Origin of the sequence: Pseudomonas nitroreducens, assembly GCF_014204515.1 — a bacterium.
Classification (GTDB): Bacteria; Pseudomonadota; Gammaproteobacteria; order Pseudomonadales; family Pseudomonadaceae; genus Pseudomonas; species Pseudomonas nitritireducens_A.
Map to the genome: position 1 here is coordinate 1 of NZ_JACHLI010000024.1, position 114,657 is coordinate 114,657.

General features: G+C 65.9%; 94 protein-coding genes. 44 read left to right on the top strand and 50 right to left on the bottom strand.

Annotation, left to right across the window (positions count from 1 at the left end; all coding sequences use genetic code 11):
• Positions 1-110: 110 nt before the first annotated feature.
• Complete coding sequence (locus HNP46_RS24490) at positions 111-2,552, bottom strand: penicillin-binding protein 1A (RefSeq protein ID WP_184594160.1); 2,442 nt, start codon at positions 2,550-2,552, stop codon at positions 111-113.
• Positions 2,553-2,737: 185 nt separating this feature from the next.
• On the opposite strand from HNP46_RS24490, the gene HNP46_RS24495 reads away from it, so the two are divergent.
• From HNP46_RS24495 to hemE, 11 genes are all read left to right on the top strand, one after another.
• Complete coding sequence (locus HNP46_RS24495; RefSeq protein ID WP_184594177.1) at positions 2,738-3,802, top strand: pilus assembly protein PilM; 1,065 nt, start codon at positions 2,738-2,740, stop codon at positions 3,800-3,802.
• Positions 3,802-4,398: a type 4a pilus biogenesis protein PilN gene (gene pilN / locus HNP46_RS24500; protein ID WP_184594179.1), complete on the top strand. Its 597-nt coding sequence runs from the start codon at positions 3,802-3,804 to the stop codon at positions 4,396-4,398. Before HNP46_RS24495 ends, pilN begins: the two co-directional genes overlap by 1 nt.
• Positions 4,395-5,051: a type 4a pilus biogenesis protein PilO gene (gene pilO, locus HNP46_RS24505; RefSeq protein WP_184594181.1), complete on the top strand. Its 657-nt coding sequence runs from the start codon at positions 4,395-4,397 to the stop codon at positions 5,049-5,051. Before pilN ends, pilO begins: the two co-directional genes overlap by 4 nt.
• On the top strand, positions 5,048-5,572 hold the full coding sequence (gene pilP / locus HNP46_RS24510) for a type 4a pilus biogenesis lipoprotein PilP (protein WP_184594183.1): 525 nt from the start codon (positions 5,048-5,050) through the stop codon (positions 5,570-5,572). Before pilO ends, pilP begins: the two co-directional genes overlap by 4 nt.
• A gap of 53 nt (positions 5,573-5,625) precedes the next feature.
• A complete protein-coding gene (gene pilQ, locus HNP46_RS24515) occupies positions 5,626-7,767 on the top strand; it encodes a type IV pilus secretin PilQ (RefSeq protein WP_184594186.1) in 2,142 nt (713 codons plus the stop codon).
• Positions 7,768-7,775: 8 nt separating this feature from the next.
• Positions 7,776-8,294, top strand: a complete 519-nt coding sequence (aroK, locus tag HNP46_RS24520; RefSeq protein ID WP_184594364.1) for a shikimate kinase AroK — start codon at positions 7,776-7,778, stop codon at positions 8,292-8,294.
• Positions 8,295-8,344: 50 nt separating this feature from the next.
• Positions 8,345-9,451, top strand: a complete 1,107-nt coding sequence (gene aroB, locus HNP46_RS24525) for a 3-dehydroquinate synthase (protein WP_184594188.1) — start codon at positions 8,345-8,347, stop codon at positions 9,449-9,451.
• A gap of 6 nt (positions 9,452-9,457) precedes the next feature.
• A complete protein-coding gene (locus tag HNP46_RS24530) occupies positions 9,458-11,149 on the top strand; it encodes an AAA family ATPase (protein ID WP_184594190.1) in 1,692 nt (563 codons plus the stop codon).
• 459 nt (positions 11,150-11,608) lie between these two features.
• Positions 11,609-16,054: a glutamate synthase large subunit gene (gene gltB / locus HNP46_RS24535; RefSeq protein WP_184594193.1), complete on the top strand. Its 4,446-nt coding sequence runs from the start codon at positions 11,609-11,611 to the stop codon at positions 16,052-16,054.
• Between the two features lie 29 nt (positions 16,055-16,083).
• Positions 16,084-17,517 (top strand): FAD-dependent oxidoreductase, encoded by a 1,434-nt coding sequence (locus tag HNP46_RS24540; protein WP_184594194.1) that lies wholly within the window; start codon positions 16,084-16,086, stop codon positions 17,515-17,517.
• A 188-nt stretch (positions 17,518-17,705) separates the two neighbouring features.
• Complete coding sequence (hemE, locus tag HNP46_RS24545) at positions 17,706-18,770, top strand: uroporphyrinogen decarboxylase (protein WP_184594196.1); 1,065 nt, start codon at positions 17,706-17,708, stop codon at positions 18,768-18,770.
• 722 nt (positions 18,771-19,492) lie between these two features.
• On the opposite strand, the gene gabP is transcribed toward hemE, so the two are convergent.
• Entirely contained in the window at positions 19,493-20,887 is a 1,395-nt protein-coding gene (gene gabP, locus HNP46_RS24550) for a GABA permease (RefSeq protein WP_184594198.1), read from the bottom strand.
• A gap of 243 nt (positions 20,888-21,130) precedes the next feature.
• Entirely contained in the window at positions 21,131-22,462 is a 1,332-nt protein-coding gene (locus HNP46_RS24555) for an MFS transporter (protein WP_184594200.1), read from the bottom strand.
• A gap of 280 nt (positions 22,463-22,742) precedes the next feature.
• Between HNP46_RS24555 and HNP46_RS24560 the strand changes: the two genes are divergently transcribed.
• Positions 22,743-23,636 (top strand): LysR family transcriptional regulator, encoded by an 894-nt coding sequence (locus tag HNP46_RS24560; protein WP_184594202.1) that lies wholly within the window; start codon positions 22,743-22,745, stop codon positions 23,634-23,636.
• A gap of 122 nt (positions 23,637-23,758) precedes the next feature.
• Here HNP46_RS24560 and HNP46_RS24565 read toward each other — a convergent pair whose 3' ends face one another.
• Genes HNP46_RS24565 through HNP46_RS24670 form a run of 22 tightly spaced genes read right to left on the bottom strand, consistent with a single transcriptional unit; the run spans position 23,759 to position 42,634 of the window.
• Positions 23,759-24,199: an excinuclease gene (locus tag HNP46_RS24565; RefSeq protein WP_184594204.1), complete on the bottom strand. Its 441-nt coding sequence runs from the start codon at positions 24,197-24,199 to the stop codon at positions 23,759-23,761.
• A 26-nt stretch (positions 24,200-24,225) separates the two neighbouring features.
• Positions 24,226-24,624 carry a hypothetical protein gene (locus HNP46_RS24570; protein ID WP_184594206.1) on the bottom strand — a complete coding sequence of 133 codons (399 nt, stop codon included), beginning with the start codon at positions 24,622-24,624 and terminating at the stop codon, positions 24,226-24,228.
• Positions 24,625-24,658: 34 nt separating this feature from the next.
• Entirely contained in the window at positions 24,659-25,885 is a 1,227-nt protein-coding gene (locus HNP46_RS24575; protein ID WP_184594208.1) for a beta-ketoacyl-ACP synthase, read from the bottom strand.
• Positions 25,885-26,613 carry a 3-oxoacyl-ACP reductase FabG gene (gene fabG, locus HNP46_RS24580; RefSeq protein ID WP_184594210.1) on the bottom strand — a complete coding sequence of 243 codons (729 nt, stop codon included), beginning with the start codon at positions 26,611-26,613 and terminating at the stop codon, positions 25,885-25,887. The genes HNP46_RS24575 and fabG overlap by 1 nt, the downstream gene beginning before the upstream one ends.
• The gene (locus HNP46_RS24585; protein ID WP_184594212.1) at positions 26,610-27,077 is read right to left on the bottom strand and encodes a hotdog family protein; all 468 of its coding nucleotides are present in this window, start codon (positions 27,075-27,077) and stop codon (positions 26,610-26,612) included. Before HNP46_RS24585 ends, fabG begins: the two co-directional genes overlap by 4 nt.
• Positions 27,074-28,282 carry a beta-ketoacyl-[acyl-carrier-protein] synthase family protein gene (locus tag HNP46_RS24590; RefSeq protein ID WP_184594214.1) on the bottom strand — a complete coding sequence of 403 codons (1,209 nt, stop codon included), beginning with the start codon at positions 28,280-28,282 and terminating at the stop codon, positions 27,074-27,076. Before HNP46_RS24590 ends, HNP46_RS24585 begins: the two co-directional genes overlap by 4 nt.
• A complete protein-coding gene (locus HNP46_RS24595; protein ID WP_184594216.1) occupies positions 28,279-28,761 on the bottom strand; it encodes a hypothetical protein in 483 nt (160 codons plus the stop codon). The genes HNP46_RS24590 and HNP46_RS24595 overlap by 4 nt, the downstream gene beginning before the upstream one ends.
• A 2-nt stretch (positions 28,762-28,763) precedes the next feature.
• The gene (locus tag HNP46_RS24600; RefSeq protein ID WP_184594218.1) at positions 28,764-29,486 is read right to left on the bottom strand and encodes a class I SAM-dependent methyltransferase; all 723 of its coding nucleotides are present in this window, start codon (positions 29,484-29,486) and stop codon (positions 28,764-28,766) included.
• 17 nt (positions 29,487-29,503) lie between these two features.
• Entirely contained in the window at positions 29,504-30,742 is a 1,239-nt protein-coding gene (locus HNP46_RS24605; RefSeq protein WP_184594221.1) for an NAD(P)/FAD-dependent oxidoreductase, read from the bottom strand.
• Positions 30,729-31,898 (bottom strand): sodium:proton antiporter, encoded by a 1,170-nt coding sequence (locus tag HNP46_RS24610; RefSeq protein ID WP_184594223.1) that lies wholly within the window; start codon positions 31,896-31,898, stop codon positions 30,729-30,731. Before HNP46_RS24610 ends, HNP46_RS24605 begins: the two co-directional genes overlap by 14 nt.
• The gene (locus HNP46_RS24615) at positions 31,892-34,240 is read right to left on the bottom strand and encodes an MMPL family transporter (protein ID WP_184594225.1); all 2,349 of its coding nucleotides are present in this window, start codon (positions 34,238-34,240) and stop codon (positions 31,892-31,894) included. The genes HNP46_RS24610 and HNP46_RS24615 overlap by 7 nt, the downstream gene beginning before the upstream one ends.
• A complete protein-coding gene (locus HNP46_RS24620) occupies positions 34,212-34,805 on the bottom strand; it encodes an outer membrane lipoprotein carrier protein LolA (protein WP_184594227.1) in 594 nt (197 codons plus the stop codon). The genes HNP46_RS24615 and HNP46_RS24620 overlap by 29 nt, the downstream gene beginning before the upstream one ends.
• Entirely contained in the window at positions 34,799-35,236 is a 438-nt protein-coding gene (locus HNP46_RS24625) for an acyl-CoA thioesterase (RefSeq protein ID WP_184594230.1), read from the bottom strand. Before HNP46_RS24625 ends, HNP46_RS24620 begins: the two co-directional genes overlap by 7 nt.
• Positions 35,229-36,770, bottom strand: coding sequence for an HAL/PAL/TAL family ammonia-lyase (locus tag HNP46_RS24630; RefSeq protein ID WP_184594232.1), 1,542 nt, complete (start codon positions 36,768-36,770; stop codon positions 35,229-35,231). Before HNP46_RS24630 ends, HNP46_RS24625 begins: the two co-directional genes overlap by 8 nt.
• Positions 36,754-37,632: a glycosyl transferase gene (locus HNP46_RS24635; protein WP_260403257.1), complete on the bottom strand. Its 879-nt coding sequence runs from the start codon at positions 37,630-37,632 to the stop codon at positions 36,754-36,756. Before HNP46_RS24635 ends, HNP46_RS24630 begins: the two co-directional genes overlap by 17 nt.
• A 47-nt stretch (positions 37,633-37,679) precedes the next feature.
• Positions 37,680-38,423 (bottom strand): glycosyltransferase family 2 protein, encoded by a 744-nt coding sequence (locus HNP46_RS24640; protein ID WP_184594236.1) that lies wholly within the window; start codon positions 38,421-38,423, stop codon positions 37,680-37,682.
• Positions 38,420-40,096 (bottom strand): AMP-binding protein, encoded by a 1,677-nt coding sequence (locus HNP46_RS24645; protein WP_184594238.1) that lies wholly within the window; start codon positions 40,094-40,096, stop codon positions 38,420-38,422. Before HNP46_RS24645 ends, HNP46_RS24640 begins: the two co-directional genes overlap by 4 nt.
• Positions 40,093-40,638 (bottom strand): hypothetical protein, encoded by a 546-nt coding sequence (locus tag HNP46_RS24650; protein WP_184594240.1) that lies wholly within the window; start codon positions 40,636-40,638, stop codon positions 40,093-40,095. The genes HNP46_RS24645 and HNP46_RS24650 overlap by 4 nt, the downstream gene beginning before the upstream one ends.
• The gene (locus HNP46_RS24655; protein ID WP_184594242.1) at positions 40,635-40,883 is read right to left on the bottom strand and encodes an acyl carrier protein; all 249 of its coding nucleotides are present in this window, start codon (positions 40,881-40,883) and stop codon (positions 40,635-40,637) included. Before HNP46_RS24655 ends, HNP46_RS24650 begins: the two co-directional genes overlap by 4 nt.
• An 11-nt stretch (positions 40,884-40,894) precedes the next feature.
• Positions 40,895-41,155: a phosphopantetheine-binding protein gene (locus HNP46_RS24660; RefSeq protein WP_184594244.1), complete on the bottom strand. Its 261-nt coding sequence runs from the start codon at positions 41,153-41,155 to the stop codon at positions 40,895-40,897.
• The gene (locus HNP46_RS24665) at positions 41,130-41,942 is read right to left on the bottom strand and encodes a lysophospholipid acyltransferase family protein (protein ID WP_184594246.1); all 813 of its coding nucleotides are present in this window, start codon (positions 41,940-41,942) and stop codon (positions 41,130-41,132) included. The genes HNP46_RS24660 and HNP46_RS24665 overlap by 26 nt, the downstream gene beginning before the upstream one ends.
• Entirely contained in the window at positions 41,918-42,634 is a 717-nt protein-coding gene (locus HNP46_RS24670) for a beta-ketoacyl synthase chain length factor (protein WP_184594249.1), read from the bottom strand. The genes HNP46_RS24665 and HNP46_RS24670 overlap by 25 nt, the downstream gene beginning before the upstream one ends.
• 317 nt (positions 42,635-42,951) lie before the next feature.
• On the opposite strand from HNP46_RS24670, the gene HNP46_RS24675 reads away from it, so the two are divergent.
• Positions 42,952-43,719, top strand: a complete 768-nt coding sequence (locus tag HNP46_RS24675; protein WP_138213958.1) for a ParA family protein — start codon at positions 42,952-42,954, stop codon at positions 43,717-43,719.
• 4 nt (positions 43,720-43,723) lie between these two features.
• On the opposite strand, the gene HNP46_RS24680 is transcribed toward HNP46_RS24675, so the two are convergent.
• From HNP46_RS24680 to HNP46_RS24695, 4 genes are all read right to left on the bottom strand, one after another.
• Positions 43,724-44,533 (bottom strand): universal stress protein, encoded by an 810-nt coding sequence (locus HNP46_RS24680; RefSeq protein WP_184594251.1) that lies wholly within the window; start codon positions 44,531-44,533, stop codon positions 43,724-43,726.
• A 76-nt stretch (positions 44,534-44,609) separates the two neighbouring features.
• Positions 44,610-45,053, bottom strand: a complete 444-nt coding sequence (locus tag HNP46_RS24685) for a YiiD C-terminal domain-containing protein (RefSeq protein ID WP_184594253.1) — start codon at positions 45,051-45,053, stop codon at positions 44,610-44,612.
• A 110-nt stretch (positions 45,054-45,163) separates the two neighbouring features.
• Positions 45,164-45,877 carry a PspA/IM30 family protein gene (locus tag HNP46_RS24690; protein WP_184594255.1) on the bottom strand — a complete coding sequence of 238 codons (714 nt, stop codon included), beginning with the start codon at positions 45,875-45,877 and terminating at the stop codon, positions 45,164-45,166.
• Positions 45,878-45,907: 30 nt separating this feature from the next.
• Positions 45,908-46,177, bottom strand: a complete 270-nt coding sequence (locus tag HNP46_RS24695; RefSeq protein WP_184594257.1) for a YiaA/YiaB family inner membrane protein — start codon at positions 46,175-46,177, stop codon at positions 45,908-45,910.
• A 154-nt stretch (positions 46,178-46,331) separates the two neighbouring features.
• On the opposite strand from HNP46_RS24695, the gene HNP46_RS24700 reads away from it, so the two are divergent.
• A complete protein-coding gene (locus tag HNP46_RS24700; RefSeq protein ID WP_184594259.1) occupies positions 46,332-47,081 on the top strand; it encodes a helix-turn-helix domain-containing protein in 750 nt (249 codons plus the stop codon).
• Between the two features lie 29 nt (positions 47,082-47,110).
• Here HNP46_RS24700 and trxC read toward each other — a convergent pair whose 3' ends face one another.
• Complete coding sequence (gene trxC / locus HNP46_RS24705; RefSeq protein ID WP_184594261.1) at positions 47,111-47,545, bottom strand: thioredoxin TrxC; 435 nt, start codon at positions 47,543-47,545, stop codon at positions 47,111-47,113.
• Positions 47,546-47,698: 153 nt separating this feature from the next.
• On the opposite strand from trxC, the gene HNP46_RS24710 reads away from it, so the two are divergent.
• The 4 genes from HNP46_RS24710 to HNP46_RS24725 are packed head-to-tail and all read left to right on the top strand — an operon-like array spanning position 47,699 to position 51,485.
• Entirely contained in the window at positions 47,699-48,691 is a 993-nt protein-coding gene (locus HNP46_RS24710; protein WP_184594262.1) for a hypothetical protein, read from the top strand.
• Position 48,692: 1 nt separating this feature from the next.
• Positions 48,693-49,325 carry a DUF2997 domain-containing protein gene (locus HNP46_RS24715; protein WP_184594264.1) on the top strand — a complete coding sequence of 211 codons (633 nt, stop codon included), beginning with the start codon at positions 48,693-48,695 and terminating at the stop codon, positions 49,323-49,325.
• Complete coding sequence (locus HNP46_RS24720) at positions 49,326-49,847, top strand: 4Fe-4S single cluster domain-containing protein (protein WP_184594266.1); 522 nt, start codon at positions 49,326-49,328, stop codon at positions 49,845-49,847.
• Positions 49,848-49,874: 27 nt separating this feature from the next.
• The gene (locus tag HNP46_RS24725) at positions 49,875-51,485 is read left to right on the top strand and encodes an AAA family ATPase (protein ID WP_184594268.1); all 1,611 of its coding nucleotides are present in this window, start codon (positions 49,875-49,877) and stop codon (positions 51,483-51,485) included.
• 151 nt (positions 51,486-51,636) lie between these two features.
• On the opposite strand, the gene HNP46_RS24730 is transcribed toward HNP46_RS24725, so the two are convergent.
• From HNP46_RS24730 to HNP46_RS24760, 7 genes are all read right to left on the bottom strand, one after another.
• Positions 51,637-53,556, bottom strand: a complete 1,920-nt coding sequence (locus tag HNP46_RS24730; protein ID WP_184594270.1) for a HAMP domain-containing methyl-accepting chemotaxis protein — start codon at positions 53,554-53,556, stop codon at positions 51,637-51,639.
• A gap of 371 nt (positions 53,557-53,927) precedes the next feature.
• Positions 53,928-55,205: a bifunctional O-acetylhomoserine aminocarboxypropyltransferase/cysteine synthase gene (locus tag HNP46_RS24735; protein WP_184594272.1), complete on the bottom strand. Its 1,278-nt coding sequence runs from the start codon at positions 55,203-55,205 to the stop codon at positions 53,928-53,930.
• A gap of 122 nt (positions 55,206-55,327) precedes the next feature.
• Positions 55,328-56,788 (bottom strand): protein adenylyltransferase SelO, encoded by a 1,461-nt coding sequence (gene selO, locus HNP46_RS24740; RefSeq protein WP_184594275.1) that lies wholly within the window; start codon positions 56,786-56,788, stop codon positions 55,328-55,330.
• A gap of 58 nt (positions 56,789-56,846) precedes the next feature.
• Entirely contained in the window at positions 56,847-60,194 is a 3,348-nt protein-coding gene (mscK, locus tag HNP46_RS24745) for a mechanosensitive channel MscK (protein ID WP_184594277.1), read from the bottom strand.
• 84 nt (positions 60,195-60,278) lie between these two features.
• A complete protein-coding gene (locus HNP46_RS24750; protein ID WP_184594279.1) occupies positions 60,279-62,021 on the bottom strand; it encodes a potassium/proton antiporter in 1,743 nt (580 codons plus the stop codon).
• A gap of 100 nt (positions 62,022-62,121) precedes the next feature.
• The gene (locus tag HNP46_RS24755) at positions 62,122-62,772 is read right to left on the bottom strand and encodes a hypothetical protein (RefSeq protein WP_184594280.1); all 651 of its coding nucleotides are present in this window, start codon (positions 62,770-62,772) and stop codon (positions 62,122-62,124) included.
• A 201-nt stretch (positions 62,773-62,973) separates the two neighbouring features.
• Entirely contained in the window at positions 62,974-64,776 is a 1,803-nt protein-coding gene (locus tag HNP46_RS24760; RefSeq protein ID WP_184594282.1) for an acyl-CoA dehydrogenase, read from the bottom strand.
• A 178-nt stretch (positions 64,777-64,954) separates the two neighbouring features.
• Here HNP46_RS24760 and HNP46_RS24765 point away from each other — a divergent pair, with 178 nt between their 5' ends.
• The gene (locus HNP46_RS24765; RefSeq protein ID WP_184594284.1) at positions 64,955-65,791 is read left to right on the top strand and encodes a 23S rRNA (adenine(2030)-N(6))-methyltransferase RlmJ; all 837 of its coding nucleotides are present in this window, start codon (positions 64,955-64,957) and stop codon (positions 65,789-65,791) included.
• 151 nt (positions 65,792-65,942) lie between these two features.
• Here HNP46_RS24765 and msrA read toward each other — a convergent pair whose 3' ends face one another.
• The 4 genes from msrA to aceE form a co-directional block, all read right to left on the bottom strand.
• A complete protein-coding gene (msrA, locus tag HNP46_RS24770) occupies positions 65,943-66,590 on the bottom strand; it encodes a peptide-methionine (S)-S-oxide reductase MsrA (RefSeq protein WP_184594286.1) in 648 nt (215 codons plus the stop codon).
• 132 nt (positions 66,591-66,722) lie between these two features.
• The gene (locus HNP46_RS24775; RefSeq protein WP_184594288.1) at positions 66,723-69,422 is read right to left on the bottom strand and encodes a putative bifunctional diguanylate cyclase/phosphodiesterase; all 2,700 of its coding nucleotides are present in this window, start codon (positions 69,420-69,422) and stop codon (positions 66,723-66,725) included.
• Positions 69,423-69,696: 274 nt separating this feature from the next.
• Complete coding sequence (gene aceF / locus HNP46_RS24780) at positions 69,697-71,352, bottom strand: dihydrolipoyllysine-residue acetyltransferase (protein WP_184594290.1); 1,656 nt, start codon at positions 71,350-71,352, stop codon at positions 69,697-69,699.
• An 11-nt stretch (positions 71,353-71,363) separates the two neighbouring features.
• Positions 71,364-74,012 carry a pyruvate dehydrogenase (acetyl-transferring), homodimeric type gene (aceE, locus tag HNP46_RS24785; protein WP_184594292.1) on the bottom strand — a complete coding sequence of 883 codons (2,649 nt, stop codon included), beginning with the start codon at positions 74,010-74,012 and terminating at the stop codon, positions 71,364-71,366.
• 243 nt (positions 74,013-74,255) lie between these two features.
• On the opposite strand from aceE, the gene glnE reads away from it, so the two are divergent.
• The 14 genes from glnE (at position 74,256) to HNP46_RS24855 (ending at position 91,450) form a co-directional block, all read left to right on the top strand.
• Entirely contained in the window at positions 74,256-77,201 is a 2,946-nt protein-coding gene (gene glnE / locus HNP46_RS24790) for a bifunctional [glutamate--ammonia ligase]-adenylyl-L-tyrosine phosphorylase/[glutamate--ammonia-ligase] adenylyltransferase (protein WP_184594294.1), read from the top strand.
• Between the two features lie 275 nt (positions 77,202-77,476).
• Positions 77,477-78,520, top strand: coding sequence for a lipopolysaccharide heptosyltransferase II (gene waaF / locus HNP46_RS24795; RefSeq protein ID WP_184594296.1), 1,044 nt, complete (start codon positions 77,477-77,479; stop codon positions 78,518-78,520).
• The gene (gene waaC, locus HNP46_RS24800; protein WP_184594298.1) at positions 78,517-79,590 is read left to right on the top strand and encodes a lipopolysaccharide heptosyltransferase I; all 1,074 of its coding nucleotides are present in this window, start codon (positions 78,517-78,519) and stop codon (positions 79,588-79,590) included. The genes waaF and waaC overlap by 4 nt, the downstream gene beginning before the upstream one ends.
• Positions 79,587-80,708 carry a glycosyltransferase family 4 protein gene (locus HNP46_RS24805; RefSeq protein ID WP_184594300.1) on the top strand — a complete coding sequence of 374 codons (1,122 nt, stop codon included), beginning with the start codon at positions 79,587-79,589 and terminating at the stop codon, positions 80,706-80,708. The genes waaC and HNP46_RS24805 overlap by 4 nt, the downstream gene beginning before the upstream one ends.
• 105 nt (positions 80,709-80,813) lie before the next feature.
• Positions 80,814-81,620 (top strand): lipopolysaccharide core heptose(I) kinase RfaP, encoded by an 807-nt coding sequence (gene rfaP / locus HNP46_RS24810; RefSeq protein WP_184594302.1) that lies wholly within the window; start codon positions 80,814-80,816, stop codon positions 81,618-81,620.
• Positions 81,620-82,354: a lipopolysaccharide kinase InaA family protein gene (locus HNP46_RS24815; RefSeq protein WP_184594304.1), complete on the top strand. Its 735-nt coding sequence runs from the start codon at positions 81,620-81,622 to the stop codon at positions 82,352-82,354. Before rfaP ends, HNP46_RS24815 begins: the two co-directional genes overlap by 1 nt.
• Positions 82,351-83,106: a lipopolysaccharide kinase InaA family protein gene (locus HNP46_RS24820; protein ID WP_184594312.1), complete on the top strand. Its 756-nt coding sequence runs from the start codon at positions 82,351-82,353 to the stop codon at positions 83,104-83,106. The genes HNP46_RS24815 and HNP46_RS24820 overlap by 4 nt, the downstream gene beginning before the upstream one ends.
• A complete protein-coding gene (locus HNP46_RS24825) occupies positions 83,103-84,590 on the top strand; it encodes a lipopolysaccharide kinase InaA family protein (protein WP_184594314.1) in 1,488 nt (495 codons plus the stop codon). Before HNP46_RS24820 ends, HNP46_RS24825 begins: the two co-directional genes overlap by 4 nt.
• A 5-nt stretch (positions 84,591-84,595) precedes the next feature.
• Complete coding sequence (locus HNP46_RS24830) at positions 84,596-86,335, top strand: carbamoyltransferase family protein (RefSeq protein ID WP_184594316.1); 1,740 nt, start codon at positions 84,596-84,598, stop codon at positions 86,333-86,335.
• Between the two features lie 16 nt (positions 86,336-86,351).
• Complete coding sequence (locus tag HNP46_RS24835; protein WP_184594318.1) at positions 86,352-87,320, top strand: glycosyltransferase; 969 nt, start codon at positions 86,352-86,354, stop codon at positions 87,318-87,320.
• Positions 87,321-87,357: 37 nt separating this feature from the next.
• A complete protein-coding gene (locus HNP46_RS24840) occupies positions 87,358-88,701 on the top strand; it encodes a UDP-glucose dehydrogenase family protein (protein WP_184594320.1) in 1,344 nt (447 codons plus the stop codon).
• Positions 88,701-89,576, top strand: coding sequence for a hypothetical protein (locus HNP46_RS24845; RefSeq protein WP_260403255.1), 876 nt, complete (start codon positions 88,701-88,703; stop codon positions 89,574-89,576). Before HNP46_RS24840 ends, HNP46_RS24845 begins: the two co-directional genes overlap by 1 nt.
• On the top strand, positions 89,577-90,191 hold the full coding sequence (locus tag HNP46_RS24850) for a hypothetical protein (protein ID WP_184594322.1): 615 nt from the start codon (positions 89,577-89,579) through the stop codon (positions 90,189-90,191).
• Between the two features lie 89 nt (positions 90,192-90,280).
• On the top strand, positions 90,281-91,450 hold the full coding sequence (locus tag HNP46_RS24855; protein WP_311771839.1) for an O-antigen ligase family protein: 1,170 nt from the start codon (positions 90,281-90,283) through the stop codon (positions 91,448-91,450).
• A gap of 37 nt (positions 91,451-91,487) precedes the next feature.
• Here the strand turns inward: HNP46_RS24855 and HNP46_RS24860 are convergent, their stop codons facing one another.
• Positions 91,488-92,351 (bottom strand): glycosyltransferase, encoded by an 864-nt coding sequence (locus HNP46_RS24860; RefSeq protein WP_184594326.1) that lies wholly within the window; start codon positions 92,349-92,351, stop codon positions 91,488-91,490.
• Positions 92,352-92,397: 46 nt separating this feature from the next.
• A complete protein-coding gene (locus HNP46_RS24865) occupies positions 92,398-93,057 on the bottom strand; it encodes a phosphotransferase (protein WP_184594328.1) in 660 nt (219 codons plus the stop codon).
• 90 nt (positions 93,058-93,147) lie between these two features.
• Here HNP46_RS24865 and msbA point away from each other — a divergent pair, with 90 nt between their 5' ends.
• The 6 genes from msbA to HNP46_RS24895 all read left to right on the top strand — a co-directional run bounded on the left by msbA (position 93,148) and on the right by HNP46_RS24895 (position 101,674).
• Positions 93,148-94,986, top strand: coding sequence for a lipid A export permease/ATP-binding protein MsbA (gene msbA / locus HNP46_RS24870; RefSeq protein WP_184594330.1), 1,839 nt, complete (start codon positions 93,148-93,150; stop codon positions 94,984-94,986).
• 22 nt (positions 94,987-95,008) lie between these two features.
• Positions 95,009-95,905 carry a GNAT family N-acetyltransferase gene (locus tag HNP46_RS24875; RefSeq protein WP_184594332.1) on the top strand — a complete coding sequence of 299 codons (897 nt, stop codon included), beginning with the start codon at positions 95,009-95,011 and terminating at the stop codon, positions 95,903-95,905.
• A 174-nt stretch (positions 95,906-96,079) separates the two neighbouring features.
• Positions 96,080-97,492: a PIG-L deacetylase family protein gene (locus HNP46_RS24880; RefSeq protein WP_184594334.1), complete on the top strand. Its 1,413-nt coding sequence runs from the start codon at positions 96,080-96,082 to the stop codon at positions 97,490-97,492.
• An 87-nt stretch (positions 97,493-97,579) separates the two neighbouring features.
• A complete protein-coding gene (gene hldE / locus HNP46_RS24885; protein WP_184594336.1) occupies positions 97,580-99,022 on the top strand; it encodes a bifunctional D-glycero-beta-D-manno-heptose-7-phosphate kinase/D-glycero-beta-D-manno-heptose 1-phosphate adenylyltransferase HldE in 1,443 nt (480 codons plus the stop codon).
• Positions 99,023-99,174: 152 nt separating this feature from the next.
• Positions 99,175-100,458, top strand: coding sequence for an acyl-CoA dehydrogenase family protein (locus HNP46_RS24890; protein WP_184594338.1), 1,284 nt, complete (start codon positions 99,175-99,177; stop codon positions 100,456-100,458).
• A gap of 10 nt (positions 100,459-100,468) precedes the next feature.
• The gene (locus HNP46_RS24895; RefSeq protein WP_184594340.1) at positions 100,469-101,674 is read left to right on the top strand and encodes an acyl-CoA dehydrogenase family protein; all 1,206 of its coding nucleotides are present in this window, start codon (positions 100,469-100,471) and stop codon (positions 101,672-101,674) included.
• 693 nt (positions 101,675-102,367) lie between these two features.
• Here the strand turns inward: HNP46_RS24895 and HNP46_RS24900 are convergent.
• The 4 genes from HNP46_RS24900 to HNP46_RS24915 all read right to left on the bottom strand — a co-directional run bounded on the left by HNP46_RS24900 (position 102,368) and on the right by HNP46_RS24915 (position 106,065).
• Positions 102,368-103,279, bottom strand: coding sequence for a metal ABC transporter ATPase (locus HNP46_RS24900; protein ID WP_184594368.1), 912 nt, complete (start codon positions 103,277-103,279; stop codon positions 102,368-102,370).
• Positions 103,280-103,622: 343 nt separating this feature from the next.
• Positions 103,623-104,426 (bottom strand): aldo/keto reductase, encoded by an 804-nt coding sequence (locus HNP46_RS24905; RefSeq protein ID WP_184594342.1) that lies wholly within the window; start codon positions 104,424-104,426, stop codon positions 103,623-103,625.
• Positions 104,423-105,598: an NAD(P)/FAD-dependent oxidoreductase gene (locus tag HNP46_RS24910; RefSeq protein ID WP_184594344.1), complete on the bottom strand. Its 1,176-nt coding sequence runs from the start codon at positions 105,596-105,598 to the stop codon at positions 104,423-104,425. Before HNP46_RS24910 ends, HNP46_RS24905 begins: the two co-directional genes overlap by 4 nt.
• Positions 105,599-105,732: 134 nt before the next feature.
• Positions 105,733-106,065 carry a DMT family transporter gene (locus tag HNP46_RS24915; RefSeq protein ID WP_184594346.1) on the bottom strand — a complete coding sequence of 111 codons (333 nt, stop codon included), beginning with the start codon at positions 106,063-106,065 and terminating at the stop codon, positions 105,733-105,735.
• 141 nt (positions 106,066-106,206) lie between these two features.
• Here HNP46_RS24915 and HNP46_RS24920 point away from each other — a divergent pair, with 141 nt between their 5' ends.
• Together HNP46_RS24920 and waaA are read left to right on the top strand one after the other, a co-directional pair.
• On the top strand, positions 106,207-107,091 hold the full coding sequence (locus HNP46_RS24920) for a LysR family transcriptional regulator (RefSeq protein ID WP_184594348.1): 885 nt from the start codon (positions 106,207-106,209) through the stop codon (positions 107,089-107,091).
• A gap of 263 nt (positions 107,092-107,354) precedes the next feature.
• Positions 107,355-108,626, top strand: a complete 1,272-nt coding sequence (gene waaA / locus HNP46_RS24925; RefSeq protein ID WP_184594350.1) for a lipid IV(A) 3-deoxy-D-manno-octulosonic acid transferase — start codon at positions 107,355-107,357, stop codon at positions 108,624-108,626.
• 357 nt (positions 108,627-108,983) lie between these two features.
• Here waaA and HNP46_RS24930 read toward each other — a convergent pair whose 3' ends face one another.
• The 3 genes from HNP46_RS24930 to HNP46_RS24940 all read right to left on the bottom strand — a co-directional run bounded on the left by HNP46_RS24930 (position 108,984) and on the right by HNP46_RS24940 (position 112,294).
• On the bottom strand, positions 108,984-109,577 hold the full coding sequence (locus tag HNP46_RS24930; protein ID WP_184594352.1) for a helix-turn-helix domain-containing protein: 594 nt from the start codon (positions 109,575-109,577) through the stop codon (positions 108,984-108,986).
• A 109-nt stretch (positions 109,578-109,686) separates the two neighbouring features.
• Positions 109,687-111,636: an FAD-dependent oxidoreductase gene (locus HNP46_RS24935; RefSeq protein WP_184594354.1), complete on the bottom strand. Its 1,950-nt coding sequence runs from the start codon at positions 111,634-111,636 to the stop codon at positions 109,687-109,689.
• Between the two features lie 70 nt (positions 111,637-111,706).
• The gene (locus HNP46_RS24940) at positions 111,707-112,294 is read right to left on the bottom strand and encodes a cupin domain-containing protein (RefSeq protein WP_260403256.1); all 588 of its coding nucleotides are present in this window, start codon (positions 112,292-112,294) and stop codon (positions 111,707-111,709) included.
• Between HNP46_RS24940 and HNP46_RS24945 the strand changes: the two genes are divergently transcribed.
• The 3 genes from HNP46_RS24945 (at position 112,243) to HNP46_RS24955 (ending at position 114,340) form a co-directional block, all read left to right on the top strand.
• A complete protein-coding gene (locus HNP46_RS24945) occupies positions 112,243-112,410 on the top strand; it encodes a hypothetical protein (protein WP_184594358.1) in 168 nt (55 codons plus the stop codon). The two genes, HNP46_RS24940 and HNP46_RS24945, sit on opposite strands and share 52 nt — an antisense overlap.
• The gene (locus HNP46_RS24950) at positions 112,407-113,480 is read left to right on the top strand and encodes an ABC transporter substrate-binding protein (protein ID WP_184594360.1); all 1,074 of its coding nucleotides are present in this window, start codon (positions 112,407-112,409) and stop codon (positions 113,478-113,480) included. The genes HNP46_RS24945 and HNP46_RS24950 overlap by 4 nt, the downstream gene beginning before the upstream one ends.
• Before the next feature lie 65 nt (positions 113,481-113,545).
• Positions 113,546-114,340, top strand: a complete 795-nt coding sequence (locus tag HNP46_RS24955; protein ID WP_184594362.1) for a class II aldolase/adducin family protein — start codon at positions 113,546-113,548, stop codon at positions 114,338-114,340.
• The last annotated feature ends 317 nt before the right edge of the window (positions 114,341-114,657 follow it).

A 114,657-nucleotide genomic window follows, 5' to 3' on the forward strand; every position in this document is an offset into this window, starting at 1 on the left:
ACATAGTGGCGCGCCACCTCTAGCTTGAACTTCCCATCATGCCTTGCCATGTGGACCCCTCAGAGTTGGTGTCCAACATCTGGGGGTCAGTTCAGGTGAGGGGCTTGTTTTCAGAACAGGTCGATCGGCGCTTCTTCGTCCGCCGGCATACCACTGCCTGGAGAACTGCCGGGAGCCAACTCGTTCATCGACGGCGGCGTGTCTTCGTTCTTGAACAGCTCGAAGTACGCGCCCGGCGTGCCGGGAGCGGCCGCACGACCGGTGACCGGATCGATGCGCAGGCTGACCAGGCCGGGCGGCTCGGGCAGCAGGTGCGACGGCTTGTCCTTGAGGGCTGCACCCATGTAGCGCATCCAGATCGGCAGGGCGACGTTGCCGCCATATTCGGCGCGGCCAAGGCTTTCCGGCTGGTCGAAGCCGACCCAGACGGTGGTCATGTAGTCGGCGTTGAAGCCGGAGAACCAGGCGTCCTTGGATTCGTTGGTCGTGCCGGTCTTGCCAGCCAGGTCGTCGCGCTTGAGGGCCAGGGCGCGGCGGCCGGTGCCGCGCTTGATCACGTCCTGCAGCATGCTGGTCATGATGTAGGCGGTGCGTGCGTCGATGATGCGCTCGGCGGCGGCTGGCTCGATGGCGGTTTTCGCCTGGGCCGGATCGTCGTTGCCGAAGGCGTCGGTGGCCGCCGGCTGGGCCTGTGCCTGGGCTGCCGGGTCGAGTTTCTCCTCGTCCTGCGGCACGCTGGGCGGATTGGCCTGGTACAGCGTCTGGCCGTCGCGGCTCTCGATGCGCTCGACGACGAAGGGCGAGATCTTGAAGCCGCCGTTGGCGAAGACGCTCCAGGCGCTGGCGATCTCCAGCGGGGTCAGGGTCGCGGTACCCAGGGCCATGGACAGGTTCGGCGGCAGATCGTCCTTGTTCAGGCCGAAGCGGCTGATGCAATTGCGCGCGCGATCGACGCCCAGAGCCTGGAGGATGCGGATCGAGACCATGTTGCGCGACTTGTACAGCGCCTCGCGCATGGGGATCGGGCCGAGGAAGGTGTTGGTGTCGTTCTTCGGACGCCAGACCTTGTCCAGGTACTCGTCGTAGAACACCACCGGGGCGTCGTTGATCAGCGAGGCGGCGGTGAAGCCGTTGTCCAGCGCGCAGCTGTAGATGAACGGCTTGAAGCTGGAGCCGGGCTGGCGGCGGGCCTGGGTGGCGCGGTTGTAGTTGCTCTGCTCGAAGGAGAAGCCACCGACCAGCGCCATGATCGCGCCGTTCTGCGGGTTCAGCGAGACCAGGGCGCTCTGCGCCGCCGGCACCTGGGTCAGGCGCAGCGAACCGTCATCCTTGCGTTGCACGCGGATCACGTCGCCGGCCTGGACCACATCGCTGGGCTGGCTGGGCATGCGGCCCATGCTGTTGTTGCTCAGGTAGGGGCGGGCCCACTTCATGCCATCCCAGGGCAGGGCTTCTTCCTTGCCGTCGCGGGTCATGACCATGGCGCCGCTCTTCTCGACCTGGGTCACGATGGCCGGCTCCAGGCCGCCCAGCGGACGCTGCTGGGCAATCGCCTGACGCCAGGCGTCGCGAGTTTTGCCCGGCAGTCGGGTTTCCGGGCCGCGGTAGCCGTGGCGCTGGTCGTAGTCCTGCAGGCCTTCGCGCAGGGCGGCGTTGGCGTCATTCTGCAGGTCGCTGCGCACGGTGGTGTAGACGCGGTAGCCCTCGGTGTAGGCATCGCCGCCGAAGCGGCCGACCAGCTCGGCGCGGGCCATTTCGGCGATGTAGGGGGCGGCGAGTTCCGGGGTCTGGACATGGTAGGACGCGCCCACCGGCTCCTTCACCGCCTCCTCAAAGCGCGGCTGATCGATGAAGCCGAGCTTGAGCATGCGCTCGAGGATCCAGTTGCGTCGCTCCAGGCTGCGCGCCGGGTTGGCCAGCGGGTTGTAGCGCGACGGCGCCTTGGGCAGGCCGGCGATCATCGCCATCTGCGCCAGGCTCACGTCCTTGATCGACTTGCCGTAGTAAACCTGCGCCGCCGCCTCGACCCCGTAGGCGCGGTTGCCCAGGTAGATCTTGTTGACGTACAGCTCGAGGATTTCGTCCTTGGTGAGCGATCGCTCGATCTGCAGGGCCAGCAATATCTCGTTGATCTTGCGGGAGAAACTGCGCTCGTTGGTGAGGAAGTAGTTCTTCGCCACCTGCATGGTGATGGTGCTGCCCCCGGTCTGGATGTGCCCGGTTTTCAATAATTGCGCGGCAGCACGCATCAGGCTTTTCACGTCCACGCCATAATGATTGGCGAAATTGTCATCTTCAGCCGATAACAGTGCATGGACGAAATCCGGGGGGATTTCGGCAAAGCGAATCGGTGTTCGGCGCATCTCGCCAAACTCTGCTATCAATTTGTTATCAGCACTGTACACGCGCAACGGCATCTGCAACCGCACGTTGCGCAAGGCATCCACGGAAGGAAGGTTGGGGCTGAGGTACAGATAGGCGCCGCTGAAACTGAGCAGCAATCCACAAATAATGGTGACGCAGGTCCACCACAGAAACTTCAGCAGGCGCATCGGAAGGTCTTGGATTTCCAGAGAAAAGAAAGAGTTAAGCGGATGGCGCGGTAAAAAGGGAAAAGCTGATCACATTATAAGCAGTTTTTTTGCTGGCGAGCCATTTGCGAAGCTGTCAAGTCTGGTATCTAATGTGGAAAAACATAAATCGTCCGTAAGTCTCGGATGCTGATAGGAAATCAGTCGTGCTAGGGCTCTTCAATAAGAAAGCGAACACGCTGCTGGGGATAGACATCAGTTCGACTTCGGTCAAACTTCTCGAATTGAGCCGCTCTGGAGGCCGCTACAAGGTAGAGGCCTACGCTGTCGAGCCGCTCCCGCCCAATGCAGTGGTAGAAAAGAACATCGCTGAGCTTGAGGGCGTCGGCCAGGCGTTGTCACGCGTGGTCGCCAAGGCGCGGACCCCCGTGAAAACGGCTGCGGTCGCGGTTGCCGGCTCGGCGGTCATCACTAAAACCATCGAGATGGACGGCGGACTTTCCGACGACGAGCTGGAGAATCAGCTCAAGATCGAAGCCGACCAATACATCCCCTATCCCCTCGAAGAAGTCGCCATCGACTTCGAGGTGCAAGGCGTTTCCGCGCGAAATGCCGATCGCGTCGATGTGCTCCTCGCCGCCTGCCGGAAGGAAAACGTCGAGGTCCGCGAGGCGGCACTGGCGCTGGCCGGCCTGACAGCCAAGGTCGTCGACGTCGAAGCCTATGCGCTGGAGCGGGCCTTCAGTCTGCTCGGCCAGCAGTTGGGCGGCAATGCCGACGAGCTCACAGTTGCGGTGGTCGATATCGGCGCCACCATGACCACCCTGAGCGTCCTGCACCACGGCCGCACCATCTATACCCGCGAACAGCTGTTCGGCGGGCGCCAGCTCACCGAGGAAATCCAGCGCCGCTATGGCCTGTCGGTCGAGGAAGCCGGTCTTGCGAAGAAGCAGGGCGGCCTTCCGGACGACTACGACAGCGAAGTGCTGCAGCCGTTCAAGGATGCCGTGGTCCAGCAGGTGTCGCGCTCGCTGCAGTTCTTCTTCGCTGCCGGCCAGTTCAACGACGTGGACTACATCCTGCTCGCGGGCGGCACGGCTTCCATTCCCGACCTGGATCGTCTGATCCAGCAGAAGATCGGTACTCCGACCCTGGTCGCGAACCCCTTCGCCGACATGGTGCTGAGCGGGAAGGTCAATGCCGGCGCGCTGGCCAGTGACGCCCCCGCGCTGATGATTGCCTGCGGTCTGGCGATGAGGAGTTTCGACTGATGGCACGCATCAACCTATTGCCATGGCGGGAGCAGCTGCGCGAGGAGCGCAAGCAGCGCTTCCTGGTGACCCTGGGCGCGGTGTTGCTGGCGTCCGGCGCCCTGGTGTTCCTCGGCGACCAGTACTTCAACTCGGCCATCGAGAACCAGAATGCGCGCAATGATTTCCTGCGCAAGGAAATCTCCGTGCTGGATACGCGCATCAAGGAGATCAGCGAGCTGAGGACCCGTCGCCAGCAACTGCTGGAGCGGATGAAGATCATCCAGGACCTGCAGGGCAACCGGCCGATCATCGGGCGGGTGTTCGACCAACTGGTCCGTACCTTGCCCGACGGCGTCTACTTCACCGAGCTGAAGATGAACGGCAATCTGATTTCCATTGCCGGTGCGGCGGAGTCGAACAACCGCGTCTCCAACCTCATGCGCAACCTCGATGCCTCCCAATGGCTGGCCTCGCCGAACCTCACCGAGGTCAAGGCGATCACCCAGGGCGCCCTGGACCAGGCCAACGTCTTCCAGTTGACCGTTCGCCAGGTGCAGCCGGATGAGGACAAGCTGGACGACAAGAAGAACGCAGCGCAAGGAGCCAAGAAATGAGTCTGGCCAGTTCGCTGGAAAGCTTGCGCAAGATCGACGTCAACGATCTTGATCTGAACAACATCGGCTCCTGGCCGGCGGCGGTCAAGGTGATTGCCTGCACACTGCTGCTGATCATCGTGCTGGCGCTGGGCTACAACTTCCATCTCAAGGACCTCGAGGCGCAGCTGGACCAGCAGCGCCAGGAAGAGACGACGCTGAAGGAACAGTTCGCCTCCAAGGCTTTCCAGGCCGCCAACCTGGATGCCTACAAGGCGCAGATGAAGGAAATGGAAGAATCCTTCGGCGCCTTGCTGCGGCAATTGCCCAGTGACACCGAGGTGCCGGGACTGCTGGAAGACATCACCCGCACCGGCCTGGGCAGCGGCCTGGAGTTCGAGGAAATCAAGCTGCTGCCGGAAGTGGCGCAGCAGTTCTACATCGAGCTGCCGATCCAGATCAGCGTGGTGGGTGGCTATCACGACCTGGCGACCTTCGTCAGCAGCGTGTCCAGCCTGCCGCGCATCGTCACCCTGCACGATTTCGACATCAAACCGGCGACCGCGGACAGCACCTCCAAGCTGCGCATGAGCATCCTGGCCAAGACCTACCGCTACAACGACAAGGGCGTGAAGGTCGGCGGGGCCGCTGCGGCTCAGGGAGGCGCGAAATGAACAAGCGCCTGATCCTCGGCAGCGTGATGCTGCTCGCCCTGCACGGCTGCGGCTCGGGCGGCGATTTCGCCGACCTGCAGTCGTACATGGATGAAGTGCGGGCCCGGCCCAAGGGTTCCATCGAGCCGTTGCCCAAGTTCCAGCCGTACGAGCCGTTCACCTACAGTGCGGCCGCGTTGCGCAGCCCGTTCCAGCCGCCGGTGAAGATCGACCTGGCGGTCAAGCAGAAGGGCAATCGCGTGGTCAAGCCCGACGATACTCGGGTCAAGCAGTTCCTCGAGGGGTTCAACATCGAAACCTTCGAAATGGTCGGTACCCTGGCCAACGAGCAGGGTACGTTCGCGCTGGTGCGCGGTGCAGGAGGGGTGCACCGGGTGCGGGTGGGCGACTATCTGGGGCGCAACGACGGCAAGATCGTTGCGATCAGCGAAGGCAAGATCGACGTGGTCGAAATCGTTCCTGATGGTGAGGGTGGCTGGCTCGAACGTCCGCGCAGCCTGACTCTCAAGGAACGCTCCTAAGGGCGGGGATGAACATGCATAACAAACAGCAGTCTGCACGACGGATTCAGACGATGAACAGAACACTTTCCCGCCTGAGCATTTCCCTGCTCGCGGCAGTCTTTGCCCCGGCCCTGCTGGCGGCCAACCTCCAGAGCGTCGATGTGGCGGCGCTGCCGGGTGACCGTGTCGAGCTGAAGCTGGGCTTCGACGAGCCGGTGGCCGCTCCGCGTGGCTACACCATCGAGCAGCCGGCGCGGATCGCCCTGGACCTGCCCGGTGTGCAGAACAAACTCGGCAGCAAGAACCGCGAGCTGGGTGTGGGCAATGCGCGCAGCCTGACCGTGGTCGAGGCCAAGGATCGCACCCGTCTGATCGTCAACCTGACCAACCTGGTCCCCTACACCACGCGTGCCGACGGCAACAATCTGTATGTCGTGGTCGGTGGCTCGGCGACTGCCGCGTCTTCCTACGCTTCGGCTGCTCCCTCGTCGGCTGCGACTGCGCGGCCTGCAGCGCCCAAGCCTTATGTTCCCGCCGGCAAGGCCATCCGCAACGTCGACTTCCAGCGTGGCGAGCAGGGCGAAGGCAACGTGGTGATCGATCTGTCCGATCCCACTGTCGCCCCGGACATCCAGGAACAGGGCGGCAAGATCCGCCTCGACTTCCCGCGCACCCAGCTGCCGGACAACCTGCGCGTGCGCCTGGACGTGAAGGACTTCGCCACTCCGGTGCAGTTCGTCAACGCCTCCGCGGCGGGCGACAAGGCCAGCATCGTGATCGAGCCGACCGGCCTCTACGATTACCTGGTGTACCAGACCGACAATCGCATGACCGTCAGTATCAAGCCGCTGACCCAGGACGATGCCGAGAAGCGCAAGAAGGACAACTTCGCCTACACCGGCGAGAAGCTGTCGCTGAACTTCCAGGACATCGACGTGCGTTCGGTGCTGCAGTTGATCGCCGACTTCACCGACCTCAACCTGGTGGCTTCTGACACCGTGCAGGGCAACATCACCCTGCGCCTGCAGAACGTGCCGTGGGATCAGGCGCTGGACCTGGTGCTCAAGACCAAGGGCCTGGACAAGCGCAAGGTCGGCAACGTACTGCTGGTGGCGCCGGCGGACGAGATTGCTGCTCGCGAACGCCAGGAGCTGGAAGCGCAGAAGCAGATTTCCGAGCTGGCGCCGCTGCGCCGCGAACTGATCCAGGTGAACTACGCCAAGGCTTCGGATATCGCCAAGCTGTTCAACTCCGTGACCGGTGCGGCCGGTGCCGCTCCCGGTGCAGCGGGTGGTGGTGATACCCGCGGCTCGATCACCGTCGATGACCGTACCAACAGCATCATCGCCTACCAGACCCAGGATCGCCTGGACGAGCTGCGTCGTATCGTCGCCCAGCTGGATATCCCGGTGCGCCAGGTGATGATCGAGGCGCGTATCGTCGAAGCATCGGTCGATTACAGCAAGAGCCTGGGGGTGCGTTGGGGTGGTGCCGTATCGTTCGGTAATTGGGCTTCTTGGGGCAAGGACGGCAACCTTGGCGTAAATGGTACCGGCAACGCAGGCTGCGGCCCATTTGCCAACGGATGTACGCTTCCAACGAACGCAGCCAACTCGCCGACCCCCTCGGTTGACCTGGGCGCAACCAATGCCACCTCCGGCATCGGCATTGGCTTCGTCTCCAACAACGCCATCCTCGACCTGCAGCTCTCCGCCATGGAGAAGGGCGGCAACGGTGAGGTGGTTTCCCAGCCGAAGGTCGTCACCTCCGACAAGGAGACCGCGAAGATCCTCAAGGGCTCGGAGATTCCCTACCAGGAAGCCAGCTCCAGTGGTGCCACCTCGGTATCCTTCAAGGAAGCTGCACTGTCCCTGGAAGTGACTCCGCAGATCACCCCGGACAACCGCATCATCATGGAAGTGAAGGTCAACAAGGACGAGCCGGACTACGCCAACGCCCTCAACGGCGTGCCGCCGATCAAGAAGAACGAGGTGAACGCCAAGGTGCTGGTCAACGATGGCGAGACCATCGTGATCGGTGGTGTGTTCTCCAACACCCAGACCAAGGCGGTGGACAAGGTTCCGTTCCTGGGTGACGTTCCGGTCCTGGGCCGACTGTTCCGTCGTGATTCGGTAACCGACAGCAAGAACGAGCTGCTGGTTTTCCTTACCCCGCGGATCATGAATAATCAGGCCATTGCAATCGGCCGTTGATCAATGTCGTGTCCAATTTGATTCTGGTAGGCCCGATGGGAGCTGGAAAGAGCACCATCGGGCGTCTTCTCGCCAAAGAGCTTCACCTCGTCTTCAAGGATTCGGATAAGGAAATCGAGCAGCGCTGCGGAGCCAACATCCCCTGGATCTTCGATGTCGAAGGGGAGGCGGGCTTCCGCGAGCGTGAGCAGTCGATGCTGGCCGAGCTGTGCGATATGGGGGGGATGGTCATTGCCACGGGTGGCGGCGCCGTGATGCGCGACGCCAATCGCCTGATCCTCAAGGGCGGCGGCAAGGTCATCTACCTGCACGCTTCGGTGGAGCAGCAGATTTCCCGCACGGCGCGCGACAAGAATCGGCCGCTGCTGCAGAAACCCAATCCCGAGCAGATCCTGCGTGACCTGATGCAGCTGCGCGATCCGCTTTATCGCGAAATCGCCGACGTGATCATCGAAACCGACGAGCGGCCGCCCCGCCTCGTCGTGCTGGAGATCATCGAGCGCCTGCGTGAGCTGGAGCGCCATTAACGGCGCCGCAATCTGCGGTATCCTAGTCCCCTTTATTGCCTGGGGGTTTCATGCGCACACTCAACGTCGATCTGGCCGATCGCAGCTACCCGATCTATATCGGTGAAGGGCTGCTGGATGATCCGCGCTACTTCGAGCCGCACATCCGTGGCCGCCAGGTAGCCATCGTCACCAACGAAACCATCGCGCCGCTGTACCTGGATCGACTGCAGAAGACCCTGGCCGGCTACAAGGTCACCACGGTCGTGCTTCCCGACGGCGAGGCCTACAAGCAGTGGGAAACCCTGCAACTGATCTTCGATGGCCTGCTCACCGCGCGCCATGACCGCAAGACCACCCTGATCGCCCTGGGCGGCGGCGTCATCGGCGACATGACCGGTTTCGCCGCGGCCTGCTACCAGCGCGGCGTCGACTTCATCCAGGTGCCGACCACCCTGCTGTCCCAGGTCGACTCCTCGGTGGGCGGCAAGACCGGCATCAACCACCCGCTGGGCAAGAACATGGTCGGGGCCTTCTACCAGCCCCAGGCCGTAGTCATCGACACCGCGACCCTGAAGACCCTGCCGCCGCGCGAGCTGTCCGCGGGCCTGGCGGAAGTGGTCAAGTACGGTTTCATCTGCGACGAGCCTTTCCTCACCTGGCTGGAAGCGCATATGAGCGACCTGCTCGCGCTGGAGACCAAGGCGCTGACCGAGGCTATCGAGCGCTCCTGCGCCGCCAAGGCCCGCGTAGTCGGTGCCGACGAGAAGGAAACCGGCGTGCGCGCCACCCTCAACCTGGGCCACACCTTCGGTCACGCCATCGAGACCCACATGGGTTACGGCGTCTGGCTGCACGGCGAAGCCGTGGGTGCGGGAACCGTGATGGCACTTGAGATGTCGCATCGGCTGGGATGGCTGACGAAAGCCGAGCTCGATCGTGGCATCCGCCTGCTCGCCGCGGCGAAGCTGCCGGTGGTCCCGCCGCAGGAAATGAATGCCGAGCATTTTCTCGAGCACATGGCTGTCGACAAGAAAGTGCTCGATGGCCGTTTGCGTCTGGTCTTGCTCCAAGGGCTGGGGGGCGCGGTCGTGACCGCCGAATTCCCCCGTGAGATTCTGGAAGAAACACTGCGCGCTGACTACCAGGCACTGGTCGGTCAGGCAGGAGAACACTGAGGTCCCATGTCCAGCTTGCATGCCGATGAGGCCTTCCTGGCCCACTACCAGTTCAGCCACGATCCGTTCGCACCGCGGGTTCCCGGCTTCAAGTTCTTCCCGGCGCAGCGCAAGCCCGTGCTGGGCCAGCTGCACCACCTGGCGCGCTACAGCCACCTGCTGCTGGCCGTCACCGGCCCGCTGGGCAGCGGCAAGACCCTGCTGCGCCAGGCGCTGGTGGCCAGCACCAACAAGGACGCGGTTTCCAGCGTGGTCATCTCCGGTCGCTCGGTGACCGACGAAGCCACCCTGCTGCGCCAGCTCGCCCAGGGCCTGGGCATCACCCAGACCAGCCTGGAAGCCATCCTCGCCAAGGTCGCCCAGCTGGCGATCACCGGCCAGGACGTCTACCTGCTGGTGGATGATGCCGAGCAACTGCGCGATGACGCCCTGGAAGTGCTGTTGCTGCTGTCCGCCGGCAACACCGAGGCGCGTCTGCACGTGTTCCTGTTCGGCGAGCCGGAGCTGCTGTCGCGGCTGGAGACGCTGTCCGAGGGCGAGGAGCGTTTCCACGCCATCGAACTGCAGCCCTACAGCGAGGAAGAGACCCGCGAGTACCTGGCGCAGCGTCTGGAAGGTGCTGGGCAGGGCATCGAGCTGATCTCCGCCGACCTGCTGGCCGACATCCACGAACAATCCGGCGGTTGGCCCGGCACCATCAACCAGACCGCCCGCGACGCCATGATCGAGGCGATGCTGGCTGACCGTGGCGGCGCCCGCAAGGCCGCCGGCCCTGGCTTCAAGCTGCCGAAGAAGCACCTGGCGATCCTCGGCGTGGTCGCCATCGGCGTCATCGCTGCCTGGTTCATGCAGGGCAAGACCAGCAAGCCGGAGACTGCCAGCAACCCTGCTGTGCAGACCTCCTCGCAGCTGCCGCTGGGCGGCGCCACTGCGCAGCCGGGTGCCCAGCCGCAGCCCGATGCCCAGGGCAACGGCCCGTCGGTGGAGTTCGCCGGTTCCAACCAGCCGCTGCCGTTGCCGCTGGTCGGCGAGAGCCAACCGGTGATCCGCGAGCCGATGGCCCAGGCCGGCGGCCAGGAAGACGCCGACGATGGCGGCATGCCGTCCGCGGCCATCCCGCCGACCGTGACCACCTCCGCGCCGCCGTTGACGCCGCTGGCCAATAACGGTCCCAAGCCGCTGAATCCGGTGCCGCCGGCGCCGACCCAGCAGCAGGCCGCCGTTCAGCCCGCTCCGACCACGGCGCCGACGCCGCGTCCGGAACCGGTGAAGCCCGCCGCCACCGCAGCGGCCAAGCCTGCCCAGGCCGCCAAGCCGGCAGCCACCAAGCCCGCCACTACGGTTGCCAGTGCCAAGCCAGCAACCGCGGCGAGCAAGCCTGCGGCCACGACTGGCGGCAGCGCTGGTGGCAGCAGCTGGTATCAATCCCAGGCCGGTTCGCGCTACTCCGTACAGGTGCTGGGCACCGGTTCGGAGGCCAGTGCCAAGGCCTTCATCAGCCAGCAGGGTGGCGGCGATTACCGCTACTTCCGCAAGAACCTGCAGGGCAAGCCGTTCTACGTGGTGACCTACGGCAACTTCTCCGACCGCGCCGCCGCGCAGGCCGCGATCAAGAAGCTGCCGGCCAAGATCCAGGCTTCCAAGCCCTGGGCGCGGCCGTTCTCCAGCATCCAGCAGGACATCGCTGGGGCGCGCTGAAAGGTCGCACTGTCGCAGCAATGAAAAGCCGAGCCCCATTCCATGGGGCTCGGCTTTTTATTGGGTTGTGTCTTTGTCTGCATTCTTATAAAAATGCGACATCGGGTGTCGGCAGTGCGTCAAAAAAAACCGTGACGTCGCTTTCCCCGTGTGTACAATGACCTCCCTTTGCCTATCGGAAACTTGCCGCTTGAGCGAGTAGACAGGCGAAGTGCTTGAAGAGGGTCTGCTGACGTTTCGTCATGGCCAGGGCCGGAACCGCCGCCACGTTGGGTAAGACGTGGCAACTCGCGCGGAACGGTCATTCCAGGTGAACCAGGGGCTACAGCGGCGCTGCCCGATAGAGGCGGCCCGAGCCTTTGGGGTGCGCGGGAAACGAGCCTGCACGGCGAAACAGGGCGATGGCGAAACGTCAGCAGACCCTGGAATTTATAAAAGTTTTGCCGGTGAGAGTTCCCTATGAAAGCAGGTCTGTACCATCCTGAGACGTTCAAGGATAACTGCGGATTCGGTCTGATCGCCCATATGACGGGCGAGGCCAGCCACGAACTTCTGCAAACCGCCATCGAAGCACTGACCTGCATGACCCACCGAGGTGGGATCAACGCGGACGGGAAAACCGGGGACGGCTGTGGGCTGCTGATCCAGAAGCCCGACCAGTTCCTGCGCGCCGTGGCCAAGGAGTCCTTCGCGACCGAACTGCCCGGCCAGTACGCCGTGGGCATGGTCTTCTTCAACCAGGACCCGGTGAAAGCCGAAGCCGCCCGCGCGAACCTGAATCGCGAGATCGAGCGCGCCGGCCTGAAGCTGGTCGGCTGGCGCAAGGTGCCGATCGACACCAGCGTCCTGGGTCGCCTGGCGCTGGAGCGCCTGCCGCAGATCGAGCAGGTGTTCATCGGCGGCGAAGGCCTGTCCGACCAGGAATTCGCGGTCAAGCTGTTCAGCTCCCGTCGCCGCTCCTCCGTGGCCAACGCCGAGGACGCCGACCACTACATCTGCAGCTTCTCGCACAAGACCATTATCTATAAGGGCCTGATGATGCCGGCGGACCTCGCCGCCTTCTATCCGGACCTCTCCGACGAGCGCCTGAAGACCGCCATCTGCGTCTTCCACCAGCGCTTCTCGACCAATACCCTGCCGAAATGGCCGCTGGCCCAGCCGTTCCGCCTGCTGGCGCACAACGGCGAGATCAACACCATCACCGGCAACCGCAACTGGGCCCAGGCCCGTCGCGCCAAGTTCGCCAACGAGTGGATGCCGGATCTCGACGAGCTCGGCCCGCTGGTCAACCGCGTGGGTTCGGACTCCTCCAGCATGGACAACATGCTCGAGCTGATGGTCACCGGCGGCATGGACATGTTCCGTGGCCTGCGCATGATCATTCCGCCGGCCTGGCAGAACGTCGAGACCATGGACGCCGACCTGCGCGCGTTCTACGAATTCAACTCGCTGCACATGGAGCCGTGGGACGGCCCTGCCGGCGTCGTGCTGACCGACGGCCGCTACGCCGTCTGCCTGCTCGACCGCAACGGCCTGCGCCCCTCGCGCTGGGTCACCACCAAGAACGGCTACATCACCCTCGCCTCGGAAATCGGCGTGTGGGACTACAAGCCCGAGGACGTCATCGCCAAGGGCCGCGTCGGTCCGGGCCAGATCCTCGCGGTGGACACCGAGACCGGCCAGCTGCTGCAGACCGAGGACATCGACAACCGCCTGAAGTCGCGCCACCCGTACAAGCAGTGGCTGCGCCAGAGCGCGCTGCGCATCCAGGCGACCCTGGACGATGACCAGGGCGTGGCCAGCTACGACGGCGACCAGCTCAAGCAGTACATGAAGATGTTCCAGGTCACCTTCGAGGAGCGTGACCAGGTACTGCGCCCGCTCGCCGAGCAGGGCCAGGAAGCGGTCGGCTCGATGGGCGACGACACCCCGATGGCGGTGCTGTCCAAGCGCATCCGCTCGCCCTACGACTACTTCCGCCAGGTCTTCGCGCAGGTCACCAACCCGCCGATCGACCCGCTGCGCGAAGCGATCGTGATGTCCCTGGAAACCTGTCTGGGCATCGAGCAGAACATCTTCGAAGAGTCCCCGCACCACGCCAACCAGGCGATCCTGACCAGCCCGGTGATTTCCCCGGCGAAGTGGCGGACCCTGATGAACCTGGAGCGTCCGGGCTTCGACCTGCACCACATCGACCTGAACTACGACGAGTCCGTCGGGCTGGAAACGGCCGTGCGCAACATCGCCGACCAGGCCGAGGAAGCGGTGCGCGCCGGCAAGGTCTTGCTGGTGCTGTCCGACCGTCATATCGCTCCCGGCAAGCTGCCGGTGCATGCGGCCCTGGCCGTCGGCGCCGTGCACCATCGCCTGGTGCAGACCGGTCTGCGCTGCGACTCCAACATTCTGGTGGAAACCGCCACCGCCCGTGACCCGCACCACTTCGCGGTGCTGGTGGGCTTCGGTGCGTCCGCGGTCTACCCGTTCCTCGCCTACGAGGTGCTGGCCGACCTGATCCGCACCGGCGAAGTGCTGGGCGACCTCTACGAGGTCTTCAAGTACTACCGCAAGGGCATCTCCAAGGGGATGCTGAAGATCCTCTCGAAGATGGGCATCTCCACCATCGCTTCCTACCGTGGCGCCCAGCTGTTCGAAGCCATCGGCCTGGCCGACGAAGTCACCGGCCTGTGCTTCCCGGGTACTCCGAGCCGCATCCAGGGCGCACGCTTCCTCGACATCGAGAACGAGCAGAAGCTGCTGGCCAACGAAGCCTGGAACAACCGCAAGGCGATCCAGCAGGGCGGCCTGCTGAAGTTCGTCTACGGCGGCGAGTACCACGCCTACAACCCGGACGTGGTGAATACCCTGCAGGCCGCCGTGCAGCAGGGCGACTACGCCAAGTTCAAGGAATACACCGCGCTGGTCGACCAGCGTCCGGTGTCCATGCTGCGCGACCTGCTCAAGGTGAAGACCAGCGAGCAGCCGCTGAGCCTGGACGAGATCGAGCCGCTGGAGTCCATCTTCAAGCGCTTCGACGCCGCCGGCATCTCCCTAGGCGCGCTGTCGCCGGAGGCCCACGAAGCCCTGGCCGAAGCCATGAACCGCCTGGGCGGCCGCTCCAACTCCGGTGAGGGTGGCGAAGACCCGGCGCGCTACGGCACGCTGAAAAGCTCGAAGATCAAGCAGGTGGCCACCGGCCGCTTCGGTGTGACCCCGGAATACCTGGTCAACGCCGAAGTCCTGCAGATCAAGGTGGCCCAGGGCGCCAAGCCTGGCGAGGGCGGCCAGCTGCCCGGTGGCAAGGTCAACGGCCTGATCGCCCGTCTGCGCTACGCGGTGCCCGGCGTGACCCTGATCTCGCCGCCGCCGCACCACGACATCTATTCCATCGAAGACCTCGCCCAGCTGATCTTCGACCTCAAGCAGGTCAACCCGCAGGCGCTGGTGTCGGTGAAGCTGGTTTCCGAACCGGGTGTGGGCACCATCGCCGCCGGCGTGGCCAAGGCCTATGCCGATCTGATCACCATCTCCGGCTATGACGGCGGTACCGGCGCCTCGCCCATCACCTCCATCAAGTACGCGGGTTCGCCGTGGGAGCTGGGCCTCGCCGAGGCGCACCAGACCCTGCGCGGCAACGACCTGCGCGGCAAGGTCCGGGTGCAGACCGACGGCGGCCTGAAGACCGGCCTGGACGTCATCAAGGCGGCCATCCTCGGCGCCGAGAGCTTCGGCTTCGGCACCGCGCCGATGATCGCCCTGGGCTGCAAGTACCTGCGCATCTGCCACCTGAACAACTGCGCCACCGGCGTCGCCACCCAGAACGACAAGCTGCGCAAGGACCACTTCATCGGCACCGTGGACATGGTGGTGAACTTCTTCACCTTCATTGCCAGCGAAACCCGTGAGTGGCTGGCCAAGCTCGGCGTGCGCAGCCTGGAAGAACTGATCGGCCGCACCGACCTGCTGGAAATCCTTCCGGGCGAGACGCCCAAGCAGGGCAACCTCGACCTCACGCCGCTGCTGGGCAGCGACCTGATCCCGGCCGAGAAGCCGCAGTTCTGCGAAGTCGAGAAGAACCCGCCGTTCGACCAGGGCCTGCTGGCCGAGAAGATGGTCGAGCTGTCCCGTGCCGCCATCGAAGGCGCCAAGGGTGGCGAATACGAACTGGACATCTGCAACTGCGACCGTTCCATCGGCGCGCGGATTTCCGGCGAGATCGCCAAGGTCCACGGCAACCAGGGCATGGCCAGGTCGCCGATCACCTTCCGCTTCAAGGGCACTGCGGGCCAGAGCTTCGGCGTGTGGAACGCCGGCGGCCTGCACCTGTACCTGGAAGGCGACGCCAACGACTACGTCGGCAAGGGCATGACCGGCGGCAAGCTGGTCGTCACCCCGCCCAAGGGCAGCCCGTTCAAGTCGCAGGAATCGGCCATCGTCGGCAACACCTGCCTGTACGGCGCCACTGGCGGCAAGCTGTTCGCCGCCGGCACCGCAGGCGAGCGTTTCGGCGTGCGCAACTCCGGCGCCCACGCCGTGGTGGAAGGCACCGGTGATCACTGCTGCGAATACATGACCGGCGGCTTCATCTGCGTGCTGGGCAAGACCGGCTACAACTTCGGCTCCGGCATGACCGGGGGCTTCGCCTATGTCCTGGACATGGACAACACCTTCGTCGACCGCGTGAACCACGAGCTGGTGGAAATCCAGCGCATCAGTGGCGAAGCGATGGAAGCCCAGCGCAGTCACCTGCGCAAGGTGCTGGTCGAGTACGTAGAAGAAACGGCGAGCGAGTGGGGCGCGAACGTCCTGGAAAACCTGGACGACTACCTGCGTCGGTTCTGGCTGGTGAAACCCAAGGCGGCAAGCCTGGGCTCGCTGCTGTCCAGCACCCGTGCCAACCCGCAATAAGCGCCTGAAGTTGTTGATGAGGTCACGAAATGTCTGAACGTATGAATTCTGATCGCCTGAACAATGACTTCCAGTTCATCGAAGTCGGGCGCAAGGATCCGAAGAAAAAACTGCTGCGCCAGCGCAAGCGCGAGTTCGTGGAAATCTACGACCTGTTCAAGCCGGCGCAGGCCGCTGACCAGGCGCACCGCTGCCTGGGTTGCGGCAACCCGTACTGCGAGTGGAAGTGCCCGGTGCACAACTTCATCCCCAACTGGTTGAAGCTGGTCTCCGAAGGCAACATCCTCGCCGCCGCCGAGCTGTCCCACCAGACCAACACCCTGCCGGAAGTCTGCGGCCGGGTGTGCCCGCAGGACCGCCTGTGCGAAGGAGCCTGCACCCTGAACGACGGCTTCGGCGCGGTCACCATCGGCTCGGTGGAGAAGTACATCACCGACACCGCCTTCGCCATGGGCTGGCGCCCGGACATGTCCAAGGTCAAGCCCACCGGCAAGCGCGTCGCCGTGATCGGCGCGGGCCCGGCCGGCCTGGGCTGCGCCGACGTGCTGGTGCGCAACGGCGTGAGCCCGGTGGTGTTCGACAAGAACCCGGAAATCGGCGGCCTGCTGACCTTCGGTATCCCCGAGTTCAAGCTGGAGAAACAGGTGCTCTCGCGCCGCCGTGAAGTCTTCACCGGCATGGGCATCGAGTTCCGCCTGAACACCGAGATCGGCAAGGACGTCACCCTGGAGCAACTGCTCGATGAATACGATGCCGTGTTCATGGGCATGGGCACCTACACCTACATGAAAGGCGGCTTCCCCGGCGAGGACCTGCCCGGCGTGCACGACGCGCTGGACTTCCTGATCGCCAACGTGAACCGCAACCTGGGCTTCGAGAAGTCGCCGGAAGACTTCGTCGACATGAAGGGCAAGCGCGTCGTGGTGCTGGGCGGTGGCGACACCGCGATGGACTGCAACCGCACCTCGATTCGCCAGGGTGCGAAGAGCGTGACCTGCGCCTACCGCCGTGACGAAGAGAACATGCCCGGCTCGCGCAAAGAGGTGAAGAACGCCAAGGAAGAAGGCGTGAAGTTCCTCTTCAACCGCCAGCCCATCGCCATCGTCGGCGAGGACAAGGTGGAAGGCGTGAAGGTGGTCGAGACCCGACTCGGCGAGCCGGACGCCCGTGGCCGTCGCAGCCCCGAGCCGATCCCGGGCTCCGAGGAGATCATCCCGGCCGAAGCCGTGCTGATCGCCTTCGGCTTCCGCCCGAGCCCGGCGCCGTGGTTCGACCAGCACCAGGTGGAGATCGACAGCCAGGGCCGCGTCATCGCCCCGGCGGCCGCGCAGTTCAAGCACCAGACCAGCAACCCGAAGATCTTCGCCGGTGGCGACATGGTCCGCGGTTCCGACCTGGTGGTGACGGCGATCTTCGAAGGCCGTACGGCCGCCGAAGGCATCCTCGACTACCTCGGCGTCTGAGTGCGTCCCCTGTAGGGCGAATAAGGCGGAACGCCTTATCCGCCGTGGCGGATAACGCCTCTGGCGTTATGCGCCCTACGCGGATGACGCAGCGACAAACTGTCGCGATGGACGAAAGGCACGGCACCCGCCGTGCCTTTTCGTTTGGGCTTTGCGAAAATGCCCGCACTTTTTTTCCGGATGCCGTTATGACTGCCCTGAAGAACGATCGCTTCCTCCGCGCCCTGCTCAAGCAGCCCGTCGATGTCACCCCCGTCTGGATGATGCGCCAGGCCGGCCGCTACCTGCCGGAGTACCGCGCCACCCGCGCCAAGGCCGGTGACTTCATGAGCCTGTGCATGAACCCGCAGATGGCCTGCGAAGTGACCCTGCAGCCGCTGGACCGCTACCCGCAGCTGGACGCGGCGATCCTCTTCTCCGACATCCTCACCATTCCCGACGCCATGGGCCAGGGCCTGTACTTCGAGACCGGCGAAGGCCCGCGTTTCAAGAAGGTCGTGAGCAGCCTGGCCGACATCGAAGCCCTGCCGGTGCCCGATCCGGAGAAAGACCTGGGCTACGTGATGGACGCCGTGCGCACCATCCGCCGCGAGCTGAACGGCCGCGTGCCGCTGATCGGCTTCTCCGGCAGCCCCTGGACCCTGGCCACCTACATGGTCGAAGGCGGCTCCAGCCGTGACTTCCGCAAGACCAAGGCGATGCTCTACGGCAATCCGCAAGCCCTGCACGCGTTGCTGGACAAGCTGGCGCAGTCGGTCACCAGCTACCTGAATGGCCAGATCCTGGCGGGTGCGCAGGCGGTGCAGATCTTCGACTCCTGGGGCGGCGCGCTGTCGGCGGCGGCCTATCAGGAGTTCTCGCTGGCCTATATGCAGAAGATCGTCGATGGCCTGATCCGCGAGCACGAAGGGCGCCGCGTGCCGGTGATCCTCTTCACCAAGGGCGGCGGCCTGTGGCTTGAGTCCATGGCCAATACCGGCGCCGAGGCCCTCGGCCTGGACTGGACCTGCGACATCGGCAGCGCCCGTGCCCGCGTCGGCGACAAGGTGGCCCTGCAGGGCAACATGGACCCGGCAGTCCTCTACGCCAAGCCGGAGGCCATCCGCGCGGAAGTGGCGCGCATCCTTGGCGCCTTCGGCAACGGCAATGGGCATGTGTTCAACCTTGGCCACGGTGTCACTCCGGAGGTCGATCCGGCCCATGCCGGTGCCTTCTTCGAGGCGGTGCACGAGTTGTCGGCGCAGTATCACTGAGCCTGACTTTGCATCTGAAAAGCCCCGCGAATGCGGGGCTTTTTTGTACCTGGCCCAAATCTGGCTCCCTGGAGGAGCGGGTTTCTCCGCGATGCTCTTGCTTGTTGTTGGGTGTTTCTGCGTCGCTTCGGCGTGTGCGCGAAATCCGGGTTTCGCCCCCTCGGGCGACTCACTTTGGAAAGGCCCAAAGTAAGCAAAGGCCTTGCCCCTGCATCCGGTTTTTCGCCTAGGCGAAAAATTCCCTCGTTGAAGCGAAGTTTCAGGGGCCCGCCGCGAAGGGCCATCCCTGGCCCATCGCGGCTCTCGCGGCATCCATGCCGCTCAACCCCTGAAACTCCGCTTCAACGAGGCCTCCTGAAAGGGGCATTCCGGAGTGCGCGGGTATTTCTCTGGAAGACCTTAAGAGCCAGAGCCTGAGTGGGGCATTGGCTCTTCGTAGGAGCGAGCTTGCTCGCGAACCCCGCCCAACTCGACATATCACCGCGAGCCATGCCCGGGATCACGCGCATGGCGCGCTCCTACAGTGGGCTGGGTGCTTTCGTACTCCCTGAGGCATATCGCGGACAGAGTCCGCTCCTACGAAAGCTGGCTCGAGCGTAGGAGCGGACTCCGTCCGCGATCGGCCTGAATAACGCCGTACCCCGCCATGCAATAAAAAAAGCCCCGCTCAAGAGCGGGGCTTTTTCGTTCCCTCATGGAGCCTCAGGCCCCGTCAGGACGCATCAGGCGGCATCACCCACCAGGCCGGCTTCACGCTGGGCCTTGTGGCGGCGGCTGGAGACCAGCAGGCCGGAGCAGACCACCACGACGGTCAGCAGCGCGGTCGCGACGACCTCCATGCGGTGATCCGGGCGGATCATCATGATCACCAGGGCGCCGACGATGAAGATGATCACCGCCCAGGTCAGCCAGGGGAACAGCCACATCTTCAGCTTCAGCTGGTGACCCTGGGCGAGCAGCTTCTTGCGCATGCGCAGCTGCGACAGGGCGATCACCAGGTACACCAGCAGGGCAATGGCGCCGGAGCTGGCCAGCAGGAAGTTGAACACTTCGGCCGGGGCCAGGTAGTTGGCGAAGGTGCACAGGAAGGCCATGGCGGTGGACAGCAGCACGGCATAGATCGGCGTGCGGCTGACGCTGGTCACCTGGGCGATCTTCGGCGCGTCGCCGCGCTTGCTCAGCGAATACATCATGCGCGAGGCGGTGTAGAGCGCCGAGTTCAGGCAGCTGGTGACCGAAACGAGGACGATGATGTCGACGATCAGCTTGGCGTACGGGATATGCAGGTGTTCCAGCACGGTCTGGTAGGAGCCCATGCTCACCAGGCGCGGATCGTTCCATGGCACCAGGCAGACCACGATGAGGATCGACAGCAGGTAGAACAGCGCGATACGCCAGATCACCGAGTTGGTGGCGCGGGTGATCTGCTGCTCCGGGTCCTTGGACTCGGTGGCGGCGATGGTGACGATTTCCGAGCCCATGAAGGAGAACATGGTGGTCAGCAGCGCGGCGAGCACGGCGCCCCAGCCCTTGGGCAGGAAGCCTTCGCTGGTCAGGTGGCCGATGCCGGAGACTTCGCTGTTGGGCGAGAAGCCGAAGATGGCTGCGCAGCCCAGCACCAGGAAGGCGATGATCGAGACGACCTTGATCAGCGCCAGCCAGAACTCGAACTCACCATAGTTCTTCACGCTGAACAGGTTGGTCACGGTCAGCGCGGAGGTAATCACGAAGGCCAGCACCCAGATCGGCGCACCGGGGAACCAGGCGTGGATGATCGCGGCGGCGGCGTTGGCTTCCAGCGGGATCACCAGGACCCAGAACCACCAGTACAGCCAGCCGATGGTGAAACCGGCCCAGTGGCCGATGGAGCGGTCGGCGTAGGTGGAGAAGGAGCCGCTGTCCGGCTGCGCGACGGCCATTTCGGCCAGCATGCGCATCACCAGGACCACCAGCAGGCCGGCGACCAGATAGGAAATCATGACGGCCGGGCCGGCTTCGGCGATGGCGTGGCCGGAGCCTACGAACAGGCCCGCGCCAATGGCACCGGCGATCGAAAGCATCGTGACGTGACGATTTTGCAGGCCCTGGGAGAGCCCGGAAGAGGGGGTGCTGCTCATGCTTTACCTACAACTACGGAGGGAATTGCGTACTGCGGGAGTCGAGGTCCGTTTCAGGATTCCAACAAGTCGTTCGACATGTTGAACGCAAGGATCGCGCCACATCCTGTTACGACTTAAGTCGTAGGTTGGGAATTTATCTCACAACGCCCACCGAGCAGGCGTTGTCGGATCCGAGATTAATGTCTTTGTACGACCGTTCCACGTCGTTTTTAGGCATGCAGAAGATGATGTGTGTAGAAACTACCCATGCTTGTTGAGTGCGGGCAGGTCGCGCGGTAACACTGGCAGGCGCGCCAGGTGCAGCGCCACCAGCAGGCCGATGCCGAGCAGGCCGCTGATGAACAGGCCGACGCCGTTCCAGCCATAGTGATGCCAGAACACCCCGCCGGTGGTGCCCGCCACGCTGGAGCCCATGTAGTAGCTGAACAGGTACAGCGACGAGGCCTGCCCCTTCGCCTTCAAGGCGCGGCGACCGATCCAGCTGCTGGCCACCGAGTGCGCGCCGAAGAAGCCGAAGGTGAACACCAGCAGGCCGACCAGCACCACGGCCAGCGGTTGCAGCAGGGTGACCAGTACGCCGCCGAGCATCAGCGCGATCATCGCCCAGAGCACCCTGCGCCGGCCCAGCCTGTCGGCCAGCGAGCCCACCCAGGCCGAGCTGTAGATGCCCGACAGGTAGACCAGCGAGAGCACGCCGACGATGGCCTGGCTCAGGTGGTAGGGCTCGGCCAACAGGCGGTAGCCGATGTAGTTGAACAGGGTGACGAAGGCGCCCATCAGCACGAAGGCTTCAAGGAACAGCCAGGGCAGGCCGGCGTCGCGGAAGTGCCCGGTGAAGCCCTCGATGAGCCGGCGCGGCTTGAGGGGCGCCGGGCGGAAGTTCTTCGATTCGGGGAGGATACGCCAGAACAGCAGCGCCGCCGCCAGGGCCAGCACGCCCAGGGTGGCCAGCGCCACGTGCCAGTTCACATAGTCCACCAGTACGCCGCTGATCAGCCGGCCGCTCATGCCGCCGATGGCATTGCCGCCGATGTACAGCCCCATCGACAGGCCGATGTGCTGCGGGTGGATTTCCTCGGAGAGGTAGGTCATGCCCACCGCCGCCAGGCCGCTGAGCGACAGGCCGAGCAGCGCGCGCATGGCCAGCACGCCGTGCCAGGTCGGCATCAGCGAGCTGCCAATGGTGAACAGCGCGGCGAGCACCAGCGAGGCGACCATGATCGACTTGCGCCCGATGGCATCGGAGATCGGCCCGGTGACCAGCAGGCCGAAGGCCATGGTGATGGTCGAGATCGACAGCACCAGGCTGCTTTGCGCGGCGGTCAGGTCGAAGGCCTTGGACAGCACCGGCATCATCGGCTGTACGCAGTAGAGCAGGGCGAAGGTGGCGAAGCCGCCGGAGAACAGCGCAAGCGAGGTGCGCATGAATTCCGGGGTGCCTTTCTCGATGTAGGTTTCGATCTCTTCGACGGCGCGCACCACGTCGCCGTTGGCTTCGCGTGCGGCCTCCAGCAGCTCGGCCGGATCGTTCGCGGCGCTGCGCTGGGGTTCGCCAGACGTTTCGTCCGCCATGGAAGGTTCTTCCCGCAAAGCCCGCAGGGCAGGTTGACTCACGACACACCTCAGGTAGATGACAGCAGATGGCCTGGAATGGCGGCAAAGGTCCGCGCGGCCAGGCAAGGAGCAGGTTGGTAGTCGTTATTGGGCTTGTGTGGAAAGGATAAGGAGCGGGCTTTATTATTTCCAATATATTAATCGACATGTTTGAGTCGTTTTGCGAATCGTAGACGGAGTAGTCCCCGACGGGGCGTGACCGATCGCGGACGAAGTCCGCTCCTACACCGAGGGCACCATGGAACTCAGGCATCTGCGTTACTTCATCGCCGTGGCCGAGGAGCTGCACTTCGGCCGCGCCGCCGAGCAGCTGGGGATTTCCCAGCCGCCGTTGAGCCAGCAGATCCAGGCGCTGGAAGAAGAAATCGGCGCGCGCCTGCTGGAGCGCACCAACCGTCGGGTGGAGCTGACCGAGGCGGGGCGGTTGTTCCTCGACGAGGCGCGGCAGATTCTTCAGCGGGTGGAGCGCGCCACGCTGCTGGCGCGGCGTGCGCACCAGGGCGAGATCGGTGAACTGCGGGTCGGCTTCACCGCGTCTGCGCCGTTCACTTCCAGCATCCCGCGAGCCATCCTGGCGTTCCGCCAGGCCTACCCGGACGTGCACCTGGACCTGCAGGAGCTGAGCAGTGGCCAGGCCGTACAGGCGCTGCTGGAAGAGCGCGTGCAGGTCGGCCTGATCCGCCCGATTCCGTTGCCGGAAACCCTGGAAGCGGTGGAGCTGTTCAGCGAGCCGCTGGTGGCTGTGCTGCGCGCCGATCACCCGCTGGCCCAGGACAGCCAGGCCGGTATCGAACTGGCGGCGCTGGCAGAGGAACCCTTCGTGTTTTTTCCGCGCAGTTACGGCACCGGCCTGTACAGCCAACTGATGACGTTGTCGCGGCAGGCCGGCTTCAGCCCGCGCATCGCCCAGGAGGCGGGCGAGGCGATGACCATCATCGGCCTGGTGGCGGCGGGGCTGGGCGTGTCGATGCTGCCGGCGTCGTTCCGCCGCACGCGGGTGGACGGCGTGGTCTATCGCACCCTGAGCGATCCGGGCGCGACCAGCTCGGTGTGGCTGGTGCGGCGGCGCAACGAATCGTCACGCCTGGCGCAGTCGTTCTTCGACCTGGTGACCCAGCAAATCCAGGCCTGATGCCGCGCTCTCAATAGCGTAGGGCGCATAAAGCGGAACGCTTTATCCGCCGTTTCCCGATGACAGGACGGCGGATAACGCTTTAGGCGTTATGCGCCCTACGCGAGAGCGCACAGTCAGCTTTACTTGGCGTAATCCGCCTTCAGCGCAACCCCGGCGATGACCGCACCGGCGTGGCACTCGAACTGCTGGGCGTCCTTGTACTCGTTGCGCTTGTAGTAGCTGACGATGTTGGTCACGGCGGTGGCGCCGGCCTTCTTCGCCGAGTCCTGCAGGGTGATCAGCGCCGATTGCAGGGCCCAGCGGCAGGCTTCCTCGTCGCTCTTGTTGAAGGCGTTGGTCTTCTTGTTGGTGATCGCGCCGGACTGGATCACCTTGAGCTTGTCGCCGGCCGGGTTGCCGGCCAGGTAGAACTTCACGCTGCCGTCGAGCTTGCCGGTCTTCGTCGCTTCGGCGACGACTTCGTCGAAGGGCAGGTGCAGGGTGGTGTCGCGCGCCTGGCTGATGGCCGGGAAGGACGCGCAGAGAGCGAGGGCGAGGGCCCCGAGGGTCTTGCGTTGCATGGATCGACTCCTTGTCGATGGTGGGATCATGGGCTCGGCGGGGCGAGGTGCAGGTTCTGCAGGATCCGGTTGTTGAGGAGGGTGACCCACTTGTTGTAGTTGCGGTGGATCTGCCCGTCCTTCTCGTCCAGGCCGCTGCTGCTGCGCAGCTTGATGGAGTACTGCTGGCTGCTGTAGGGAATGCTGATCTCGGCGTGGTGACGCTCGCGCACGGTGATCTGCGCGTAGATCACGTTGCCGGCGTCCTGCTGCACGGTCCATTTCTGCTCGTCCAGCGCATCGCGGATGGCGGCCTGCACCTGCACCGAGGTGCGGTTGCTGTCCGCCGGCAGGCTCTGGTCGATGTTCTGCACCGGCTTGGTGGTGCAGCCGAGCGCCAGCGTGGTGGCCACGCACAGCAGCAGGCTGCGGATCAGTCGGGACATGGCTTGCTCTCCTTGCAGGGTCGTCGGGATGGGGTCAGCGCCAGCGCTTGAAGATCAGCGAGGTGTTGATGCCGCCGAAGGCGAAGTTGTTGTTCATCACGTACTCGTTGCTCATCGCGCGCGGCTCGCCGCGCAGGTAGTCGAGCTCGCCGCAGCGCGGGTCGATCTCGTCCAGGTTGAGGGTGTGCACGTAGCGGTCGCTGTTCATCATCTCGATGCTGAACCAGGACTCCAGCGCGCCGCACGCTCCCAGCGTGTGGCCGAGGAAACTCTTCTGCGAGCTGATCGGCATGCGGCTGCCGAACAGCTCGCTGGTGGCCAGGGTCTCGGCGATGTCGCCCTGCTCGGTGGCGGTGCCGTGACCGTTCACATAGCCGATGGCGTCGGCAGTGAGGCCGGCATCTTCCAGCGCCAGCTCCATCGCGCGGCGCATGGTCGACTGTTCCGGGCGGGTGGTGTGCTGGCCGTCGGCGTTGCTGCCGAAGCCGACGATCTCCGCGTGGATGTGCGCGCCGCGAGCGAGGGCGTGCTCCAGTTCTTCCAGCACCAGCATGCCGGCGCCTTCACCGATCACCAGGCCGTCGCGACCGCTGTCGTAGGGGCGCGGGGTGGTGTGCGGGGCGTCGTTCTTCAGGCTGGTGGCGTAGAGCGCGTCGAACACCATGGCCTCGGTCGGGCACAGCTCCTCGGCGCCACCGGCGAGCATCAGCGGCAGGCGGCCGAAGCGGATCGCCTCGTAGGCGTAGCCGATACCCTGGCTGCCACTGGTGCAGGCGCTGGAGGTGGGGATCACCCGGCCGGTCAGGCCGAAGAAGATGCTGATATTCGCCGCCGTGGTGTGCGGCATCATGCGCACGTAGGAGTTGGCGTTGAGGCCGTCGGCCACCGAGTTGAGCAGCATGTTACCGAACGCCTTGATCTCGTCGGTGCTGCCGGTGGACGAGCCGCAGGCCACGCCCATGCGACCGTCGCGGATCGACTCGTCGCCCAGCAGGCCGGCGTCGGCCAGCGCGCGCTCGGCGGCGCCAACGGACAAGCGCGAGACGCGGCCCATGCTGCGCAGCTGCTTGCGGGTCCAGTGCCTGGGCACCACGAAGTCCAGCACCGGGCCGGCCAGCCGGGTATTGAGTTCGGTGAAACGGTCCCACTCGTCCATGCGGCGGATGCCGCTCTGGCTGGCGCTGAAGTTCGCCTCGATGCTCGCCCAGTCCGAACCCAGGGAGGTGATGCCGGACATGCCGGTGATGACCACGCGCTTCATCAGCACAGCCCTCCGTTGACCGCCAGCACCTGGCGGGTGATGTAGCCGGCCTCGGCCGACATCAGGAAGTTCACCGCGCCGGCGACTTCTTCCGGGGTGCCCATGCGCTGGGCGGGGATCATCTTGAGGATTTCCTCCACCGGCACCTGCTCGTCGAGCATGGCGGTATCGATCAGTCCCGGCGCCACGCAGTTCACGGTGATCCTGCGTTTGCCCAGCTCGATGGCCAGCGCTTTGGCGGCGCCGATGACGCCGGCCTTGGAGGCGCTGTAGTTGACCTGGCCACGGTTGCCGATCAGCCCGGACACCGAAGTGATGCAGACGATGCGCCCCGGCTGGCGGCGGCGGATCATCGGCATGATCAGCGGGTGCAGGACGTTGTAGAAACCATCGAGGTTGGTGCGCAGCACCTGGTCCCAGTCCTCTTCGGTCAGCGCCGGGAAGGCGCCGTCGCGGGTCAGGCCGGCGTTGCACACCACGCCGTAATAGGCGCCGTGGGCTTCCACGTCGGCTTCGAGGATGGAGCGCGCGGCCTCGCGGTCGGCCACGTCGAACTGCAGCACGCGGGCATTGCGGCCCAGGGCCTGGATCTCGGCCTGCACGGCCTCGGCTTCGGCGCGGCCGCTGCGGCAGTGCAGCACGATGTCGTAACCGGCGTTGGCCAGGCGCAGGGCAATGGCGCGGCCGATGCCGCGGCTGGAGCCAGTTACCAGAATGGAGTCAGTCATACGCGGGGCTCATGTAAAGCAGGTTCTTGTAGGTAGCTCGCCACTTCCGGCGGACGGAACACGGTCAGGCGCGCCAGCGCCCTGATGCCCGGCCCTGTCAGGTGGCATTCGAAAACGCCCATGCCGTTGTCGTCCTGCAGGGTACGGATGGCATGGACGGTGAGTTCGGACCCGACGGGGAAGCTCGCCACGTCGCACTGGTACTGCCGGGTGCCGAGCAGGAAGCCCAGCTCCACCGGCTCGCCGCGCGAGCGTGCCTGGCAGCCGGCGTAGGCGGCGACGCTCTGCGCCATCAGCTCCACGCCGACCCAGGCCGGCAGGCTGCCGTCGGCCTCGTTGAACAGCCCGCCGGGGCGCACCGTCAGGCGCGTGCGGATGTCCTCGTCGCCGAACTCGAGGACCTCGTCGAGCAGGATCATGTCGCCCGCATGGGGCAGCAGCGAGGCGATCGGCCAGTCGATCATCGGGTCACTCCAGGGTCATTGCGCAGCTCGCCCAGGATCAGGCTGATGTTGTTGCCGCCGAAGGCGAACGAGTTGCTCATCAGGTAGCGCGGGCCGGCGGACGGCAGGCGCGGCGCGTCTTCGCCCACCAGTTGCAGCGCCGGCAGTTGCGGGTCGGCGATGCCGTCCCAGCGCTGCGGCGGCAGGCGCTTGTCCGGGTTGTGCTCGCCCAGCAGCAGCCAGCAGAACGCCGCTTCCAGCGCACCGGCGGCGCCGAGGGTATGCCCGGACAGCGGCTTGGTCGAAGAGCAGGGCACGCCGCCAGGAAACTCCGCGCTGACGGCGAGGCTCTCCATGGCGTCGTTGTGCTGTGTCGCGGTGCCGTGCAGATTCAGGTAGGCAATCTGGCTGGCTTGCACTTGCGCATCGGCCAGCGCCTTGCGCATCGCCTCGCGTGCGCCACGGCCTTCGGGTTCGGGGGCGGAAATATGGTGCGCGTCGGAGCTGGCGCCGCAGCCGAGCAGGGCCACTGCGCCGGGCTCGCGGGTCATCAGGAACAACGCGGCGCCCTCGCCGATGTTGATGCCGTGGCGGTTGGCCGAGAACGGCTTGCACAGCTCGTCGGAGACCGCTTCCAGCGCGCTGAAGCCGTTCAGCGTCAGCTCGCACAGGCTGTCCACGCCGCCGCACAGCACGGCATCGCAAAGCCCCAGATTGAGCAGCCGGCGTGCGCTCTGCAGGGCGCGGCCGCTGGAAGTGCAGGCGGTGGAAATCACGTAGGCGGGGCCGGCCAGCTCGTAGTGTCCGGCGAGGTACACCGCCGGGTCGGACAGCTCCTGGTGCGAATAGTGGAAGCCTTCGGGCAACTGGCCGTGCAGGCTGTGGTGGCGCACGCCCTGGGTGGTTTCCTGGATGCCCGAGGTGCTGGTGCCCAGCACCACCGCCACGCGCGCTGCGCCGTAGCGCTGGATGGCCGCGCGGATGGCCGGGTCGATCTGCGTGGCGGCCGCCAGCAGCAGGCGGTTGTTGCGGGTGTCGTGGCGCTTGTCGGGAATGGCAGCCAGGCGCGCCTTCACCGTGCCCACCGGCAGGCTCCGGCCCGGCACCCAGCCAGCCTGCACCTGCATGCCCGCCGACACGCCGGCCAGCAGCGCGGCGGCCACTTCGCGGCGGTCGTTGCCCAGGGCACAGATCAGGCCCAGCTGGTTGAGGTAGGTGGCGGTCATGGAGCGCTATCCAGGGGCGTCACGTGATAGTGGATGTCAGCGGATTGCAGGGTGAAATCCTGCGTCGAACGATAAGTGATCTCCCAGCGCTGTTGCAGTTCGCGGGTGGCGCCTTCCGTCTGGTAGTCCGCCGGCCGATAGCGCGCGGCGAGCTGGTCCGGCGGAGTGAGGGCGAACAGCAGCACGGCGAACAGCTCGCGCGCTTCCGGGTTGGGCGGCAGCAGACCGTCGTTGCTCCACTCGCCGTCACGCAGCAGCTGGCGCGACAGCGGGATGCCCAGCGGATCGATCAGCGACCAGCGCAGCGCCCCGCCTTCCTGCTGGATCACCAGCAGCCAGTCCTGCGACGCTCCGCCCTGTTCGCGCTGGATATGCAGCTGCAGCGGCGTCGCCAGCGGCGGCAATGCCGACGGCAGCGGCGCCTGCTGGGCGCAACCGGCCAGCAGCAGGACGAAGGCAAGACTCAGCCAGCGGATCATGCTCAGCGGCTCTCCAGGGGTTTGCGCACCACGGCGTTGACCAGGGTTTCCTCGCGCTGGCCGAACGGCTTGGCCTTGCGCAGGCCCCAGCGTTCCAGCAGGCCGAAGTCCCTGGCGCGGCTCCACCACAGGTAGGGGTAGGAGACGTTGCGTTCGCTGAACTCGAAGCCCTGCTCGCGGAGCATCTGCAGGTACTGCGCGGCGCTCTTCTGCACGTGCATCGGGTGGCGGAAGAACCAGCGGATCACCCAGGTATCGATGTACGCCTCGGTGGACTCGGCGAACAGCAGCAGGCCGCCGGGCTTGAGTACGCGCCAGAACTCTTCCAGCGCACGCTCCTGCTCCACCAGGTGGTGGAAGGTCTGGTGGCAGAACAGGATGTCGACGCTGGCCGAGGGCAGCATCAGGTCGGCGCAGTCGGCGCAGTTGAGTTCGACCTCGACGTTCTCCCGCGCCGCTTCCAGCGCCGAGCAGTCGAGGCTGTGCGGGTCGGCATCCAGGCCGATCAGGCGGCCGGGCTGGAAGGCATCGCGCAGCAGGCGGAACGAACGGCCCTGGCCGCAGCCGGCGTCCAGCAGCACGGGGTTGGCCGGGATGTCCCAGCTCACCAGGCGCTTGAGGTCGTTGATCGCCACGCGCAGCACGTGGTGCTGCCAGGTGTGGCTTTGCAGGAACCAGAAACCGAAGCGGGTTTCCTCGACGTAGGTGGAAGCGGGGCGGGTCATGACAGTCCTTGTCCTTTTCAGCTGGCGCAGATTTCGGAGAGCACCCGCAGACGACGCTGCGGTTCGGCGACGAAGGGATTCTTCAGGTCCCAGGCGTAGCCGGCGAGGATCGAGCAGATCATCCGGCGGATCTCCGGGTCGGCCTTCTCGTAGAAGATCACGTCCTGGAAGCTGCCGTCGTACCAGCCCTCGACGTAGGCGCGGAAGGTGTCCACGCCGCGTTTGAGCGGCTGGGCGAAGTCGGCCTGCCAGTCCACCGTCTCGCCCTTGAGCTGACGGTCGAGCAGGCCCGCCGCCATGCTGGAGGAGCGCATGGCGATGGTGACGCCGGAGGAGAACACCGGGTCGAGGAACTCCGCCGCGTTGCCCAGCAGGGCGAAGCCCGGCCCGGCCAGGCGCTTGACGTTGGCCGAGTAGCCGCCGAGGGTGCGCGCCGGGGTGTCCCACACGGCGTTGCGCAGCAGCGGGCGCAGGTTCGGCGCGGCGTCGAAGAAGCCTTTCAGGCAGGCATCGAGGTCATCCAGCCTGCCTTCGAAATGATGGTCCTCGGCGACCACGCCGACGGAGGTGCGGCCGTCGCTGAAGGGGATGGTCCAGTACCAGATGCCGCGCTCCTGCGGGTGGATGCTGATGAGGATCTTCTCGCGGTCGAAGTGCGGCGCGTCGATGCGGTCTTCCACATGGGTGAACACCGCGCGGCGCACCGGGAAGCCGGACGGCGCCTCCAGGTCGAGCAGGCGCGGCAGCACGCGGCCGTACCCGCTGGCGTCGAGGGCGAAGGCGCATTCCACCTCGTACTCGCTGCCGTCCAGGCGGCGTACGCGCAGGCGTGGGCAGGCGCCGGCGAAGTCGGCGGCGATGATCTCTTCCTCGTAGCGGATTTCCACGCCCTGCCGTTCGGCCTGGTCGGCCAGCAACTGATCGAAGCGTGCACGCTGGACCTGGAAGGTCGAGCCCTTGCCCTCGGTGAATTTGTCGCGGAAGTCGAAATCGGTGTAGCGCTCGCCCCAGCCGAAGGCCGCGCCGTGCTTGGTCTGGAAACCGGCAGCGAGCACCGCGTCGAGCATCCCGGCTTCCTCGACGAAGTCCAGGCAGTGCGACAGCAGGCTCTCGCCGATGGAGAAGCGCGGGAAGCGCTGGCGCTCCAGCACCAGCACGTCGTGACCCTTGCGCTTGAGCAGGGCGGCGGCGATGGCGCCGGAAGGCCCCGCGCCGATGACGACGACGGTGCGTTGTTGCAGATCAGGGGCGGGCATCAGAAGGGCTCCTTGCCGGGGCAATATCCTGGGAAGCGGTGCTGCTGCGTGGGCGACGCACACCGCAGAGGGCGGGCAGCAGGGTGGCGAACAGACTCATCAGCAGCAGGCTGAAATACAGCAGCGAGTCGATGTGGCCCTGCTGGAACAGCAGGTTGAGGAAGACGATCTCGGTCAGCCCGCGAATGTTCAGCAGCAGGCTTTCCTTCCACAGTTGCCCTCCCGTGGCGCCTGGCAGCGCCCAGCGCAGGCCGAGCCAGCTGCCGGCCAGCTTGCTCAGCACCGGCAGCACCAGCAGCGCGCCGAGGTAGAGCCAGGAGTAGCCGGAGAGGGCGTGGTGGAAGTCGATCTGCAGGATGCCAAAGGCCAGCACCAGCGGCACCAGCAGGCTGTTCTGCAAGGCCTGCGCCGCGCCCGGCGGTATCGGCAGGCGGAACGGCTGGCGCACCGCGGCCTGGGCCATCAGCCAGGTGATGGCGAACACCAGGGTGTTCAGGTGCCAGTGCTGGAAGGCGATCATCAGGCCGAAGAACGGCAGGCTGTAGGCCAGGTGCTGGCGTACGCCGATCAGCCGCAGCAACAGCGGAGTCACGCCAGCCAGCAGCGGCCAGATCAGTTTCGACGGATCGCTGCTGCCCTGGGCCAGGCCGAACAGGCTCCAGCACCACAGGTCCATCAGCACTGCCGCGTGCATCAGCCGGCGGGTGGCGTCCTCGGGGTAGTCGATGTTGCGCAGGAACAGGTAGAGCACCGGGATCGCGGTGATGGCGAACAGCAGGCCGATGCCCAGCACGCTCATGCCCTCGCGCACGCCCAGCAGCCACCAGGCGCTGGCCATGCCGCAGGCCAGCGGCACGGCGAAGCTGGGCAGGGCGATCTTCAGGCTCTGGCGGCTGACGTCCAGATCGATCACGTCGCTGAGGATATGCCCCAGCAGCAGGGCGAAGCCGATGTCGTAGAGCGGCTTGAGCCAGGGCGCGCTGACCAGTGTGCGCACCTCGAAACCCTGGCCTTGCAGCACCACGAACAGCAGCGGCAGCAACAGCCCGGCCACCAGCAACTGGCTGACGATGGGCAGCAGGCGCAGGCGCCTGCCGCCGATCACGGCGAGGGCGAACAGTGGCGGCATGGCCAGCCAGAACAGGATCGTCAGCATGCCGGCGTGCCTTCTCTCGGGGTTTCGCCTGCCCAGGGGCAGAACAGGAAACAGAACCCCAGGCCCAGGCCCACGGCCAGACCGAAGTTGCTGATCACCGGCGTGCTGGACAGCGCCAGCAGGCCGAACGACAGCCAGGTGGTGATGGCCGCCAGCAGTACGCCGACCAGACTCACCGCCGCGCCGCCGACGCGCTCGCGCATGAGGATGGTGTAATCCACGCCGATGGCGGTCACCAGCAGCAGGCCGAACAGGCTGAACAGGGTCAGTGGCTGGCCCAGCCAGCCCAGGCTGGCGAGGCTGCACAGCGCCGCCAGCAAGGGCAGCAGGACGATGCGCAGGGCGCCGCGCGGGCCGAAGGGCTTGAGCAGCAGGGCGAAGATCAGTACGCAGGAGAGCAGTTTCAATTCGGTGGCGCTGACCTGGGTGGCGGCGAACAGACGGTTCAGCTCGCCCAGGCGATCCACCAGTTGCACGCCTTCCAGGCCCTTGGCCTGCTCGGCCAGCACACTGGCGTCGGACAGCCCCTGCAAGCTCACCAGCCCGGCCACGCCGCCGTCCACCGTGCCCAGCCACAGCGGCCGCCACGGCTCGCCCAATGGGCCTTGCAGGGCCTGGTCGAGGGACTGCGGCGGGAGTTTCTCCAACTGCTCCAACTCGGCTTGCAGCGCCGCCTGCGGGATGCCCAGGTCGAGCAGCGCCTGCCAGTGTTGCGGCAGCTGGCGCAGGGCTTCGCGGGCCTGCTGTTGCTGCTGTGCGCTGGCGAGCAGTTGGTTGAGTGCGAGGTAGCCCTTGAGCTGGTCGGTTTGCACCAGCTTGTCCAGCCGCGCGGCCAGTTCGGCCTGGCGTTGCAGCAGCTGGGTTTCATCGGCGGCGCGGATCAGGAAGAACTGGCTGGTGGGCTGGTAGCCGGTGATGCGCGCCACGGCCTGGGCCTCGGTCAGCAACTGCGGTTTTCCGCCCAGCCACTGGCGCAGGTCGTTCTTGATCTGCAATTGCCACAGCCCGCCCGCACAGAACAGCGCGACCACGACCAGCAGCGGCCAACTGCCGGTGCGGCGGAGCAGGGACTGGCGCAGGCCCATCAGCCGCGTGCCCAACGACAGCAGCAACGGTTGCGGTGCGATGGCATCGCCGCGCAGCAGGATCGGCAGCAGGCCGATCACGCACAGGTACGCGGCGAGCAGGCCGGCCACCGAGAAGGTCGCCACCTGGGTCAGCGCCGGGAACGGTGTGCAGGCCAGGGCGAGGTAGCCGATCAGGTTGGTGGCGAGGCTGAGGAACAGCCCGCGCTGGCTGAGCTTCAGCGCGTGCCACGGCTGCCAGTGAGTGGCAGTCCAGGCTTTGGACAGGTAATGCAGCGGGTAGTCCGAGGCCACGCCGATCAGACTGGCGCCGAGCACCAGGGTCAGCAGGTTGATCTTGCCGAACAGGGCGATGCACGCGGTGGCGCCGGCCAGCACGCCGACCAGCACCGGCAGGAAGGCCAGCAGCGCGCGCGCACGACGGAAGGCGAGCAGCAGCAGGAGCAGCGTGCCCAATGCAGCACCGCCGCCGACCCAGGTCATCTCGCGGCTGGCCTGGCGCTGGCCGTCGGCCGCGTAGAGCAGGCCGCTGGCGGCAACCATCTGCCCGCCGTCGGCGCTCAACTGCTGGCGCGCCTCGGCGATCTGCGCGGCCACCGCGCGGGGCAGGTTCATGTCGAAGGCATCGGCGCGAGTGCGGGCGCGCAGCAGCACCCAGTTGCGCCCGTCGGCTTCGGCCACCAGTGCGCCGCTGCCGATGTCCAGCTGCACTTTCGACGGCAGCGGCTGGTGCTGCTGGATGCGCAGGGCGAGGCCGAACCAGTCCTGGTCGTTGGGCAGCAGGCCGAAGCCGGCGAAGGGATCGAAGAGTTGCTCCACGCGCCGCTGGACGAAGGCGTCAGGATCGCCAATCAGCTCCTGGCGATCGCTGGCGCCGAGCAGAGCAAGGCGGCCGCTGCGCAGCTGTTCGCGCAGCGCCGGCAGGTCCGCCTGCACGCCCCACTGGACCTTGTCGTAGAGGTCGCTGGCCTGCCAGCGCTCGGCCAGTTCGCGGGCGCGGGCGATGGCGGTATCGCGCTCGGGGTAGCCGACCAGCACGATCAGCTCGCGGTTGAGCGGCTCCTGCATGCGCTGTTCGGCCTGCTTCTGCAGCACGTCACGGCTGCCGCCGGGCACCAGTTCCAGCAGGTCGGTGCTCAGTGGCGCGGCGCCGCGCCATTGCCAGGCGGCGAGGGCGAGCAGCGCCAGCAGCCCGGCGAGTACCAGGCGTGGCAGCCACTGCGGCCGCTCAGCGGGCAAAGTCGGCGCGCTCCGCATCGGTCAGGTTGTCGCCGGGCTGGCTGTCGGTCATGCGCAACACGGTGCGGTCGCCCTGGGCTTCGTGCAGTTCGATGCGCTGCACCAGTTCGCTACCGGCAATCTCGATGCTGTCGAAGATCTGCTTGAGCAGTACGGCGCGTGGGGTGAGGGTGAGTTTCCAGTCATTCGCTTCGCCACTGAGGGCGAGGTCGAAGTCACGCTGCAGGCCGCTGCTGTCGCCTTCCAGCACGGCGAGGAACAGGCGGTTCTGCTGCGCGCTGGCGCTGCGCTGCGGCAGTTGCTGCCAGCCGTTGGCGTCGCGCCGGGCGATGCCTTGATCGTCGATGCGGTAGTCCTGCTTGAGCGGCGTCTGCAACAGCCAGAGCAGGCCGTGCTGCTTGGCGAGGACAAAGTGGCCCTTGCTCACCAGCGGTTGCGGCAGCGAACGCAGGTGCTTCTCCTGGACGAACTCGCCACGCACTACCGCCGGCTTGCCGAGCTGCGCGGCCAGTTGCGGCAGATCGAAGGCGTGGGCCAGCGGAGCGAGCAGCAAGCCGCAGACCAGCAGGGCGCGCTTCAGCATGACTCGGCCTCCAGCGCACGCTGCACGGCGGCGATGAACACCGGCGGGGAGACCATCTGCATCTCGCGGCTGGCGATTTCCACCGCCACCTGGCTGCTGCTGGCGCGGGTCAGGCGCTCGCCGGTCTCGGCGTCGCTGATCAGGTAGTTGATCTTCAGGCGGTGCTCCCACTCCACCAGGTTGGCGCGTACGCTGATGCGCTGGCCGAAGCGGGCGCCGCGCACGTAGCGCAGCTGCAGGTCGATCACCGGCCAGGCGTAGCCGGCCTCGCGCATCTGCGCGTAGTTGTGGTCGAGCTTGTCGAGCAGGGCGCAGCGCGCGACTTCCAGGTATTTGACGTAGTGGCCGTGCCAGACCACTTCCATCATGTCGACATCGAAGAACGGCACGAGGATTTCCACCTCGGCCTGCAGCACCCCGGCCTTACGCATAGAGCCCCCAGTGGCGCGCGCGGATGCGCTGCAGGCACAGGCGCAGTTCGCCTTCCAGGGCGCGGTCCTCGATCAGCGGCGGGAAGTCTTTCGCCAGTCGCTCGTGCATGCCGCCCAGTGGCGCCGGCAGCGGCCACGCACCAGCTTCGCCGCAACGCAGCCAGACGCCCTGTTGTGCGGCCAGCAAAGTGGCGGCGGCGACCTGCTCGGTCAGCTCCAGGCTGCGCAGGGCATCGCGTGCGGCGATGGTGCCCATGCTCACCTTGTCCTGGTTATGGCACTCGGTGGAGCGCGAGAACACGCTGGCCGGCATCGTGTTTTTCAGCGCCTCGGCGGTCCAGGCGCTGGCGCCGATCTGCACGGCCTTGAAGCCGTGGTTGATCATCGCGCGGTCCGCCGGCGCCCCCGAGAGGTTGCTCGGCAGGCCGTGGTTGTAGCGGGTGTCCACCAGCAGCGCGAGCTGCCGGTCGAGCAGGTCGGCGACGTTGCCCACCAGGTTCTTCAGGCTGTCCATGGCGAAGGCGATGTGCCCGCCGTAGAAGTGCCCGCCATGCAGGACGCGCTCATCTTCGGCGTCGATGATCGGGTTGTCGTTGGCGCTGTTCAGCTCGATCTCGATGAACTGCCGCAGCAGGCCCAGGCTGTCGGCCAGCACGCCCAGCACGTGGGGTGCGCAGCGCAGTGAGTAGCGATCCTGCAGGCGGTGCAGCGGTGGCGTCGGTGCGTCGATGGCCAGGTCCTGGCGAATCCACGCGGCAACCTGCATCTGCCCCGGATGCGGCTTGGCGGCGAACAGGCGCTCGTCGAAGTGCTCCGGGTTGCCCTGCAGGGCGATCACGTTCAGCGCGGTAATGCGCGTGGCCAGCTTGAGCAGGTAGTCGGCGCGCACGTAGGCCAGGCAGGCGAGGCCGGTCATCACCGCCGTGCCATTCATCAGCGCCAGCGCTTCCTTGGGCCGCAGCACCAGCGGCTGCCAGCCCAGTTCAGCGTGGACCTCGGCGGCGCTGCGCCTTTCTCCGCGCCAGAGCACTTCGCGTTCACCGGCCAGGGTTGCGGCGACATAGGACAGCGGCGTGAGGTCGCCGCTGGCGCCCACCGAACCCTCTTCCGGGATCAGCGGCAGGATGTCGTGTTCGAGGAAGGCGTGCAGGCGCTCCAGCAGTTCAAGGCGCACGCCGGAAACCCCGTGGCTCAGCGAACGCAGGCGCGCGGCGAGCACGGCGCGGGTGGCCTGCGGATCGAGCAGCTTGCCCAGGCCGCAACCGTGGAAGGTGAACAGGTGCTGCGGCAGCGCCTCGACGTGCTCCAGCGGCACGGCCACCACGCAGGAATCACCGTAGCCGGTGGTGACGCCGTAGATCACGCCTTCCTTGTCCAGCAGGGTGTCGAGGAACTGCGCGCCGCGGGCGATCCGCGCGCGGAACTCGGTGTCGTCGTCCAGGCGGCTTTCCACCCGGCGCTCGGCGAGGGCGACGATCTGCTCGATGCTCAGGTGGCCTTGGCCGAAAACCGGCACTTCAGGGGTTGTCGTCATGGGCTTTCCAGAACGGGTAGAAGTTGAACCACTGCTGCGGCGCGCGCAGGCAGTAGTGTTCCAGGCGTTGGGCATAGCGCTGGGTCCAGTGTTTCAGGACCTCGGCGCGGTCGCTGCGGCGCCACTGGATGCGCTCGGCGAAGGGCTCCAGGTAGACGCGGTAGCGGCCTGCTTCCTTGAGGCAGAACATCAGGTTGGCCGGGCATTGCAGCAGCCCGGCCAGTAGCCAGGGGCCTTGCGGGAAGGCGGCCGGGGCGCCGAGGAAATCCACCTCGACGTTGCGCCCGCCGTGCAGCGGAATGCGGTCGCCGGCGATCGCCAGCCACTCGCCGGCGTCCAGGCGCTGGGACAGCTGCAGCATGATCGCCGGGTCCAGTTCGCTCACCTGAATCAACCGCAGGTGGCTGGCGCCGGACTCACCCAGCAGCCGGTTGAACTGCTCGGCGTGGCGGGTGTGCACCAGCACGTTCATGCGTACCTTTTCGCCCAGCTCGGCCAGCGCACGGCAGACTTCGAGGTTGCCCAGGTGCGCGCCCACCAGCAGTTGCCCACGGCCGCTGCGCAGCTGGGCGCGCAGGTTGTGCGGGTCATCCAGTTCGATGCTGGCCAGGTCCAGGCGGCCGGCCCAGACGTCGAGCTTGTCGAGGATGGCGTCGGCGAAGGCCATGAACTGAGCGAACACGCGGCCGGTGCTCGGGCGCAGCGAAGTGTCACCGCTGTGCTGCGCCAGGCGCTGCTGGTACTCGCGGATGGCGCCGCGGGCACGGCTGCCGAAGAGGAAGAAGTACAGCACGATCAGATGCAGCAGCGGCGACAGCAGGCGCCGGCCCAGGGTGCGCGCCGCCCAGGCGGTGAAGCGCATCAGCAGCAGGCTGCCGCGCTCGCGCTGCTGCGCCCAGTGCTGCGCGCTCACGCAGGGCTCCGCAGGCGGCGCCAGAGAATGGCCGGCGAGCGCCAGAGCATGCCGAAGAACAACCGCGCGTGCATGGAGGAGATCAGCGCGTTGTCGTGGAACAGGCGGAAGTGCGAGAGGCCGTCCAGCGGGTAATGCACCTTGGTCGGCAGCCACTGCATCGGCTGGTTGCGCCAGGCCAGGCGCACGAGGATTTCCGGATCGAAATCCATGCGCTTGCCCAGCTTCGCGCTGTCGATCAGCTGCAGCGTGGGCTTCAGCGGATAGACGCGGAAGCCGCACATGCCATCGCGGATCGACAGCGACAGGCTGTTGATCCACACCCAGACGTGGGTCAGGTAGCGCGCGTATAGGCGGCCCTTGGGCACGCTAGCGTCGTACTGCGGATAGCCGCAGATCAGCGCACCGGGATGTTCGCTCGACGTGACGAGGAAGCGTTGCACGTCGCCCAGGTCGTGCTGGCCGTCGGCGTCCACCTGCAGCGCGTGAGTGAAGCCCAGGCGCGCGGCTTCGCGCAGGCCGGCCATCACCGCGCCGCCCTTGCCCTGGTTCACCGCCAGGCGCACCAGGTACGTTTCGCGGCCTGCGGCGAGCTGGTCCATCACCACCGCGCACTCGCGGCTGGAGGCGTCGTCCACCAGCACGCAGGGCAGCCCGGCGGCGAGCAGTTCGGCGACCACCTGGGGCAGCGCGTGCTCGTGGTTGTACACCGGGATCACGGCGCAGGGCTTGGTGTTCATTCGGTCGCCCCCAGCAGGATGCGCCCGGAGGAACAGGCGGCCTCACCACGGGTGAAGGCGAAGTACAGCTTGCCGCGCGCGGCGTCCCAGCGCAGCGAGAGCTGGCAGAGATCGCCCGGCCGCAGCAGTTGCTGGAACTTCAGCACTTCCATGCCGCCGAAGCGCGGCGGCAGGTCGAATACCTGGCGAGCCAGTTGCTGCGCCCACTGCACCTGCACCACGCCGGGCAGCACGGGCGCCTTGGGGAAGTGGCCGGGGAAGAAGGCGAGGTCCAGGGGGATTTCCAGCTGGAAGCGCTGTTCGCCGTCCGCCTCGCTATGCGCCAGGACTTCCGGGTCGCGGCTGCGCGGTGCGTGCAGCAGGTCGTCCACCAGGCCTTGCGGCAGCTTGCCCTGGGCGTTGCCCGGCAGGCGGCGCAGCAGGCGCCAGCGGCGCGGCAGGGCGAGGGCTTCGCAGTGGTCGGCGAGGTGTTCGCGCAGGCGTTGGGTCAGCGCGCGGCGGCCGCCGTTGCGCAGTTCATGCAGGCCGACGTCGTTGAGAGCGACCAGTGCGCCGAGGCTGGCGCGGTTCTCCTGCACCACGCCCAGGCGCGCTTCGCTGACGAAGGGATGTTTCGCCAGCGCGGCCTCCAGTTGCGGCAGGGAGATGCGTTTCTCTTCCAGCTTGACGATGCGGTCCAGTCGGCCGAGCAGCTCGAAGCGGCCGTCGGCGCACAGGCGCGCGGCGTCGGCGGTCTGCTCGGTTGCGCCGGGCGGCAGGTAGGTCGATTCGATGCGCAGCGCGCCGTGCTCATCCTGGCTCAGGGTCACGCCGTCGAACGGTTGCCACAGCTGGCCGCCCTGGCGCCAGGCGATGCCGCCGGTCTCGGAGCTGCCGTAGATTTCCGTCGGCGCCTGGCCGAGGCGTTCGTGCAACAGCTCGCCAGCTTCGGCCGGCAGCGGGCCGCCGGAGGAGAACACCCGTACCACCGGGCGCAGTGCCGGCCAGTCGAGGTTGTCGCCCATGCGCTTGAGCAGCGCCGGGCTGCCGACCCAGGCGAAGCGCGGCTGGTCGAGGCTCAGGCGTTGCAGGTCTTCGGGGAAGGCGATCTGCCGACGGAGAAAGGCGCGGCCGGCGGACAGAGGCCAGAGCACGCGGAACAGCAGGCCGTAGATGTGTTGCGCGGCGACGCTGCCGAGGATGCGCGCCTCGCCCAGCTCGGCGCCCCACAGCGCCTGGAGCACCTGCACTTCGTTGTCCAGCTGGCGCAGCGACTTGCCGATCAGCTTGGGCTCGCCGGTGGAGCCGGAGGTGCTGAGCACCAGGCGGCAGGCGTCGAGATCGAGCTCTTGCGGTGCCAGTGCGGGACCATCCAGCTCGGCCAGAGTCAGGTCGCCGGGTTGGTCGCCGATCCAGGTGTCGATCTGCGCCGCCAGCCGTTCGCGGCTGTGGGCGAGGTTGTCGGCCGGCAGCACCGCTTCGGCGCCTGCCAGCCACGTCGCGTAGAGGGCGATGGCCAGTTCGGCGGCGTCTTCCAGGTGGATCGCCACGCGTTGGGCGTTGCGTTGGCGCAGGGCACCGGCAGTGGCGCAGATGCGCTGCACGAACTCATTGGCGAGCAGCGCCGGCTCCATCGCCAACGGGCGCTCGGCAGGCAGTTCCAGCAGCAGCCGGGCGAGGGAAATCGGTTTCATCCTTGACCTCTGACCCGTTGCCGCACCAGCCACTCGACGGCGAACAGCACGCCCATCAGCAGGTAGGAAATCAGGCCGTTGTACAGCGTCCACCAGGCCAGCGGCGCCCACAGCGTAAGGGCCGCGGCGATCAGGCCGTTGCCCAGGAAGAACAGCACCCAGGCCTGGGTCACCCGGCGCGTGTAGCGCACCGCGTGGGGCGGCAGCTCCGGCTCGCGCAGGCGCGCCAGGCGCTCCACCAGCGGCGGGCCGAACTTCAGGCTCAAGGCGAACAGGCAGAGCAGGCCGGCGCTGATCAGCACGGGATACCAGCGCAGCAGGTGCGGCTCGTTGACCAGCCACAGGACCAGGCAGAACAGCACGGCGGCCAGGGCCATCCAGCGCTGGCCGGGGCGCTGCCCGCTACCCAGGCTGCGGGCGAACCACAGGCCGCCCAGCAGCAGGGCGAAGAACTTCGGCGACAGGTGATCGATGCCGAAATAGATCGCGAACGGGTAGAGCAACCCGGCCAGCAGCAGGCCGAGCCCGACCAGACGTGTCATGGGTTGGCCAGGCGATGGACCGCTTCGACCACATCGCCGACGGTGCGCACCGACTTGAATTCCTCGGCGGCGATCTTCTTGCCGGTCTGGCGCTTCAAGTGATCGATCAGGTCGACGGCGTCGATGCTGTCGATCTCCAGGTCCTGGTACAGGTTGGCCTCGAGGCTGATCTGCGCAGGCTCCAGCTCGAACAGCTCGACCAGGGCGTCGCGCAGGGTGTTGAAAATATCCTCACGGGTTTGCATGGTCAGCGGTCTCAGGCGGCTTTCTTGGCGTTCACGAACGCCGCCAGGCTCGCCACATTGGCGAAGTGCTGGCGGGTGTCCTTGGCATCGGCGTCGATCTTGATGCCATAGCGTTTCTGGATGGCCAGGCCCAGTTCCAGGGCGTCGACCGAGTCCAGGCCGAGGCCGTCGCCGAACAGCGCGTCCTCGGCGTCGATGTCATCGGGGCCGATGTCTTCGAGGCCGAGGGCGTCGATGATCAGCTGTTTAATCTCCAGTTGCAGATCGCTCATCTCTTGCGAGCTCCTTGGTGAAATGCTGGTGCAGGAAGGCATTGAGCCGGCGTGAGGCCGCCGGGGCGGGGCCCTGGCTGGCAAAGACCTGGGGGTCCAGGTCGTCGCCCACGCGCAGGCGGAAGTGCACGCGGCGAGCGGGAATGCTGTACCAGGGCTCGGCCTTGGTCAGGGTGGTCGGCGTGACGCTGATGGTCACCGGGGTGATCACGCTGGCGCCGCGCAGGGCGATGGACGCCGCGCCGCGGTGGAACTCGGGGGCCTTGCCCGGCGTGGTGCGGGTGCCTTCGGGGAAGACGATCAGGGTCTGGCCCTGCTGCAGCGCGTCCACGGCTTCATCGAACATGTCCATGCTGCCGTTGTTGCTGATGTACCGCGCCGCCGTCACCGGGCCACGGGTGAAGGGGTTGGCGAACAGGCTCTGCTTGACCACGCAGTTGGCGTCGCGGATCAGGCCGATGAGGAAGACCACGTCGATCAGCGAGGGGTGATTGGCGATCACCATCTGCCCCGGACGGCCCAGGCGCTCGATATTCTCGACCTCATAGGTCAGCACGCCGCTGCGCTGCATGATCTGCACGAACAGCCAGAACAGCCGGCTCACCGTCTGCCGCGCGCGCGCGCGGCGACGCAGGGCATCGCCCGGCAACAGGCTCAGCAGCGGGAACACCAGCACCCGCAGCAGCAAGCCGCCGATACCGAAGAGGGCGAAGCACAGGCCGGTGGCGAACAGGCGCCACAGCCAAGCGTTGGCGCGCTTGCTCAGTGGTTGCGTTGCCAGGTCCATAGACGCTTCTTCCAGGGGTGGTGGATCAGGCTGGTGCGTTCGATCAGCGCGCGCACCAGGTTCAGGGCATTGGGCTGGGGCGGCGGCGCGAGGGCCGAGGTGTTTTCCGCCAGCGCCAGCGACCACTGGCTGCCCGCCGTCAGGCGCAGGGCCACGGCATAGGGGAAGGGCACGTCGTCGACCCAGCTGGAGTAGAGCTCCGGCACCGGCTCCTCGGTCACCACCAGCAGCACCTGCGGCGCACCTTCGGCGAGCAGTGCGGCGGCTTCCAGCAGACCGTGCTCGAAGCCGTCACGTTCGCCGGCGATCGCCGTCATCTCGCTGGTGTCCTGCCGCAGGATCGACCACAGCCCGATCACCGCGTTGTGCACGGAGAGGCTGAACTGGGTGGGTGACAGTGGTTGTTCGACGGCCAGCTCGCGCAGCAGTTCCAGGCTGCGGCCGGTTTCGCCGTGGCGGGAGACGAAGATCAGCGGCATTGGCGGGCGCCCCTCGGCCAAGGGCCAGGAGACGCTGAATACCATGCGTGCCAGCGGGCTCAGGCGGCGGCGCTGCAGGGCGGGGAGAAAGGCGACGTCCGCCTGGGCGGCGGCGTCGGCAAGGCGCTCTTCGCGCACCCAGCTCTGCCAGTCGGCGATCGTGGACAGGCCCGGGGCCCAGGCGCTCCACTGGTCGATATCGAATTGAATCACGCGGCGAGCTCTTGTTGGCCCTCGAGGGCATTCCTGTCGGCTAATGGGTCTTCCTTGATCCACCAAGAGCTTCGTCGACACGTGCCATGGCGCAGGGCCGCCATTATCGCGGTCACGCTGCTGTCAAGCAAACTTTTGCTTACAAAAGGGCTGCTGCTGAAAATCAGACGTTTCTTAATTTAATGCCGACTTTATGACGAGGAGTTGTAGGGCGCAGGTCGACCCGCCGAGCGGTAGGGGCAAATTGCCGTGCTCGCCCTTGTCATGGGCTTTGCATAGAATCCGGGGGTCTTGAATGGTTCCTGGAGGGATGGCTCATGCGGCGCGTGGTGTTCAATCAGAAGGGCGGGGTGGGCAAGTCGAGCATCGCCTGCAACCTGGCGGCAGTCAGCGCGGCGGAGGGCTACCGCACGTTGCTGGTGGACCTGGACGCCCAGGCCAACTCCACCCATTACCTCACCGGCCTGACCGGTGAAGACCTGCCGGTGGGCATCGCCGACTTCTTCAAGCAGACGCTCTCGTCCGGGCCTTTCAGCCGCAAGGGCAAGGTCGATATCTACGAGACGCCCTTCGACAACCTGCATATCGTCACCGCCAGCCCGGAGCTGGCCGACCTGCAGCCCAAGCTCGAGCAGAAGCACAAGATCAACAAGCTGCGCAAACTGCTGGACGAGCTCTCCGAGGACTACGACCGGATTTACCTGGATACCCCTCCGGCGTTGAATTTCTATACGGTTTCCGCGCTGATCGCCGCCGATCGCTGCCTGATCCCCTTCGACTGCGACAGCTTCTCCCGTCAGGCGCTGTATGGCCTGCTGCAGGAGATCGAGGAGCTCAAGGAAGACCACAACGAGGACCTGGAGGTCGAGGGCATCGTGGTCAACCAGTTCCAACCGCGCGCGACCCTGCCGCAGCAACTGCTGGATGAACTGGTGGAGGAGGAGCTGCCGGTACTGCCGGTCTACCTGATGAGCTCGGTGAAGATGCGCGAGTCGCACCAGGCGTGCACCCCGCTGATCTTCCTCGAACCCCGGCACAAGCTGACCCAGCAGTTCGTCGAACTGCACAACCTGCTGGAAGCCTGAGCCGTTACTGGCTGATCAGCACATCGCAGGGCGGCCGGCGCAGGAAATAGCGCGTCGAGCTGCCCAGCATGGCCTGCTCGATGGCGCCGCGGCTGCGGCTGCCGAGCACCAGCAGGTCCGGCGTCCATTCGCGCAACGCCGTCTCCAGCGCCTGCTGGGGCGTGCCCTGCTGCACCGCACAAAGCAATTGCGGCCCGTTGGCCGGCACCTGGGTGCGCTCATCCTGCAGCGCCTGGCGCAGCAGTTCGCGCTGGGTCTCCAGATGGCTGTCGGCACGGTCGGCCTTCCTGCCCGGCTGGTAGGCGTTGAGCGCCAGCAGCTCGGCGTTGGCTGCAAGCAGCCGGTAGCCGGCGCGCCAGGCCTGGCAGGAGCAGTGCGACAGGTCGAGCCCGACCAGGGCCTTGGCATAGGGCGCAGCGGATTCCTCCACCGCCAGCAGGATCGGCGCGCGGCAATGCCGGGCAATGCGCTCCAGGGTGGTGCCGTCGAAGCGCTCCAGCAGTTGCTGGTGGTGCGCGCCGATCACCAGCAGGTCGGCGCCCAGCTCCTGCGCCGTCTGGGTGACGGTATTCGCCGCGCGACCCTGACGGATCACCAGTTGGTAATCGGCGATCTCGTTGGCGCAGGCAGCATCGCGCAGGGCCACTTCGGCGGCTTCGCGCACCGTGGCCATCATGCGGTCGGGAAAGTATTCCTCGATGACGTGCAGCAGCGTGACGCTGGCGCCGTGCTGGCGGGCCAGCTGTGCAGCACGGCGTACGGCGATATCCGCCTCGACGCTGAGGTCGTGGGCGACGAGCAGGTTCCTGTACATGGTGGCTTCCCTCTGTGGCGCTTCCACTGTCGCGCCACGTAGGAAATTTCACCTTGATGCAGGGCAATGGCCCGTTTCAGCGGCTGCGCAGCTGATAGACGGAATGGCTTTCCGCGACGACGTTGCCGTCCGCATCCTTCAGCTGCAGGTCGAGGACGAACTCGGCCTTGCCGTGCTGCGTTGCCTCCTCGCCGATGCGCTGGATTTCCGCCTCGCTCAGGTAGGCGTCCACCGTCACGTCGCTGGTGGCCGGACGCAGGAAGCGCAGGCCGGACTCCTTGACGATGGGGTAGAAGCGATGGGCATCGAAGCTGGCCACGGTCAGCACGCCGCCGGGCAGTTCGGCGACGGTGAACAGCGCGCCGGCGTACATGTTGTTGACGTGGTTCTCGTTGCCCTTGAGCGGCATGCGCAGGCGCACGTGGCCCTGCTCCAGCACCTCGGCCTTGAGGCCGGTGCGCTTGACGAAGGCGATGTGCTCTTCGGTGAGCTGACGGATGAATTCGGTGGGATGAGGCATGGGCGCGCTCCGCTTCGCCTGGAAAGGTGTCTGCCCAAGCCTAGCCGCCCCGCGCGGCCTGGCAATGACCGCGCGGATTGACCGAAACGCTCGTTGCCAGGCGCGTGGTCTCAGCGTGTGTCGCCAACCTCATGGCGGCTGGCTTCGCTCGACCTGAGTCGCTGCAATACCGAGTGCGCATCGTGGCTCGCGACGATCCCGGCAGCCTGCAGGCGCTGTTCCAGCGGAGCGTCGCTTTCTTCCTCCAGCAGAGCACGGGCGGCCTGCTCCTGGTCGTCGAACGCCTGCTGGCGCTGGCGGATGCGCCCCAGCGACTCCTGGATCGCCGCCATCCGCCCCTGCAACTGGTGCTGATGGCTGCCGATCTGCGCGCTGGCTTGCTGGGCGCTGGCCGTGGCACGAACCTGGACCAGCTCGCGGCGATGCTCCTGGAGCGTCTGCGCGCTGGCTTTCAGCCGGGCCTTGAGGCGGGCTTCCTGGGCGCCCAGGTGGCCGATCTGGCGGTCCTGCTCGAGGATCCGGGTTTCCAGCCGTGCCACCAGTCCGGCCACTTCCAGGGCCAGCGCTTCTTCGCCCTGGGCCAGTGCCGCCCTGGCCTGTGCTTCACGTTTCTGCAGCTGTTGCTGCTGCGCCGCACGTTCGCGCTCCAGGCCGATGCGCTCGGCGCACAGCAGCGTCAGTTGCTGGCGGGCTGCCAGCAGGGCGCTGTCCGCGTCGTGCAATTCCTGTTCGAGAATGCGCAGGGCATTGGCATCCACCAGCCACTCCACCGACTCGCGGGCCTGGCCGCGCAGCAGGCTGCCCAACTTGTTCCATACGCTCATCACTCATCTCCTGGGCGGTCGCCGTGGGGCCTACTCGGCAAATTCCTTGAGGATCTTCTGCGTCTTGGCTTCGCTGATGCGGTTGATCAGGCGCTCGCCCTCGTGCTGGTCGCGCAGGGTCTTGGTCAGGGTGATGGTCGAGTTCACCAGGAACACTGCGCAGATCGTCATGTAGCCCTTGACCGTCAGGTCGGCCGGCATGAAGACGATGCCCAGCGTGGTGGCGAGGAGGGAAAGGGCGAAGGACACCTTGATGAAAAACAGCCAGTACGCAGAGTTGAGTTGCACGTCGGATTGCATGGCTGACCTCCGGGGTCATGGTCGCTGAGACAGCCGCAGAGTGCTGGCAGGTATCGCTATTCGCAACTGAAACTCCCATTGTTTAGTATTGAGATACAGCGGGTATCGGAATTCGATACTTTCAGCCGATTGTGCCAGTTCGATGGAGCGACCCATGGCCTCTTCCCAGCAACTGATCGTTGCCCTCAAGCAGCAGCTCAAGCAGAGAGGGCAGACCTACCTGCAGATGGCCGCCGCGCTGGGCGTGTCCGAGCCGACGCTCAAGCGCTGGTTCTCCCAGGGCAACATGAGCCTCAAGCAGCTGGATGCGCTGTGCGAGCAGCTGGGCATGCCGCTGTCCGAGCTGGCACAGCTGGCCGAGGAGCAGGAAAAGATCCGCCAGCTGACCGCCGAGCAGGAGTCCCGGCTGGTGGCCGACCTGCGCCTGCTGCTGGTGGCGCTGGCGCTGCTCAATCACTGGCGCTTCGAGCAGATTCTGCAGACCTACACCTTCAGCGCCGTCGAGCTGATACAGCTATTGGCACAGCTGGACCGCATGGGCTTCATCGAACTGCAGCCGAACAACCGCGTGCGGCTCAAGGTCTCAGCGGACTTCGCCTGGCAGGTGGGCGGCCCGATACAGGGTTTCTTCGAGCAGCAGGTGCAGCGGGAATTCTTCCAGTGCTCCTTCGACCGCCCCGGCGAACTGCGCCTGGTGGTCAGCGGCATGCTCAGCCGCGCCAGCAACGCCGCCATGCAGCAGAAGATGCAGCGCCTGCTCCGCGACTTCCGCGGCCTGCATGACAAGGACTCGCAGCTCGCGCTGGAGGACAAGCACGGCACCAGCCTGGTGGTCGCCGTCCGCCCCTGGGAGCTGGCGGCCTTCACCCAGTGGCGCAAGCCGGGGCTGGAAAAGCGCTTCTGAACGCCCGGCCAGGCCGGCTCGTACGGGGCTCAGATGCCTTGACGGGCAAGCCAGTCGAGCAGCTGCGGCAACGGCATCGCGCCACTCTGACGAGCCACTTCCTGGCCGTTGCGCAGCAGGATCAGGCTGGGAATCGAGCGGATCCCCAGGCGTGTGGACAGGTTCGGGTTGGCGTCACTGTCCAGCTTGGCCAACCGCACCTTGCCCGACAGCCGCGCCGCCGCCTGCTCGAACACCGGCGCAAAGCCCTTGCATGGCCCGCACCAGTCGGCCCAGACATCCACCAGCAACGGCAGATCACCCTTGGCCTGGGCGGCGAAGCCGGCTTCATCGAGGTCGAACGGCCGATCCAGCACGATCGGCGACTGACAGCGCCCGCAACTGGGCGAATCGCCCAGCCGCTCGGCGGGGACGCGGTTGAGGCCGTTGCAGTGGGGGCAGGGGATGATCAGGGGATCGGACATGGTGGGGCTCCTCGGGCTATGGGGAGCTAGGTGGTGGCGGGGATAAGGATTATCAAGCGAGGGATTCATATCGTCATGTAGCGTCACACAGCGAGTAGCTCTAAAGTCAGCCCCTCATTACGCGATTCGGAACCAGCCCTGGAAGGTTTGTGCATGATAGAGACTATCCCGATGTGGAAAATGCTGATGGAAACCAAGGGCAAGGCTGCGGGGCTTACAGTGCTCGTGCTCTTGCCTGTGCTCATAGTTGCCGGTGCGGGAATGTTTCTTGACGGGCTGAGAAGTGGGCAAAAGCATCAGGCTGTAATGGGGTTTATTGGCCTGATTTTTTTTGGTGCGTGCACTCTGGTATTTGCGCCTGCAAAAAAATATATCCCAGGAAAAACATTTAAATTCTATAGAGATAAGAGGCTCACTACGCAGAGTGCGATAAACTACGGTTACGGGCTGGTAACTCTTATTGTCGCGGCTTATTGGGTTCTTGCTCCAGGACATACGGGTACGGCAGTAGTCTTTTGGCTGCTTGGGTTCTTGGGGCTATATTTTTATTCGAAAAGTTTGAAATTTCATGCGGATATAGATTTTTCGGCGAATGAATACCTGGCTACCGCTCTGGGTTTTGCTGTCGGGGAAAAAATTCTGGTCAGCTACCAGAATTTTTATTTAGACGAGATCGAGGCCGGCAGCAATGCTTTTGCCGCAACCGCGACAAAGCTGATTGTGGCGTCGTTTGATGGAGTTTCTTGGAAGAAGCTGTCACGAGATCTTGATCAGGTTTCGCACATTGGCATTATTGGTGATGAAGATCAGCGCTATTTCGTCAAGTTGCAATTCAGTGATGGTGCCTGTGTCTTGCTGTGCGTTGGGCTATATGAAAAGATCACATCAAGCCCCACTTTGGTAATAAGAAAGCTGCTGGAAACGATCGATGCAAGTCTCCTTGGTGGCAGTGGCGCGACACAGGCAGCGCCAAGGCGTCGGGTAGTTGCCAGCTCTGAAGTTCCTGTCGCTACTTTACAGGCTTCTGCGCCCGAGACTACGCCTGTATCCCCAGTGCCTATGCGCAACATTGAATTGAGTTCCGAGGCATTCACTGCTATCCGGGATGCCGAAGAAATTACTCCAGGGCGCCAGTTGGAAATTTAATATGTCTCATTGCACGAAATTTGAATTTTCTTATGTTGATGAAGAAACCATTGCCAAGGCGTTCGGCAAGATGGGCCTCAAACCAACGACAGATCTGGTTGCCTTATATCCCGGTGAGTTCAGTAAAAAAGTCCTGGCCAACTTCGGCTACATGGGGATACAGCAATTCAGAGCTGTTCGAGGGCAGACGGTCGAAGGCTTCAATCTGTTTGTTTGCCAGATTGAGGAGGGCTTCTACAAGCTCCTTATCGAGCGGGAAATTGTTTCGGCCGATGATGAAGCGGTCAAAGCTGGTTTGGCTTCGGTCTTCCAGAAGGCGTACATCAGTGTAGCTATCGATGAAACCGTCAAGCGCATAGAAGCATCAGGTGTTCCAGCAAGAGTGAAAGAAACGCTTCAAGGGTTCGAGGTTGAATTTGGGGCTCACTACGAATACAGCATCCTTGTGACATTTTCCGGTGATGAAATCATGGAGGAGGTGCGTGGTGTGAAAGGCGATATCTGCACAAGGCTTACCGAGGAGCTTGAGGCTCTGCTTTCCAGGCCCACTGCAGAACTGGTGACGGAGTGGAAGCCGGAATATACCGTCGTCCATGAAGAACAAACCCTGCAAATTCTCAGCGCGAACTTGTAAATGGAAATCAATGTACACCACATGGAGTTGAGCTGCGTTAATGGGCCAGGGTTGCGCTTGACGTTATGGGTGCAGGGCTGTGTATTGAATTGCAAGGGGTGTTTCAATCAGGATACCCATGCTCGCGAAGCAATTACGCTGATGCCTGTCGATGAATTGGCGCAGAAGATTAATTCGCTGAATATCGCAGGGGTTACTCTTTCTGGAGGCGAACCGCTGGATCAGGCGCCAGCCCTCGAACAATTGATACATGCCGTCGGTACCGAGAAAAACTGGATACTTTATACAGGCTATACGCCAAAAGAAATATTCCAGAATGAAGCCATGATTCGCGTCGTCAAAGCCGTCGATGTGACGCTGGCCGGCCGCTACCGGTATAACGCGGAACATCCCTATCAGCATAAGCAGATCATCAAGACCAGTGACAGGGTTGACATTAACTTCTTTCGCACCAGAAGAGTTGTAGAGTTTGTTGTTTCAAACTCCAGTGTCACCAAGACCGGACTTCCGGTTAACATATAATTCAGTTCAAGTGCAGGGATGTCAGGTATGAATCGCACCAAACAGATAACAGATTACCTGAAGGCGCGTTATGCGGTTCTGGTCATTGAGTCATTCGAAGAGGAGCGCGCGCTCCTTGAGATTTCCGAGATTGCCAAGGCGCTTGGTCATCGTTTGTTCGTCTGGAACTCGACACAGGGCGTCCAGATCAATGGATCCGTGGCCGGAGATAAAACCTTTGATTTGAAGGTGGCCCTGGATTTTTGCGAGGACAGGGCAAAAGAGGAGAGCAGCAAGAACATTTTTGTTTTTTGTGATGCCCATAACTATCTTGCCTCAAGCTGTAATCCTGTCTATCGTCGCCGGCTTCGAGACTTTGCCATCAATATTCGCTCACGCGGATATCGGAGCAACTGCATTATCGTGGCGCCCACCTTAGAAATTCCCAACGACCTGCAAAAGGAAATCACCCTGATTGATTTCCCTTTGCCGTCACGGGATGAAGTCAAGGGACAGGTGAATAACTTCATCAACTCCTGGCAGGGCAACAGCAGTGTCAAGATCGATCTGACTGGCGACGCCAGGGAAAAGCTCATTGACGCAGCTTTGGGCCTCACAGGATTGGAAATTGACAATAGCTTGTCTCGTTCCCTGGTATCGAGCCTGAGCGTCAATGAAAATACGGTAAAGGATCTGCTTTCCGAGAAAAAACAGATCATTCGAAAAACCGGCATCCTCGAATATATCGACTCAAAGGTGGATCTTGATGATGTCGGGGGCCTGGCAACGCTCAAGAAATGGCTTCATCTACGCAGCCAGTGTTTCGGGCAGGCTGCTCAGGAGTTTGGTGTCGGCACCCCGAAGGGGTTGCTCTTAACCGGGGTTCCCGGTTGCGGTAAGTCTCTGACTGCGAAATGCGTATCGTCATCGTGGAACATGCCATTATTGCGATTGGACATGGGCAAGATCTTCCAGGGGCTGGTTGGCTCTTCAGAGTCCAACATTCGCTCCGCGCTACGTACCGCCGAAGCTGTTTCGCCCTGCATATTGTGGATTGATGAAATTGAAAAGGGACTCTCCGGCTCTTCCGGAGGATCATCCGATGGCGGTACGGCTTCACGCGTATTCGGCACGCTGCTGACCTGGATGCAAGAAAAGACATCGCCTGTTTTTGTATTTGCTACTGCGAACAATATCAATAATTTGCCGCCGGAATTATTGAGGAAGGGGCGCTTCGATGAAATATTCTTCGTGGACTTCCCGTCGTCATTGGAAAGAAAGAAGATTCTGGAAATACATCTGAAGAAATTGAAGCGTGACCCGGAGAAGTTTGACCTGGACCGATTGTCTGCTCTCGGCGGCGAATCGAATTTTGGCAAGGATGTTGTGCTTTCGGGGGCTGAAATCGAAGCCTGGGTTGGGGAGTCGCTGATTGAAGCCTTCTCGCGGCGAATGAATGGCTCTGACGCTGCAAGTGACCTGACCATGGCTGATTTTGAAACCACCATTTCGCGTTTGGTCCCCATGAGCAAAATGCGCAAGGACGAGTTTATAAAACTTCGCGATTGGGCGAATCAAAATGCAGTCAGCGCTTCGGCTGTGGTTGCCGGTCAGGACGGTAGTGAAACTCGAATCGGCGGCAGGCAAATCGATTTTTGATCGGCGGTGATGTTGCAGAGGGTCGGCTGCGGTGGAGAGTGGCCCGGTAGCGAACCACGAGCATCCAGAGCCAGCGGGGTTCCCACTGCGTTGACTTTGCAGATGCGCAGCCTGGGCCGATGGCCGCTGGGAATGCCAGCGGCCCTTCGGGTCAAACCCGGAAGTGACTCACCAACGTCTGCAACTGCCCACCCAGCCGCGCCAGCTCGACGCTGGAAGCGGCGACTTCTTCGTTGGCCGAGGCGGTCTGTTCGGAGACGTCGCGGACGTTGACCACGCTGCGGCTGATTTCCTCGGCCACGGCGCTCTGTTGTTCGGCGGCGGTGGCGATCTGCTGGTTCATCGCCTGGATATTGGAGACGGTGCGGGTGATCTCGCCCAGCGATTCGCCGGCCTGGCGGCTCAGGGCGACGCTGCTGGCGGTGAGTTCGCGGCTGCCGAGCATGACGCTGGAGACCTGGCGGGTGCCGCTCTGCAGGCCGGCGACCAGGGCTTCGATCTCTTCGGTGGATTGCTGGGTGCGCTGGGCCAGGCCGCGCACTTCGTCGGCGACCACGGCGAAGCCGCGTCCGGCCTCGCCGGCACGGGCGGCTTCGATGGCGGCGTTGAGGGCCAGCAGGTTGGTCTGCTCGGCCACCGACTTGATCACGTCCATGACCTTGCCGATCTTCTCGCTTTCCTGTTCCAGGCGCTGCATGGCCTCGGCGGAGCGCTCGACTTCCGCCGACAGGCGCTCGATCTGTTCCACCGCCTGGTTCACCACGCGGTCGCCGTCCTGGGCCTGGTGGTCGGCGGCGGAAGCGGCCTGGGAGGCCTGCTCGGCGTTGCGCGCGACTTCCTGCACGGTGGCGGACATCTCGTGCATGGCGGTGGCGACCTGGTCGGTCTCGACCTTCTGGGTATTGGCGCCGGCGCTGGTCTGTTCGGTGACGGCGGAGAGTTCCTCGGCGGCGCTGGCGATCTGGGTGACGCCGTCGCGGATGCCGCCAATCAGCTCGCGCAGGCTCTGGCTCATGCGCTGCATGCTCTGCTGCAGGCGGCCGAGTTCGTCGCGGCGGCTGACCTGGATGGTCTGCGACAGGTCACCGGCGGCGATGCGGTCGACCACCGCCATGGTGTCGTGCAGCGGGCGGGTGATCTGGCGGGTGATGATCAGCGCGGCGATGCTGCCCAGCACCAGCGCGAGCAGCGTCACCAGGGTCTGCAGGCTGCGGGCGCGGGCACTTTCGGCGTCGCGGCGGTCGAGTTGCAGCTGGTAGAGATTTTCGCTGATCTTGACGATGTCCTGGCCCTGGCTGGTCATCTCCTTGCGCGCCTGGACGATGGCGGCCATGTTCTGGCGCAGGGTGACAACCGCATCGCGGTAGGCGCGCAGGGCGCTGCCCAGTTGCTGGACATACTGCGCTTCGGCGATGCCGAGCACGCTTTCCAGCGTGGGCAGGCCGGCGATGCTGTCGTCGAGCTGGCGGGTGACGCCGTCGCCGTTGCTGGTCAGCGCCGTGGCGAGGTAGTCGCGCACGTCGTAGCGCGCCTGCAGCAGGTCTTCGCGGGTGCCGGTGATGGCCTGGAAGCGGGTGGCGCGCTCCTCGTCGGCGGGGGCCTTGAGGATGTCCTGCTGGATCTGCGCGGTCAGCTCGGTTGCGCGGGCGGCGTTGTCCTGCAGGGCGCTGCGGGTGACGCTGGCGCTCTGGTAGCCGCTGCGCATGGCGGCGAGGGACTTCTCGTAGTCACCGATGATGCCGCCGAGCTGGTCGAGCAGGCGCACGTTCTCGGGGCTGACGAAGCTGGCGCGCAGTTTCTGCTGCTGCGCCTTGAAGTCGGCCAGGGTGGACATGACGTTGGCGGCTTCCTGTTCGGCGCCGTCGGCGATCATGTACTGCAGGCGGGTGATGCGCAGCTTGGTGAGGCGCGAGTTGAGCTCGGTGATGTCGCTCATCCAGTTGCTGCGGTCGATCAGCGAGCCCAGGCCGACCCAGCTGACGATGGCGAGGATGGCGGTAAAGGCGAGGACCAGGCCGAAGCCCAGGGCCAACTTGAGATTCACGCTCAGGTTGGAAATCCAGCTGTTCATTGACGATCTCCAGGAAAGGTTGTGTGAAGTCAGGCCGTTCGGAGATTGTTCTTGTTGGGGGCCAGGGTGGCGAACCACGTCCCTGCACTATCGGCAGGCAGGGCCGGAACCCGATGGTGGCAGGCGAAAAAAGTTATCCACCGGCCGCGCCGGAAGGCGGGTCGCAGAGCGGATGACGGAGGAGGGGGAGCGCTGGAGGGCCGCGCAATTCCCTTTTCGCTGGCGTGGAGCTGGGCGTGGTCGCGCCCTGGCTGGCGGCGCTGGGGCGGCATTCTACGGAAAAACTGCGGGGTCGCCCGCAAAATGATGGCAAAGAGATATTGCAGGCCGTGTGAGGCGCCCCGGCGGAGCCTCACACGGTCTGCGCCGCATCAGGCCTTGGCGGCGTCCAGCGCCTGGGCCAGGTCGGCGAGGATGTCGTCGATGTGCTCGATGCCGATCGACAGCCGCACCATGTCGCGCGGCACGCCGGCCTTCTGCAGTTCCTCGTCGTTGAGCTGGCGGTGGGTGGTGGACGCCGGGTGGCAGGCCAGCGACTTGGCGTCGCCGATGTTCACCAGGCGCACCACCAGTTTGAGCGCGTCGATGAAGCGCGCGCCGGCTTCCTGGCCGCCCTTGATGCCGAACGAGAGGATCGACGCCGGCTTGCCGCCCATGTAGCGCAGCGCCAGTTCCTGCTCGGGGTGATCGGCGAGGCCGGCGTATTTCACCCAGCTGACCTGCGGGTGGTCCTGCAGGTACTGGGCGACCTTCACCGCGTTCTCGCAGTGGCGCTCCATGCGCAGGGCCAGGGTTTCCAGGCCCTGCAGGATGAGGAAGGCGTTGAACGGCGAGAGCGCGGCGCCGGTGTTGCGCAGCGGTACGACGCGGCAGCGACCGATGAAGGCGGCGGGGCCGAAGGCTTCGGTGTAGGTCACGCCGTGGTAGGACGGGTCCGGCGTGTTGAGCAGCGGGAAGCGTGCCTTGTTGTCGGCCCAGGGGAATTTGCCGGAGTCGACGACGATGCCGCCGATGCTGGTGCCGTGGCCGCCGATGTACTTGGTCAGCGAGTGCACGACGATGTCGGCGCCATGCTCGAACGGCCGGCAGAGGATCGGCGTGGCGACGGTGTTGTCGACGATCAGCGGCACGCCATGGCGATGCGCGGCGTCGGCCAGGGCCTGGAGATCGACGATGTTGCCCGCCGGGTTGCCGATGGACTCGCAGAACACCGCCTTGGTGCGCTCGTCGATCAGCGCTTCGAGGGCGGCGATGTCGTCATGGGCGGCGAAGCGGGTCTGGATGCCGAAGCGCGGCAGGGTGTGGGCGAACAGGTTGTAGGTGCCGCCGTAGAGCTTGGCCACCGAAACGATATTGTCGCCGGCTTCGGCGACGGTCTGGATGGCGTAGGTGATGGCGGCCATGCCTGAAGCCACGGCCAGCGCCGCGACGCCGCCTTCCAGGGCGGCCACACGCTCCTCCAGTACCGCGTTGGTGGGGTTCATGATGCGCGTGTAGATGTTGCCGGCGACCTTCAGGTCGAACAGGTCGGCGCCGTGCTGGGTGTCGTCGAAGGCGTACGAGCTGGTCTGGTAGATCGGCACCGCCACGGCCTTGGTGGTCGGGTCGGGGCTGTAGCCGGCGTGGATGGCCAGGGTTTCCGGTTTCATTGTTCGAGCGTCCTTGTGGCAGAAAGCCCCGAGGATGCGAGCGACGCCCGCTGCCGGTCAATGACCGGGAGCAAGGTGGCCGGGGCGCCGCTAGATCGCTTTTGGCTGAGCTTATAACCGCCTCAGGAGGAGCAGCTGATCTCCAGGTGCTTGCCCCAGTCCGGCGGGCGGCGGGTGAAGGCCTCGGCGTCCGGCTGTTCCTCGAAGGGCTTGCTCAGCACCTCTTGCAGGCGACGAACGGGACCGTAGTCACCCTGCTCGGCGGCGCTGATCGCCTCCTGGGCCAGGTAGTTGCGCAGCACGTAGAGAGGGTTGACCGCGTGCATGCGGGCGCGGCGTTCCTCCTGGCTGCCGCCTTCGCGAGCGACGCGGGCCTGGTAGTCGGCGGCCCAGGCATCGAAGCCGGCGAGGTCGACGAAGTCCTCGCGCACCACGGCCAGCGCCTGCTCGGGCGCTTGTTCGCCGAGGCGGCGGAAGAACAGTGAGTAGTCCACTGCGCCTTTCTGCATGGTCTGCAGCAGGCGCTGTACCAGTTCCAGATCGCCTTCCTCGGCAGTGGTGAAGCCCAGGCGGCGGCGCATCAGGTCCAGGTAATGGGCCTGGTAGAGCGGCAGGAACAGGTCGAGGGTGGCGCGCAGGTCGTCCACTTCGACGAAGTGCACCAGGGTCTGGCCCAGGGCGGCGAGGTTCCAGTGGGCGATGGGCACCTGGTTGCTGAAGGAGTAGCGGCCGCTGTCGTCGGAGTGGTTGCAGATGTGGTTGGCGTCGAAGTCGTCGAGGAAGGCGTAGGGGCCGTAGTCGAAGGTGATGCCGAGGATCGACATGTTGTCGGTGTTCATCACACCGTGGCAGAAACCGTAGGCCTGCCAGCAGGCGATCATCTGCGCGTTGCGTTCGACCACTTCGCGGAAGAAGGCCAGATAGGGTTTTTCGTCCTGCAGGCACTCGGGGAAGTATTCGCGCAGGACGAACTCGCCCAGCGTTCTCAGGTGCTCTTCCTGCTTGGTGTAGTAGAAGTATTCGAAGTGGTCGAAGCGCACGTGGCTGGGCGCCAGGCGCAGCAGCATGGCGCCGGTCTCCTTCGTCTCGCGCCACACCGTGGTGCTCGAACCGGTGACGCACAGCGCGCGGCTGCTGGGGATGCCGAGGGCGGCGAGGTATTCGCTGGCGAGGAATTCGCGGATCGACGAGCGCAGCACCGCGCGGCCGTCGCCCATGCGCGAGTAGGGCGTCTGCCCGGCGCCCTTGAGGTGCAGGTCCCAGTGTTCGCCGGCCGCGTTGACCACTTCGCCCAGCAGCAGGCCGCGGCCATCGCCCAGGCGCGGGTTGTAGGAACCGAACTGGTGCCCGGAATAGACCATCGCACGCGGATCGGCCTCTTCCCAGAGCTTGTGGCCGGCGAAGATCTCGGCGAAGACGGGTTTGTCCGCTTCGCTCGGATCGAGATCGAGCAGGGCCATGGCGGCTGGGCTGACGACCACCAGGCGCGGGTCGGCGATGGGATCGGGCAGGACCTGGGTGGAGAACACGTCGCCCAGGCGGGCGAAGCGGTTATCGAAGGTCAGTTCGTCGAGCTTTTTCACGGGCAACTCCGGAACATGTCCGAGCATTGTGCTCGGACATGTCCGCAGGCGTCCACCCTCAGGCCTTGTCGCCGCTGGGTTTGTTCTGCAGCGCCGCGGCCGCGATTCCGGCCTGCTGGCCGGCTTCGAGCTGGGTTTCGTGGCCCTGCGGGTTCTTTACGAAGACGTCGACCTGGTTGAACGCCATGTCGATGTTGTTCTCGCGGAAGGCCAGGGCGATGCGGGTGAGGGTCTCGTCCACCGCCGGGTTGCGGTCGCCCAGTTCGCGGACGTGGAAGCGCAGTTCGTAGTCGAAGGTGCTGGCACTGATCATGGTGAAGTACAGCACCGGCTCCGGGTCGCGCAGGATGCGGGTGTTGGCGTGCGCTGCGTCGAGCATGATCTTGCGCGCCAGCGGCAGGTCGGTCTCGTAGGCCAGGCCGATCTTGATGGTCACCCGCGTTACCGTATCGCTCAGCGACCAGTTCACCAGCTGGCCGGTGATGAAGGTCTGGTTGGGAACGATGATTTCCTTGCGGTCGAAGTCGGTGATGGTGGTGGCGCGGATGCGGATGCGGCTGACGGTGCCCGACAGCGTGCCGATGGTCACCACGTCGCCGATCCGCACCGGGCGTTCGAAGAGGATGATGAGGCCGGAGACGAAGTTGGAGAAGATCGCCTGCAGGCCGAAGCCCAGGCCCACCGACAGCGCGGCCACCAGCCATTGCAGCTTGTCCCAGCTGACCCCGAGGGTGGACAGCGCGCTGACGAAGCCGACGCCGCTGATGGTGTAGGACAGCAGGGTGGTGATGGCGTAGGCGCTGCCCTGGGCCAGGGTCAGGCGCTGCAGCACCAGCACTTCCAGCAGGCCGGGCAGGTTGCGCGCCAGGGCGACGGTGACCGCGGCGATGACCATGGCCATGAGGAAGTCGCTGAGGCTGATCGGCGTGGTGGACGCCGCGTCGCCGGTGCCGCTGGTGTACTGGTAGAGGGTCACGTTGTCGAGGTAGGAGACCACGCTGATCAGGTCGGCCCAGACCCAGTACAGGGTGACCACGAAGCCGATCAGCAGGCCCAGGCGGATCAGGCGCATGGACTGCTCGTTGATCTGCTCGATGCCCAGGGTCGGCTCCTCGATCACCTCGGTGCCCTCGATGCCTTCCTTGGACGCGTTCTGCCGGTTCTTCAGGGCGCGCTGGTAGGCCAGGCGGCGGGCGGCGACGCCCATGCCGCGGACGAAGGTGGCTTCCACCACCATCCAGAACATCAGCAGGAACAGGGTGTCGATCAGCCGGTCGGTGAGCTTGAGGGCGGTGTAGTAATAGCCGAAGCCCACGGCAAGGAACAGCGCCACCGGCAGCGCGGTGAAGCCCAGGCCGACGATCATCTTGACCATCGACGGCCGCGCGCTGGACGGGCTGTTGAACAGCAGCTGGGCGAGCAGCCAGGTCATGGCGCCGTAGCCGAACAGCACCACGGCGATGCCGATCACGTCATCGGCCAGGGAGGCCGGTGAATGCTCGGCGACGGTGACCACCGCGACCAGCGACATCACCACCAGGCCCAGGCGGCGCATCAGCTTGCCGAGGAACACCACCTGCGGCTGGCTCCAGTGGAAGTGCCGCTCGGCGATGCCGCCGGGCCGCAGGATGCGATGTGCGGTGTAGAACACCAGCCAGACCTGCGCCATCTCCAGCAGCGCGCTGCCCAGGGTGGCGTTCTGCCCGCGGGCGTCGAGCAGCAGTGCCAGGCCGGCGATGGCCAGGGCCAGGGTGCCGGGCAGGGCCAGCAGCACGGCGAGCAGCAGCGCCAGCGGGGTGTGCGCCTGGCTGTCGCGCTTGAAGTGGCCGATATCGTCGTTCAGCGATTCCAGCTTGTCGTAGAGGAATTTGCGCTTCCACAGCAGGCCGGCGACCAGCAGGAGCAGCGGCAGGAACAGGAAGGGCCGGTCGATCAGGCCTTCGCCCAGTTCCTTCACGCCCGAGCCCCAGGGCACTTCGGCCAGCTGGTGGTGCAGCAGGGTCGGGGTCATCTTGAACCAGGACAGGTCCAGCGGGCGGTTGCTGGGAATCCAGAACATCTGCTCGTCGAGGGTGGCGCGCAGGCTGTCGCTGGTTTCCTTGAGCTGCTTCTGGTTGAGCTGCAGGGTGATGGCTTCGTTGAGCAGCGCGTTGAGCTCGTGGTTGAGGCGCTCCATCAGCTCCAGGCGGGTGTCGACCAGTTCGCCGAGGTCCTTGCGCAGCTGCGGGGTGACGTTTTCCTGCGACTGCTGGGCCAGCAGGTTGTCGAGGTAGACCTGGGTGTTGTTGATCTCGTCGCGTTTCTGGTTCAGCTCGAACTGGTACAGGCGCAGGTCGGCGATCTCGTCGGCGAGGTCCTGGTCGGTCTTGATCACCGGCAGCGACTGTTTCTGCTGGTAGAGGATCTTCGACAGCAGCAGGCTGCCGCGCAGCACGTTGATCTGCTCATCGAGGGCCTGCTCGCCCTGGGTCAGGTTGTCCAGCTGCTGCTTGGCCTCGAGGTTGCGCCGGGTCAGGGTGTTGAGGCGGTCGGTGGTGCGCAGCAGGTAGTCGGAGAGCTTGAGGTTGGCGGCGTTCTGCTGGCTGAGCAGGCTGTCGGTGCCGGCCGCCTGGGTGCTGTCCTTGGACAGCTCGGCGACGGTTTTCTCCGACTGCTCGCGGCGCTTGTCGCTGATCATCGTCTGCAGTTCGAGGGTCTCGCGTTCCTCGCGGCCGATGCGCTCGGCCAGCAGGTCACGCTGGCTGGAGGCCAGATCCAGGAGCAGGTTGTTACCGGCCAGTTGCTGGCGCAGCAGCAGGTTCTGCGCGAGCAGCGCGGCCTGCTCGGCAAGCAGCTCGTTGCGACGCTCCTCGGCCAGGGGCTTGGCGCCTTCCTTGCCGGCCTTGAGGGCGGTGTTGATGTCCAGCAGGCGGCTCTGGTTGCGGCTCAGGTCGGCCTGGGCGCGTTCCGGGCGGGTCTGCGCGGTGAGGATCTCGCTCTTGGCGTCGACCATCTCCTTCTGCCAGGCGGCCAGCTGGGTGGACTGCTCGTTGAGCAGCATCTCCAGCTGGGTGGCGCTGTAGCCGTTGTAGCGCTGGCTGGCGGGCTTGTCGCTGCTGCCCTTGAGGCGGCCGAGGGTCTTCTGGTTCTCGCTGATCAGCTTGGGCGCATCGGCCAGCCGGCCCTTGAGCTCGCTCAGTTGCTGCTCGCTGTCGGCCTTGGCCGCCAGCAGCTTGAGGGTGTTCTCCAGGCTCGCCTTGATCGGCTTGGCCTCGGCGTCGGCCAGCTTGCGGTCAGCCAGGCCATCCAGGCTCTGCTGCACCTTCTCGGCGCTGGGCACTGGGGAATCGGCGGCCAGCGCGGGCAGGCCGGTGAGCGAGCCGGCCAGGAGGGCGGCGGTCAGCAGGGTACGCAGCAGGAATGACATGGTCGCGGTCAGCGGCTCGTGCGAAAAAGTGGAGTGAGGGTAGTGCTGGCGGGCCGGCACCCGCAAGCGGGCGCCGGTAGGCGGTCAGAGGAAGAGTCCCGGACCGGGACGGCCTTCGGGGAATTTGACCCCGACCTTGCGAATCTTGTTCCCGTCCAGGGCGGCCACGGTCCAGGTCAGGCCGTTCCATTCCACCTGGTCGCCGATGATCGCCTGGCCGCCGATTTCGTGGGCGATGAAGCGACCGAGGTTCTGTTCGCCGTCCACGCCTTCGAGCTTGAGGCCATAGAGCGAGGCCACGGCGGACAGCTGGGCGTCGCCCTCCAGCACGAAGTCGCCGAAGAAGCGCGCGCTGAGGCCGCGGTCCGGCGCCTGGCTGAACAGCTTGCCCAGCGCCGAGAGGTCATGCTCGTGGCCGATCACGCAGAGGATGTCGTCGGCTTCGAGGATGGTACTGCCGGACGGGTGCAGCAGCTGGGTGCCGCGGAACAGCGCTGCGATACGGGTGCCGTCGGGCATCTTCAGCTCGCGTAGGGCGGCGCCGATACACCACTTTTCCTTGCTCAGGTGATAGACGAACAGCTCCCACTCGCTGGTCGGGTGCACTTCCAGGCCGGCGCGGGAGATCGGCGCCGGGTCCGGCGGCACCACCACGCGCAGCAGCTTGGCGGCCCAGGGCAGGCTGGTGCCCTGCACCAGCAGCGAGACCAGCACGATGAAGAAGGCCACGTTGAAGAACAACTGGGCGTTGGGCAGCCCGGCCATCAACGGGAACACCGCGAGGATGATCGGTACCGCGCCGCGCAGGCCGACCCAGGCGATGAAGGCTTTCTCGCGGCCATGGAAGGCGCGGAACGGGAACAGCCCGACCAGCACCGACAGCGGGCGGGCGAAGAGGATCATCCACAGCGCCAGGCCCAGGGCCGGCAGGGCGATGGGCCACAGGTCATGGGGCGTGACCAGCAGGCCCAGCACCAGGAACATGCCGATCTGCGCCAGCCACGCCATGCCGTCGAGCATGTGCATGATGCCGTGGCGCGAGCGGATCGGCTGGTTGCCCAGCACCAGGCCGCACAGGTAGATGGCGAGGATGCCGCTGCCGTGCACGGCGTTGGCCAGGGCGAAGATCAGCAGGCCGCCGCTGATCGCCAGCAGCGGGTAGAGGCCGTTGGCCAGGTGGATGCGGTTGATCACCTGCAGCAGCAGCCAGCCGCCGGCCAGGCCCAGTACCGAGCCGATGCCGAACTCGCGCAGGAAGTGCCAGAGGAAGCTCCAGGACAGGCCGCTCTCGCCGTGGGCGAGCATGTCGATCAGGGTCACGGTGAGGAACACCGCCATCGGGTCGTTGCTGCCCGATTCGATTTCCAGGGTGGCGGTGACCCGCTCGTTGAGGCCCTTGCCGCCCAGCAGCGAGAACACCGCGGCGGCATCGGTGGAACCGACGATGGCGCCGATCAGCAGGCCTTCCATCCAGCTCAGCTTGAACAGCCAGGCGGCGGCGATGCCGGTCAGACCGGCGGTGATCAGCACTCCGGCTGTGGCCAGCGACAGCGCCGGCCACAGCGCCACGCGGAAGCTCGATACCCGCGTGCGCAAGCCGCCATCCAGCAGGATCACCGCCAGCGCCAGGTTACCCACCAGGTAGGCCATGGGGTAGTTGGAGAAGCCGATGCCGCCGGGGCCGTCGGTACCGGCGATCATCCCCACGGCGAGGAAGATCACCAGGATCGGGATGCCCAGGCGCGAGGACAGCGAGCTGACCAGGATGCTCATGCCGATCAGCACAGCAGCAATCAGGAAATAGCTGTTGATGGCCACGGCATCCAAGGTGTCGACCTCCTGGGGAATGGGGGAGTGGCGACGCTACTCAGGGATCAGGATGCAGGCCGCATGCCAATCGATTCTAACCTGCGGATTTGCAAGGCTGTCAAAGGTTTGTTGCGGAGCCTTCGGCAGCGCTTTCCGGCCAGGGGCCGGCGGCGGCCCAGCTGGGCACCAGGCTCGGCGAGGCCAGGACGTCAGGCGCCCAGGCGAGGCTGTCGAGCAGCGTCGGGCGAACGGCGTCCAGGCAGGCCTGGCGATCGTGCTGCAGGGTGGTGCGGGCCTTGGCCACTTCCGCGGCGATGTTCGTCTCGCCGCTGACCGCGCGGATCTGCACGTGCCAGAGGTGGCGCGCCGAACTGCCGGCGACGCCGCAGCTGCCCAGCGGGTCGTAGTAGGAAGAACCGAACTGCGCATAGCCGGCGTTGACCAGGGCATTGAAGTAGCGGCTCTGTGCGGCGACCGACTTGCCATCGCCGCCGCGCAGCACGGCCGCGCCGTTGCTCATCGCGGTATCGATGCTCTGCAGGTAGTCGTCGACGTGCTGGGCGGCGTCGCCCGTGGCATCGCTGAAGATGGGCGCGGAGCTGAGCGAGGTGTTCAGGCTGATCGAGGAGGCGTTCTTCGGCAGCGCGTCGGCCGGGCCGGTATTGAACAGCGCGATCACGCAGCCCAGGGCCACGGTGATGGCCAGCAACGGGAACAGCGTGACGCAGCGATGCTTGAGGGAGGTGGTGCTGAAGTGGGAGGTGGCCATGGGCTTGCAGACGAAAAATTGCGCGGGCGCCATTTAACGGCGTATGCCCGCGCTTCCGCTGTCAGCCAGGGTGGTTGTTCATGTGTGAAACTTCCTTCAATGCGGTCGGGCTCCTTTGGGATTCACGCGCCACGCTGCGTTTTTCCGCCGGGCATAAAAAAGCCCCGGACGTGACCGGGGCCCAAGGAACATGCGGGGCGCCTAGAACCAGGCGTCCTGCATGGTGGAACAGGTGTCGTCGCGGGCTTCGAGCAGCGCGAGATCGTGGTGGCAGGACGGCACTTCCCAGGTCAGGAAGTAGCGCGCGGCCTGCAGCTTGCCGCGGTAGAAGTCGACGTCGGCAGCCTCGCCCCGCGCCAGGCCTTCCTCGGCGCGGATGGCCTGCTCCAGCCAGCGCCAGCCGATCACCGCGTGGCCGAATACCTTCAGATACAGCGCGGAGTTGGCCAGGCCTTGTGCCACGCGGCCCTGCATCAGGTCGCCGAGCAGGCTCAGGGTGGTCGCGGACAGGCGCGCCATCAGCTGTTCCAGCGGCTCGCGCAGCTTGTCCAGCGACGGGTGCGCCTGGGCGCGTTCGCAGCACTGGCTGATCATGCGGGTCAGTTGCTTGAGGCCGGCGCCGTTGTTCTGCGCCAGCTTGCGGCCGAGCAGGTCCAGCGACTGGATGCCGTGGGTGCCTTCGTGGATCGGGTTCAGGCGGTTGTCGCGGTAGTACTGCTCCACCGGGTATTCGCGGGTGTAGCCGTGGCCGCCGAGAATCTGGATCGCCAGTTCGTTGGCCTTGAGGCAGAACTCCGAGGGCCAGGATTTGACGATCGGGGTGAGCAGGTCGAGCAGCTCGTGGGCCTGCTTGCGTTCTTCTTCGCTGGGCAGCGTCTCGCAATCGTCCACCAGGCGCGAGGCGTACAGGCCGAGATCGAAGGCCCCTTCGACGTAGGCCTTCTGGGTCAGCAGCATGCGCTTGACGTCGGTGTGCTGGACGATGGATACCGGCGCGGAGGTCGGGTCCTTGGCATCCACCGGGCGACCTTGTGGACGTTCGCGGGCGTATTCCAGGGAGTACAGGTAGCCGGCGTAGCCGAGCATGATGGCGCCCATGCCGACGCCGATGCGCGCCTCGTTCATCATCTGGAACATGTAGGCCAGGCCGTGGTGCGGCTTGCCCACCAGGTAGCCGACGCACTCGCCTTTATCACCGAAGTTCAGCGCGGTGGAGGTGGTGCCGCGCCAGCCCATCTTGTGGAACAGGCCGGCCAGGGTCACGTCGTTGCGTGCGCCGAGGGAGCCGTCGTCGTTGACCAGGAACTTGGGCACGATGAACAGGCTGATGCCTTTCACGCCGGGCGGGGCGTCCGGCAGCTTGGCCAGCACCATGTGCACGATGTTCCCCGACAGCGGGTGGTCGCCGCCGGAGATGAAGATCTTGTTGCCCTTGATCCGGTAGCTGCCGTCGGCGGCGGGCTCGGCGCGGGTGCGGATGTCGGCCAGGGAGGAGCCTGCGTGCGGCTCGGTCAGCGCCATGGTGCCGAAGAAGCGTGCCTCGATCATCGGCTGCAGGAACAGGCGTTTCTGTTCTTCGCTGCCGAAGGTCTCGATCAGGTGGCTGGCGCCCATGCTCAGCATCGGGTAGGACGAGGTGGCGATGTTGGCCGACTGGAAGTGCGCGAAGCAGGCGCGCGAGAGCAGGTGCGGCAGCTGCATGCCGCCCTGTTCGAAGCTGCGCGAGGCGTTCTGGAAGCCGGCCTCGTTGAAGGCGTCCACCGCCGGCTTCACTTCCGGGATGAGCACCGCGCCGCCGTCGACGTACTGCGGTTCGTTCTCGTCGTTCTTGCGGTTGTGCGGGGCGAACAGCTCCTCGGCGATACCGCGGGCGGTGCCCAGGGCGGCGTCGAAGGTCTCGCGGTTGTGGTCGGCGAAGCGTTCGCGCTGGGTCAGGGCCTCGGCGTCGAGTACTTCGTAGAGTTCGAAAGCGAGGTTGCGGGAGCTGAGCAGGGTCTCGGACATGGATCGACCTCCGTGGGAATCGGCGCAGTCTAGTCTGGTGAATGAAGCGCGCACAGAATCATCCATGAACGTGATAAAGGGCTAAAACGCCCAGCCTCCCGGCGGGCCCCGGCGACGGCGGACTCGCACCGCACCCGCCCCAGGACCTAAACTGCGCGCCTTGAGGAGTCCGCTATCGATGAACTACCGCCACGCCTACCACGCCGGCAACCACGCCGACGTGCTGAAACACATCGTCCTCGCGCGCATCTTCGCGCTGATGGCGCGCAAGGACACGCCCTTCGCCTACCTCGACAGCCATTCCGGCATCGGCCTGTACGACCTGCTGGGCGATGAAGCCAGTCGCACCGGCGAATGGGAGTCGGGCATCGGCCGCCTTTACGAGCGCGATGACCTGCCGGAACTGCTGCAGGATTACCTGGACGTGGTCAGCGCGCTGAACCCCGACGGCGGCCTGGAGTTCTACCCCGGCTCGCCAGAGCTGGCGCGCCGCCTGACCCGCCCGCAGGACCGGGTGATGCTCAACGAGCTGCACCCCGAGGACGGTCGCCTGCTCAAGGCCAACATGGCCGGCGAACGGCGCATCTCGGTGCACCAGGGTGACGGTTGGCTGCTGCCGCGCGCCTTCCTGCCGGTGACGGAGAAGCGCGGTGTGCTGCTGATCGACCCGCCGTTCGAACAGCCCGACGACCTGGAGCGCTGCGTGACCGCGTTGGACGAGGCCATCGGCCGCATGCGCCAGACCGTGGTCGCCATCTGGTACCCGATCAAGGACCGTCGCCAGCTCAAGCGCTTCTACCAGCGCCTGGAAAAGAGCTCGGCACCCAAGCTGCTGCGCGTGGAACTGTGCGTGCATCCGGCCGATACGGCGGATCGCCTGAACGGCTCCGGGCTGGTCATCGCCAACCCGCCGTGGCCGCTGGACGAGGAGCTGCGCGGCCTGCTGCCGTGGCTGGCCGAAACGCTGGCGCAGAGCGAAGGCAGCAGCCAGGTGGATTGGCTGATCGCTGAATGAAAAAGCCCCGGCAGTGCCGGGGCTTTTTTGTGGTGCGGGCCTTCGTGCCGGGCCGCTCTGTGTAGGAGCGGATTTATCCGCGATAGGCCTGGCACGGGGCTCGGCCCATCGCGGACGGAGTCCGCTCCTGCGCCGACGCAAGCCTGTCGATTCAGGCCGGCAGGCAGACGCCGGTGCCGCCCAGGCCGCAGTAGCCATTGGGGTTCTTCGCCAGGTACTGCTGGTGGTAGGCCTCGGCGTAGTAGAACGGCGGCACCTCGCGGATTTCCGTGGTGATCTCGCCATAACCCTTGGCGTTCAGCTCCTGCTGGAAGGCGGCGCGGCTGGCGTCGATGGCGGTCTTCTGCGCCTGGTCGAACCAGTAGATCGCCGAGCGGTACTGGGTGCCGGTGTCGTTGCCCTGGCGCATGCCCTGGGTCGGATCGTGGGATTCCCAGAACACCTTCAGCAGGGCCTCGATACTGGTTTCCCGCGGATCGTAGGCCACCAGCACGACTTCGCTGTGGCCGGTCAGGCCGGAGCAGACTTCGTCGTAGGTCGGGTTCGGCGTGAAGCCGCCGGCGTAGCCCACGGCGGTCACCCACACACCCGGTTGTTGCCAGAAGCGCCGCTCGGCGCCCCAGAAGCAGCCCAGGCCGACCACGATCTGCTGGATGCCGGCCGGGAAGGGAGCGCTCAGCGGACGACCATTGACGTAGTGCGCTTCGGGTACTGGCATCGGGCTCTCGCGCCCCGGCAGGGCCTGGGCGGAGCTGGGCAGTTCCAGCTTGTGGGCAAGAATTTGCGAGCGCAGGGTCATGGCATTCGTCTCCTCGAAATGGGGGCGGCAATAGACTCGGGTACTCGCCGAAGATTACAGCGTTTGTTTTGCTTTGCGGGATGTTTGAGCTTGCTCAAGGGCGTGGCTGCGGGCACGCCGCGCCGCGACAGCTCAGTGCGGACGGCAGGGATAGCGTTGCAGGCTGGCGGAGAGGTCGTGGCTGGGGATGGGCTTGTCGAACAGGTAGCCCTGGCCGATGTCGCAGCGGTTGCGCCGCAGGAAGGCCAGCTGGGCGGCGGTCTCGACGCCTTCGGCGACCACCTGCAGCTTGAGGTTGTGGGCCATGGCGATCACCGCCGAGGTGATTTCCATGTCGTCCTGGTTGTCCGGGATGTCCTTGATGAAACTGCGATCGATCTTGATCACGTCGATGGGGAATTTCTTCAGGTAGCTCAGCGACGAGTAGCCGGTGCCGAAGTCGTCCATGGCCAGGGTCAGGCCGAGGTGCTTCAGGCGTTCGAGCTGCTGGCGGGTGTCGTCGGTGGCGTCCAGCAGCAGGCTTTCGGTGAGTTCCAGTTCCAGCTGGCCGGCGGGGATGCCTTCCTCGTGGAGGATCGCGGCGATGGAGCCGACCAGGTCCGGGTCGCTGAACTGCTTGGGCGACAGGTTGATCGCCATATGCAGCTCGCCCAGGCCCTTGGCGGCCAGTTCGCGCACCTGGCGGCAGGCCTGGCGGATCACCCATTTGCCGATGGGGATGATCAGCCCGGTTTCCTCGGCGACGCTGATGAACTGGTCCGGGCGGATCATGCCCTTCTCCGGGTGCTGCCAGCGCAGCAGCGCTTCCAGGCCGAGCAGCGCGCCGCTGCGCAGGCACAGCTTGGGCTGGTAGTGCACCGCCAGTTCGTCCTGTACCAGCGCACGGCGCAGGTTGCTCTCGACGAACAGCTTGTAGCTGGCCTCGGCGGTCATCGCCTCGGTGAAGGTCTGTACCTGGTGCTTGCCGTTGGCCTTGGCCTTGTGCAGCGCCAGGCCCGCGTGCTTCATCAGCGTCTGCGGGTCCTGGCCGTGCTGCGGCGCGTAGGCGATGCCCACGGAGCCGGTGATGCTGATCAGCTGGTTGTCGACGAACAGCGGCTTGTCGAGCACGTCGAGGATCTGCGCGGCGACTTTCTCGCCACGGCCGGCCACGGATTCTTCCAGCAGCACGGCGAATTCGTTGCTGGCGAAGCGCGCCAGGGTGGCGCTGTCGCTCAGGCTGCTGCGCAGGCGGCGGGCGAGGTTGGCCAGCAGCTTGTCGCCGGTCTGGTGGCCGAGGCTGTCGTTGATCCGCTTGAAGTTGTCGATGTCCACCAGCAGCAGGCTCAGCGAGTGTTCGCTGCCCACCTGCAGGCGTTCTTCCAGGGCGTTGATGAAGAAGTGCCGGTTGGCCAGGCCCGTGAGGTTGTCGCGGTAGGCGAGCTTCTCGATGTGCTGCTGGGCCAGCTTGCTCTGGGTGATGTCTTCGTAGATGCCGATGTAGTGGGTCAGCTCGCCCTTGTCGTCATAGACCTTGGACAGCGACAGCTGGCCCCAGTAGGGCTCGAGGTTCTTGCGCCGGCTGCGGAACTCGCCCTGCCAGCTGTTCTGTGTGACCAGGGTGGAGCGCGCATCGAACAGCAGCTCGCTGAGGTTGGCCAGCGCCGGCAGCTCCGGCAGGCGGCGGCCGCGCACTTCGTCGGCGCCGTACTGGGTGATCGCGGTGAAGCTCGGGTTGACGTATTCCACCAGGCCGTCGCGGTCGATCAGCAGGAAGGCGCTGGCGCTCTGCTCGACGGCGCGCTGGAACAGGTGCAGGGCGCTGGAGACGTTGCGCCGCTCGTGGTTCATCAGCACCTGGGCGTACTGGTCGGCCAGCTCGCCGGCGAAGGCGATCTCGTCGCTCTGCCACATGCGCACTTCGCCGACATGCTCCAGGCAGAGCACGCCGACCACTTCGCCGCCGACCCGGATGGTCGCGTCGAGCATGGCGCTGATGCCCTGCGGGCGCAGGTAGCGCGCCGCCAGTTCCTGGGTGCGCGGGTCCTGCTGGGCGTTGTGGGCGTCGATGGCGCGGCCGCTGTGCACCGCGTCGAGGTAATTGGGGAAGTTGCTGGCGTCGATGTCCTGGGGTTTTTCGTACTGGTCGGTGTCGCGGCGGTAGACGGTCACCGCTTCCAGGCGATTGTCCGGGTGCAGGCGCCAGAGGCCGGCGCGGGCCACGTCGTAGGCCTCGCAGGCGGCCTGGGCGATCAGCTGGGCGGCTTCGAGCAGCGGGTCGCTGGACAGGTAGCGATGCCGCGCCAGGCGCACGATGAGGTTCTGCTGGGTGCGCGAGCGCACCAGGTGCTGCAGGTGTTCGTCCTGGGAGCGCTGGTACATCTCCAGAGACATCTTCAGGCGGATGTTCTGCGCCTCCAGGTCGAGCAGGCGCGGGTCCAGCTCGGTTTCGTGCTCGTCCGCCTCGGTCTGCAGCAGGTAGCCGTGGAGCAGCTGGCGACCGTGTTGCTGGAAGCTTTCGCCGACCTCCAGCACGTTCAGCGTGCCGCGCGGCGAGTGCAGCAGGTAGCGCACGCGGTAACGGCCGTCCTTGAGCAGTTGCTGTTGTACCTGCTCATGCAGGCGATGGCGCGCTTCGGGCTCCATCAGGCTGGCGTAGGGGGCGTCGAGGATGCCGCAGAGGTCCTGGGCCGGCACGCCGATCTGCCGTTCGCAGCCGGGGTCGAGGAACAGCAGGGTCCAGCTGGGTTCATTCAGGCGCTCGAAGCGCAGCATCCCGAGCCTCGAAGGGACGGGAAGCTGCGTGACAACCTCGGCCGCCTGACGGCTGGCGGCATCGGGATGAGTCTTCATGCGCGGTGGAATTCCAGGGTGCTGGACGAGGGACATGGCCTCGCCCGACTTCTATGGGCGTTGGCAAGAGTTGCATGAGGCACGGGGCCATGACAAGCCAGGACTGTATCGGCCGTCACACCGGGAAGTTGAACCCTGGCGCTCTGGATCGCGGACCGCCGGTCAGAAGTATCCAGGCAAAAAGAAGCCCCACCATCCGGCAGGGCTGGAGAGTACGAGCGTGGCGTGCTCGTGAAGAAGCAGAAGGGGCACATGGCCCCTTCGGATAACGCAGTTACAGCAGCAGGGTGCGGATATCGCCCAGCAGGTCCGACAGGCGCTTGGTGTAGCGCGCGGCGGCCGCCCCGTTGATCACGCGGTGATCGTAGGACAGCGACAGCGGCAGCATCAGGCGCGGCTGGAAGGCCTTGCCGTCCCACACCGGCTGCATGGTGGCCTTGCTGACACCCAGGATCGCCACTTCCGGCGCGTTGACGATCGGCGTGAAGCCGGTGCCGCCAATGTGGCCGAGGCTGGAGATGGTGAAGCAGGCGCCCTGCATGGCGTCGGCGGAGAGCTTCTTGGTGCGCGCTTTCTCAGCCAGTTCGGCGGCTTCGGCGGCGAGCTGCAGGAGGCTCTTCTGGTCGACGTTCTTGATCACCGGGACCAGCAGACCGTCCGGCGTGTCCACGGCGAAGCCGATGTTCACGTACTTCTTGCGGATCAGCGCCTTGCCGCTGGGGGCCAGCGAGCTGTTGAAGTCCGGCATTTCCTTGAGCAGATGCGCACAGGCTTTCAGCAGGATCGGCAGCACGGTCAGCTTGACGCCGGCCTTTTCCGCGACGGCTTTCTGGGCCACGCGGAAGGCTTCCATCTCGGTGATGTCGGCCGAGTCGAACTGGGTCACGTGCGGCACGTTCAGCCAGCTGCGGTGCAGGTTGGCGGCGCCGACCTGCATCAGGCGGGTCATCGGCACTTCTTCGACTTCGCCGAACTTGCTGAAGTCGACTTCCGGAATCGGCGGGATGCCCGCACCACCGCTGGCGCCAGCCGGCGCACCGGATTTGGCGCGCTGCAGTTGTTCTTTGACGAACGCCTGCACGTCTTCCTTGAGGATGCGGCCTTTCGGACCGGTGCCTTTGACTTCGTTCAGCTCGACGCCGAACTCGCGGGCGACCATGCGCACGGCAGGGCCGGCGTGGACCTTGGCGCCGTCACGGCTGGGCGCGCCCACCGGAGCCGCTTCGGCAGCCGGCGCCGGAGCGCTGGCGGCAGGAGCCGGGGCCGCGGCAGGAGCGGCAGCGGCCTGCGCCGGTGCAGCAGCCGGAGCTTGGGCGGCAGCCGGGGCAGCAGCGCCGGCGACCTTCAGCTTGAGGATCAGGTCGCCGGTGCCGACTTCGTCACCGACCTTGATCGACACGCTTTCCACCACGCCGGAGGCCGGCGAGGGGATTTCCATGCTGGCCTTGTCCGACTCCAGGGTGATCAGCGACTGGTCGGCTTCGACCGTGTCGCCGGCTTTCACCATGACTTCGATGACATTGGCCTTGCCGGCCGAGCCGATGTCCGGGACGTGGATGTCCTGGACGCTGGCGGCAGCAGGTGCGGCAGCAGGTGCGGCAGCCGGCGCCGGGGCAGCGGCCGGAGCCTCTGCCTTCGGGGCCTCGGCGGCTGGCGCCGGAGCTTCGGCCTTGGGCGCTTCGGCGGCCGCCGAGCCACCCTCGACTTCCAGCTCGAGGATCTCGTCGCCTTCCTTCAGGGTGTCGCCCACCTTGACCTTCAGGCTCTTCACCACGCCGGCTTTCGGCGAGGGGATTTCCATGCTGGCCTTGTCGGATTCCAGGGTCAGCAGGCTCTGGTCGGCCTCGACGGTGTCGCCGACCTTGACCAGCAGTTCGATGACTTCACCCTGACCATTGCCGATGTCGGGTACACGAATCAGTTCGCTCATCGTGCCTCTCCTCAGCAGTCCAGCGGGTTACGTTTTTCGGGGTTGATGCCGAACTTGGCGATGGCCTCGGCCACGACCTTGGGTTCGATATCGCCCCGATCAGCCAGGGCTTCCAGCGCGGCCAGCACCACCCAGTGGCGGTCGACTTCGAAGAAGTCGCGCAGCTTGCGGCGGCTGTCGCTGCGGCCGAAGCCGTCGGTACCCAGCACCTTGAACTCCTTGCTCGGCACCCACTGGCGGATCTGCTCGGCGTAGAGCTTCATGTAGTCGGTGGAGGCGATGACCGGGCCCTTGCGGCCGGACAGGCACTCTTCGACGTAGCTCTGCTTGGGCTTCTGGCCCGGGTGCAGGCGGTTCCAGCGCTCCACGGCGAGGCCGTCACGGCGCAGTTCGTTGAAGCTGGGGACCGACCAGACGTCGGCGCCGATGCCGAAGTCTTCGCGCAGGATCTTCGCGGCGGCTTCCACTTCACGCAGGATGGTGCCCGAGCCCAGCAGCTGCACGTGGTGCGCGGCGGCCTTCTTGTCTTCGTCGAGCAGGTACATGCCTTTGATGATGCCTTCCTCGGCACCCTTGGGCATGGCCGGCTGAACGTAGTTCTCGTTCATCACGGTGATGTAATAGAAGATGTCCTGCTGCTCTTCGATCATCTGCCGCGAGCCTTCGCGGATGATCACCGCCAGCTCGTACGCATAGGTCGGATCGTAGGTGCGGCAGTTCGGGATGGTCGCCGCCAGCAGGTGGCTGTGACCGTCTTCGTGCTGCAGGCCTTCACCGTTCAGGGTGGTACGGCCGGCGGTGCCGCCGATCAGGAAGCCGTGCGCGCGGCTGTCGCCAGCGGCCCAGGCCAGGTCGCCGATACGCTGGAAGCCGAACATCGAGTAGAAGATGTAGAACGGCAGCATCGGCTGGTTGTGCGTGGAGTACGAGGTACCCGCGGCAATCCAGCTGGACATGGCGCCGGCTTCGTTGATGCCTTCCTCGAGGATCTGACCTTTCTTGTCCTCGCGGTAGAACATCACCTGGTCTTTATCCACCGGCTCGTACAGCTGGCCGACGGAGGAGTAGATACCCAGCTGACGGAACATGCCTTCCATACCGAAGGTACGGGCTTCGTCCGGCACGATCGGGACGATGCGCGGGCCGAGTTCCTTGTCCTTGACCAGCTGCGAGATGATCCGCACGAAGGCCATGGTGGTGGAGATTTCGCGGTCGCCCGAGCCGTCGAGCATGGCCTTGAGGGTTTCCAGCGGCGGAACCGGGACCTGGAAGCTCTTCTCGCGGCGAACCGGCATCACGCCACCCAGTGCGGCACGGCGGGAAGCCAGGTACTTGGCTTCGGCGCTGCCTTCCTCGGGGCGGTAGAACGGCAGGTTTTCCAGGTCGGCATCCTTGATCGGGATGTCGAACTTGTCGCGGAACGACTTCAGCGACTCGACGTCGACCTTCTTGACGTTGTGCGCGATGTTCTTCGCTTCGCCCGAACCGGTGCCATAGCCCTTGATGGTCTTGGCCAGGATGACGGTCGGCTGGCCCTTGTGGTTGACCGCCTGGTGGTAGGCCGCATAGACCTTGTAGGGGTCGTGGCCGCCACGGTTGAGTTTCCAGACTTCCTCGTCGGAGAGGTCCTTGACCATCTCCAGCAGCTCCGGACGGGCACCGAAGAAGTGCTCACGCACGTAGGCGCCGTCTTTGGCCTTGTAGTTCTGATACTCGCCGTCGATGACCTCGTCCATGCGCGCTTGCAGCAGGCCGGCGGTGTCCTTGGCGAACAGCGGGTCCCAGAAGCGACCCCAGACCACCTTGTTGACGTTCCACTCGGCGCCACGGAACACGCCTTCGAGTTCCTGGATGATCTTGCCGTTGCCGCGAACCGGGCCGTCGAGGCGCTGCAGGTTGCAGTTGATGACGAAGATCAGGTTGTCCAGCTTCTCGCGGCCGGCCAGGGAGATCGCGCCCAGGGATTCGGGCTCGTCGCACTCGCCGTCGCCCATGAAGCACCAGACCTTCTGCTTGCCGGCGGGGATGAAGCCGCGGCTTTCCAGGTACTTCATGAAGCGCGCCTGGTAGATCGCCTGGATCGGGCCCAGACCCATGGAGACGGTCGGGAACTGCCAGAAGTCCGGCATCAGCCAGGGGTGCGGGTAGGAAGACAGGCCGTTGCCGTCCACTTCCTGGCGGAAGTTGTTCAGCTGGTCTTCAGTGATGCGGCCTTCGAGGAAGGCGCGGGCATAGACGCCGGGGGAGGCGTGGCCCTGGAAGAACACCAGGTCGCCGCCGTGCTCGTCGGTCGGGGCCTGGAAGAAGTAGTTGAAGCCAACGTCGTAGAGGGTTGCCGAGGAGGCGAAGGAGGAGATGTGGCCGCCCAGGTCAGGGTCCTGCTTGTTGGCCTTCATCACCATCGCCAGGGCGTTCCAGCGCACCAGGGAGCGGATGCGGCGCTCCATGAACAAGTCGCCGGGCATGCGGGCTTCGTGGGTGACCGGGATGCTGTTGCGGTACGGCGTGGTGATCGCGTAAGGCAGTTGGGTACCGGTCCGACTGGCCAGTTCGCCCATGCGGGTCATCAGGTAATGGGCGCGGTCTTCACCTTCACGGTCCAGGACCGATTCCAGGGCGTCCAGCCATTCCTGGGTTTCGATGGGATCGAGGTCTTGCATGGCTTGCTCCAGGGCGGAAAGGCTTCCAGAATCGGAAGCCAGTAGATCGTTGCCGATAGCTGCGCCAACCTCGTGGGCGACGCGGCGAATTCTTGGAAGTGCTCCGGGGGTACGCCCGGCGGGTTGTAGTTTTACTACAAATCGCCAACGGATACATCCCTCCGCCAGAAAAAGTTAGTAGTAAAACTACAGGGGCGCGAAAGACGGGAATGCCGGCGCCTCGCCGACCACTCAGGATAGACCATGAGCCTGCCGTCCCTGGCCGCTTTGCCGGCCACTCTCAAGCCCCTCGCCGAGCGGGCCGAACAGAATTTCCGCACCGCCATCGCCGCCCTTTCTCCCGAGCAGATCGAAAGCTTCGACGGCTGGCCCGACGAGCGGCACGCCGATTTCGCCCGCGTCACCGCCGGCAGCGACTTCGTCGCCGAGCAGGTCCAGCGTGATCCTGCCTTTCTATTGACGCTGGCGGCGACCGGCGAACTGGAGCGTGGCCTGCAGCCCGGCGAGATGGGCGCGCAACTGGAAACGCTGCTGGCCGACTGCGCCGACGAGGATGAACTGGGCCGCCGCCTGCGGCGCTTCCGCCGGCGCCAGCAGGTACGCATCATCTGGCGCGACCTGAGCCGCCGCAGTGACCTGGCCGGCACCTGTCGCGACCTCTCCGACCTTGCCGACGCCTGCATCGACCAGTCCCTGGCCTGGCTCTACCAGCGCCATTGCCAGCAGTTCGGCGTGCCCATCGGCAACCGCTCGGGCCTGCCGCAGAAGATGATCGTGCTGGGCATGGGCAAGCTGGGCGCGGGCGAGCTGAACCTGTCTTCCGACATCGACCTGATCTTCGGTTACCCCGAGGGCGGTGAGACCCAGGGCGCCAAGCGCGCGCTGGATAACCAGGAGTTCTTCACCCGCCTGGGCCAGCGGCTGATCAAGTCGTTGGACGCCATCACCGTCGAAGGCTTCGCCTTCCGCGTCGACATGCGCCTGCGCCCCTACGGCTCCAGTGGCCCGTTGGTGCACAGCTTCGCCGCGCTGGAGCAGTACTACCAGGACCAGGGCCGCGACTGGGAACGCTACGCGATGATCAAGGCGCGCGTGGTCGGCGGCGACCAGGAGGCCGGCCAGCGCCTGCTGGAGCTGCTGCGCCCCTTCGTCTACCGGCGCTACCTGGACTTCTCCGCCATCGAGGCGCTGCGCACCATGAAGCAGCTGATCCAGCAGGAAGTCCGGCGCAAGGGCATGAGCGAGAACATCAAGTTGGGCGCCGGCGGCATCCGCGAGGTGGAGTTCATCGCCCAGGCGTTCCAGCTGATCCACGGCGGCCGTGACCTCAGCCTGCAGCAGCGACCGCTGCTGCGGGTGCTGGCGATCCTCGAAGGGCAGGGCTACCTGCCGCCGCAGGTGGTCGCCGAATTGCGCGAGGGCTACGAGTTCCTGCGCTACGCCGAACACGCCCTGCAGGCCATCGCCGACCGCCAGACGCAGATGCTGCCCGAGGACGAGTTCGAGCGGATCCGCGTCGCCTTCATCATGGGCTTCGCCAACTGGTCGGCGTTCCACCAGGCTACCAACCAGTGGCGTGAGCGCATCGACTTCCATTTCCGCCAGGTCATCGCCGACCCCGACGAGGACGAAGACGGCCAGGTCGACAACACCATCGGCGGCGAGTGGATTCCGCTGTGGGAAGAGGCGGTGGACGAGGAGTCCGCCTGCCGCCAGTTCGCCGATGCCGGCTTCGCCCAGCCGGCCCAGGCCTGGAAGCGCCTCACCGATCTGCGCCACGGCACCCAGGTGCGCGCCATGCAGCGCCTGGGTCGCGAGCGGCTGGACGCCTTCATGCCGCGCCTGCTGAACATGATCGCCGAGCGCGGCCCGGCGGACGTGCTGCTGGAGCGCACGCTGCCGCTGATCGAGGCGGTGGCGCGGCGCTCGGCCTATCTGGTGCTGCTCACCGAGAATCCCGGCGCGCTGGAGCGCCTGCTGACGCTTTGCGCGGCCAGCCCGATGGTCGCCGAGCAGATCGCCCGCTTCCCGATCCTGCTCGACGAGCTGCTGAATGAAGGGCGGCTGTTCCGCCCGCCGCAGGCCGCCGAACTGGGCGCCGAGCTGCGCGAGCGGCTGATGCGCATTCCCGAGGACGACCTCGAGCAGCAGATGGAGACCCTGCGCCACTTCAAGCTGGCCCACGCCCTGCGCGTGGTGGCCTCGGAGATCGCCGGGACACTGCCTTTGATGAAGGTCAGCGATTACCTGACCTGGCTCGCCGAGGCGATCCTCGAGCAGGTGCTGAGCCTGACCTGGGACCAGCTGGTGCAGCGCCACGGCCGGCCGACCCGTACCGACGGCACGCCGTGCGATCCAGATTTCATCATCATCGGCTACGGCAAGTCCGGCGGCCTGGAGCTGGGCCACGGCTCGGACCTGGACCTGGTGTTCATCCACGACGGCGACCCGCAGTGCGAGACCGACGGCGAGAAGTCCATCGATGGCGCGCAGTTCTACACGCGCCTGGGGCAGAAGATCATCCACTTCCTCACCGCGCAGACGCCCTCGGGCATGCTCTACGAGGTGGACATGCGCCTGCGCCCCAGCGGTGCGTCCGGCCTGCTGGTCAGTTCGTTGCGCGCCTTCGAGGCCTACCAGCTGGGCGAAGCCTGGACCTGGGAGCACCAGGCGCTGGTGCGCGCCCGTGTGCTGGCCGGCTGCAAGCGGGTGGCGGTGGCGTTTGAAGCAATCCGCGCGAAGGTGCTGGGCCAGCAGCGCGACCTGGTCGAGCTGCGCAAGGAAGTCAGCGAGATGCGCGCGAAGATGCGCGACAACCTCGGCACCCCGGCCACGGCCGCCGGTACTGCGCCGAATGCCTTCGAGGCCGCGGCCCCGTTCGATCTCAAGCAGGATGCCGGTGGTATCGTCGATATCGAATTTATGGTGCAATACGCGGCCCTGGCGTGGTCGTGGCAGCACCCGGAGCTGGTCGAGTTCACCGACAATATCCGCATCCTGGAAGCGCTGGAGCGGGTCGGGCTGATGTCCGGCGAGGATGTCCTGAAGCTGCAGGACGCCTACAAGGCCTACCGGGCGGCGGCGCACCGCTTGTCCCTGCAGAAGCAGCCGGGCGTGGTGAGTGGCGACCGCTTCCATGCCGAGCGACGCATGGTGATGCAGATGTGGAAGGCTTTCGAGCTGACCTGATTCGCTGCGATTTCTCACGAAACAGTAGGCATCCGGCGGGATGATGCTCGCCGGAACGGGCCGCGCCGTCAGCGCTGGGGCGGCCTCGGGAACGGGGCGCGTAATGCCATTGCGCCAGGTCACAGGGAGTGACGAAAACCGCCCGGCTGAAATGGCAGCTGGGCTAGACTGCCGGCATTCGCTGCTCGGCACCCGACCGCAGAGGCCCGCGCCTGGCGGCCGGACGAGTGGAGTACGGGGAGGCGAGAGCCTCCCCGCTTGTTTTCGGAAAAGGCATGAGAATTCTGATCGTAGGCCCCTCCTGGGTGGGCGACATGGTGATGGCGCAGACGCTCTTCCAGTGTCTGAAGCGGCAGCATCCGGACTGCGTGATCGACGTGCTGGCGCCCGACTGGAGCCGGCCAATCCTTGAACGCATGCCCGAAGTGCGCCAGGCCCTGAGCTTCCCGCTCGGCCACGGGGTGCTGGATATCGCCCAGCGCCGGCGCATCGGCAAGTCCCTCAAGGGCCAGTACGACCAGGCGATCCTCCTGCCCAACTCGCTCAAGTCGGCGCTGGTGCCGTATTTCGCCGGCATCCCCCGGCGCACCGGCTGGAAGGGCGAGATGCGCTACGGCCTGCTCAACGACATCCGCGCGCTGGATAAGGAACGCTACCCGCTGATGATCGAGCGCTTCATGGCCCTGGCCTATGAACCGGGCGCCGAGCTGCCGCAACCTTATCCACAGCCGCGCCTGTCCATCGACCCGGCCAGCCGCGAAGCGGCGCTGGCCAAGTTCGGCCTGAGCCTGGACCGCCCGGTGCTCGCCCTGTGCCCTGGCGCCGAGTTCGGCGAGGCCAAGCGCTGGCCGGCCGAGTACTACGCCAAGGTCGCCGAGGTGAAGATCCGCGCCGGCTGGCAGGTGTGGATCTTCGGTTCGAAGAACGACCATCCCGGCGGCGAAGACATCCGCATGCGCCTGATCCCCGGTCTGCGCGAAGAGTCGGTGAACCTCGCCGGCGGGACCGCCCTGGCCGAGGCCATCGACCTGATGTCCTGCGCTGGCGCCGTGGTCACCAACGATTCCGGCCTGATGCACGTGGCCGCCGCGCTGAATCGCCCGCTGGTGGCGGTGTACGGCTCGACGTCGCCGCAATTCACCCCGCCGCTGGCCGATCAGGTGGAGATCGTCCGCCTCGGCCTGGACTGCAGCCCCTGCTTCGACCGCGTCTGCCGCTTCGGCCACTACAACTGCCTGCGCGAGCTGAAACCGCGCCCGGTGCTCGAAGCGCTGGACCGACTGGTCGCCGACCCGGTGGATGTGGAAAGCGCCGAATGAGGGTCCTGCTGATCAAGACCTCGTCCCTGGGCGATGTCATCCATACCCTGCCGGCGTTGACCGACGCCGCCCGCGCCATTCCCGGCATCCAGTTCGACTGGGTGGTGGAGGAGGGCTTCGCCGAGATTCCTGCCTGGCATCCGGCCGTGGCCCAGGTGATCCCGGTGGCGATCCGCCGCTGGCGCAAGAACCTCTGGCAGACCCTCAAAAGTGGCGAATGGAGCCGCTTCAAGCGTCGCCTGAAAGAGGTCGACTACGACCTGGTGATCGACGCCCAGGGCCTGCTCAAGAGCGCCTGGCTGACGCGCTATGCACGCCGTCGTACGCCCATCGCCGGGCTGGACAAGGAGTCGGCCCGCGAGCCGGCCGCCAGCCGCTTCTATAAACGTACCTACCCGGTCGCCTGGGGCCAGCACGCCGTCGAGCGCGTGCGCCAGTTGTTCGCCCAGGCGCTGGACTACCCGCTGCCCGCCGGCACCGGGGACTACGGCCTGGACCGCAATCGCCTGCTGGACGCGGTGGACGCCGAGCCCTACCTGGTGTTCCTCCACGGCACCACCTGGGTGACCAAGCACTGGCCCGAGCTGTACTGGCGCGACCTGGCCCAGCGCATGGGCGAGCGCGGCTGGCAAGTCCGCCTGCCGTGGGGCAATGACGCCGAGCGGCAGCGCGCCGAACGGCTCGCCGAAGGCTTGGAAAACGCCTCGGTGCTCCCCAAATTAAGCCTCGCAGGCATGGCCAAGGTACTGGCCGGCGCTTCCGCCTGCGTGGCGGTCGACACCGGGCTCGGACACCTGGCCGCCGCCCTGGATGTGCCGACGCTGTCGCTGTTCGGCCCGACCAATCCCGGTCTGACCGGCGCCTACGGGCGCTCGCAGGTGCACCTGGCCAGTGACTGGCCTGCGTGCGCGCCCTGCCTGCAGAAGACCTGCACCTACCAGCCGACGGCCGAAGACAAGCGCCAGTTCGACCTGCGGCATGAACAGCCTCTGTGCTTCACGCGCCTGAATCCCCAGCGCGTGGCGACCCAGCTGGAGGCACTGCTGCTGGCCCCGGAGACGCTTCGATGACCCTGGCTTTCGTCCTCTACAAATACTTCCCGTTCGGCGGGCTGCAGCGCGACTTCATGCGCATCGCCCTGGAATGCCAGCAGCGCGGCCACGCCATCCGCGTCTACACGCCGATCTGGGAGGGCGAGGTGCCGCCCGGCTTCGACGTGCGCGTGGCGCCGGTGAAGTCGCTGTTCAACCATCGCCGCAACGAGAAATTCAGCGCCTGGCTGCAGGCCGACCTGGCCCGCGATCCGGTGGACCGGGTGATCGGCTTCAACAAGATGCCGGGCCTGGATGTCTACTACGCCGCCGACGGCTGCTTCGAGGACAAGGCGCAGACCCTGCGCAATTCCTTCTACCGCCGCTGGGGCCGCTACAAGCACTTCGCCGACTACGAGCGCGCAGTGTTCGCGCCGGAATCGAAAACCGAGATCCTGATGATCTCCGAGGTGCAGCAGCCGCTGTTCATCAAGCATTACCGCACCCCCGAGGCACGCTTCCACCTGCTGCCGCCGGGGATCGCCCAGGACCGCCGGGCGCCGGCCAATGCCGCAGAAATCCGCGCCGAATTCCGCCGCGAGTTCAAGCTGGGCGACGACGACCTGCTGCTGGTGCAGATCGGCTCCGGCTTCAAGACCAAGGGCCTGGACCGTAGCCTCAAGGCGCTGGCCGCGCTGCCGCGTTCGCTGCGCAAGCGCACCCGGCTGATCGCCATCGGCCAGGACGATCCCAAGCCGTTCCTGTTGCAGGTGAAGGCGCTGGGGTTGTCGGACAACGTGCAGATCCTCAAGGGGCGCAGCGATATCCCGCGCTTCCTGCTGGGCGCCGACCTGCTGATCCACCCGGCCTACAACGAGAACACCGGCACCGTGCTGCTCGAAGCGCTGGTGGCGGGCCTGCCGGTGCTGGTCACCGATGTCTGCGGCTACGCCCACTACATCGACGAGGCCAATGCCGGTCGCGTGGTGCCGTCGCCCTTCGAGCAGGAGCGCCTGAACGCCATGCTCAAGGACATGCTGGAAGATGACGCCGCGCGCGCCGACTGGTCGCGCAACGGCCTGGCCTTCGCCGACAGCGCCGACCTCTACAGCATGCCGCAGCACGCCGCCGACCTGATCCTCCAGGAGCGCGCATGAACGCCTTTGCCTTGGCAGGAGCGAGCTTGCTCGCGAACGCTTTTTCTGTGAACGGTGGTGTCATGCGGGTTCGCGAGCAAGCTCGCTCCTACACGGGGCTTGCCCATGAAGCTTGAGTTGCTGGAGCCGTTCAGAAGCCTGTGGGCCGGCAAGGACCCCTTCGTCGAAGTCGAACGCCTGCAGGGCAAGGTCTACCGCGAACTGGAAGGCCGCCGCACACTGCGCACCGAAGTCGACGGGCGCGGTTACTTCGTCAAGATCCACCGCGGCATCGGCTGGGGCGAGATCGTCAAGAACCTGTTCAGCGCCAAGCTTCCGGTGCTCGGCGCCGGCCAGGAGCAGCGTGCCCTGGAGCGCCTGCACCAGGCCGGGGTGGCGACCATGACCTCGGTGGCCTACGGCGAGCGCGGCGGCAATCCGGCCAGCCAGCACTCCTTCATCATCACCGAGGAGCTGGCGCCGACCACCGACCTGGAAGTCTTCTCCCTCGACTGGTTGCAGAATCCGCCCGAGCCGCGCCTCAAGCGCGCGCTGATCGCCGAGGTGGCGAAGATGGTCGGCACCATGCACCGCGCCGGCGTCAATCACCGCGACTGCTACATCTGCCACTTCCTGCTGCACACCGATCGCCCGGTCAGCGCCGATGACCTGCGCCTGTCGGTGATCGACCTGCACCGTGCCCAGACCCGCGCCGCCACCCCGCGCCGCTGGCGCGACAAGGACCTGGCGGCGCTGTATTTCTCCGCGCTGGACATCGGCCTCACGCGCCGTGACAAATTGCGCTTCCTGCGCGGTTACTTCCAGCGCCCGCTGCGTGACATCCTCCGCGAGGAAGCGCAGCTGCTGGCGTGGATGGAGCGCAAGGCGGCCAAGCTGTACGACCGCAAGCAACGTTACGGAGACCTGCTCTGATGGCCGGCTGGACACTCGAAGCCGACTACCAGCACCTGGCCGCCGACTTCGGCAGCCTGGATGCGGTGTTCGCCCTCGAAGGCGAACGCATCACCAAGGACGCGATGTCCGACGTCGTGCGCATCGAGCGCGACGGCGTGCGCTACTACGTCAAACGCTACCGCAGGCCGGGCAAGGGTTTTCGGCGCTTCCTGCCGCGCCCGCGGGTGAAGGCCGAGTGGCAGAACCTCAAGCAGTTCGCCAAGTGGGGCATCCCCACGGCGCAGGTGGTGGCCTACGGCCTGGAGCGGGAGCATGGCGGATTCTCCCGCGGCGCGATCATCACCCGCGAGCTGGTCGGCACCGAGGACCTGCATGCCCTGGCCAAGCAGAAGGACCCGCGCCTGCAGGATCGCGCCTGGGTCGAGCACGTCATGCAGCAACTGGCGCGCTACACGCGGACCATGCATGACCACCACTTCACCCATAACGACCTGAAGTGGCGCAACATCCTGGTCGACCAGCAAGGCACGGTGTACTTCATCGACTGCCCGATCGGCGACTTCTGGATCGGCTTCATGCTGCGCTACCGCATCACCAAGGACCTGGCGACACTCGACAAGGTCGCCAAGCGCCAGTTGTCCGCCACCCAGCGCCTGCGCTTCTACCTCCTGTACCGTCGGCGCGAGCGCCTGAATGCGTCGGACAAGAAGCGTGTCCGCCATATCGTTCATTTCTTCGAGGGACGCGAGTGAAGGACTTCATTGCCGAGGACGACCAGGCCCTGCTGGAAGGCAACGCCCTGGCCGATTTCGATGCCCTGTGGGCCCTGGAACTGGTGGCCGTCGACGAGCCCAATACCGAGCGCGGAGGCATAAGCAGCGTCTACCGCCTGGAGCTGGACGGCACCGCCTATTACCTCAAGCGCCAGAGCAACCACCTGACCCGCAGCCTGCGGCGCCCCTTCGGCGAGCCGACCTTCAGCCGCGAGTTCCGCAATATCCAGCGCTACCACCAGCTGGGTATTCCGTCGATGCAGGCGGCCTTCTTCGGTGCGCGGCAGGTCGGCGGCGAGCGCCGGGCGATCCTGATGACCCGCGCCCTGGACGGCTGGCGTGACCTCGACAGCCTGCTGCAGGGCTGGTCGAACCTGCCTGCCGAGCGTCGCCAGGCCATCCTGCGCGCCTGCGGCATGCTCGCTCGTCGCCTGCATGAAGCCGGACAGATGCACGGCTGCTTCTACCCCAAGCACATCTTCCTGCGCGAGACCGACGACGCCTTCGAGGCGACCCTGATCGACCTGGAGAAGACCCGTCCGCTGTGGTTCGGCCAGCGCGACCGCGTGCGCGACCTGGAGCCGCTGCTGCGCCGTGCACCGGACTGGAACGAGGGTGACGTGCGCGCCCTGCTGGCGGCCTATCTGGGCACCTCCTCGACGGGGCCCGAAGTCGACGACTGGTACCGGCGGCTGGGCGCGCGGCGCAAGAAGAAGGAAAACCGCGCATGAGGCTGTCCGCCCTGCGCGACGTCGGCCGAGCGCCGGCGCTGCCCCTGCGTATCGAACTGGAAGACGGCGCCGGCCCGGCCGAGCTGCGCCTGGACCGCCTGCTGCGCGTGTTGCCCGGCCAGCGCTATGTCGGTGCGGCCAATTGGCGCGGCCGCGCGGTGCTGGCCAAATTGCTGGTGGGCAGTCGTGCGGCGAAGCAGTTCCAGCGCGAACTCGACGGCGTGCGCCTGCTCGCCGAACAGGGCCTGACCACCCCGGCGCTGCTGGCCGACGGCCTGAAGGACGGCGAGGGCGGTTGGCTGCTCTTCGAGTTTCTCGACAACGCCCAGAGCCTCTGGGATGCCTGGCGAGCCGTGGAAGGCGAGCCGCTGCTGTCCGACGCGCAGAGCGCGGTCATCGCCGAGGCGCTGAGCGCCATCGCCCGCATGCACGCCAAGGGCCTGTGGCAGGAAGACCTGCACCTGGACAACCTGCTGCGCAAGGACGGTGAGCTGTACCTGATCGATGGTGCCGGCATTCGCGCGGAAACCCCAGGCCAGCCGCTGTCGCGCAAGCGCGTGCTGGAAAACCTCGGGGTGTTCTTCGCCCAGCTGCCGGCCAGCCTCGATCCGTTCCTGGAAGAACTGCTGATCCACTACCTGCTGGCCAACGGCGAGCACGCGCTGCCGCTGGAAGCCTTGCAGAAGGAGATCGCCCGGGTGCGCCGCTGGCGCGTCGGCGACCTGATGAAGAAGATCGCCCGCGACTGCAGCCTGTTCAGCGTGTTCAAGGGGCCGTTCGGCCTGCGTGCGGTGCGCCGCGAGGAAGAAGCAGGCCTGCAGCCGCTGCTGGCCGATCCCGACGCCTTCATCGCCAAGGGGCATCTCTACAAGACCGGCGGCGCAGCGACAGTCGCGCGGGTCGAGCTCGATGGCCGGCCGCTGGTCATCAAGCGTTACAACATCAAGAACCTGCTGCACTGGTTCAAGCGCTTCTGGCGCCCCAGCCGCGCCTGGGCCTCGTGGCGCGAGGGTAATCGCCTGGACTTCCTCGGCATCGCCACGCCCCGCCCGCTGGCGGTGATCGAGCGGCGCTGGCTGTGGCTGCGCGGCCCGGCCTTCCTGATTACCGATTACCTCGCCGGTCAGGATATAATCGCCCGTTTCAAACCCTACCTGGATCAACCGGAGGGGGGCGGCCTGCCGCCGGAATCGGATCTTGTGGCCCTGGACAGACTGTTCGCGGCGCTGGTGCGCGAGCGCATCAGCCACGGCGACCTCAAGGGGCACAACCTGTTCTGGCAGGAGCAGGGCGAAGGCGGGCAGTGGTCGTTGATCGACCTGGATGCCATGCAGCGCCACTCGCGAGATGCGAGCTTCGCCCGCGCCTATGCCCGCGACCGGGCGCGCTTCCTGCGCAACTGGCCGACCGGCAGCGCACTGCACCAGCTGCTCGACGAACGTTTACCGCGGGTGCCTGGCACCCGCCCAGATGAAAGAGGCTAGACCCTGTGGCATTGACCATCCTCGGCCTGTCCGGCGCCGTAAGCCATGACCCTTCCGCCGCCCTGTACATCGACGGCAAGCTGGTCGCGGCTGTCGAAGAAGAGCGCTTCGTCCGCGACAAGCACGCGAAGAACCGCATGCCCTACGAGTCGGCCAAGTTCTGCCTGGAACAGGCCGGGATCAAGCCGTCGGACGTTGACGTGGTGGCCATTCCCTTCGCCCCCATCAGCATCCTCGACAAGGCCCGCTGGCACTACGCCAAGCGCTACGCCTACGCGCCGGACCGCGCGCTGGACGCCATCCTGCTCGGCAACCGCCGCTACCACCGCTACTACAAGCGCATCCAGTGGTGCCTGCAGCAGCTGGGCTTCGACCTGAAGAAGACCAAGATCCAGCCGGTCGAGCACCACCTGGCCCACGCCTCCAGTGCCTACCACTGCTCGGGCTTCAAGGAGAAGACGGCGATCCTCGGGATCGACGGCAAGGGCGAGTACGCCACCACCTTCTTCGGCTACGGCGAGAACGGCAAGATCCACAAGATCAAGGAGTTCTACGATCCGGACTCCCTGGGCGGCCTGTACGGCGCGCTGACCGAGTACCTGGGCTTCGACATGCTCGATGGCGAGTTCAAGGTCATGGGCATGGCGCCCTACGGCGACGCCAGCAAGTACGATTTCTCCCGTCTGGCCAAGTTCGAGAACGGCGAGCTGATCATCAACACCGAGTACGCCAACGTCATCGGTTTCCGTCGCTACAAGGAAAAGGGCAAGGGCTACTACTTCTCGCCCAAGCTGATCGAGTGGCTCGGTCCGAAGCGTGAAGGCGACATCGCCGACGATCCCTACATCCACTACGCCGCCAGCATCCAGGCGCTGTTCGAGAAGCTGGCGCTGGAGATGATGGATTACTACCTGGGCGACATCATCCGCGAGACCGGCAAGATCGCCTTCGCCGGCGGCTGCGCGCTGAACGTCAAGCTCAACCAGAAGATCATCGCCCGTCCCGAGGTCAAGGAGCTGTACGTACAGCCCGCGGCCAGCGACGCCGGCACCGCCGTTGGCGCCGCCGCGTACGTATCCTGGGAGCGCGGCGTGCCGGTCGAGAAGATGGAGCACGTCTACCTCGGTCCGGAATACAGCAACGAAGACGTCATCGCCGCCTGCGCCCGCCACGAGGCCAAGCCGCAATGGCGCAAGATCGACAACGTCCCCGAGCACATCGCCAAGGTGCTGGTCGAGGGCAATCCCGTGGCCTGGTTCCAGGGTCGCCTGGAGTTCGGCCCGCGCGCCCTGGGCGGCCGTTCGATCATCGGTTGCCCGAGCATTGCCGGCGTGGCCGACCGCATCAACGCGCAGATCAAGTTCCGCGAGCGCTGGAGGCCGTTCTGCCCGTCGATGCTCGATACCGTCGGCCCGCAGATGTTCAAGATCGACCACCCGGCGCCCTTCATGACCTTCACCTTCGAAGTCAACGAAGAGTGGAAAACCCGAGTGCCGGAAGTCGTCCACGAAGACGGCACCTCCCGTGCCCAGGTGCTCAAGCGCGAGTTCAACCCGCGCTACTACGACATGATGAAGGAGCTGGAGAAGCTCACCGGCAACGGCGTGGCGCTCAACACCTCGCTGAACCGCCGCGGCGAGCCGATGGTCTGCTCGCCCACCGACGCCCTGAACATGTTCTACGGCTCGGACCTGCAGTACCTGATCATGCAGGACATCCTGGTGGTCAAGGACGGCGTGCAGTGATCCTCGGAGCGCCTGCATGCGTATCCTGATCATCAACCGGCAGGAGCGTGCGCGCTCGCTGGATACCCTCTATGAAGGCCTGATCGCGCTGAACCCCGGTTCGCGCATGATCAAGCTGAGCAAGGAGGAAATCCGCGACCTGCCGCGTACGCTCGCCAGGCTCGACACCACCGGCTTCGAGCGGGTCCTCTTCGATATCCCCCTGCGCCGCGCCGCGCACGCCTTCGACAGCGTGCGCGCCCTGCCAGGGTTGGTCTACTACGAAGAGGACGCGTACCAGGAGTTCATGGGCGAGAGCAAGTTCTACGGCAAGTTCCTGCGCTTCTTCCATTCGCTCAAGGGTGCGCCGGTGATCTACACCAGCGAATCCGTGCGCGCCTATTTCGCCCAGCAGGGCGTCAATGCGCACTTCGTGGCCAAGGCCTTCGACGATCGCCAGCTCAAGGACCTGGGGCTGCCGCGCGATATCGACCTGGCCTTCGTCGGCCGGGTGAAGAGCAAGGTCTACGGCCGGCGCAAGGAGCTGCTCGACCAGGTGGCCGAGCAGACCCCGCTGCAGCTGCTGCGTACCGAGAATCCGGACGAGTACCTCACGGTGCTCAACCGCATCCGCTGCTTCCTCAGCGCGGACATCGGTTTCAACGAGTACATGGCGAAGAACTTCGAGGCCATGGCCTGTGGCTGCGTGCTGGTCGCCAAGCGCCAGCCCACCGAGGATGCCCTGCTCGGGCTGGTCGACATGCACAACGTGGTGCACTACGACACCCTCGAGGAGCTGATGGAGAAATACCGCCAGCTGCTGGCCGATCCGCAGCAGGCGCAGGCCATCGCCCGTGCGGGGCATGACCTGGTGTTCGAGCGGCATCGCCTGAGTCAGCGCGCCGAGGAGTTCTCGCGGGTGCTCGCGCTGCCTCACCCGAATCCCCATGGAATCAGTCGTCCGGGTTTCTTCCGGCGGCTCGGGTCGCTGTTCTCCCGCGCCTGAGGCGCGGGTGGCGGCCCCGCAACAGCAGGGTCTGAGCATGAAGATCACGATTTTCGGAAGCGGTTACGTCGGTCTGGTGACGGGGGCCTGCCTGGCGGATGCCGGTCACCAGGTGATCTGCGTCGATACCAACAGCGAGCGCACGCAGATGCTCTGCCAGGGGCAGATCCCGATCTACGAGCCGGGCCTGGACGTCATGGTGCGCAACAACCTGGCCGCCGGTCGCATTCGCTTCACCGAAGACGCGGCCGAGGCGATCGCCTTCGGCACGCTGCTATTCATCGCCGTCGGCACGCCGCCGGACGAGAACGGCTCCGCCGACCTGACCTACGTGCTCAATGTGGCGCGCACCATCGGCCAGCACATCGACGGCTACAAGGTGGTGGTGAACAAGTCCACCGTACCGGTCGGCACTGCCGACAAGGTCCGCGCGGCGGTGCTCGAGGAGCAGCGCAAGCGTGGCGCCGAAGTCCGCTTCGATGTCTGCTCGAACCCCGAATTCCTCAAGGAAGGCGCGGCGATCGAAGACTTCACCCGCGGCCCGCGCATCGTCGTCGGTACCGATTCGGAGGAAGTGCGGACGCTGATGCGCGAGTGCTACGCGCCCTACAACCGCAACCACGACAAGCTGTTCTTCATGGGCGTGCGCGCCTCGGAACTGACCAAGTACGCCGCCAATGCCATGCTGGCGACCAAGATCAGCTTCATGAACGAGATCGCCAACATCGCCGAACGCGTGGGCGCCGACGTCGAGCAGGTGCGCCTGGGGATCGGTTCCGATCCGCGCATCGGCTATCACTTCATCTATCCCGGTTGTGGCTACGGCGGCTCCTGTTTCCCGAAGGATGTACAGGCGCTGGAGCGCACTGCCAGCGAGATCGGTTACGACGCCGAGCTGCTGCGGGCGGTGGAGCGGGTCAACGACCGGCAGAAACACGTGCTGCTGCGCAAGCTGCTCCAGGCTTTCGATGGTGAGCTCGGCGGGCTGACCGTGGGCATCTGGGGGCTGGCGTTCAAGCCCAACACCGATGATATCCGCGAGGCACCCAGCCGCGTGCTGATGGAGGCGCTCTGGGAGCGCGGCGCGCGCGTGCGCGCCTACGATCCGGTGGCCTCCCACGAGATCGGCCGGGTGTACGGCGAGCGGGCCGACCTGGAGCTGGTCGGCAGCCGCGAAGCGGTGCTGGAAGGCGCGGACGTCCTGGTGATCTGCACCGAGTGGAAGGAATTCCGCGCGGTGGACTTTGCCTGGCTGGCCAGGACCCTGCGCCGCCCGGTGATCGTCGACGGGCGCAACCTCTACAACCCGGACGAAGTACGCGCCGCCGGCCTGCTCTATTTCGCCGTGGGCCGCGGTGATTCGCTGGAGAAGGACGTCTGATGGGGCGTCGCTCGGAGGGCTCGAAGCTCGCCCGCAGGTTCCGCAAGTACCGCACCCGCCTGCAGCGCCAGTGGCTGTTGCTGCGCTACGCCCTGGCCAATCGCCTGGGCCGGCGCAGGGTCGTGGCCGAGGGCGGCCCCGTGGTCTCGCTGACGAGCTATTCGACCCGGCTGCGCAAGGTGCATGTCACCCTGGAGTCCATCGCGGCTGGCCGCCTGCTGCCGTCGCGGCTGATTCTCTGGGTCGATGAAGAGAAGACCCTGGCCGACCTCCCGGCGCCACTGCGGCGCCTGCAGGCGCGGGGGCTGGAAGTAAAGCGCTGCAATAATTACGGACCGCACAAGAAATACTTTCCGTATGTCCAGGGTGAGAGAATCGGCGCGCCGCTGGTCACCGCCGATGACGATGTGCTCTATCCCGGCGACTGGCTGGCAGGGCTGCAGGCGGCTCATCGGCAGACCCCCGAGCAGGTGGTCTGCTACATGGCCAAGCAGGTCGGCATCGAAGGCGGCGTGATCCAGCCCTATCACGGCTGGACGACGCAATTGGACAAGGCTCCCAGCGTGCGCAATTTCGCCATCGGTGTTTCTGGCGTCCTCTATCCGGCAGCGCTGCAGCAGGTGCTCAAGCGCGAGGGGGAGGCATTCGTCCAGGTGACGCCCAGGGCCGATGACATCTGGCTGCACTGGCAGGCCCTGCGCTCGGGGGTGAAGGTGCGGCAGATTTCCGACAGCGACGAGCATTTCCTCAGCGTGCCGGGAACCCAGGACATCGCCCTGTACAGTTCGAACCTCAAGCAGGGTGGCAACGACCAGGTCATTGCCAGGCTCTACACGGCGGACGATATCGCCACGATGTTGAAGGATCGGTCCTGAATGCTGGCTGCTGCACAACAATCCCTCGAGCGGCTTTCACCGCAGCTGCTGGCGCGGATCACGGCGTCGCGCCGGGTGATCCTGCTGGCGAACAATCCGGCGATCACCCGCGAGCACCTCGAGGCGCTGGCCCTGACCGCGGACGACCTGGTGGTGAGCTTCAACAAGTGCCGCAATCGCACGCTGTTGCGCCGCCAGTGGCACAACCTGTTCATTCATCGGCACAACTACCGCAAGGGCGGCTACTTCGGCTTCCCCTACAAGGGCTGGCTGCGCCTGTTCCCCTGGTTCAACTCGCGCTTCCACAGCGTGCTGCTGGGCGGTGAGGCCGAGTCCCTGCCGGCATCGCACCGGGGCGCTTCGTTCCTGCCCCTGCGGCAGCCGTTCCCGGCCCTGGAAGGCTATCCCTACGAGCGCCTGCCGACTCGTGGCGGGCCTTCCACCGGCTTCTACGCCGTGGCGTTCTTCGACTACGTGAAGCGTCTCAAGCAGGCGGACTACGAGATCATCCTGGTCGGTTTCTCCGATGAGGGGGGCTCGTTCTGGGACGGCCATGCCTGGGACTTCGAGCGCGAGTGGACGCGCGCTTCCGCAGTCACCGTCATCCAGCTCTAATCTTCGGCGGCGGTACGGACTGCCGCTGCTCACTGACTTGCCAGCGTGGTGTTATGCAACTCGAAAGACGGTCGGATTGGTTGAAACTGGTGGGACTGGCCTTCGCGGTCGTCACGCTGAGCATGCTGGTGGTGGGGCGCTTCTGGTGGCCGACGGAAAACGGTGACTGGCTGAAGAGCATTCGCCTGGGCGCCTTCCTGGCGGTGATCTTCCTGTCGCTGGAACTGTTCCGCGAGCGCGCGCGGCTGGCCACGGCGGCATTCCTGCTCTACCTGGTGTTCTGGGTGGGGTTGCTGCTCAACTCGATCCTCACCGACTCGCCGAGCTCGGTGAAGCAGTTGCTGGTGATCCTGTTCTTCACCTGGGTGGTGATGGTCATGGGCGGCCGCGAAAGCCGGCCGTGGCTGTTCGTGCTCGGGCTCGACGCCCTGTCCGGCGCCGCATTCGCCGGCTTCTCGCTGGTCAACAAGGCGCTCATGGGGCAGTTCGATGTCAGCTACCGGATGATGAACATCAAGGACTCCGGTATCCCCGGCATCGCCGATTTCGGCATCACCATCGAGGCGGGCATGCACTATGCGTTCTGCTTCATCGTTGCCGTGTGGCTGCTGCTGCGGGTCCGTCACTGGGCGCTGCGCACGCTCTGGCTGGTGTGCTCTGCGGTGCTGTTCACCTACCTCTACTTCACCTTTGCCCGTTCGGCCTGGGTTGCCGGCCTGATGGGCGCTGGCGTGCTCGTGCTGTGCATGACCGAGGGGCGCCAGCGCGTCTTCGCCGTCGGCCTGGCCGTGCTGGCCGGTATCGCCGTGCTGGTGTTCGCCTTCGAGCAGGTGGTCTACGAGTTCGGCTCGCGCGGCCTGACCCATCGCGACGAGATCTGGCGGGTGGTGTTCGAGCGCATTGGCGAGGCCTGGTGGTTCGGCCATGGCTCGCACACCGAGCTGGGCAAGGTCACCCTGTCCACCGGACAGGTCGTGCGCAACCCGCACAGCCTGTACATGGAAGTGCTCTACCAGTTCGGCCTGGTCGGCTTGTTCAGCATGCTGCTGGCGATGGCGGCGTGCATCCGCGGCGCCTGGAAGGCGCACTCGCAGTTCGCGCGGCTGTGGTTCTCGGTGATGGTGGCGGCGGCGGTGGTGATGACCGTCGAGCTGCACTTCTTCGTGGCGGCGCCGAACCTGGTGTGGATGTGGTTCTGGCTGCCGATGGCCGGTTGCCTGGCGGTGGCGACCCAGCACAAGGTCGACCGCCCGGCCTGAGGGGAGGGGCCGTCACGCCAGGTGACGGCCCGGACGATCAGCGGCCGAACAGACGGCTGAGCAGGCCGCCGCCCTTCTTGCCACGGGTGACGTCGTTGCCCTTGTAGTTCTTCTGCGACGCCTTGGTGATGGTGCCGAAGCGCTGCTTCACCTGGTAGCTGTCCAGCGAATAGCCGGCGGCCTGGGCTTCGGCCAGGTAGCGGTCGAACAGCTCGATCAGGTCCTTGCGCGGGTGATCGAACACCGCACCGTCGAACCAGTGCTTCTCGCCATGGCTTTCCAGGCGCTTGAACGAGTGCTTGTGCGATAGCTGCGTGCCGATATCCGAGTAGTGCAGGATCTTGATGGCGTCGATCGGATGGCCTTCGCCATCGATGTTGTTGAACTGGGTGTCGAACGCCTGGATCAGCTGGGTGTGATCGCGGAAATAGTCGCGCAGCTTGTGGTGCGCCTTGCGATCGCTGCGGATCTGCTCAAGCGGCGGCAGGTGCTCCCTGGCTGCGGCGCAGTCCCACATCGACACGCAGAAACGCCAGGATTCCTCGCCGCCCTTGGCCATGACGATCTTGCCCGGCTCGAAGGGAGTGTTCCACAGCTCGGCGATGTCACTGAGGATCACCACGTCGGCGTCCATGTAGATCGCCCGGCCCTCGAACTGGCAGAACGCCGGGATGCTCCAGCGGAAGCCGGAGAAGGGCGTGGTCCAGTCGTCGCTGCGCCAGCCCTGCTGCTTGGCAGGATCGGAATACCAGAAGCTCTGCGGGTCGTGGGACAGTTGCATCCAGTGGATTTCGAGCGGCTGGCTGGCGTGTTTGCGCAGGCTGTACTCGAGCACCATCATCTGTTCAAGATCGCAGTCGTTCGGATCGCATCCGACGAAGATCTTCATTGTTTCGCTCATTTCGGACATTCCCTGATCTGGGTGGAGGCGGGCTCCCGTTGTCTGGTTACGCCCTGGAACCGTCGTATTCGGCGATAAGGTCGTGGCTGTCCAGGGGCGTCGTGGCGTTCTTGTTATAAAGCTCGAAGAAGGCCGCCAGACCCAGCTTGCGGATCAGGGCGAGGTCCTTCTTGTAGCGCAGCAAGTGCTTGAAATTACGTTTTCGCAGGGCACGGGACAAGGGCGCCGAACGGGTCCGCAGGTCCGACAGGTCGATCAGGCCGTATTCGCCGGACGGCGTGAGGATCACGTTGCCCAGGTGCAGCGAGCGGAAATAGATGCCCAGGTCGTGCAGGCGCGCGATGAACGCCGCCAGCTCGCGCAGCATCGCCAGCTGGCGCTCCGCTTCCTGGGTCGGGATGTAGCTGCGCAGCGTATGGCCGGGCAGCGGCTGGTAGCGCACCGCGGTGCGCTCAATCTCGGGGAAATGGTAGGTGCGCAGCGGTTGCGGGCAGGGGATGCCCTTGGCTGCCAGGGCTTCGCAATTGTTCTGGAAGCGTTTCTCCGGCGGCGAGAGCAGCGCGGTGGAAAGCAGGCGCTTGCGCCGGAACAGCTTGAGGAAGCTGCCGTCGCGCAGTTGCAGGACCTTGTCGCCATGGGGATCGCGTTCGATGACCTGGGCGCCGTCGACGAGTGAGAGGTAGGTGGAATCGTCGAGGGCGTTCATCGGGACAGACTGTCAGACCTGGGGGCAACATGGAGTGGGACGGCGGTGGTATTATCCGCAGTCTTCTTACGACAAGGCAGCTTGCACTTCATGAGTGATTCTCCCCGGAGCGCCCAGCCGGTGTCCAGCGTCAAGATCTATTTCCGCCTGCTCTCCTACGTGCGCCCCTACGCGGGTCTGTTTGCACTGAGCATCGTCGGTTTCCTGATCTTCGCGGCCACCCAGCCGATGCTTGCCGGCATCCTCAAGTATTTCGTCGACGGCCTGACCAACCCGGACGCCGCGCTCTTTCCTGACGCCCCCTGGGCCTGGCTGCGCGACCTGGAACTGCTCTACGCGGTACCGCTGCTGGTGGTATTGATCGCGGTCTGGCAGGGCATCGGCTCGTTCCTCGGCAACTACTTCCTGGCCAAGGTCTCCCTCGGGCTGGTCCACGACCTGCGCGTGGAACTGTTCAACAACCTGCTGACCCTGCCCAACCGCTATTTCGACCGGCACAACTCCGGCCACCTGATCTCGCGCATCACCTTCAACGTGACCATGGTCACCGGCGCCGCCACCGACGCCATCAAGGTGGTGATCCGCGAAGGCATGACGGTGGTCTTCCTGTTTGCCTCGCTGCTGTACATGAACTGGAAGCTGACCCTGGTGATGCTGGCGATCCTGCCGGTCATCGCGGTGATGGTGACCAGCGCCAGCCGCAAGTTCCGCAAGCAGAGCAAGAAGATCCAGGTGGCAATGGGCGACGTCACCCACGTCGCTTCCGAAACCATCCACGGCTACCGCGTGGTCCGCAGCTTCGGCGGCGAGCCTTACGAGAGCAAGCGCTTCCTCAAGGTGAGCACCGACAACACCAAGCGCAACCTGCGCATGAACAAGACCTCGGCGGTCTACACGCCGATGCTGCAGCTGGTGATCTACAGCGCCATGGCCGTGCTGCTGTATCTGGTCCTGCTGCTGCGCGGCGACGCCACCGCCGGTGAACTGGTCGCCTACATCTCCATGGCCGGCCTGCTGCCCAAGCCGATCCGCCAGCTGTCGGAAGTCAGCTCGACCATCCAGAAGGGCGTGGCCGGCGCGGAGAGCATCTTCGAGCAGCTCGACCAGCCGCAGGAAGTGGACAACGGCAGCGTCGAGCGCGATCGCGTCAGCGGCCGCCTGGAAGTGAAGAACCTCAGCTTCACCTATCCGGGCACCGAGAAGCAGGTGCTCAACGACCTCAACTTCACCGTCGAACCGGGTCAGATGGTGGCGCTGGTGGGGCGCTCGGGCAGCGGCAAGTCGACCCTGGCCAACCTCATCCCGCGCTTCTACGCCCACAGCGACGGGCAGATCCTGCTCGATGGCGTCGATGTCGAGGGCTACAAGCTGCGCAACCTGCGCCAGCACATCGCCCTGGTCACCCAGCAGGTCAACCTGTTCAACGACAGCGTGCTCAACAACATTGCCTACGGCGACCTGGCCAGCAAGCCCCGCGAAGCGGTGGAAAAGGCGGCGGATGACGCCTTCGCCCGCGAGTTCATCGACCGCCTGCCCGAAGGCTTCGACACCGAGGTCGGCGAGAACGGCGTGATGCTCTCCGGCGGCCAGCGCCAGCGCCTGGCGATTGCCCGCGCGCTGCTCAAGGATGCCCCGGTGCTGATCCTCGACGAGGCCACCTCGGCGCTGGACACCGAATCCGAGCGACACATCCAGGCTGCCCTGGAGAAGGTCATGGAAGGCCGCACCACCCTGGTCATCGCCCACCGCCTGAGCACCATCGAGGCCGCGGACCTGATCCTGGTGATGGACCAGGGCCACATCGTCGAGCGCGGCTCCCACGACGAACTGATCGCGCAGAACGGCTACTACGCCCGCCTGCACGCCCGCCAGTTCGCCGACGATCCGGTCGACGGCGAGAAAGCGGCATCGGCCGAGCAGCCGGTATGACGCTGGAGCGGAACCCCACGGCATGCTGAACCGTCTGCGAGCCTTCCGCGAGCGTGGCTGGACGCCCATCGCCGCCGCCGATTATGCCGCCGCCTGGCAACGCCTGGGCGGCAGCGTCGCCACCCACCCCGAGGTGGTCGAGCGCCTGGCCCATCTGGCCGGTATCCCGGTGCGCTACCTGGGCTGGTTCGAAGGCGACGAGCTGCGCGCCGCCGTGCCGACCTGGGGGCGTCACCTGGCACTGTCCAAGGACGTGCTCAAGCGCGAGGGCAAGAAGGCGCTATTCGACCTGGGCAACGCCGAGATCATCCTGCCGATCGCCGAAGGCGCGCGCATCGAGCTGCGCCATCAGGTGCGCTACCTCTCCGAGCTCAACCGCGAGCAGGTCAGCGACGCGCGCGAACAGCCCGAACAACTGGCGATGAACCGCGCTCCGGCCGATTTCTCGAAGAAGTTCCGCTACAACCAGCGCCGCGAACAGCGTCTGCTGGAAGAGGCGGGCGGCGTGCTGCAGCCGATGAGCGAGCTGAGTCCCGAGGAACAGGCGCGCATCTACGCTGACCTGTTCCAGCGCCGCTGGGAATTCGAAGTCCCCGGCAAGGCGCGACTGGCCGAAGTCTTCAGCCTGATGCGCGACTTCATGCGTGGCTCGCTGGTACGCCTGGACGGCGAGCCGGTGGCGATCCAGATTCTCTATCGGGTCGAGGCGCCCAAATGGGTCAGTGTCGAGTACATCAACGGCGGCGTGGCTCCGGAGAACCGCGAATTCAGCCCCGGCAGCGTGCTCAGCTTCGTCAATACCCAGGAAGCCTGGGCCGACGCCGAGGCGCTGGGCAAGCCGCTGCGCTATTCCTTCGGCCGCGCCGACCGCGAGTACAAGGACCGCTGGTGCCACCGCGTGCCGGTGTTCCAGGTCTGATGCGCAAGCGGCGACCGTAGGATGGCGTGGAGCGAAGCGATACCCATCGCAAGCCCGGCAGACAAGGCTGATGGGTATCGCAAGCTCCACCCATCCTACGAAAAGCAGCTGCCGGAATTCCCGAAAACTGTAGGAGCGGACTGTGTCCGCGATTGGCCTTGAGGGAGAACCACCATGACCGGGCGTAAACAACAGCTGCTCAAACAGCACCGCCGCAAGAAGCGCGTGGTGCTGCTCGTCGCCCTGCTGGCGCTGGTCCTGCTGGGCATCTTCGCGCCCTGGTGGAGTGTGCCGCTGGCCGTGCTGCTGGGCTGGGTCGCCCACGAAGCCTGGTTCGCCGACCACCTGTTCTATTCGCCGCGCGACGACTACCGCTACGACTTCCCCGAAGGTTCCCTGGCGCTGCCGGTGTCCCTTGGCGCGCACGGGTTGCACGTTGCCAGCGGCGCGCTGCCGCCCAGCGAGGAAACGCTGGTGCTGGAGATCGAGGTGAAGGCCTCGCTGCTCGGTCGCTGGCTCGACCCGCAGGTGCTGATCGAGGGCGTCGAGAACGACCGCCAGGACTTCGAACGCGGCGTCAGCGGCAAGCGCTACATCAACCTCTCCGGCCAGGGCGCGGCGCTGCGTGCCGGCCAGTTGATCATCCGCAGCCGTCATTGCCGGCTGGCGCAGCAGGGCGTGCTGCACGCCTTCGACAATCCCGATTACGCCCAGCAGCGCCTGCTGATCATCGCGCCCCACGCCGACGATGCCGAGCTGGCCGCTTTCGGCCAGTACAGCCGTTGCCCCGAGGCCTGGATCGCCACCCTGACCCAGGGCGAGATCGAAGCCGAGCACTACCAGCGCCTGGGCCTGGGCCAGGCCGCCGCGGCCAAGCTCAAGGGCCGCCTGCGCACCTGGGACAGCATTGCCGCACCGCTCTGGGGCGGCGTTCCCACCGAACGCTGCGTGCAGCTGGGCTACTTCTGCCTGCAACTGCCGGCGATGGCCGCCGAGCCGAGCCAGGCCTTCGGCTCGAAGGAGTCCGGCGATATCGATATCCGCAGCGCGCGCAACCTGAATGCCTTCGCGCTGCCGGCGGATGCCGACGGCGCGCCGACCTGGCTGAACCTGGTGGCTGACCTCACCGCGCTGATCGAACGCATCCGCCCGGAAGTGATCCTCACCGCGCACCCGGAGCTGGACCCCCACGCCGACCACGTGCACGCCACCCGTGCGACGCTGGAGGCCATCCAGCGCAGCAGCTGGAAGCCGCAGTCCCTGCTGCTCTACGCCAACCACCTGCATGACAACGATCGCTGGCCCATGGGCCCGGCCGACGGTGGCATCGCCCTGCCTCCTTGTATCGAGGCATTGCCGGCCGACCCGCTGTGGAGCCCGGTGCTGGATGCCGAAACGCGCATCGACAAGGCCCAGGCACTGGCCCTGCAGCATGATCTGCAGACCCCTCTGACCGGCAAGAAGCGCCTGCGCCGGCTGATCCAGCGCGTGCTTGCCGGGCGCCAGTGGCCGGCCACCGGCGACGACGAATTCTTCCGCAAGGCCGTGCGTCGCCACGAGCTGTTCTGGGTGCGCAAGGTCCCCTGACGGATGCCGTGACTGCCCGGTGTTCGGCGCAAGTCGCACTGGGCGGCTATGGTATTATCCGCGGCGATTTCGACCTGCGGAGTTCCCATGAAATTGACCATGCCCCGATTCGACCAGGCCCCCGTTCTAGTAGTCGGCGACGTGATGCTCGACCGCTACTGGCACGGCGCGACCTCGCGCATCTCGCCCGAGGCACCGGTGCCCGTGGTGCGGGTCGAGCAGCATGAGGACCGCCCCGGTGGCGCCGCCAACGTCGCGCTGAATCTCGCTGCCCTGGGCGCCCCGGCCTTCCTGGTCGGCGTCACCGGCGTCGACGAAGCCGCCGACAGCCTGAGCGACAGCCTGCAGGCGGTAGGCGTGACCACCCGCTTCCAGCGCATCGCCGGCCAGCCGACCATCGTCAAGCTGCGGGTCATGAGCCGCCACCAGCAACTGCTGCGCGTGGACTTCGAGGAAGCCTTCCGTACCGACGCCGTGGCCCTGTCCGCCGACGTCGAGGCGCTGCTGGACCAGGTCCGCGTGCTGGTGCTCTCCGACTATGGCAAGGGCGCGCTGAAGAACCACCAGGCGCTGATCCAGGCTGCCCGCCAGCGCGGCATCCCGGTGCTGGCCGACCCCAAGGGCAAGGACTTCGCCATCTACCGCGGCGCCAGCCTGATCACCCCGAACCTCTCCGAATTCGAAGCCATCGTCGGTCGCTGCACCGACGAGGCCGATCTGGTCGCCAAGGGCCAGCAGCTGATGACCGAGCTGGAGCTCGGTGCGCTGCTGGTCACCCGTGGCGAGCACGGCATGACCCTGCTGCGTCCCGGCCACAGCGCCCTGCACCTGCCGGCCCGTGCCCGCGAAGTGTTCGACGTCACCGGTGCCGGCGACACGGTGATTTCCACCCTGGCCGGCGCCATCGCCGCCGGTGAGGACCTGCCGCAAGCCGTGGCCCTGGCCAACCTGGCCGCCGGCATCGTCGTCGGCAAGCTCGGCACCGCCGCCATCAGCGCCCCGGAACTGCGCCGCGCCGTGCAGCGCGAGCAGGGCTCCGAGCGTGGCGTGCTGAGCCTCGACCAGCTGCTGCTGGCCATCGAGGACGCCCGCGCCCATGGCGAGAAGATCGTCTTCACCAACGGCTGCTTCGACATCCTCCACGCCGGCCACGTGACCTACCTGGAACAGGCACGCGCCCAGGGCGACCGCCTGATCGTCGGGGTCAACGACGACGGCTCGGTGACCCGCCTGAAAGGCCCGGGTCGCCCGATCAACAGCGTCGACCGGCGCATGGCCGTGCTCGCCGGCCTCGGCGCGGTGGACTGGGTTGTCAGCTTCGCCGAAGACACCCCCGAGCGCCTGCTCAGCGAAGTCCGCCCGGACGTGCTGGTGAAGGGCGGCGACTACGGTGTCGAGCAGGTAGTCGGTGCCGATATCGTCAAGGCCTACGGCGGCGAAGTCCGTGTGCTGGGCCTGGTGGAGAACAGCTCGACCACCGCCATCGTCGAGAAGATCCGCAATAGAGCGGCTTCAGGCGGCAAGCTGTAGGCGGCAGGCAAGAGCGAGCTTCCGCCTGCAGCCTGCAGCTTGAAGCCGAACCAGTGACCGCTCTGCCAGTGACCGCCGGCAAAGCGGTCATGGTCCCGGCAGCATTTCGCAGCGCATGATCGGGGCATCCACCCTCCGCGGAGCGAGATGCCATGACCACCGACGTGCAGGGCCGTGCCCTGGCCGTGCTCAACCGTGTCGCCCAGGCCGACTGGCCGGACCGACTCAAGCTGCGCAAACCCTTCGAACGCCTGCTCTACAGCGGCAGCCGTACCGGCTTCCGGCTGGCCAGCGAACGCGCCGCCAAACAGCCCAAGACCCCACGCAAGGCCGACCCGGACGGACTGTTCGACCTGTCCCTGTCCGACGAGCAGCAGATGGTGGTGGAGATGCTCGAAGGCTTCGCCTCGGAAGTGTTGCGCCCGGCCGCCCATGAGGCTGACGCCAAGGCCAGCCTGAGTCTGGAATTGCTGGCCCAGGCGCAGGAACTGGGCCTGACCCACTACGGCGTCAGCGAAGTGCACGGCGGCATGGCCGGCGAGCGTACCGTGGTGAGCAATGCGCTGATCGCCGAAGCCCTGGCCCGTGGCGACCTGAGCCTGGCCGCTGCGCTACTGGTGCCGCTGTCGTCAGCCAACTGCATTCGTCGCTGGGCCTCTTCGGAACAACAAGCGCGCTGGCTGCCGGCCTTCGTCGGCGAAGAAGCGGCGCCGCTGATCGCCATCGCAGTGAACGAGCCGCAACTGCTCGCTGACCCGCAGCGCCTGTCCACCAAGGCGCGCAGGCGCGGGTCGAGCTACACGCTGTCCGGCGAGAAGTGCCTGGTGGTGCGCGGAGTGGATGCGCAGAAGCTGATTGTCGCGGCGGATGCCGGCGACGGTCCGGCGCTGTTCCTCGTCGACACCCGCGCCAAGGGTGTCGAGGTGCGCGCCGAGCCGGCCATGGGCCTGAAGGCCACCGGCACGGCACGGGTTCGCTTCAAGGGCGTGAAGGTTCCGGCCGAACAGCGGCTGGCGGCGGAGCGATTCGATTACCCGGCCTTCCTCGATTACACCGCACTGGCCTGGTGTGCGCTGGCCGTAGGCACCGGGCAGGCTGCGCTGGACTACGTGATCACCTACTGCAACGAACGCGAGGCTTTCGGCGAGCCGATCAGCCATCGCCAGGGCGTGGCCTTCATGGTCGCGGACATCGCCGTCGAGCTGGACGCCATGCGCCTGATGGTCTGGCGCGCCTGCGCGCTGGCCGAGCGCGGCCAGGCGTTCCACCGCGAGGCTTATCTCGCGAAGCTGCTCTGCGCCGAGAAGGCGATGAAGATCGGCACCGACGCGGTGCAACTGCTCGGCGGCCATGGTTTCACCCAGGAACATCCGGCCGAGCGCTGGTACCGCGACCTGCGCGCCGTCAGCCTGATGGCTGGCGGGCTGCACCTGTAAGGAGCCTTGCATGTACCTCGAAACGCCGAAGAAATTCCGCACCCTGCAGAACCAGGCCCGCCAGGTGGCGGAGAACTACCTGCGGCCGATCTCGCGCAAGTACGACAAGGCCGAGCACGCCTATCCCAAGGAGCTGGACCTGCTCGCCGCGCTGCTGGACGGCATGAACGCCGGCTCGCCGGACGCCGTCGGTGCCACCTCCGCCAGCAAGCGCAAGGCCGGAGCCGAGGAGGGCGTGAAGAACGGCGGCAACCTGTCCGCCTGCCTGGGCGTGATGGAAATGTGCTGGGGCGACACCGGCCTGCTGCTGGCCATGCCGCGCCAGGGGCTGGGCAACGCCGCCATTGCCGCTGTGGCCAATGAGGAGCAGCTCAAGCGCTTCTCCGGAACTTGGGCGGCGATGGCCATCACCGAACCGGGCTGCGGCTCGGACTCGGCGGCGATCCGCACGACCGCCACGAAGGATGGCGATCACTACCGGCTCAACGGCGAGAAGATCTTCGTCACCTCCGGCGCCCGCGCCGATGCGGTGGTGGTCTGGGCGACCCTGGACAAGGGTCTGGGTCGCGCGGCGATCAAGTCCTTCGTGGTGGAGAAGGGTACGCCGGGGATGACCGTCACCCGCCTGGAGAAGAAGCTCGGCATCAAGGCTTCCGATACCGCCTCCATCAGCTTCAGCGACTGCCGGGTGCCGGCCGCCAATCTGCTGGGCAATGCCGAGATCGACGTGCAGAAGGGCTTTGCCGGGGTGATGGAAACCTTCGACAACACCCGCCCGCTGGTGGCCGCCATGGCCATCGGCGTGGCCAAGGCCTCGCTGGACCGCACCCGCGAGCTGCTGAAGAAGGCCGGCTGCCGCTTCGACTATCGCCAGCCGCTGCTCAGCGCCAGCCATGCCGAGGCGACGCTGTACCGCCTGGAAGCCGAATGGGAGGCCGCGCGCCTGCTGACCTTGAAGGCCGCCTGGATGGCCGACAATCGCCTGCCCAACTCCAAGGAGGCTTCCATCGCCAAGGCCAAGGCCGGGCGGGTGGCCAACGAGGTGACGCTGAAATGCGTCGAACTGGCCGGCGCGCTGGGCTATGGGGAAGAGGAGCTGCTGGAGAAATGGGCGCGGGATTCGAAGATCCTCGACATCTTCGAGGGCACCCAGCAGATCCAGCTGCTGATCGTGGCGCGGCGCCTGCTGGGCAAGAGCTCCAGCCAGTTGAAGTAAACCGGGAGAGCTTTTCGTAGGAGCGAGCTTGCTCGCGAACCGCCCAACTCCAGAGTGCCCGGTTGGCTTTGTTCGCGAGCAAGAACTAGGCGTCCCCCTCGCTCCTACAGGTCCTGCCCGACCCGTAGGGCGCATAACGCGCCAGCGTTATCCGCCGCACAGCAGCCGGCGGATAACCTGTTCCAGGTTATGCGCCCTACGGTTCTGGGCAAGAGCTCCAGCCAGTTGAAGTAAACCGGGAGGGCTTTTCGTAGGAGCGAGCTTGCTCGCGAACCGCCCAACTCCAGAGTGCCCGGTTGGCTTTGTTCGCGAGCAAGAACTAGGCGTCCCCCTCGCTCCTACAGGTCCTGCCCGACTCGTAGGGCGCATAACGCACCAGCGTTATCCGCCGCACAGCAGCCGGCGGATAACCTGTTCCAGGTTATGCGCCCTACGGTTCAGGGCAAGAGCTCCAGCCAGTTGAAGTAAACCGGGAGGGCTTTTCGTAGGAGCGAGCTTGCTCGCGAACCGCCCAACCCCAGAGTGCCCGGTTGACGTTGTTCGCGAGCAAGCTCGCTCCTACAGGCCCTGCCCGACTCGTAGGGCGCATAACGCGCCAGCGTTATCCGCCGAACAGCAGCCGGCGCATAACCTGTTCCAGGTTATGCGCCCTACGGTTCTGATCCAGGTGCGAGACCGGCTGGATCGACGGCCTCAGGCCGTGCGCCGCCCGCTGCCGGCATTGCCGGCGGCGGGCGGCCACTGCTCCATCCAGTCGCGGAAGCGGATGCGTTCCTCGCGCACCAGCCAGCCATCCTGGCCGGCGAAGCTTTCCGACAGCCACAGGCCACGGGTGCTGGCCTTGCACAGCTCGCCCTTGCTCAGGGTGAACAGCTCGCCGGTCGGCAGGCCCTGGTCCAGCGGCAGCAGGTAGATGTCCGGGCGGCGGCGGTCCAGCCGTGCCACCAGCGGGCCGCTTTCGAGTTTCTCGTCGACATGGAACAGGCTGACCTCACGGGCATCCTTGGGCAGCTCCATGCGCAGGTCGTAGACCAGTTGCAGCGAGGCGGTCGGCAGGTGCACGTAGGCCTCGGGGCGCTCCAGCAGGCGCAGGGCGCCGGCCTGCACCGGGCGCGCGGCGCCCGACAGCGGGGTCAGGGAGAAATGGCTGCTCTCGCGGTAGCGCAGGATGCCCTCGTAGGGCGTCGGCAGCCAGGTGTCGCCGAAGCGACCGCCGAGCCAGCCGTCGGCGGTTTCCACCAGGCATTCCTCGGCCACTTCCTGGATCGCGGTGAGCAGCGGCAGGTTCAGTTCGTGGGCCGGCACGTAGCCGGAAATCAGCTTGAGCACCGTATCGCCACGGTCCTCACGGCGCTGGCGCACCAGGATCCAGTGGTCGCGGCCCTGGTAATGCAGGGTCAGGCGCACCGAAACGCCGAGGTTCGCCAGTTCGGTGGTGAAGCGTTCGGTTTCGCTGGTTTCGATAGGGCGGCGTTTTTCCAGGACCTGGGCGAAGTTCAGGGGCTTGCCGAGGGTCTGGTAGGTGAGACCTTCCGGTGTGGCTTCCACCAGCAGCGGCAGGGTCTTGAAGGCGGTCGGGTCCTTGCGGGCGAGCGTACGGGGCATGTGGGCTTCCTTCTCGTACAGGGCGTCGGACAGGGCGCCGGGTTGCGCTGGCGCGTCATCTTCCAGTGACAACTGGCAGGCGACGCCGACGCGAACGCTGACCGTCTGGTGGGGACGGTCCGGCCGATCGTTCAATTACGGGGTCGCTACAACCTAGACAGCCTGACACCCATCCTGGTGTCATCGAAAATCAAAAGGATTTCCGGATTTTTCCCTGAAAGGCTTGATGATTCCGAGGCTTTTGCGTGGGAATCACCGGCTGGCGACAGTTTCTGTGCCCCCGCCGATTTCGCCGGGGGAGTTGGAGCATGGCACAGGAATGCGTACGTCACATGACCGCCGATCAGCGGTCGAGGACCTCGGCGGCGATGTTCACGTTGTGCGCCAGGTGCAGCGGATTGATGGTGCCGACAATGGCGCTGGCGACACCCGGATGACCCAGCACCAGCTCGAAACTGGCGCGCACCGGATCGACGCCGGGAGCGAGGGTAGCGTGGCCGCTGGCCAGGGCCTTCTTGATCAGGATGCCGCGGCCGCGGGCCTGGGCATGGTCGATCACCGGCTTCTCCGCCTGTTCGTTGAGGTTGTAGGTGACCATCGCGCAGTCGCCGCGCTCCAGGGCCAGCAGGCCGCCGTCGGCGGTCTTGCCGGAGAAGCCGAAGCCGCGGATCAGGCCTTCGTCCTTCAGGCGCTCCAGGGTCGCGTAGACCTCGGTGCCGCGCAGGATGTCCAGGTCGTTGCCGTCCGAATGCACCAGCACCAGGTCGATGTAGTCGGTCTCCAGGCGCTGCAGGCTGCGTTCCACCGAGCGCCGTGTGTGGGCAGCGCTGAAGTCGAACTGCGACTGGCCGCCGACGAATTCCTCGCCGGTCTTGCTGACGATCACCCACGCATCGCGCTGGCCGCGCAGCAGCGGGCCGAGGCGCTCTTCGCTGCGGCCGTAGGCCGGGGCGGTGTCGATCAGGTTGATGCCCAGGTCGCGGGCCAGGGCGATCAGGTCGGCGGCCTCGCGGTCATCGGGGATGCGGAAGCCGGCGGGGTACTTCACGCCCTGGTCGCGGCCGAGCTTGACGGTGCCCAGGCCCAGCGGCGAAACGTTCAGGCCGGTGCTGCCCAGCGGGCGGTGCAGGTGGTGCAGGGTTTTCATCCGAGCAGTTCCTCCCAGACCGGACGGGCCATGGCCGGGCGTGGCAGGTCGGGCAGGGCGGCGCTTGCCTGCGGGCGAATACCGCTCTTCTCCAGCGACTCCAGCACGCGATCGGCGAAGTTCGGCGCCAGGGCCAGCTTGGTCGGCCAGCCGACCAGCAGCGCGCCGTCCTCGGCGAGGAAGGCGCTGTCCGGGCGCAGCAGGTTGTTCTGCGAGGGCTCGGCGCGGTCCACGCGCAGGGTGGCCCAGCGGGCGGCGGAAAGGTCGATCCACGGCACCAGCTTGTGCAGCTCGCGCTGCGCCTCGGCGATCTGCTCGGCCTCGTTGCGCGCCACGCCGCCGGCTTCGGCGATGTCACCGCCCAGGTACCAGACCCAGTCGCCGTTGCTCAGCGGGTGGGTGGTCACGGTGACACGGGGTTTCGGCCCGCCGCCCAGGCAATGGGCGTAAAGCGGTTTCAGGGTCGGTGCGGTGACCAGCACCATGTGCAGCGGGCGGCGCTGCATCTCCGGGCGCTCCAGGCCCAGTTCGCGCAGCAGCGCCTCGTTGCCGGCGCCGGCGCTGAGCACCACGCGCTGGGCGCGGATTTCGCGGCCGTCGACGCGCAGGCCGACCAGTTTGTCGCCTTCACGCAGCGCTTCGATGCGTTCACCTGCGAGCAGCCCGTCACCGGCCAGTTCTGCCAGGCGGGCGACCAGGCTGGGCACGTCCAGCACCAGCTCGGTGAGGCGATAGGCCTTGCCCTTGAAGGCCTTGTCCTGCAGCGCGGGTGGCAAGTCGGCGCCCTTCACCTGGGCGACGCGGCTGCGCACTGCCTTGCTGGCGAAGAAGCTGGTGAGGTTACCGGCCAGGCCGCCGGGCGACCACAGGTAGTGGGCATCGGAGAGCACGCGCACGCCGCGCAGGTCCACCTCGCCGGTGCCGGCCAGGCAGTCGCGCCACAGTGCGGGCATGTCGGCGATGGCTTCCGAGGCGCCGGTCAGCGCGCCGTGCAGCGCGTACTTGGTGCCGCCATGGATGATCCCCTGCGAGCGCATGCTCTGCACGCCGCCCAGTGCGCTGTTCTCCACCAGCACGCTGGAAAAGCCGGCGCGCCGCAGGCGGGCATTGAGCCAGAGACCGGCGATGCCGCCGCCGACGATGAGGATGTCGGTGCTCAGGGATTCGGACATGAAAGCGCCTCGAAGGGAAAAACGAAGGGCGCAGTATAACGCCTGGGGGCGGCTACAAGCGGCAGGCTGCAAGCTGCAGGCAAACGCAGCGGAGGCAGGACTCTCTCCCGTTGGCGGGAGAGGGCCGAGCTAGCTCAATGGCCGGCGGTGCGGGAGAACAGCTGGATCACCACCACGCCGCTGACGATCATGCACATGCCCAGCACGGCAGCGGTGTCGAGCTTCTGCTGATAGAGGAACAGTGCGGCGATGCTCACCAGCACGATGCCCAGGCCGGCCCAGATGGCGTAGGCGATGCCTACCGGGATGCTGCGCACTACCAGGGTGAGCATCCAGAAGGAAATGGCATAGCCGACGATCACCAGCACCAGTGGCAGCGGCGTGGAAAGGCCCTTGACCGATTTGAGCGACGCGGTGGCGACGACTTCGGCGACGATGGCAATGGCGAGGTAGAGATAGCCGGGCATGGTGGGTGCTCCCCGGAACGACACGCCGCTCGGTATGAGCGACACGCAGCTGACGTTCGATTCTGCCGGGCATTCTAGTCCGCTGGATGATGGGATAAAGTCATTACCTATCTGTTTTGAAGATGGGTTGCGGAGTCAGCCATGCAGTGGAACCTGGACCAGTTGCGCCTCTTTGTCAGTGTCGCCGACCAATCTTCCTTCTCGGCGGCAGCGCGGCAGCTGCAGCGCGTGCAGTCGGCGGTGAGTTCGTCCATCGCGCTGCTGGAGAGCGACCTGGGGGTGACCCTGTTCGAGCGCAGCAGCGGCCGCCAGCCGGTGCTCACCGCCGAGGGTCGCGCGCTGCTGGATGAAGCCCGCGAAGTGCTGCGCCAATGCGAGCGCCTGGAAAGCCGCGCGCTGGCGCTGGTGCGCGGCACCGAGCCACTGCTGCGGCTGGCCCAGGACGAGGCGATGCCCTACCAGCCGGTGCTTTCCGGCCTGCAGGCGCTGGCGCAGGAATTCCCCACCCTGGAGGTGCAACTGGCCAGCGGCGCCCAGGGTGACGTGGCGCGCAAGCTGCTGGAGCGCCGCGCCGATCTGGGCCTGCTGTTCCACCACGAGGGCATGCCCGAGCAACTGGAGCGCCAGCGCCTGGGCACCATCGAGATGGTCACCGTGTGCGGCACCGGCCACGAGCTGGCCAGGCTCGACTACGCCGACCGCCGCGAGCTGGCGCGGCATCGCCAGCTGTTGATGGCCCCGCAGGACAGCCACTACCCCGGCGGCGAGCAGATCAGCCCGCTGGTGTGGCGCGCCGACAGCTTCTACGCCATGGCCGAACTGCTGATGCGCGACCTCGGCTGGGCCTGGTTGCCGACCCACGTCGCGCAGTACCCGGCGTACCAGCCGTTGCTGGTGGAACTGGCCAGCGACTGGACCCCGCCGCCGCTGGTGGTGGAACTGGTCTGGCGCCGCGACGAGCCGCTGGGGCCGGCGGCGCAGTGGCTGGGCGAGTGCTTTGCCGAGCATCTCGCTTCACCGGTCTGAGCGCTCTTGTAGGGCGAATAACGAGCAGCGTTATCCGCCAGCTTGCGCATCGGCCCGGCGAATAATCGTGAACGATTATTCGCCCTACGCTCTCGCTACGCCGGTATGAGGGGCTTAGCGTAGGAGCGGACTCCGTCCGCGATGGCTTCCGCGCGCGCCGGTGGCCTATCGCGGACAGAGTCCGCTCCTACGGGATCGAAAGCCGTGCCCGTGGGCGCGCCAGTGCAGCGGTTGGCAATGGGAATTTGCTACTCTCCGCCGCCATGAACCGGACCCTCTATACCCTGCTGTTCCACCTGGGCCTGCCGCTGGTCGCGCTGCGCCTGTTCCTGCGTTCGCGCAAGGCGCCGGCCTATGCCCAGCGCGTCGGTGAGCGCTTCGCCATTGGCCTGCCGGCGCTCAAGCCTGGCGGCATCTGGGTGCATGCGGTGTCGGTGGGCGAGAGCATCGCCGCCGCGCCGATGATCCGTGCGCTGATGCAGCGCCATCCCGGCCTGCCGATCACCGTCACCTGCATGACGCCCACCGGCTCCGAGCGCATCCGCGCGCTGTTCGGCGACCAGGTGCAGCACTGCTACCTGCCTTACGACCTGCCTTGGGCGGCGGCGCGCTTCCTCGAGCGCGCGCGGCCGGTGCTGGGCGTGATCATGGAAACCGAGCTGTGGCCCAACCACATCCATCAGTGCGCCAAGCGCGGCATTCCGGTGGCGCTGGCCAATGCGCGGCTATCCGAGCGCTCGGCGCGCGGCTACGCTCGTTTCGCCGGCCTGACCCGGCCGATGCTGGAAGAGATGAGCTGGATCGCCGTACAGACCGAGGCCGAAGCCGAGCGCTTCCGCCAGCTCGGCGCACGCCCGGATTGCGTGAGCGTGACCGGCTCGATCAAGTTCGACCTGACCATCGATCCCGAGCTGCTGGCGCGCGCCGGTAGCTTGCGTGGTGAATGGCAGGCGCAGCAGCGGCCGGTGTGGATCGCTGCCAGCACCCATGCCGGGGAAGACGAGATCATCCTCGCCGCCCACCGCCAGTTGCTGGAGAAACACCCGGAGGCGCTGCTGATCCTCGTGCCGCGCCACCCGGAACGCTTCAACCCGATGTTCGAACTGTGCACCCGCGAAGGCTTGCGCACCCTGCGCCGCTCCACCGGCGAGCGGGTGACTGCGGATACCCAGGTACTGCTGGGCGACACCATGGGCGAGTTGCTGTTCCTCTATGCCCTGGCCGACGTGGCCTTCGTCGGTGGCAGCCTGGTGCCCAATGGCGGGCATAACCTGCTGGAGCCGGCGGCGCTGGGCAAGCCGGTGCTGTCCGGGCCGCATCTGTTCAACTTCCTCGAGATCGCGGCGCAACTGCGTGAGGTTGGCGCGTTGCGGGAAGTGGCTGATGCGCCTTCGCTGGCGGTGGCCGTGGCGGCGCTGTGGGACGAGCCGGTTGCTGCCCAGCGCATGGCCGAGGCAGGGTTGGGCGTGATGAAGGCTAACCAGGGCGCGCTGGGGCGGTTGCTGGATGGGCTGGGTCGATTGATCAAGGGTTGATCGGTTTCGGCGCGGTGGCTGGCCCTCACCCTAACCCTCTCCCAGGGGGAGAGGGGACCGTTCGGTGTTGAGCGAAGCACCGCGTCAGCCGGATGCCGCGGCTCTTCAAGGCACTTGCAGGTAAGCGACCGCGCCAAGCGCTCGCACCGATCCGCCCCCTCTCCCCCTGGGAGAGGGCTGGGGTGAGGGCCGCCGCTAACTCGAATGCGTCAGACGGCGCCGTCCTGTAGGACCGTGGGGACGCCTGGTCCTTGCTCGCGAATCTGCCTGACGCCGGGCGCCCGCAAGAGCGTTCGCGAGCAAGCTCGCTCCTACAGAAAAGCGTTGTCCCGCATGGCGTGCGAGACCCGTGGTGTCTCAGAACGTCGGCGGCGTAATCACCCAGATCACCACCGCATCCACATCTCCCGGATTGCCGTAGCGGTGCGGCTCCTGGCTGGAGTAGCTGAAGCTGTCGCCCTCGTTGATGACGAAATGCCGCTCGCCCACCCACAGCTCGAAGGTGCCGCTGAGCAGGTAGCCGGCTTCCTCGCCGTCGTGGCTGTAGCTCTGCTGGCTGTAGGTGCCCGGCGGGAAGCGCGAGTGGAGGATTTCCAGCTGGCGGCTGGGCTGCGGGCTGAGCAGTTCGTCGACGATGCCATCTTCGTAATGCACGCTGGTGCGGGCGTTGCGCCGCACCACGTAGCCGGCGTCGGCCGGGTCGACCTGTACTTCGCTGGCGAAGAACCACTGGATGGTCACGCCCAGGCTGCGGGCGATGTTGAACAGCGCCGGGATCGACGGATACGCCAGGTTGCGCTCCAGCTGGCTGATGTAGCCCGCGGTCAGCCCGCTCTGCTCGGCCAGCTCCGCCAGGGTCATGCCGCGCCGCTTGCGCAGGCCGCGGATGCGGGTGCCGAGGAACTGCGCTTCGGCGTTGGCGGGGGCTTCCTGCGGGGCTTTGCGGCTCATGCGAAGGGGGTCCGGGAAAGGGAAGGCTACAGGCTACAGGCTTCAGGCGGCAGGCTAAAGCGGCTGTTGCTCCTGCCTGCAGCCTGAGGCCTGTAGCTTGCCGCCGCTCTTAAATTGCCCAACCCGCCTTGAGCCCTTCGTAGATCGCTTCCTCCGCCGTGCGCGGTGCCAGGCAGTCGCCGATGCGGCGCACTTCGGCGAGGTCGGCGATCTCGTCGGCCAGTTCGTCCACCGGCTGGTGACCCTGGCAGAGCACCAGGGTGTCGATGTTTTCCACCAGCATCGGCTCGCCGCTGGCGGTGTGCTGCAGGTAGACGGTGCTGTCGTCGACGCCGTACAGACGGGCGTAGGGGGTGATGGTGATGCCCAGGCGGTGCAGCTCGCCGGCCAGGTGGTCGCGCACGTAGAGCGGCAGGTTTTCCCCGGCGTGGGTGCCGTTCACCGCCAGGTGCACCTGGTGGCCGTCGCGCACCAGGCGCTCGGCGATGCCGGGGGCGATCCAGTCGGCGCGCCAGTCGGTGACCAGTACCGAACGGCCCAGTTTCACTTCGCCGCGCAGTACCTGCCAGGCGTCCACCACCTGCAGTTCGCCGGCTTCCTCGTAGGGCGGGCGATAGGGTTTGGCGCCGGTGGCGACGATCACCACGTCGGGGCGTTCCTGCTCGACCAGCGCGCGATCGACGCGGGTATTGCGGCGCACTTCGACGCCGGCCAGCTGCATCTCGCGCTGCAGGTTGGTGGAGGCGCCGCCGAACTCCGCGCGGCGCGGCAGCAGCTGGGCCAGATTGACCTGGCCGCCGAGCTGGGCGCTGGCTTCGCAGAGGGTGACTTCGTGGCCGCGCTGGGCGGCGACAGCGGCAGCCTTCATGCCGGCGGGCCCGCCGCCGACCACCAGTACGCGCTTGCGCTGGGTGGCCACCTGGCGTTCGGCGTAGATCAGCTCGCGGCCGGTTTCCGGGTGCTGGATGCAGGAGATCGGGTAGCCGCGGTGGAAGTGGCCGATGCACGCCTGGTTGCAGGCGATGCAGGCGCGCACGTCCTCGACGTGGCCGCTTTCGGTCTTGCTCGGCATCTGCGGGTCGCAGATCAGCGCGCGGGTCATGCCGCTGACGTCGGCCTGGCCGCGGGCGACGATCAGTTCGGCCTCCTGCGGCTGGTTGATGCGCCCGGTGACGAACAGCGGGATCTCCAGGTTGCGCTTGAAGGTGCCGGCCTCCTTGGCCAGGTACGCCGCTTCGATGGCCATCGGCGGGACGATGTGGATGGCGCCGCCCAGCGACGCCGAGGTGCCGGCGACGATGTGCAGGTAGTCCAGCCCATTCTGCAGCGCCTTCGCCGCCTGCAGCGATTCGTCTTCGGTGAGGCCCTCGGGGTCGCGCTCGTCGGCGGAGATGCGCAGGCCGACGATGAACTCGTCGTCGGTGGCGGCGCGCACGGCGGCGATCACTTCGCGGGTGAAGCGCAGGCGGGCGTCGAGGTCGCCGTTGTAGCCGTCGCTGCGGCGGTTCACTCGCGGGTTGAGGAACTGCGCCGGCAGGTAGCCGTGGCTGGCGACCACTTCCACGCCGTCGATGCCGGCGGCATGCAGGCGCCGTGCGGCGTCGGCGTAGCCCTGGATGATTTCGTCGATCATCGCCTGGCTCAGCTCGCGGGGCATCACCCGGAAACGTTCGTTGGGCGAGGCGGAGGGCGCGTAGGCCACGGCCAGCAGGCCGTCGCTGGATTCCATGATCTCCCGGCCGGGGTGGAACACCTGGGACAGCACCAGCGTGCCCTCGGCGTGGCAGGCCTCGGCTATGCGCCGATAGCCAGGAATGCACTCGTCATCGGTGGCCATCAGCACGTGGGAGGTGTAGCGCGCGCTGTCGTGCACGCCGGCCACCTGCAGCACGATCAGGCCGACGCCGCCCTTGGCGCGGGCGGTGTGGTAGGCCACCAACTGGTCGTTGACCAGGTTGTCGGTGGGCATCGAGGTGTCGTGCCCGGTGGACATGATGCGGTTCTTCAGCGCCTTGCCGCGAATGCGCAGCGGGCTGAACAGGTGGGGAAACTGGCTCATCGGGCAACTCCGGATTCTTGTTGTGGTAGTGCGCTGAAGCTTCGTCCGCGTCGGGCGGCGGCAGGTGGAGTCAGGCGTTGCGTGCCTGCCAGTCCACCGGATAGAGCGCGTAGAACACGCAGGCCTTCTCGCCCTCGTAGGCCAGCGGCGTGCGTTCGGGAACCCAGATCACGTCGCCCGGTCTGGCCTCGATCACCTGGTCGGCCAGGCGCAGGCGGAAGTGGCCTTCGAGCACCACGATCAGCTCGTCGTAGAGCACCGTCCATTCGATGGACACGCCGTCGAAACGGGCCAGGCCGGCGCCCATGGTCTCGCTGTCCGCCGGGCCGATCAGCCGGCAGAGGGCGGCGCGCTCGATGTCCTGCCCGCCGTAAGGCTGGAACTGCAGGGCGGATTGCTGGAAGTGACGGACCTGGGACACGGCGGCTTCTCCTGAATGGACAATGTTGTCCAAGCTAGTGTTGTTTAAGTTACTGCTATGGAAATTTACCGCCAGTAAAAAATCAACTTGTTTTTTTAAAAGTGACTGGGTAGTTTCGATAGCGCACCCGGAGTCCTCCGGGGCAACCGCGACGTGCTCCACAACAACTACAAGAGGAGAGGCGCATGAACCGTCCCGTACGGTCCCACCTCGCCTGGCGGGTCCACCTGCTGGCATTCGATTTCCCTCTGCCCTGCCTTTCCGGCAGCGTTGTTTCGGCGCACCCGTCCAGCGTGCGCGCGGCCATTCCGGCGGCGCCCATGGCCACTTACGACTGGGGGTATGCTCGATGACTTTCCACCGCAACACCTGCCACAAGCGCTCCTTCCTGAAGATCGCCGTCTCGCCGCTGCTGCTCGCCCTCGGGCTGGGCTGCGCCACTGTCCAGGCCGCCGAGAGCATGGTGGTGGTCGGCTACGGCGGCGCCGGCCAGAAGGCCCAGGATGCGGCCTTCTTCCAGCCTTTCAGCAAGCAGTCCGGGGTCGGTGTGACCCAGACCGAGTACAACGGCGAGATGGCCCGCATCAAGGTGATGGCCGACACCGGCCATGCCGACTGGGACGTGGTGCAGATCGAGGGCCCGGACCTGGCCCGTGGCTGTGACGAAGGCCTGTTCGTGCCGCTGGACTGGCAGCAGATCGGCAACAAGGAACAACTGATCCCCAACGCCGCCAAGGACTGTGGTTCCGCCGCGCTGGTCTGGGGCGTGGCCATCGCCTACGACGCCGACAAGCTCAAGCCGGCACCGCAGTCCTGGGCGGATTTCTGGGACGTGAAGAAATTCCCCGGCAAGCGTGGCCTGCGCAAGCGCGCCATCTACAACCTGGAGTTCGCCCTGATGGCCGACGGCGTGAAGCCGGCGGACGTGTACAAGGAACTGGGCACCAAGGCCGGCGTCGACCGCGCCTTCGCCAAGCTCGACCAGATCAAGCCCTACGTGCAGTGGTGGGAGGCCGGCGCGCAGCCGGCACAATGGCTGGCCGCCGGTGACGTGGTGATGACCACCACCTACACCGGGCGCATCGCCGACGCCTTCAAGGGTGGACGCAACCTGCAACTGGTCTGGCCCGGCAGCCTGTACGGGATGGACTACTGGGCGATCATCAAGGGCTCCCAGCACGTCGATGCGGCCAAGCGTTTCATCGCCTTCGCCAACGGCGCCGATGCGCAGGTCGACTACGTGAAGCACATTGCGTATGGTCCGACCAACAAGCAGGCCGCCGAGCGCCTGCCGTCCGACATCGCCGGCTGGGTGCCGACCTCGACCCAGAACCTGCCCCTGGGCCTGGCCATGGACGACGAGTTCTGGGTCGACCACGGCGAGGAGCTGGAAGAGCGCTTCAACGCCTGGGCCGCGCAATGACCCGATCGTGACCGTGGCGCCGGGGCATTCGCCCCGGCGCACTTTGCCTTGAGGAGGAGAGCACCATGACGTCGCTGCAGGCGCCGGCCCCGAGCCGCGCCACCTGTTCGCCCGAGGAGTGGAAACTGCGCGAGGAGCTGGCGGCCTGCTATCGCCTGATCGCGCACTACCGCATGACCGACCTGATCTTCACCCATATCTCGGTGCGCATCCCCGGTCCCGAGCACCATTTCCTGATCAACCCGTACGGCCTGATGTTCGACGAGATCAGCGCGTCGAGCCTGGTCAAGATCGACCTGTCCGGCCACGCCGTGGAGCCGTCGCCGTACAAGGTCAACCCGGCCGGCTTCGTCATCCACAGCGCCATCCACGGTGCCCGCGAGGATGCGCAGTGCGTGCTGCACACCCATACCCGCGCCGGTTGCGCGGTGGCGGCGCAGGCGTGCGGATTGCTGCCGCTGAACCAGATCTCCCTGGAGTTCTACGGACGTATCGGCTACCACGACTACGAAGGCATCGCCCTGTCGATGGACGAGCAGGAGCGCCTGGTGCGCGACCTGGGCGACCACTACGGGCTGATGCTGCGCAACCACGGCCTGCTGACCGTCGGCCAGACCGTGCAGCAGGCGTTCCTGCGCATGTACTACCTGGAGAAGGCCTGCGACATCCAGCTGGCTGCCCAGGCCGGCGGCGAACTGGTGATCCCGCCGGAGGAGGTGTGCCGTCACACTGAGCAACAATTCAACGCCCCGGCGCGGCCGCTGGCGGAAGGGGAGTTGAGCGATCCGGATGGTTACGACCTGGCGTGGTCCGCGCTGCTGCGGATGCTGGATCGGGTGTCGCCGGGGTATCGCGACTGAGGTCTGGCGGGTTTCGTCTCAGCCCCGTGCGGCCTGATGCCGATCGCGGACGGAGTCCGCTCCTACGCCCGAGCTCCACCTTTGCGTAGGAGCGGACTCCGTCCGCGATGGGGTTCGCTTCACGCCGGGTTGTTCAGAGCACAACGGTCGGGATTTCGCGGACAAGGTCCGCTCCTGCAGGTCGATGCCGCGAAGTTTGGCACCAAAGAAAAAGCCCCGCATCTGAACTGACCCCCAGATGTTGGACACCAACTCTGAGGGGTCCACATGGCAAGGCATGATGGGAAGTTCAAGCTAGAGGTGGCGCGCCACTATGT

Coding starts and splice junctions, on each gene's coding strand:
- HNP46_RS24540 (WP_184594194.1), top strand. CDS start 16,084: ATGTCTGAACGTATGAATTCTGATCGCCTGAACAATGACTTCCAGTTC.
- msbA (WP_184594330.1), top strand. CDS start 93,148: ATGAGTGATTCTCCCCGGAGCGCCCAGCCGGTGTCCAGCGTCAAGATC.
- HNP46_RS24640 (WP_184594236.1), bottom strand. CDS start 38,423: ATGAACACCAAGCCCTGCGCCGTGATCCCGGTGTACAACCACGAGCAC.
- HNP46_RS24655 (WP_184594242.1), bottom strand. CDS start 40,883: ATGCAAACCCGTGAGGATATTTTCAACACCCTGCGCGACGCCCTGGTC.
- HNP46_RS24530 (WP_184594190.1), top strand. CDS start 9,458: ATGTCCAGCTTGCATGCCGATGAGGCCTTCCTGGCCCACTACCAGTTC.
- HNP46_RS24755 (WP_184594280.1), bottom strand. CDS start 62,772: ATGGCCACCTCCCACTTCAGCACCACCTCCCTCAAGCATCGCTGCGTC.
- aroB (WP_184594188.1), top strand. CDS start 8,345: ATGCGCACACTCAACGTCGATCTGGCCGATCGCAGCTACCCGATCTAT.
- HNP46_RS24765 (WP_184594284.1), top strand. CDS start 64,955: ATGAACTACCGCCACGCCTACCACGCCGGCAACCACGCCGACGTGCTG.
- HNP46_RS24945 (WP_184594358.1), top strand. CDS start 112,243: ATGAACCGTCCCGTACGGTCCCACCTCGCCTGGCGGGTCCACCTGCTG.
- HNP46_RS24710 (WP_184594262.1), top strand. CDS start 47,699: ATGATAGAGACTATCCCGATGTGGAAAATGCTGATGGAAACCAAGGGC.
- HNP46_RS24735 (WP_184594272.1), bottom strand. CDS start 55,205: ATGAAACCGGAAACCCTGGCCATCCACGCCGGCTACAGCCCCGACCCG.
- HNP46_RS24845 (WP_260403255.1), top strand. CDS start 88,701: ATGGGGCGTCGCTCGGAGGGCTCGAAGCTCGCCCGCAGGTTCCGCAAG.
- HNP46_RS24645 (WP_184594238.1), bottom strand. CDS start 40,096: ATGAAACCGATTTCCCTCGCCCGGCTGCTGCTGGAACTGCCTGCCGAG.
- HNP46_RS24605 (WP_184594221.1), bottom strand. CDS start 30,742: ATGCCCGCCCCTGATCTGCAACAACGCACCGTCGTCGTCATCGGCGCG.
- HNP46_RS24730 (WP_184594270.1), bottom strand. CDS start 53,556: ATGAACAGCTGGATTTCCAACCTGAGCGTGAATCTCAAGTTGGCCCTG.
- HNP46_RS24610 (WP_184594223.1), bottom strand. CDS start 31,898: ATGCTGACGATCCTGTTCTGGCTGGCCATGCCGCCACTGTTCGCCCTC.
- HNP46_RS24695 (WP_184594257.1), bottom strand. CDS start 46,177: ATGCAATCCGACGTGCAACTCAACTCTGCGTACTGGCTGTTTTTCATC.
- HNP46_RS24825 (WP_184594314.1), top strand. CDS start 83,103: ATGAGGCTGTCCGCCCTGCGCGACGTCGGCCGAGCGCCGGCGCTGCCC.
- msrA (WP_184594286.1), bottom strand. CDS start 66,590: ATGACCCTGCGCTCGCAAATTCTTGCCCACAAGCTGGAACTGCCCAGC.
- glnE (WP_184594294.1), top strand. CDS start 74,256: ATGAGCCTGCCGTCCCTGGCCGCTTTGCCGGCCACTCTCAAGCCCCTC.
- HNP46_RS24570 (WP_184594206.1), bottom strand. CDS start 24,624: ATGTCCCGACTGATCCGCAGCCTGCTGCTGTGCGTGGCCACCACGCTG.
- pilN (WP_184594179.1), top strand. CDS start 3,802: ATGGCACGCATCAACCTATTGCCATGGCGGGAGCAGCTGCGCGAGGAG.
- HNP46_RS24490 (WP_184594160.1), bottom strand. CDS start 2,552: ATGCGCCTGCTGAAGTTTCTGTGGTGGACCTGCGTCACCATTATTTGT.
- aceF (WP_184594290.1), bottom strand. CDS start 71,352: ATGAGCGAACTGATTCGTGTACCCGACATCGGCAATGGTCAGGGTGAA.
- HNP46_RS24890 (WP_184594338.1), top strand. CDS start 99,175: ATGACCACCGACGTGCAGGGCCGTGCCCTGGCCGTGCTCAACCGTGTC.
- mscK (WP_184594277.1), bottom strand. CDS start 60,194: ATGTCATTCCTGCTGCGTACCCTGCTGACCGCCGCCCTCCTGGCCGGC.
- rfaP (WP_184594302.1), top strand. CDS start 80,814: ATGAAGCTTGAGTTGCTGGAGCCGTTCAGAAGCCTGTGGGCCGGCAAG.
- HNP46_RS24685 (WP_184594253.1), bottom strand. CDS start 45,053: ATGCCTCATCCCACCGAATTCATCCGTCAGCTCACCGAAGAGCACATC.
- HNP46_RS24725 (WP_184594268.1), top strand. CDS start 49,875: ATGAATCGCACCAAACAGATAACAGATTACCTGAAGGCGCGTTATGCG.
- HNP46_RS24880 (WP_184594334.1), top strand. CDS start 96,080: ATGACCGGGCGTAAACAACAGCTGCTCAAACAGCACCGCCGCAAGAAG.
- HNP46_RS24915 (WP_184594346.1), bottom strand. CDS start 106,065: ATGCCCGGCTATCTCTACCTCGCCATTGCCATCGTCGCCGAAGTCGTC.
- gabP (WP_184594198.1), bottom strand. CDS start 20,887: ATGAGCAGCACCCCCTCTTCCGGGCTCTCCCAGGGCCTGCAAAATCGT.
- HNP46_RS24635 (WP_260403257.1), bottom strand. CDS start 37,632: ATGCGCTTCACCGCCTGGGCGGCGCGCACCCTGGGCCGGCGCCTGCTG.
- HNP46_RS24940 (WP_260403256.1), bottom strand. CDS start 112,294: ATGCCAGCAGGTGGACCCGCCAGGCGAGGTGGGACCGTACGGGACGGT.
- HNP46_RS24935 (WP_184594354.1), bottom strand. CDS start 111,636: ATGAGCCAGTTTCCCCACCTGTTCAGCCCGCTGCGCATTCGCGGCAAG.
- HNP46_RS24615 (WP_184594225.1), bottom strand. CDS start 34,240: ATGCGGAGCGCGCCGACTTTGCCCGCTGAGCGGCCGCAGTGGCTGCCA.
- hldE (WP_184594336.1), top strand. CDS start 97,580: ATGAAATTGACCATGCCCCGATTCGACCAGGCCCCCGTTCTAGTAGTC.
- HNP46_RS24660 (WP_184594244.1), bottom strand. CDS start 41,155: ATGAGCGATCTGCAACTGGAGATTAAACAGCTGATCATCGACGCCCTC.
- HNP46_RS24930 (WP_184594352.1), bottom strand. CDS start 109,577: ATGAGCCGCAAAGCCCCGCAGGAAGCCCCCGCCAACGCCGAAGCGCAG.
- HNP46_RS24715 (WP_184594264.1), top strand. CDS start 48,693: ATGTCTCATTGCACGAAATTTGAATTTTCTTATGTTGATGAAGAAACC.
- HNP46_RS24720 (WP_184594266.1), top strand. CDS start 49,326: ATGGAAATCAATGTACACCACATGGAGTTGAGCTGCGTTAATGGGCCA.
- HNP46_RS24910 (WP_184594344.1), bottom strand. CDS start 105,598: ATGTCCGAATCCCTGAGCACCGACATCCTCATCGTCGGCGGCGGCATC.
- HNP46_RS24620 (WP_184594227.1), bottom strand. CDS start 34,805: ATGCTGAAGCGCGCCCTGCTGGTCTGCGGCTTGCTGCTCGCTCCGCTG.
- HNP46_RS24865 (WP_184594328.1), bottom strand. CDS start 93,057: ATGAACGCCCTCGACGATTCCACCTACCTCTCACTCGTCGACGGCGCC.
- pilP (WP_184594183.1), top strand. CDS start 5,048: ATGAACAAGCGCCTGATCCTCGGCAGCGTGATGCTGCTCGCCCTGCAC.
- HNP46_RS24805 (WP_184594300.1), top strand. CDS start 79,587: ATGACCCTGGCTTTCGTCCTCTACAAATACTTCCCGTTCGGCGGGCTG.
- trxC (WP_184594261.1), bottom strand. CDS start 47,545: ATGTCCGATCCCCTGATCATCCCCTGCCCCCACTGCAACGGCCTCAAC.
- HNP46_RS24875 (WP_184594332.1), top strand. CDS start 95,009: ATGCTGAACCGTCTGCGAGCCTTCCGCGAGCGTGGCTGGACGCCCATC.
- HNP46_RS24560 (WP_184594202.1), top strand. CDS start 22,743: ATGGAACTCAGGCATCTGCGTTACTTCATCGCCGTGGCCGAGGAGCTG.
- aceE (WP_184594292.1), bottom strand. CDS start 74,012: ATGCAAGACCTCGATCCCATCGAAACCCAGGAATGGCTGGACGCCCTG.
- HNP46_RS24595 (WP_184594216.1), bottom strand. CDS start 28,761: ATGATCCGCTGGCTGAGTCTTGCCTTCGTCCTGCTGCTGGCCGGTTGC.
- HNP46_RS24950 (WP_184594360.1), top strand. CDS start 112,407: ATGACTTTCCACCGCAACACCTGCCACAAGCGCTCCTTCCTGAAGATC.
- HNP46_RS24680 (WP_184594251.1), bottom strand. CDS start 44,533: ATGTACAGGAACCTGCTCGTCGCCCACGACCTCAGCGTCGAGGCGGAT.
- HNP46_RS24630 (WP_184594232.1), bottom strand. CDS start 36,770: ATGACGACAACCCCTGAAGTGCCGGTTTTCGGCCAAGGCCACCTGAGC.
- HNP46_RS24665 (WP_184594246.1), bottom strand. CDS start 41,942: ATGGACCTGGCAACGCAACCACTGAGCAAGCGCGCCAACGCTTGGCTG.
- waaA (WP_184594350.1), top strand. CDS start 107,355: ATGAACCGGACCCTCTATACCCTGCTGTTCCACCTGGGCCTGCCGCTG.
- HNP46_RS24600 (WP_184594218.1), bottom strand. CDS start 29,486: ATGACCCGCCCCGCTTCCACCTACGTCGAGGAAACCCGCTTCGGTTTC.
- gltB (WP_184594193.1), top strand. CDS start 11,609: ATGAAAGCAGGTCTGTACCATCCTGAGACGTTCAAGGATAACTGCGGA.
- HNP46_RS24690 (WP_184594255.1), bottom strand. CDS start 45,877: ATGAGCGTATGGAACAAGTTGGGCAGCCTGCTGCGCGGCCAGGCCCGC.
- HNP46_RS24590 (WP_184594214.1), bottom strand. CDS start 28,282: ATGACCGCCACCTACCTCAACCAGCTGGGCCTGATCTGTGCCCTGGGC.
- HNP46_RS24905 (WP_184594342.1), bottom strand. CDS start 104,426: ATGAAAACCCTGCACCACCTGCACCGCCCGCTGGGCAGCACCGGCCTG.
- HNP46_RS24815 (WP_184594304.1), top strand. CDS start 81,620: ATGGCCGGCTGGACACTCGAAGCCGACTACCAGCACCTGGCCGCCGAC.
- HNP46_RS24955 (WP_184594362.1), top strand. CDS start 113,546: ATGACGTCGCTGCAGGCGCCGGCCCCGAGCCGCGCCACCTGTTCGCCC.
- HNP46_RS24650 (WP_184594240.1), bottom strand. CDS start 40,638: ATGACACGTCTGGTCGGGCTCGGCCTGCTGCTGGCCGGGTTGCTCTAC.
- waaC (WP_184594298.1), top strand. CDS start 78,517: ATGAGGGTCCTGCTGATCAAGACCTCGTCCCTGGGCGATGTCATCCAT.
- fabG (WP_184594210.1), bottom strand. CDS start 26,613: ATGACTGACTCCATTCTGGTAACTGGCTCCAGCCGCGGCATCGGCCGC.
- HNP46_RS24700 (WP_184594259.1), top strand. CDS start 46,332: ATGGCCTCTTCCCAGCAACTGATCGTTGCCCTCAAGCAGCAGCTCAAG.
- HNP46_RS24760 (WP_184594282.1), bottom strand. CDS start 64,776: ATGTCCGAGACCCTGCTCAGCTCCCGCAACCTCGCTTTCGAACTCTAC.
- HNP46_RS24675 (WP_138213958.1), top strand. CDS start 42,952: ATGCGGCGCGTGGTGTTCAATCAGAAGGGCGGGGTGGGCAAGTCGAGC.
- HNP46_RS24900 (WP_184594368.1), bottom strand. CDS start 103,279: ATGCCCCGTACGCTCGCCCGCAAGGACCCGACCGCCTTCAAGACCCTG.
- waaF (WP_184594296.1), top strand. CDS start 77,477: ATGAGAATTCTGATCGTAGGCCCCTCCTGGGTGGGCGACATGGTGATG.
- HNP46_RS24895 (WP_184594340.1), top strand. CDS start 100,469: ATGTACCTCGAAACGCCGAAGAAATTCCGCACCCTGCAGAACCAGGCC.
- HNP46_RS24835 (WP_184594318.1), top strand. CDS start 86,352: ATGCGTATCCTGATCATCAACCGGCAGGAGCGTGCGCGCTCGCTGGAT.
- HNP46_RS24850 (WP_184594322.1), top strand. CDS start 89,577: ATGCTGGCTGCTGCACAACAATCCCTCGAGCGGCTTTCACCGCAGCTG.
- HNP46_RS24575 (WP_184594208.1), bottom strand. CDS start 25,885: ATGAAGCGCGTGGTCATCACCGGCATGTCCGGCATCACCTCCCTGGGT.
- HNP46_RS24775 (WP_184594288.1), bottom strand. CDS start 69,422: ATGAAGACTCATCCCGATGCCGCCAGCCGTCAGGCGGCCGAGGTTGTC.
- pilO (WP_184594181.1), top strand. CDS start 4,395: ATGAGTCTGGCCAGTTCGCTGGAAAGCTTGCGCAAGATCGACGTCAAC.
- pilQ (WP_184594186.1), top strand. CDS start 5,626: ATGAACAGAACACTTTCCCGCCTGAGCATTTCCCTGCTCGCGGCAGTC.
- HNP46_RS24860 (WP_184594326.1), bottom strand. CDS start 92,351: ATGAGCGAAACAATGAAGATCTTCGTCGGATGCGATCCGAACGACTGC.
- hemE (WP_184594196.1), top strand. CDS start 17,706: ATGACTGCCCTGAAGAACGATCGCTTCCTCCGCGCCCTGCTCAAGCAG.
- HNP46_RS24840 (WP_184594320.1), top strand. CDS start 87,358: ATGAAGATCACGATTTTCGGAAGCGGTTACGTCGGTCTGGTGACGGGG.
- HNP46_RS24625 (WP_184594230.1), bottom strand. CDS start 35,236: ATGCGTAAGGCCGGGGTGCTGCAGGCCGAGGTGGAAATCCTCGTGCCG.
- HNP46_RS24555 (WP_184594200.1), bottom strand. CDS start 22,462: ATGGCGGACGAAACGTCTGGCGAACCCCAGCGCAGCGCCGCGAACGAT.
- HNP46_RS24585 (WP_184594212.1), bottom strand. CDS start 27,077: ATGATCGACTGGCCGATCGCCTCGCTGCTGCCCCATGCGGGCGACATG.
- HNP46_RS24565 (WP_184594204.1), bottom strand. CDS start 24,199: ATGCAACGCAAGACCCTCGGGGCCCTCGCCCTCGCTCTCTGCGCGTCC.
- HNP46_RS24920 (WP_184594348.1), top strand. CDS start 106,207: ATGCAGTGGAACCTGGACCAGTTGCGCCTCTTTGTCAGTGTCGCCGAC.